Source organism: Paraburkholderia tropica, assembly GCF_014171495.1.
GTDB lineage: Bacteria > Pseudomonadota > Gammaproteobacteria > Burkholderiales > Burkholderiaceae > Paraburkholderia > Paraburkholderia tropica.
The window spans coordinates 1,833,485-1,946,916 of the sequence record NZ_CP049134.1; the positions used below are offsets into that span (position 1 = coordinate 1,833,485).

Below are 113,432 nucleotides of genomic sequence, written 5' to 3' on the forward strand. Positions count from 1 at the left end.
GCGACAGGTCGAGCCGGCGCTTCATCGCGGCCAGATCGGGAACGCGAAAAATCGGGTCGCCGCTCGCTGCCGGCGGCGTCGGCGCAGCGCTCGAATCTGCTGGCGCTGTCGGCGGCGTGACTGGCTGCTTCGGCGCCGGCGCGTTGCTGTATGCCGAGAGGTTCCACGCGGAGGCATTCGCACCCGCATCACTACCGGCGAGCCGGTGCGCAAAGCCCTTTTCAATGGCATCGGCCGAGGAAAACCACGTCTCAGCGGCCATCCACGCTGCAATGTCGGCCTCATCCTGCCCCGTCTCCTTCGCGTAGGTGCGAACCAGCGATGCATCGACGGCGTCGAGCAGGTTCGCGGTTTCTTTGAGCTCGTCCGCATTGCCCATCGCGAACGACCAGGCCTTGTGAATCATCACGAAGGCGCCGTCGGTAATCTCGACCTCGTCGGCCGCAAGCATCAGGAAGCTCGCGGCGCTGGCCGCCACGCCGTCGACGTGTGCAATGACCTTTGCCGAATGGCCGCGCACTGCCGTTTCCATCGCACGCGCAGCGAACACATCGCCGCCCGGCGAATTAATGCGCAGATGGATTACATCGGCAGTGATCGACGCAAGCGCCTGCACGAACGCGGCAGCGGACACGCCGCCCCACCAGTCGTCGGTAACGATCACGTCGTACACATAAACCGTGACTTCGGTGGCGTCGGCCGACGCCTGAACGCGCAAGCCCTGCACGCGCCCGCGGTTGTCATTGAGCAGCTGCAGGATCTGGTTTTTGCGCATCTTTGGTTCCCTGGAAAATAGTGTCGCCGTCCGGCACAGTCGGCAGGTGCAAGCGGCGGCGCACCTCGTTGAGCGTCATGATTCCCGGCTCGCCAGCGCGACCGCGCGCAAGGCGCAACGTTTCGTAGAGCGATTTCGTGTCACCCCGTTCAAGCGACGACACGTCATGGCGCACGCCGCGGTTTCCGCTGCGCACGACCTTGCGGTTGAGTTCCTGCGCGATCTTCACCATGTGTCGCTGCAGCGTGTACTTCACGAAGCTGATGCCGAACTGCTCGACGCTCGAGCCGAGCGTCGTGGTCTTCTCCGGCCGGCCGATCATGTAGGGCATCACACCGAAAATCCCGCAGACGTCGTCATCAGTCAGCTTGCGGCTTTCGATCAGCTGCGCATCAGCGACGGACATGCTGATCTCTTTCACATCCATGTCGCCGCCGAGGACGATCGGTGCATTGCTGTTGCTTAGCCCCGAATAGCGCTCCATCCATTGCTTGCGCAGCAGCAAGACCTTCGCTTCGTCCAGCTTGCCCTCTGCTTTGAGCACGAGATCGGGGCGCAGGCCGTCGCTCACCAGTGCTTCGATCAGTTCGCCAGCCGCCGCCGACATGCCGACCGGCTGCCGCAACACGTGCCGGATCTGCGACATGCCGCGCCGCCCGTCAAAACCCGGGCCCGGAACGTGGATCATGTCGTCCTGATCGACAACCTCGATCGTCCCCGTCGTCTCGTTCCACAGCGTGTAGACGAGACGGTCGTCGACGATGTCGGGAAACGCAGCCAGCGGGTGATACGGCTCGAAGGCTTCGATCTTTGACGACCACGGCGTCACGCGCCGGATGCGCATGAACATATCGCCATGCAGCAACAGCGCCTGAATGCCAAACTCCCAGCCGACCGCCGCCGACCAGCGCGGGTGCATCTGCTCGTTGAGCAGATACCAGAAGTCGGATTTCACCGGCAGCGTGTCGAGCCCGACCGACTCGAATTCCTCGATCGTCGTCGCGGCGATTGCCCCACCGATCAGCGACACGCACGAATACACGGTCGCAACGCTCATCGCGCCGCGCTCGCTGATCGGCCGACCACGGCCGGACACGCCCGTCAGCCAGCTATACGCTTCGCTGCCGCGCGTGATCTCGCTCACGGGCACCGGCCCGACCGAGCCCTGCGCATTAACGCGCTGCGCCTGGCGCTGGGCGTTCCACTCATTGAGGATGCGCGAGCCGCCCGGATCGGCGCGGCCCGCAGTGTTCGCGTTGTGCGTCATAGGATGTAGATTTCCGGTTCGGGATCGGGCTCGTGCGTGAGCGCCCGGGTGAGCGCCATGCACGTCGCGACGATCGGATCAATGCGCCCGTTCGACGTTTTCTTGTTCGGCCGGATGTTTTCGTTGGTGTCGATCAGCAACGTCACGTTGCTCGCGCACCAGCGCAAAACCGGATTACCGCCGTGCCGCAGCGCGCCGCTGTAGACAAGCCGCTCGAGCAGCTTCGCGCCCGGCGACAGACCCGCCATGTTCTGCGCCAGCTGCACCATCGGTACGCCCCGTTCGAGCAGCTCGCTCACGACGTGCGTCGCATTCCACGGATCGAACGCGATGTCCTGCACGTCGAATACATCGCAGGCCTCGACGATGGCGTCACGCACCGCGCCGTAATCCGCCACCGCGCCCTCGGTCACCGTCAACCACTCTTCTGCTGCCCACTTCGCGTACGGCGCCGCGTCGCTCTTCGATTGCTCATCGACCTTGCTCTGCGGTGCGAAGATACGAGCGACGACATACCACTCACCGCCTTCGTCCTGCGCTTCGACTGTGTCACCGTCGAAGTCCGGCGGCGGAAACACCAGCACGAAAGCGCACAAATCCTGTGTGCTCGCGAGATCCAGACCGCCATAGCACTTGCGGCCTGCGAGTCGGCGCACGACAAACGGCGCGCCGCCGCGATCCCACACGGCGATGTCGAACCAGCTCAACGCCGAGTTGACCCAGACATTCAGGTCTTTCGTCAGAAAGTTCGCCTTCGCGCTCGGCAGCTCGGCGGCCTTCGCTGCCTGCGCAACCATGTACTCGCTCGTTTTGGCACTGCCCAGGCTCGGGTTCGCCTTGATCCACACGTCCGGATTGAGCGGATCGTCTTTCGGGTCGAGCGTGTAGATGTAGCCGAAGAAGCTGTCGTCGACCTTCTTGCCCTTCAGGATCAGCGCGAGGTACGCGCGGATCTCGGTACAGATGCCGTCGAGAATGTAGCCAGCCGTGGTAATCGCCGAGATCAGCGGCTGCAGGCGCGCGCCAAGCGCCGACTCCATCACGTCCCACACTTCGCGCGTCGGATGCGCGTGCAGCTCGTCGACGATACACACGTGCGGATTCAGGCCGTCGAGCGAATCGGCGTTCGCAGGCAGCGGCTTGAAGATGCCGCTGCCGAGCGCGATACGCTCCTGATTCGTGCCGTCGTAGACCTTGACCGACTTCGCAAACTTGCGCGATCGGCGCACACGCCGCTTGTAATTGTCGAGCGCCGGCTTGAACACGCTCATCGCCTGCTCGCGCGTCGTCGCGATCGTGTACACCTCCGGGCCGATCTCGCCGTCCATCAAAAACAGATAGTCGGCAATGCCCGCCTTCCAGGTCGACTTGCCGTTCTTGCGCGCGACCTCTTCGTAGCCGGTGCGAAACCGGCGGCGCATGGTCGCGGCGCGACGCCAGCCAAACAGCACCGCGGTCCAGAAACGCTGCCACGGATCGAGCACGAGCGGCGTGCCAGCCTTCGCGCCCTTGATGTGCAGAAACTGCGATTCGATCCAGTTGATGCAGTGCCATGCGTGCGCCGGGCTGAACAGCAGGCCCCGCGCCGGGCCGTCGACGAGATCCTCGTAGTGCCGCAGCACAGCGAGGAACACGAACTCGCCAACAACGACCTCGCCGCGCAACACGGGCAGGCCGTACCCTACGTCCCACTCATGCAGCTCGGCCGGCGTCAGGCATGCGAGACGCTCGGGTGTGAGCGTGCATGCTCCAGCATCTGATCGAACAAATCGTCCTGCGGATTCGGATCTTCCATCTTCGATTTCGCGATCAGCATCGACGGCAGTGTCAGGCAGGCTTCCGGCAGACATTTGAGCAATCCGTCTTTCAGGCCCTTCGCCGCGTAGTAAAGTTGATGCGGCTGGACGTGCCCGTTCGGCGTCGTCGTCATGAACGATCCGTTGTTGATCTTCTCGAAGTCGCGCAGCTGCAGCTCAGCCTTCACCCAGCGCACGAAGTCGACGCACACGATCGCGAGGATCACGCCCGCCGTCTTGTGCGGCACGCCCTCCTCGCGCAGCGCGAGGCACAGGTAGTCCCACACCTTGCGGTGCGACGACTCGAAGTGCACGCCCGGCGGCGGCGGCGGGGACTCAATCACCTTTCCGGCACCGCCCGCGGCGGGTCGCGCAGCAACGCCACCAGGGACCGGCGTATTCGATTCATTCGAAGCCATAGAGCGTTTCCTGTGCGTGAGCCGACAAAAACTTCATCTCGCCTTGTCTGAGCGGCTCTATCGGGCGGTGTTTTTAACCCCCCCCTCTCTGAAAAATGCGCCACGAAAAAATTTGGCTGGGCGTTCGGTCCCGAAGCTGTTTTGCCCGGAAAAAACACGCCCCCTGCCCAAAAATGAGCAATCCTGAAAAATCGCCGAAAATTCGTGCTCGCGCGCCTGCTCAGCGCCGCGCGCGCCCGCGCACGCCTTCGTCGGCCGTCTTCGCCTTGTGGCAAGCGACGCAGATCGACTGGAGGTTCGACTCGTCGTCGGTTCCGCCTTCGGCCTTGCTCACGATGTGATCGACGTGGCGCGCCGCCGCGACGCGACCAAGCGCGAGACACGGCAGACACAGCCCGTTGTCCCGCTTGAGAATCTTTTCGCGCAGCTTGACCCACTTCGAACCGTAGCCACGTGCGTGGCGCGAGCCGCGATTCGGATTGCGATTCCAGCCGGCCGCCTCGCTCGCATGCGCGTCGCAGAAACCCGGCTCATCAATCAATCGACAGCAGCCGTGATGCCGGCATTTCGTTGGTGCTTTCTTCGGCATGACGCGGCCCAATGCAAAAAGCCCGAGGCTTTCGCTTCGAGGCTTTGAGGTTCGGTTTTCTCCGGGCGTGACGCGGTCCGGCTACGGCCGCATCACTCGGTAAGAAACACCGGAATCAAGTTGTGAAGCGGAGTGTATGCGACCTATTCCGTTTCCGCAAGAGGATTCGATTTGAGTTTGTCGATGATCGACTGCATCGAAACGAATTCACGCGTGGGATGCTTCAGCTCGCGCAGCATCTCTTCGAGGGCGCGCTTTGCGTGGGCAAACGCCAAGTCGAACACCGTTGTCAGGCTCACCCTCGGGCGGACCTTCGGGCGCACCTTCAGCCCGAGGCGGCGGCAGATCACAGGTTCCGGCATGCGCCAGACGAAATGCATCTGCAACAGCTTTCGATCCTGCGGCATCAACCGACGCACCGCCGTCTCGACCATCGTTGCATCAGCGAGATCTACCGTTGAATCGATCGTAGTGCCGCGCACGGTAGGAAAGTAGATGCTCGCGACGAGGCTGTCGCCGCCGCCGTCGCCGCCACCGCCGTTACGCTGCGAGCGCGCCCAGTTTTCGAGTCGTTCTTCAATTTTCATGCGGTCCTCGCTCATTCCTCGTGATAGCCGATGTGGTCCCGGCAGTAGCCGCGCCGGGACGACCCGGCGCCGATGATTGTGGTGGCGCGTCGCGCGCAGCGGCAGCCGTTTTCTTCGTGAGCGCACTGGCGGTCGTCTGCTGTTGGCGCGGCGGCAACGTGAGCTGCGCCTTCGGCGCGCTTCGCCTCGATCGCAGCGTTGCGGCGTCTACGGATTTCGTCCCAGTTCTTGCGCAGTCGTGCTGGCGCGATCACGATGGCGGACCAAAAACGGTCCTCATCGGCCCACGCAAAAAGTCGCGCGATTTCCGGCACCGTGCGCCCGTCGTCGCGAATCATCGCGGCGACTTGATCGGTCCATTCGTCGATATCGGGCTGCGCCAGATCCGGCATGCGTTTGTGAATGCGATCGAGCATCCACAGCGCCAGTGATCGATCCTCGCCATCATGTTTTTCTCTCTGAACGCCGGACGTGGTACTAACCACAGAGGTATTAGAGAGAGAAGGTGTATACATACTTCTGTTAACTGGTTTACTAGTAGGAACGTCGTTCCGGTAACTTTCGCTTTCGCTGCTCAATTTTTGAGCAGTTTCGGAACGTGCTTCCGGTTGATTGCCTTTTTTTTGAGCATTACCGGAAAATGGTTCCTCTTTCCGGTTTTCGATGGGTTTACCGGAATCTCCTTCCAATTCGAGGTTATCCGCAGCCTCGCTGGCCGCAAGATCGAATCCGGCCATGTCGATCTGCGTGCGCGCCGCGCTCTCCGGGATCGAGAGGCGATAGTGCCCATGCGCCCACTTCCGGCCGCGCTTGCGCGATTTCCACCGGGTCAGCCATCCCGATTGCTCTGCGACCGTGAGGTGTGTGCCGACACTGCGCTCGGTGAGGCTCGCGAGCTCGGCGATCGTCTCGACAGACGGCCATACGATCTCGTCGACGCCATTGGCGTACTCAGCGATCACGAACAGCACCAGCTTCGTCGTCGACGGGAGCTCACTGCGCGCCATCGCGCGACGCCACGTAAAAAATGGTGAAATGGTTCTCATGCGTCAGTAACCTGAATCCGGCTCGGCGAAATTTTCGAACCGGGTAATTGCGTTCTGGAACGCCAGGCGCACGGTGCCGATCGGACCGTTACGCTGCTTGGCGATGATGATTTCGGCAGTGCCGCGGTCGGCGCTGTCCGGGTTGTAGACTTCGTCGCGATAGATGAAGAGGATCACGTCGGCGTCCTGCTCGATCGCGCCCGACTCGCGCAGATCGGACATGACGGGTCGCTTGTTCGGACGCTGCTCCAGGCCGCGGTTAAGTTGCGAAAGCGCAATGACCGGCACGTCGAGCTCCTTCGCGATCTGCTTGAGCGCACGCGAGATTTCCGCGACCTCGCTCGCCCGCATTTCGGTGCCAGCGCTGTCGCCCGACATCAGCTGCAGGTAGTCGATCACGATCACGCCGAGCCGGCCGCGCTCGCGATGCAGGCGGCGCAGGCGCGCCTTGAACGCAGACGGCGTGATCGCGGAACTGTCGAGCACGTCGATCTGCGCATCGGCCATCGTCTGCACGCCGTGCGTGAGCCGCGGCCAGTCGTCGTCCTCAAGGCGGCCGGTACGGAGGCGCTGCTGATTGATTCGCGATACCGACGCCAGCATGCGCATCGTCAACTGCTCGGTCGGCATTTCGAGAGAAAGCACGGCGGCAGGCAAACCAAGCCGAATCGCGACGTGCTCTGCGATGTTCATGGCGAAAGATGTCTTGCCCATCGACGGGCGTCCGCCGACGACGATCAGCTCGCCGCCGTGCATGCCATCAAGGCGCGCATCTAGATCGACGAAACCCGTCGACGTGCCGGTGATTCCCCCGCGATCCTCGCGGTTGAACAGTTCGTCGATCCGTTCAACGACGCGCGTGAGTGCGGGCAACATGGGCTGAAACTCGTCTGCGCCGCGCGCAGCGGTTTCGGTCAGCCGCTGGATGCCCGCGAGCGCCTGATCCAAAATCTCGGATGACTGCCGCCCGGCCGTGTTGTGGCAGTTTTCGATCAGCTGCCGCCCGACCCGCACCGCGCCGCGCAGCTGCGCGCGCGAACTCACGATCTCGGCGTAGCGCGCGATGTTCGCCGCGCTCGGCGTCGAGCCGACGAGATCGTTGAGGTAGAGAAGCGGCTGCTCGACCTTCGCGCCCGTCGACGTCAACCGCTCGTAAACCGTGACAACGTCGGCCGGCCGTTGCGCGAGAATGAGGTGCGTGATCGCGTTGAAAATCGCGCGGTGCTCGCCTACGGTGAAATCTTCGGCCGTAACCGTGGCGCTGATCAGGTCATACGCGCTGTTGTCCAGCATCAACGCGCCGAGCACTGCCTGCTCGGATTCGACAGACGCAATGACCCCTTGCGCTTCAGCTTCGTAGCTGGCGCCCATTAAACCCCCGGTATTCGTGAAGGCGTCGTTACTGCTGCGCGTCGACGAGCGCGTGCGCGGTCTGCACCGCTCGCTCGATCTGTCGCTGCCCCTCGCGCGCGATGCGCTCGATCGATTCGACTTCGCGCGGTTCGATCTTCCCGTCCTCGGCCGCCTTACGAATCTCGTCTGCCAATTGCCCCGTGCGATTGCTCACGACGAGCGCTGCGTTGACGAGTGCGGCGATGCCATCGCGCGCCGGATCGGCCACCGTCTCGGAGGCGATCAGCCCAAAGCGCGCGTTGAACGCGTGGACCGCATCCAGCGCGTGCGGCTGGTTTTTCTCAACCATCCACTCGACGAGCAGCTCGAACATTTCGCCCGAAATCCTGGCACCCTCGACCTCTCGCAACTTCAAACGAAGCGACTCGGCGCCGATGCGCACGCCGCGGCGCTCGGTCAGAAAGCGCGCGGCCTCCTCCACCTTGCCCGGCGTCTTGAGCACGGACGTGTAGAGCACATCGGTCCATGCGGTCTCGCTATATCTCGACGTCACGTTTTATCCCCTTGTGGATAACTGTTTTTCATGCTGTTAACCGACTCCAAGGTCGCCTACGATTCACGCAAGCAACAACCCACCGAGCCAGCGATGACCAACAAAAATGAATCGACACACGCCCATGCGACAATGGCGCCCAACGGCACACACCGACTTTCTGCATGGCGCAAAAAACAACTAGAACGCGTAGGCGAGCGCACCCGTTCGTGCTCCGCTCAATCGACTCGATCGAGCGTCACCCGCCCTTCGTCAACGCGCCACGGCAAGCGATCAGATTGCGCGGCGTCGAGACAAGCCCGTTCACGGCCGTCGATGCGGGCGCGGGATGACAACTCGGTCAGCACGGGGCGAAGCAGGAATAGCAGCGCACGGACGTATAGGTTTTTCATTTATCGGGGCTGCGGCTGTGGAATGGTCGGCAGATCGCGGGAGGCTGAGGCATCGCGAGAGATGAGCGCGTTCACCGCCACAACTTCGGCGACCAGCGATTCGCGTAAGCGGGTGAGAGCCAAACCGCTCACCCCACTGGCTGCAGCGTCGCAAATCGCACTGATGATTTGCGCCGCCTGCCCGCGGTTAATTTCCGGTTTCATGCTGAACTCCTTTGGCGCGGAGGCGCGCCATGCGTAACAGGGTCGCGGGACAACGGCTCGCGGCACGCCGTGTGAAAGCGGCGATCGCCCTTTCGGCGCAGCAACGACGTAACGACGAACGTTTCAGGCGCTTTCTTCATGCGCTTGTCTCGCCATCCTCGCGAGGAGCAACACCGGCAGGCGGTTGAACGTCATCGCTTGATGCGATGCCATCGGCGTCGCCCTCTCGAAACGCCTCACGCAGCGCCGTCCAATCAAGATCCGGACGAAGGTCTTCGCAACGGACGCCGGTTAATCGCTGAATCAGCGCGCAGCGTTCCATCGGCGTTCCGCGGCTGACCCAGTTGGCGACCGTCTGCGACTTTGTCTTGCCGCCGATTAGCGCCGCCAATTGGTTCAGACCGCCCGCTTTCTTGATCGCCGCACGTAGGGCCGGCGCTCCGGGATGAGGGGTTTTGGTCTTCATGGCGGCAAATATACACGCCATGTGAGTTCACAGCAATTGAAATGTGAGTTCGCTTTGTGAGCCACAAAGCGTGAGCGAACAGGTAACCTTTCATCATGGAAACTGCAAAAATCTCGTGGGAACTCATCGCCGAGAAGCTGGATCGTCTTGGCAAGAAACCCGCGTGGCTCGCCGACCAGCTAGGCGTCGGGAGCAATGTCACAACGAATTGGAAAAATCGAGGCGGGGCGCCGCACAGTCGCGCTAAAGCGCTCGCAATGGTGCTTCGATGCTCAACGGATGAATTGCTTTCGGGCTCTAAAGATTTGCCCGTCAAAAGCGATACAAAATCTTCATCAGACGCTTACAATGAATTTCATACGGGTGACAACTTCGCGGCTGGTCCAGACCTCCGGCCGCGTTGGTACCCTGAGATTTCATGGGTGCAAGCGGGGATGTGGACAGAAATTGCAGATAACTTCGTAGCGGCAGAAGACACTAAAAAGTACCAATGCCACATAGACTTAGGCCCGTACGGCTTTGTCTTGAGAGTCGAGGGATTGTCGATGACGGCACCGCCCGGTGTCTCGCCGTCCTTTCCGCCCGGTATGTTGCTCTTCGTTCGCCCTTACGAAGATGCAGTCCCCGGAAATTTCGTGGTAGCGAAGCGGAACGGCAACACCGCGACCTTCAAAAAGCTAACGACCATTGATGGCGAGCTGTATCTCGAAGCCCTCAACCCGAACTGGCCTGAACAGTACATGAGGGTGCAACACGACGATGTGATCTGCGGTGTCGTAAAGCACGCCGGCTTCGATCTCTAAACACCCGACATAGACAGCCCCGCGATGCGGGGCTTTTTTTCGTCCATCGGAGACACAAAAAAACTCACGCACATTTTTTACTTGCGTGAAACTCACACGCTGTGTATTCTGCGCCTGTCGAATCACTCACAAGGAGTGTCACATGCGCAGCTACCGTTGTTTCTACCTGATGAAGGGCGATGAGCCGAGCCCGGTCACGCCCTTCGTCTAGATCCAGGCCGCTGACGCCGTCAGCGCCGCTCAACTCGCGATGCGTGTCACGGGCTGCGCCCACGTGACCGATGTCGTGCGCGTCGCGGAATAACGCGATGACGCTCGACCAACTCGAAAAGCTCGCGAACGGCTGGCCGTTCAAACGCGACTGGCACGCGTTCGCCGTGCTGGCTGCTCTCTATTTGCTGGCCGCCTCCATCGCGCCGCTCTGCGGAGCCTGAGCGATGGCGACCACGCACATCAACGACAAGCGGCTGACGCCGGCCACGATCGAGGCGCGCATTACTTCCGCCGCCGAATACGCTGCCGCGCACTCGCGCGCCAACGACGACAACGATCGCGCGCAACTCTTCATTGCCGCCGTGACGGGCTTCTTTGCTGCGAATGTCGCGCACTCGCGCGCGGCGAGCCCGGGGGCCGCATGACCAGCAACCCGCAGAAAACCATGCCCCTGTGGCTGATCTGGATCATCGCCCCGATTGCGCTCATCGCACTCTCGGCGATTCAGGTTGCCCTGGACCCCGAGTCCGCGCCCACGCAAACGCCGCGCGTCGAACGAACCGCCTGAGGCTCGACCATGGAACGAGGACATCTCCCCCGGCATTTGCTTCGCGCCGAATGGCAGCTACTCAGGATGACAGGCGACTTCGACGCCGCGATCCGGCGCCCGGAGATCGTCCAAACGCTCGAAACCTCGGCGCGCGCTCGCGAAGAACGCGACCGGCGGCGCGCCGCCGCACGCGCTGATTCAAAGCTGCGCGCCGCCGGCGACTACGACAGCTAACCCGCTTCGCTCCACCAACCAAACGAGGTGACCACATGTCCCTGTTCACATCGCTGCACCCGCTCGCGCGCCGAACGACGCTCACGCTGCTGATCACTGCCGAAGGCGACCAGCTGCGCGTGAATGTGATGCCGCGCCCCAACGACGACGCCAAGGGCGAAAAGACGCTCTACCCGCTTTCGCTGCTCGCGACGCCGGAAGAACTCGACGCCGAATTCGCGGACGCCGTCTCGATCTACGAGCCGAGCATCGCGTCCGTGCTCGACCAGGCGCGCGCCGCGAGCGCCGCCAACAGCAACGGCAGCGCGGCCGCCGCACTGCCCGCGCCCGCCGGAAACAAGCGCAAAGCAGGTCGCCCGCCGAGAGCGGATAAAGCCGAAGGCGACAAGGCCTCAGGCGAGAACAGCGGCAGCGCACCGCCCGGAGTCGATCCGCGCCAGATGAGCATCGACGACGCATCCACGCCGGCCGGGGGAGCGGGAAACGCCGCAGCTGCGAGCGACGCGGCGGATGTGACTGCGACACCCGCGTCGAATGCCGCGGCCTCCAACGATGCTGGTACCGCGGCGGCTAGCGGTAGCGGTGCCGGCCTGGACGCTTGGTGAGGAGCCACCCATGAAAGTTGAAACGCTTGCTCGCGAATTTCTCTACAACGGCGCGCGCCTGACCGACCCGGCGCCCGGCTTCTCGCTGCAACAGGTCCGCGACTTCTATGCGAACACGTACCCCGAGATCGTCAATGCCGAGATCGAAGGGCCTGAGGTGAGAGGAAACAGGAACGTGTACACGTTCCGCCGCGCCGTTGGCACGAAGGGCTGCACGGACCAGTTGATCGACGCACGAGCGCAGATTGAATCGGTGCTCGCGGCGGGGAGCATCGTTCCGCAGCCTATTCGTGCATATCTCGCGGAACTCGATAACGTCGCGAGCGCGCACGTCTGTCCGCTGCTCGACGAGGAACTCGCGTTCCTCAATGCGCTGAACGCGCGCTATGCAGGCTAACGCGATGACGCTCGAACAACTCCGCGCAGAACTCGAAGGACGCGCACGCGGCGACGCACACGCCGCGACGCTCGCGCCAGACGCAACACGCGACCCTAACGCCGAGAAGCTTTATCGACTGGCGATGCACCGCGCGCGCGGAACCCGCATGCAATTGCCTCACAACCAGATGCCGCTGCTGCCATGACCAATCAGGCTCTCGCGCTCCCCAATCTTGAAGGCATTCCGACACGCTATACCGTGCCGGTTGCCGATTCGTTCCTGCGCCCCCTCGCACTGTCGATGCTCGACGACGGCCTCATCAACGATGCCGATGTCGCGCGCCGCCCTGCGTCGACGATGACACTCTGCACCAAGGCACTCAACCGCCATTGGCGCGAAGTGGCGGATCGGCTCTCGCTGTTCCAATGGAACCTCCGGATCGAAGAGAACCGTAGCTCGAACAACTTCCACTGGCGGCCGCAAGACGACATCAAGCATGCGACCGCGTGGGCACTGATCACCACGAAGAACGGCCCGGTCAGCGGCCCGATCGTCTGCGTCGGGCCTGCTGTCGAATGGCTCGAAGGTTTGCGTGCAGGTCTCGGTCAAACGATTCTCGCCGCGCTGTATGACGTGCTCGCCATGCTGCCGCTCGTCTGCACCACCAGCATGATGATCGACATGGGCAAGTACGCCTACTGGCAACGCTGCGCAACTGAGGAGGACGCGATTGAGGAATTGCTGGCCTGCTACGACTGCACTCGCGAAGAGCTGCTGACCGATCACGAATTTGTCAGCCACAAGGATCTGTTCGGCTCGATGCCCGAGTGGGCCGGCAATCCGAAACGTGTCCTGACGCGGGCGCAGGTAAATCGCGTAGCACGCGGCGATCGCTTCGCGAGTGAGCTCGTCGACGCAATGGACGAATTGTGGACGGCGCTCACCTTCTGCGGCCCGTTCCCCGACCTTTCAGCCCGCCACCTCGGCGCCGACCTGGTCGATTTCACGCTGATAGTCCGCTGGAACGAGGACGATTCGACCGAGCGCGTGATCGATGACCATGCGCGCTTCGCCTACGAAGGCGACTACATTGAAGCCGCGAGCGTGACGCCGATTCGCCTTACCGACGACTCAGACCACTCATCACTGCGCGAATGGCTCCAGAAAATGCAGTCCACCGCATTGCTCGCCCGCGCTGCCGAACGTGTGCTTGAGCTTCTCGGCTCGCGCGACTTTATCCAGCCGCGCACTTTGGTACGGGTGTTCGCATGAATGATGTCCAGATTGCGTGCGAGTCCGACACGGACCTCGAAATTGACGCCGCTTTGCTGTTCTACCGCGCTCGCGCCAACGGCGCCGTATACGCAACGCAGCACGCCGTACGCGTGGTCGACGATCGACCCGCATTGCTCCCCGGCGTCCCGCTCACCCTCGAAGCGCTCGCGGAATTTGCCGATCTTGCTGCGCGCCGCACAAGTTATCGCGGCTTCGTACACGAGCGCGTCGTGTACTTGGCGCCGAACGTGCTTGTCTGGTGGGTGCCCGCCTGCACGCGCCGGGTCTGGTTTCAGCACACGGGCGAACTCGGTAACGCGTCGGGCGACTGCCAGCACCCGCCCCTGGTGTTCGTCGCGACGCGCGGCAAGTGGTCCGTATTTTCGCTTCGCGAGAACGCCCGCCCGGACGCGCGGACCGCACTCTACCGCGCTCCGTATTTCAACGTGTGGGAGGACGGACGCATCTGCATCGGAAACGTCGTCACCCCCGACACGATCGATAGCGACAGCATCAAGCCCTACGAAGATGCATTTTTCCGCAGCCGGTTTACGCATGCGAACGCGGACAAGCTGATCAAAGGCCGCGGCGGCGCCGTGCGGCTCTGGAAACAACTGCTCGCCGGCGCGCCGTTCCCTCTCCATCAACTGATCGACGCCAAGTGCACGCTCGCCGACGTCGTCAAAACCATCTCGACCGAGGACTGACCAACATGGAACAACTGCTCAACGCATTCCAAACCGCCGCACATGCAGGACTGCAAAACATCGCTGCGGCGCTCGATCAATTCTCGAAAGGCGTCGCCGACGAAATCGCACGCGCGAAACCGCGCGCGATCGCTGCCTCCGAGGATGACGAGCAGCTGCACCTCGACGTCGCACTGTTCGACAGCGCGCCGACCGTAGTCGTGCCTAAGCACGCGAAGTTTGCCGCCCTTAAGGAAATCGGTCACCGGTTCCTGATGACGGCCGAAGGCGTTTTCGTCGAAGTCCGCCGCCCGTGGCTTCACATCATCCAGCGCCTCGCGTGGACGCGCGACGCGGCCAACCCCTGCGCCGGTCCGGTGCCGCCGTACGGCACGGTCGAAGAGAAGGTCGAATTTGCATTCGGCCGGCTCGGCAGCGCATTGCAAGAGCTCCAGGCATTCGCCGCCGAAGCGCGCGCAGCTCTGCCGAACGAGTACGCCGCCTGGATCGTCTGGGACGCCGAAAAGCAGAAGCTGCAATATCGGCCGCTCGTCGCAACAAACGCAACGCCCGGCTCGATCACCTTCGAGCGCCCCGCGCTTGCCGAGCACGAGAGCCTCGCGATCGACCTCCACAGCCACGCGGACGGCGCCGCCTTTTTCAGCGCGACGGATGACGCCGACGATGCTGGCGAAGTGAAGATTTCCGGCGTGTTCGGCGGGCTCGGGCCGGACACGGCGCCGGACGTCGCGTTCCGGCTCTGCGTGCTGGGCATGTTCATCCCGCTGAAAGTGCCCGCGTCCGCGATCTTCAAGCAGCCGGAGGCTTGAGGGAATGGATCTCTTGACCCTGATCGAGCTCGCGGCCGCGGCCGCGAAATTTGAACACCGGCGCCATCGCGTGCGAGACGTCGAAGCGATCCACGTCCGCGCGGTCGGCGCCCGATCGTGGCGCTTCTTCGACCCGCTCAACCGTGACGCCGATATGGCCGAACTCTCGTCTATTCTGCGCATCGACGTCACGCACTTTTCGATGCACATCGCAGCCAGCGGCGGCGACAGTGACCCGGCGACCCGCCAGTTCGCTTTCGACGAGATTTACGTCGGCAATGGCGACGATGAAAGCGCGCAGCGCCGACGAGCCGTGCGCCGTGCTGTGACGGAGTGCGCCGCGAAAATTGGCCAAGTCGCGCGAGGTGAGGCATGAGCGGCGCGGTCCACATCACCCCGCCCGGATTCCTCGACTCACGCGGCCGGGTAAACGTCGCACTAGTAGGCTGCGGAGGTAACGGCTCGCAAATGTTGACGGGGCTCGCGCGGCTGAATCACGCGCTCGTCAACCTCGGCCATTCCGGGCTTCACGTTACGGCGTTCGACGGGGATACGGTCAGCGAGTCGAATATCGGCCGCCAGATGTTCAGCCCCGCAGACGTCGGTCAATACAAGAGCTGCGTGCTCGTCCACCGCCTCAATGCGTTCTTTGGGCTCGACTGGTGCGCACGGCCGATACACGCGGGCCCGGACGAGCTGATCCGCGGAGGCCTCGACCTTGTTGTGCTCTGCGTCGACAGCATTGCGGCGCGCGCATCAATGGCGAACTGGCTCCGCCGCGCCAGCACCTACGTTATGGATCTCGGCAATCGTGCGAGTGACGGCCAGGTAATTCTCGGTGCGAGTGAAAACCTCGCACTCGCGAAAGACAGCGCCCCACTTCGCTGGCCCTACGACGTGCTGCCCGAACTGATCGACACGTCGCTACCGGAGGATGACACGCCGAGTTGCGGCCTCGCCGAGGCGCTCGCGCGCCAGGAGCTTTTCATCAATCAGGCGATCGTCACGCCGGCGCTCGCAATCCTGTGGGAGCTATTCCGGCACGGCCGCATCAGTTGGTGCGGCGCGTTCGTCAATCTCAAGAGCGGACACGTTCGCCCTCTTCCTGTAGAGACGAAGAAAGGTCACCAGCATCCCATAGCAGGTAACCAGAATGGCGAGTCCTGACAAGCCGCGCTACATCGCAGCAATGCGAAACGGACACATACAGCATGTCCGCGACCTAGCTATCTTGCGCGTCGAGATCGTCGAGCTTCTCCGCAAAGCAGGCCCGCTTCCGAAGAAACGGATCACGATCGCCATGCGCACTGTTTCACGCGGCGTTCAGTTGGCACTCGATACGGCCGAGGCTGCTGGCGAGGTTGAGTCATTCCGGGCGCGGAGTTCTCGCGGCCGAATGGATGAACTTTGGTGTGTCGCGGGCGACGCCCCGACTCGCCAGACTCATAAATTCCGTGGGGCCGAAATCCTCGCCGCTCTACAGGCCGCAGCCGCAAGAACAGATCGCACTACGAGGGACAGAAAATGAACACGACCTTCTTGCTTCTCGCCCAATACGGCGCAAAAGCTGTGATTCCACTCGACGTGGTTTGCCGGGACTATTTTGCGCCGCTCACGTCGCCAACGCTCCAGCGCAAAATTTCCGCTGGCGAAATTAGACTGCCGCTTGTGCGAATGGAAGCATCCCAGAAGGGCGCAAAGGGCGTGCACGTTGAAGATCTCGCCAAGTACATAGACGACCGCCGAGCAGCAGCCGTCAAGGAGTGCACTCAGCTGTGCTCCTGAAGTGGCGCAATAATGTCGAGCCACTTCCATTTCGCCCACCTATCGCCCGTCTGGCGAAGGTGGGTATATCGCTTCAGCGAATTCCATGTGCGATGCCCGGTTACGGCAGCCACGTGCGGAATGTTCAGCCCCATTTCAAAGAGTCGGCTGGTTCCCTCATGACGCAGATCGTGGAAGTGCAAGTCCTCGATCGCCAGAAAGCTGCACGCGCGAGTAAAGCTCGCTGATATCGACCGATGGTTGAAGGGAAATATCGGCCCGCTTCCCTTTGGCATCGCTTCGATCACACGCGCAGCCTCAGTTGGCAGGTCGCACCACGTGTCGTTGCCCACCTTTTGCCCGGGATGTTTCATGTCTCGCACAAGTACCCGGTCGCGCTCGTAGTCGCGCCACTCGATCGTTGTAATTTCTTCCTGCCTGCGCGTCGAGAACATCGCAAATATGATGATTTTTTGCATCGGAATCTCCGCACGTTCACGCTGCTCCATATCGGCGTAGTGGCGCAAAATTCGATCCAATTCGTCCGCGGTGGGTCGGCGATCCCTCTGCTTGGATTTCCCCACCTGTCCGAGCCGCTTCAAAACGACGCGCGCGTCAGCGAACTCTTTCTCGTCGATCGGATAGCCCCACGCGGGCCGCGCTATCGTTACCACAGGGCTAAGGTGGGACATATAGTTCTCGACCGTCTGAGGCTGCACCTCCAAACTCTGCGCGAATGTCACGTAGGACTGGCTCTTGAGCTGACTGCAGCGCAACTCGCCTATTGGCGCGGCCTTTATCGCACCAAGCACCTGCTTTTTCGTCCGCCCCAAGTCTCGCTTCGATTCTCGGATATAGCGATCGATCACGTCACCCAAGGGCGGATCCTCCTGCTTCACCGATTCGCGCGCGCCCGGCTGTGCGAGCTCACGCTCGCGCTTGTCGAGCCAAGCTTGCGCCGCAGGGCGACGGTCGAATGTCTTCGCTTCCGTAAACACCACGACACCCCGCTCCTTCAAACGGATCTGGGCGGTGTAGCCTATACTTCCATCCGCGCGCGCGCGCGAAGAAACGCGCGCGCGAAGAAATTGTCCCCATTGCTTCCCCAGTGCTACAGCGAGTTTTACGGTGCAACATCGTAGCACTTCAGGGCTAAAACCAGCAAAAACCGCGGATTTGCAGCGCGAATCACGCAACCCAGAATCGCCTGTAAGTCTATGAATATCCTGCAAAACTCAATGAAATCAACACCTCGTCGCGTGTCCGTGGCACCGATGATGGACTGGACTGACCGTCACTGTCGCTCGCTGCATCGATTCATTTCCCGAGACACGTGGCTGTATACGGAGATGGTGACGACCGGCGCCCTGCTCCACGGCGACGTGCCGCGCCACCTCGCCTTCACGCCCGCCGAAGCGCCCGTCGCGCTCCAGCTCGGCGGCAGCGAGCCGGACGACCTCGCGCGTGCGGCGAAACTCGGCGAGCAATGGGGTTACGACGAAATCAACCTGAACTGCGGCTGCCCGTCGGAGCGCGTGCAGCGCGGCGCGTTCGGCGCGTGCCTGATGAACGAGCCGCAACTCGTGGCCGATTGCGTGAAAGCGATGCGCGACGTGGTGTCGGTGCCGGTGACGGTCAAGCACCGCATCGGCGTGGACGCAGTCGAGGACTACGCATTCGTGCGCGACTTCGTCGGCACGATCGCGGACGCAGGCTGCGACGTGTTCATCGTCCACGCGCGCAATGCGATCCTCAAAGGGCTCAGCCCGAAGGAAAATCGCGAAATTCCGCCGCTCAAGTACGACTACGCGTACCGCCTGAAGCGCGACTTCCCGAATCTCGAAATCATCATCAACGGCGGCATCAAGACGCTCGACGAAGTGGCGACGCATCTCGAACATGTCGACGGCGTGATGCTCGGCCGCGAGGCTTATCACAATCCCTACGTGCTCGCGGACGTCGATGCGCGCTTCTACGGCGCGAGCGCGCCGGCACTCACGCGCGACGAAGTCGAGGCGAAGCTCATCGAGTATTGCGCGGCGGAATTGAAGCGCGGCACGTATCTCGGCGCGATCGTGCGCCACGCGCTGGGCCTCTATCGCGGCGAAGCGGGGGCGCGCGGCTGGCGCCGCGTTTTGTCGGACAGCCGCAAGCTGCAAAAAGGCGATCTCGCGATCTTCGACGAGGCGCGTGCGCATCTGCGCGCCCCGCTCGACGCCGACGCCGAGCTTTCTCCTGAAAATATTTGAATAAAGGGGCTAGACAAGCCCATGAGGGCATGTCTATAATCTTGCTTCTTGATTGACGCCGCTCACGAAGCAGCGCTAACAAGCAAGCAGTAAAACGCAGTAACGAACGTAGTAACAGTGGTGGCTGTAGCTCAGTTGGTAGAGTCCAGGATTGTGATTCCTGTCGTCGTGGGTTCGAGTCCCATCAGCCACCCCAAAGAATTCAAGAAAACCGCATCGTACGATGCGGTTTTTTTTCGTCCATATCCAAGACCAATGCAAAGTTCGACGGGGATGACGTCATCCGGCATGGTGGCGTCCGACAGTATCCCGCTTGTGTCCATCGCACTCGCCACCTACAACGGCGCCCGCTACCTGCCCGAGTTGCTCGCTTCGATCGAATCGCAGACGTGGCCGCGTCTCGAACTCGTCGTTTCCGATGACGGCTCCACCGACGACACGCTCGACGTACTGCGCAACTGGCGCGGCGCGCTGACCATCCGCATCGTCTCGAGCGGCGAACGTTTGGGTATCGTCGGCAATTTCGGCCGCGCCGTCGCGGGCTGCGAAGGCGCCTACGTCGCGCTCGCCGATCAGGACGACGTCTGGTCCGCCGACAAGATCGAGGACATGGTGCGCGCCCTTCGCGCCCAGGAATCGCAACGCGGTCACGCGCTGCCGATGCTCGCGTATTGCGACATCGAAGTCGTCGATCACACCTTGTCGCGTATCTCGAAGTCGTACTTCGACCAGAACGGCAAATCGCGCGACGCCTCGCGCCTGCGCGATTTTCTGTTGAGCAACCATATTCCCGGCTGCTCAATGCTGCTCAATCGCGCCGCCATCGAACTGGCCACGCCGTTTCCGGCCGGCATCGTCATGCACGACTGGTGGCTCGCGATGGTGGTCGCCTCGTTCGGCGCGATCACGCACGTCGACAAACCGCACATCAAGTATCGGCAGCACGACAACAATGCCGTCGGCGCATCCGTGCCCAAGCGCGTGACGCGCGCCAACGCCTCGGCGAACGCGTCGCCCGCCGTCACGACAAACATCCCCAGCTCGACGCAACGCCGCGCCGAAGGCCGCAAGCGTCAGCTGCACGCCATCGGCCAGCAGTTCACGCTGTTCTCGATGCTGCATGGCGAGCGTTTGCCGTCGATCGCACACAAGGATCTCAAGGCGTTCCGGCGCGCGGTCTCCAGCACGGCTCACGCTGTTTTGTTCGTGATGCGAAGTAAAACCGGCGAGACATCATGGCGTGGATTGAAAATGCTGCGACGCCTTCGGCCCGCGATCCGCGCGAACGCCACGGCATCAGTTTGAGGCCGCGTCGCCGAAACCGGGTTCTAGAGAAGGAATGTCCGTATCGGCTTCATGCGGTTTCGCGGCGCGCGGTGGCGCGGGAAACGGCTCGGCCATCATCGACTCCGCCGGATAGAGCGTAAAAAACGAACGCGCCTCGTCGGTCGAGCGGCTAGCCAGCCAGTTCTCGTATTCCTGCGGCGGCACGATCACGACTGAGCGCTTCTCGTCGCCCGGCTTGTGAAAGCGGCTCATCAGCGGATGCGAATCGGCGTTCACCGTGAGCATCGTGAACGAAACCGCGCGACGCGCCGTCTCGCCCTCCTCCACCGCCTCCTCCCATTCGCGCCAGAGCCCCGCAATCGCGAACGGCTCGCCCGACGCCAGCGCGATGCGCCAGCGCACCGCCTTGCCGCTCTCGTAATTCGGCTCGAAAAAGGCCTCGCACGGCACAAGACACCGTTGCTGGCGCTTCCACGCGCCGCTGAACGAACGCTTTTCGCCGACCGATTCCGCACGCGCATTCATCGTGTCGAACACGCGCACGCCGGGCGGAATGTGCCTGCGCGGCACCATGCCGAAGGTCGCGAGACTCGCTTGCGTCGCGCCGTCGATCCTGCGGATGATCGGCGCGGCGTAGTCCTTGTAGATGTCGTCGCGCCACGGGCTATCGGGCGGCTCGACGCCGAAATGCCGGAACAGTCGATCGCGGCGCGCAGCGGCGTAGTTCGTACACATGGGCGGCTCTCCTTCGGATCGGCCCATCTTAGTCGCTGTGCGGCATGGGAGCACGTCGAGCAGGAATTTCGCTGTCAGACAGCGATCCGCCTATCGGTAGTAATTACCCGATAGTAACGATTCGAAATATCTGTCTATATACAGCGAGCGAGCGATTTGGTACTTTGTAACCTGATCGAAGGCAAGGGCCTCTCCCCAGTTTCGCTCGCGTTGCTGGTTGCCCTCTGCTTTTACTCGGCCGTGCCCGTTTGCGGGCGCGGCATTTTTTTGCGCGGTTGCGCATCCGGGCAATCGGAAGAATTCGTTGATGTGCGCGGTCTCGGCTACCCGCGCGAGCGGTTATGCCGCTGCCCCGCTGTCGATCCAGGCGCGCGCGGCGGCAAAACCCGCTTCGGCGGCGGCGTGCTCGGTCGGCCAGAGCCGCTCGATGTGGACCAGTTCCCAATCCTTGCGCACGGCGCCGTCCTTGAGCACGCGATAGTGCGCCTTCACGCCCGTGAGGATCTGCTCGACGGCCACTTCAATGTCGTAGCCGTTGTAGCGTTCCTCGTAGTCGCCCATGTCGATGCCCTTCGGCTCCATGATCGTTCTCCCTCGTGGCTGTCGTGGCTGGCCGATCCATGCTAGCACTTCCACTCCGGCCGGGCCCCGCGACGCTCGCGCCCACGCAGGCAAACGAATGCCCGCGCGAGCCGCCCGGAACGATCACACACGAACGACAACTGCGGTGATCACCGAAGTGATCACGCCGCGCTTACAGACGCGCGATCGACACCTCGGTCGACTTCACCAGCGCGACCACTTCCGAGCCCACCTTGAGGTCGAGCTCGTCGATCGAGCGCGTCGTGATCACCGAGGTCACCACGCCGAACGGCGTGTCGACGTCGACTTCGGACACCACGGGTCCGCGAATGATTTCCTTCACTTTGCCGCGAAACTGGTTGCGCACGTTGATGGCGGAAATGCTCATGAATTCGACTCCAAAAGTTCGTTCTGAAATGACGGGTGATTGAGGTTCAAACGATTCGACAGATTCAGCCGGTTCAACGGGCCCAAAGGCTTCACAGCGCCCAGCGCACGTCGGTCGGATGCAGTCCGTGCGGTCGCGCGTTCGCCTGCGGCAGCTGCGCCGCCGCGCCCGGCGTGCTGCCGAGCACACGCTGCAACACGCTTTCTTCGAGCGCCGCGAAGCGCGCATCGGCGCGGGCACGCGGACGTTCGAGCGGGACGTTCTGATCGAGCGCGATACGCCCCTGCTCGACCAGCAGAATGCGATCACCGAGCGCAACGGCTTCGTGCACGTCGTGCGTGACCAGCAACGCCGTGAAGCGATGCTCGCGCCACAGACGCTCGATCAGCGCATGCATTTCGATGCGCGTGAGCGCGTCGAGCGCGCCCAGCGGTTCGTCGAGCAGCAGCAGGCTCGGGCGATGCACCAGCGCACGCGCCAGTGCCACACGTTGACGCTGGCCGCCCGACAAACGCGCGGGCCATTCGTCGGCGCGCGCGAGCAGGCCCACTTCGTCGAGCACGGCGCGGGCGTCGTCGCGAGCACCACGGCCAAGGCCCAGCATCACGTTCTGCAGCACCGTTTTCCAGGGCAGCAGACGCGCGTCCTGAAACATGATGCGCGTATCGAGCGCTGCGCCCGCTTCGCCGCGACGCGTCAGCTCGCCCGCATCCGGCTGCTCCAGTCCGGCCACGAGACGCAGCAGCGTGGACTTGCCGCAGCCGCTGCGGCCCACGATCGCGACGAAACTGCCGCGCTCGATGGAGAGATTGAAATCGTCGAGCACCACGCGATCGCCGTAGCGCTTGCCCACGCCGCGCAATTCGACCGACGCATCCTGAGGCTGCGTCTGCGTGCGCGCCGTCACCGCCGCTTCACGCGCGAAGTCATGTGCCGTTTCGTTCGCCTCGCGCGCCTGTACGCGCGGCTGTTCGATCTCCGCTTCGAGATCGCGGCCGGCGATGCCGCTGAGACCGGACGTCAAGGTACTTGCGTTCATGCGTCGCTTCCTCGTTGATAGGCGGGGTGCCAGCGCAGCGCCACGCGCTCGAGCCACTTGGCGAGCCAGTCGGCGAGTTTGCCGAGCGCCGCGTACAGCAGAATGCCGACCACCACCACATCGGTTTGCAGGAACTCACGCGCGTTCATCGTCATGTAGCCGATGCCCGACTGCGCGGAAATCGTTTCGGCGACGATCAGCGTGACCCACATCAGCCCGAGCGCGAAGCGCACGCCGACGAGAATCGAAGGCAGCGCGCCCGGCAGGATCACTTCGCGATAGAGCGCGAAACCCTTGAGGCCATAACTGCGCGCCATCTCCACGAGGTTCTGGTCGACCGAGCGGATACCGTGAAACGTGTTCACGTACACCGGAAAGAACACACCCAGCGCGACGAGAAACACCTTCGCTTCCTCTTCGATGCCGAACCAGAGGATCACGAGCGGAATCATCGCGAGCGCGGGAATGTTGCGGATCATCTGGATGGTCGAATCGAGCGCGGTTTCGACCGGCTTGAACAGGCCCGTGGCGAGTCCGAGCGCGAGACCGATGCCGCCGCCGATCGCGAAACCCGAGACCGCGCGCCACGTACTCACGCGCACGTCCTGCAGCATTTCGCCCGACTGGATCAGCGACCACGCGGCCTTCACGACCGCGAGCGGCTCGGGCAGCACGCGCGTCGACAGCACGCCGACACGCGCGGCCAGTTCCCAGGCCGCGAGGATCGCGAGCGGCAGCAGCCACGGCGCGAGTCGCGCAAACGCTTTGCGCAGCAGCGCGGTATTGGCGCGCGCGCCGCGCGGCGCGACGCTTGCGGTCACCGTTGCGGTTGCAGCGGATTGAGTCATCGGAACGTTCTCCTTGTTGCATCGCGCCGCAACGCGATTGAAGCTGGTTAATGCGCGGAAAACGGCCTTAGCTCTGGCTGGCTTTCGGCAGATAGTGATTGCCGACCACCTCGCCGAACGGACCCGACAGCGGACCGTCCGACTGCTTCGCCTGACGTCCCGGCAGCAGCGGGAACACCAGTTCGGCAAAGCGGTAGGATTCCTCAAGATGCGGATAACCCGAAAGAATGAAGGTCTCGATCCCGAGATCCGCGTACTCCTTCATGCGCGCCGCCACCTGTTCCGGATTGCCGACCAGCGCCGTGCCGGCCCCGCCGCGCACGAGGCCCACGCCCGCCCACAGATTCGGATAGACCTCGAGATCCTTGCGCGAACCGCGCTTGCCGCCGTGCAGCGCGGCCATGCGGCGCTGCCCTTCCGAATCCATCCGGCCGAACGCGGCCTGCGCGCGCGCAACGGTCTCGTCGTCGAGATGGCTGATGAGTTTGTCGGCGGCCGCCCACGCTTCCTCTTCGGTCTCGCGCACGATCACGTGCAGACGAATCCCGAAGCGGATCTTGCGGCCCTTCTGCGCCGCGCGCTCGCGAATGTCGGCGATCTTCTTCGCGACCGCTTCGGGCGGCTCGCCCCACGTCAGATACGTGTCGATGTGCTCGCCGGCGATCTCGTGCGCAGCCGCCGACGAACCGCCGAACCACAGCGGCGGATGCGGATGCTGCACCGGCGGGTAGAGCGCCTTGCCGCCCTTCGATTGCAGATGCTTGCCCTCGAAATCGATCGCCTCGTTGGTATGCGAAGCGGCGAGCAGCTTGCGCCAGATGTGCAGATATTCGTCGGTGATTTCATAGCGCGTGTCGTGATCGACGAACACGCCATCGCCTTCGAGTTCGGCCGTATCGCCGCCCGTCACCACGTTGATCAGGAGACGCCCGTTCGACAGCCGGTCGAACGTGGCGGCCATGCGCGCGGCCAGACCCGGCGACGACAGACCGGGGCGTACGGCGACGAGAAACTTCAGGCGCCGCGTGGCCGCGATCAGGCTCGATGCCACCACCCACGCGTCTTCGCACGAACGTCCCGTCGGCAGCAGCACGCCTTCGTAGCCGAGCGAGTCGGCCGCGACCGCGACCTGCTGGAAGTAAGCGAGATCCGTTGCGCGCGCGCCTGCGGTGGTGCCCAGATAGCGGCTGTCACCGTGGGTCGGGATGAACCAGAACACATTCATGCGAAGCTCCTGCTAATCGTTCGAGACGTGAGTCGAAAGGGATTACGACGGCCGCGCCGTCTACATGGGGACTCAGTCTAGGGATCGGCCCTGGGGTTGCGAACGATTTTTTTGAGCTTAGTTTTTCCACTTTCGTGCTTTACGCGACGCTTTAGCGTACGCGGCATACGGTCGCGCAGCGCGCGCCGATATAATGGCGCGATCAAGAATCAAGCCGTGCGGTGCGCCTTGCGCGTGCCTGGCGCGGCTCAGCCACTCTCGCCCGTTCACATGCAAAAACTGATTTTGCCGTTCGTTTCCGGCTTTCTCGCGTCGCTGTTCTTTCGCGAAGCCACGCTGGCGCTGCTGCACGCGGCACAGGTCGTCGACATCACCGGTTTCTCGACCGAGCCGTTCGCCCCGCTCGGCCTGCCCGAGTTTCTCGTCAATGCGATTTTCAGCGCGTGCTGGGCGATCCTGATGGCGTGGCTGCTGCGTGTGTCGCCGTCGCGGCCCGCGCCCTGGGTGCAGGCGTTCGTGTTCGGCGGCATCGTGCTCACGGCCGCGATGGTGTTCGCGATCGATCCGCTGCGCGGCATCTGGCCGAGCGGCAACATGCTGCCGCGCCTCGCCACGGGCTTTGCGTCGAATGCCGTCTGGGGATGGGGCGCGCTCGTCTTCATGCGCGCCTTCATGAGCGAAACCGACGAGGACTGAGCCTCGCCGTCGTATGCGGCGCATCGCGCGCCGCTCGCTCGTCTCGCGGCTTTTGTTACGTTACCTGCCTTGGCCGCTCCGCCGGCTCGCCGGACTCAATCCGGCAACGCGCGCAACGGATGGTCAGTCAAACTCCACGGACTCTCGAACATCGCGTTCACGTCCGCGGCCCGCACGTCTTCCACGCGCGCGAAGCGCCAGTTCGGACGATTGTCCTTGTCGATGATGCGCGCGCGGATGCCTTCCATCACGTCACCGCGCGCAAAGCTCGAACGCGTGAGATCGAGATCGCGGCGCAGCACGTCGGCCATCGATCCTTCGGCGCGCGACACCGCCTCCAGCGAGACCGCCATCGATAACGGCGAGCGCTCGCGCAACACGCCGATCGTCTGCTCGGCCCACTCGCTTTCCGAGCCCTTCCCCGCCTGCCTCGCGGCGTCGAGCGAGGCGAGGATCGCGCCCACATCCGGCTGCGAGAAATGCCGGTCGATCCACGCACGCGCAATCGCCAGCGCCGATTCCGACGCCCGCCGCCGCGCCTCTTGCGCAGGCAACGCCGCGCGCCGGATGCGCTCGATTACGTCGGCGCCCGTCACGAACGTCTCGGTCTGCAAGGTGTCGAGCAGCGCGGGCCACGCGGACTCGTCGAGAAAGACGTCGGCGAGCCCGGCGTAAAGCGCGCTGGCCGCGTCGATCGTTTCGCCCGTCACAGCGAGATAGCGGCCGAGCGCGCCCGGCGTGCGCGCGAGCAGCCAGCCCATGCCCACGTCGGGAAAGAGGCCGATGCGCGTTTCGGGCATGGCCATGCGCGTCGTCGCGCCGACCAGACGCAGCCCGCCCGTGCGATGCGCGCCCTGCGAAATGCCCATGCCGCCGCCCATCACGACGCCATTGAGCAAGGCGATATACGGCTTCGGATAGCTGAAGATCGCGTGATCGAGCCGATATTCGTCGATGAAGAACGTGTCGAGCGCGGCCTGATCGCCCGCGCGAAATGACTCGTAGAGAAAACGGATGTCGCCGCCCGCGCAGAACGCACGCGGATGCGGCGTGCGCACGACGACTGCGAGCACATCGGGGTCATCGCGCCAGCGGTCGAGCGCGTCCTGCATGGCATCGACCATCGCGGTCGACAATGCGTTGAGCGCCTGCGGGCGATCGAGTTCGATATAGCCGATGCGGTTCGCGACGCGCGTGCGCACGTGCTGTTCGTGATCGGCGGAAACAGGGCTGGACGACGGGCTGGGCTGGGACATGGTGATCGGCAACACGGAAAGCACGAAGAAATGACGCGCGCGGCCATCCGGACACGCGGCAGCGCCTCGCGAGGCTATCACGTCGCGCCGGCTTTCGTCGGCTTGCGGGCAGGCGCGGCGGCGCTGTCGCGATCGCTCTGCCCGTTCTGTCCGTCGTGCTGTTCCGGCTCGCGCGGACCGAACCACGCATCGAGCGCGACGTCGACGGTTTGCCTGCGCTGCGCCTCGCTCGCCAACGCCGGATCGCGCGACGCCAGCGCGACCACGCCGTGCAGCATCGCCTGGAGCGCACACGCGAGCGATGTGGAATCGATACGACGTTGCTGCGCGTCCGCGAGCGTCTGCAGCGTCGGCGCGAACAACGACGGCGCGCGCTCGCTGGGGAGATCCGCCTCCGTCGCCGCCGCTTCCGCTTCGCTGAACATCAACCGGTACGCCTGCGGATGATCGCAGCCATACGCGACGTAGCCGTGCGCGAGCGCCTCAAGACGCGCGCGCGGATCGTCGATACGCGCAAACGGCGCGAGATGCGCGAGCAGGTGCGCGTGGCCTTCGCGGCCCAGCGCGCGCACGATATCGTCGCGATTCGCGAAGTGCAGATAGAGCGACGCGGGCGAATAGCCGATGGCGTCGGCGATCTTGCGCATCGACAGCGCGGCCAGGCCCTCGCGCATCACGATGCGGCGCGAGGCGTCGAGAATCCGTTCGCGCAGTTCGAGACGCTGCGCGGCGGCGCGGCGAACTTTCGGTTCGGTGAGGCCCATCGGCCCGATCCTCCTGCGCGCGAAACTATTCAGGACTGCCGGAGGACCCTGTCACGACAGCAAACTGCCCGGCGGAAAGTGCCCGCTCTTGAGCAGCACGGGCGTGCCGTTGCTCAGTTCGAGATGCGCGCGCGCCACGGCTTCGATGCGCGGACGGCCCGCGTCGAACGCCTCCATCCAGGCTTCGCGGACGGCGGCGTTCGCGCCGAAGTGATCCTCGAGCGCCTCGACGGAAATCGCGCACGGCACGCGCGCGCCGTCGACCAGCGCGGGAAACACCACGGTGAGATTGGCGTCGCGCCAGACTGGCGCGTCGCCGGGAAATCGGATATCCATAAGCGGCCCCGCTCGACGATTTTGCAGAAGAAAATCCGCTCCGGCAGAAAACGGAAGAGCGCTTTATGTTACTCGTGGCGCAGCGGGTTCGACACCTGCGTGCACGGTGCGCGTGCGAAAATTGCCAACACTCCGCGGTGGGGCGCGCTTTGCCGCTCGCACCCTTTCACTTTCGCAAGCAGGCAAACCGACAAGCAGACACGACATGGCACCGCATCTGAACGGCCGATACTTCGTGGACGACCACGAGATACCCGAACCGCAGGCGGCGAACCGCTGGTTCAGCTACGCACAGCAGCACGGCATCGACGTGGCGCGCGCGATCAGCGTCTGGGAAGACGCCGCCACGCTCGACGGCGAGACAAGCCGCGCGACGGTGGCGGGATGTGGAATCCGCATCGTGCCGCCCGAGGTCTGAGCGGCACGCGAGACAGCGCGATGCGGCGGGCGCGCGCATCGATACGCTGATCAGTGCGCCTGCATCTTCGAAAACAGATTCAGCACGAGCACGCCGGCCACGATCAGACCGAGACCGAGCAGCGCGGGCAGATCGGGCACCTGCTTGAAGAACAGCATCGCGACGAGCGTGATCAGCACGATGCCGACGCCCGACCACACCGCATAGACGATGCCCACGGGCAGGCTCTTGAGCGTCAGCGAGAGGCAGTAGAACGACACGCCATAGCCGACCACCACGACCGCCGACGGCACGAGCCGCGAAAAGCCGTTCGAGGCGCGCAGCGCGGACGTGGCGATGACTTCGGCGACGATGGCGATCGCGAGCAGGACCCAGGGAGAGGAGCGCATCGCGTCAGACCGTCGCGAGCGCGAGCTGGCTGTAGTCGGCGCCGAGCTGCGCGCACAGCGCCTCGACGACGAGTTCGTGGTCCTTGCGCTGCGGCAGCCCCGAGACGGTCACCGAGCCGATCACGCCGACGCCGTCGACAGTGATCGGAAACGCGCCGCCGTGCGTCGCGTATTCGGAAAGCGGCAGACCGTGTTTCTCGGCGAGCGTCGTGCCCGCTTGCTGCATGCGCAGGCCGATCGCGTACGAGCTGCGGCGGAAGTGATCGACGACGCGCGACTTGCGGCGCACCCAGTCGGCGTTGTCGGGCGAGGTGCCGGCGAGCGCGCAGAAGAACAGCGTGTGGCCGAAGGTGCGCACGTCAATGGCGACGGCATGCGAGCGCGCCACGGCCAGCTCGCGCAGATGAGCGCCGAGTTGCCAGGCGCGATCGGCGTCGAAGCGGGGAAACACCAGCGCGCGCTCTTGCGCGGTCACCGTTTGCAGATCGTGGGCGATATCCATAGGGGGCGAGTCAGACTGAGGGAATTGAGCGCTGATTCTAGCCTGGCGGTTTGGCGCGCCGGATGTGGCTGAAGGCACCCGAAGTTGTCCGAATGCGCCCTTTCGCCGGACCGCGTCGGTCCGCGCGCGGTCCACTGAAGCAGCCCGCGCAAACTGCCGGCAATCGCCCGGCAGGCTTTTCGTTATTTTCTGTTGACAGCTTCGATCCTAGCCCTCATAATAGCTTTCTCTGACGGACGCGGGGTGGAGCAGTCTGGCAGCTCGTCGGGCTCATAACCCGAAGGTCACAGGTTCAAATCCTGTCCCCGCAACCAGCAAGCTGTTCGTCGGAAACAAAGAAGGGTTACAACGCATTGGCGTGTAACCCTTTTTTGTTTTTGTCGCTCCCTTCCCCTCCGGTTCGCGCCCCCGTCATCGCACGCGGCGGTGATACACTCGCATCACCCATCCCCCTATCGTGCCCATGAAATTCTGCTCGACTTGCGGTCAGGCGGTCAGCCTGCTCGTTCCGCCCGGCGACAACCGCGAACGCTACGTCTGCTCGCACTGCGGCACTATCCACTATCAGAATCCGCGCAACGTAGTGGGCACCGTTCCCGTTTGGGAAGACAAGGTGCTGCTGTGCCGGCGCGCGATCGAGCCGCGCTACGGCTACTGGACGCTGCCCGCGGGTTTCATGGAGATGGGCGAGACGACCGCCGAGGCCGCCTCACGCGAAACGCTAGAGGAAGCCGGCGCGCGCGTGGAGGTGCAGAGCCTCTTTTCGCTGCTGAACGTGCCGCGCGTGCATCAGGTGCATCTGTTCTATCTCGCGCGTCTGCTCGATCTCGACATCGCGGCGGGCGAGGAAAGCCTCGAAGTCCGCCTCTTCGAAGAGCACGAAATTCCCTGGGACGACATCGCCTTTCCGACGGTCGGCCAGACCCTGCGCTTTTTCTTCGCCGATCGCCAGTCGGGCAGCTACGGCCTGCACACCGGCGACGTCCTGCGCTCGCTGCGCGACGGCTGAGCCCGCGGCCATGGTGCCCTGGCTTTCGCCCGACGAACCGTTTCCGCCCGTCGAACGCGCCCTTGGCGCGTCGAGCGGCGCGCCGGGCCTGCTCGCCGCGAGCGCCGACCTGCTGCCCTCGCGGCTCGTCGACGCCTATCGGCACGGCATTTTTCCGTGGTATTCCGACGGCCAGCCGGTGCTCTGGTGGAGCCCGGACCCGCGCATGATCCTGCGTCCGGACGACTTCAAGGTCTCGCCGTCGTTCAAGAAAACCCTCAAGCGCGTGCTGCGCGATCCGGCCTGGGAAGTCCGCGTCGACGACGATTTCGCCGCCGTGATGCGCGCCTGCGCCAGCGCGCCGCGTCATGGCCAGCGCGGCACCTGGATCACCAACGATGTGATCGATGCCTATTCCACGCTGCACCGGATCGGCGAGGCGCATAGCGTCGAAACCTGGTTCGAGGGCCGCCGCGTGGGCGGTCTTTACGGCGTGTCGCTCGGCACGATGTTCTTCGGCGAGTCGATGTTCGCCGCCATGACCGACGCCTCGAAAATCGCGCTCGCGGCGCTCGTCGCGCATCTGCGCCGCAGCGGCGTCGCGCTGATCGACTGCCAGCAGAACACCGCGCATCTCGCCTCGCTCGGCGGCCACGAAATCGCCCGCAAGAGCTTCCTCGCGCACGTGCGCGCGACCGTGAGCGCACCGGCCATCGGCTGGCGCTTCGACAAGCAGGTGCTCGCCGACTGGACCGGCCATCGCAGCGCGCCCGAGTCCGCCGTTCCGGCCGTCTGAGACCGCGCGCGCCCTCTTTTCGCGCATGCCGGAGAAGCACGCGAACAAGCGGACGAACACGCGGTCCGCCTCGCACAACGCCGCGCAATTCGATAGATTCCCGCCTGGCGTCGATGTTAGTATGCAAGCAGAACACGTCGCATCCGCGGCCCGCAGAACGAGACGCTGCGCGGCTCTGCGGCGCGCCCGGCACGGCAACCCGGCGTCCTGCGCCTCCCCTGCGCCCGCGCGCGGCAATCACGCCGATCCGCGACGATCCGAACCGCTACGAGAGCTGCCAACGTGACGCATCCCAACGAGCTGCCGCTTTCACCGCTTTCCGCGCTGCAATTCTATGCAACGGCGCCTTACCCCTGCAGTTATCTGGAGGGGCGCATCGCGCGCTCGCAAGTCGCCACGCCGAGCCACCTGATCAACTCCGACGTCTACACCGATCTCGTGAAAGCGGGCTTTCGCCGCTCGGGCGTCTTCACCTATCGGCCCTATTGCGACGGCTGCCGCGCCTGCGTGCCGGTGCGCGTGCCGGTCGAGCGCTTCACGCCGCGCCGCACGCAGCGGCGCACCTGGAAGCAGCACGGCGCGCTCGTCGCGACCGTCGCGCCGCTGCATTACGACGAAGCGCACTACGCGCTGTACATGCGCTACCAGTCGGCGCGCCACGCGGGCGGCGGCATGGACCGCGACAGCCGCGACCAGTACGAGCAGTTCCTGCTGCAAAGCCGGATCAACTCGCGCCTCGTCGAGTTTCGCGAGCCCGATCCGCAACAGCCCGACGAGCCCGGCACGCTGCGCATGGTCAGCATGATCGACATCCTCGGCGACGGCCTCTCGTCGGTCTATACGTTCTTCGAGCCCGACGATCCGCACGCGAGCTACGGCACCTACAACATCCTCTGGCAGATCGAGCAGGCACGCAGCCTTCAACTGCCTTACGTCTACCTCGGCTACTGGATTCGCGAAAGTCCCAAGATGGCGTACAAGGCGCGTTTTCAGCCGCTCGAAGGGCTTTTCGACGGCGTCTGGCGCGCGCTCGATCCGGTGCCCGAGCGTTAGGAGACGGCCGCCGCGCGGCCTCGCGCGCGCGTTTTCGCCGCCACGCGCGCCCTGCGCCCGTTCAGCCGCCTCCCTCGCCCGGCTTTCTCGCTAAAATAGCGGGTTCCCATTTTCCGGCGCGCGCGCCTTCCTCCCGTGTTCAGTACCCTTTATCCGTTCGTTCGCGACCAGCTCTTCCGCATGGACGCCGAAGACGCCCACCATCTCTCGCTGCGCATGATCGGCGCCGCGGGCCGCACCGGCATGGCCGGCCTGCTTGCGCCGCGCGTCCCGGATTCGCCGCGCACGGTGATGGGTCTCACGTTCCGCAACCCGGTGGGTCTCGCCGCGGGTCTCGACAAGGAAGGCGCCGCCATCGACGGATTCGCCGCGCTGGGCTTCGGCTTCATCGAGGTGGGCACGGTCACGCCGCGTCCGCAGCCGGGCAATCCGCGTCCGCGCATTTTCCGTCTGCCCGAGGCGGGCGGCATCATCAACCGGATGGGTTTCAACAACCACGGCGTCGAGCAGTTCGTGAAGAACGTGCAGGCCGCGCGTTATCGCGGCATTCTCGGCCTGAACATCGGCAAGAACGCCGATACGCCGATCGAGCGCGCCGCCGACGACTACCTGTTCTGCCTCGAACGCGTCTATCCGTTCGCGAGCTACGTGACGATCAATATTTCGTCGCCGAACACGAAGAATCTGCGTCAATTGCAAGGCGGCGGCGAACTCGACGCCCTGCTCGCGGCGCTCAAGGACAAGCAGCAGCGTCTGGCCGACATGCACGGCAAGCTCGTGCCGCTCGCGCTCAAGATCGCTCCCGATCTCGACGACGAACAGGTCAAGGAGATCGCCGACACGCTGCTGCGCCACAAGATCGAAGGCGTGATCGCCACCAACACCACACTCTCGCGCGCGGCCGTCGAAGGCCTGCCGAACGCCGCCGAAACCGGCGGTCTGTCGGGCCGTCCGGTGTTCGACGCGTCGAACGAGGTGATCCGCAAGCTGCGCGCCGAACTCGGCGAGCAGGTGCCGATTATCGGCGTGGGCGGCATTTTCTCGGGCGAGGACGCGCGCGCGAAGATCGCTGCGGGCGCCGCGCTCGTGCAGGTCTACACCGGCTTCATCTATCGCGGTCCGGCGCTCGTTGCCGAATGCGCGCGGGCGCTGGCCTCGGGCCGCGCCTGAGGCTATAGTTTCTGACTCAGTATTTCCGGCCATGCGCGGCGCTTCGGAGGCGTCGCCCGGCCTGAAAGCGGCAGCCCTCCCGATCGCCTCGCCAGGCGCGCGCCATCCAGCGCCGGGAAGGCCGCCACATCGCAGCAAAACAAGAGGAAAACAATGAAAGCATCCTTGCTGAAGAAGCTCCTTGCCGTCGCTCTCGTCGGTGTTTCGTTTGTCGCGGCGAGCGCCCACGCCGAGGACCTGCTCGACCAGGCGAAGGCGCGCGGCACGCTGCGCATCGGCCTCGAAGGCACCTTCCCGCCGTTCAACTCGAAGGCGCCCAACGGCGAGCTGGTCGGCTACGACGTCGACATCGCGCGCGCCGTGGCCGCGAAGATGGGCCTGAAGCCCGAGTTCGTCACGACCGAGTGGAGCGGCATCATCGCCGGTCTGCAGGCAGGCAAGTTCGACGTGATCGTCAACCAGGTCGGCATCACCGACCAGCGCAAGGCCGTGCTCGACTTCTCGCCGGCGTACACATACTCGGCGGCGCAGCTCATCCAGCGCAAGGACGACACGCGCCAGTTCAAGTCGCTCGACGACCTCAAGGGCAAGAAGCTCGGGGTCGGTCTGGGCACGAACTACATGGACATGGCCAAGTCGGTGCCGGGCATCGACGTGAAGACCTATCCGGGCGCGCCCGAGTATCTGCGCGACCTGGCCGCCGGCCGTCTGGACGCGGCGCTCAACGACCGCCTGATGCTCGCGTACCTGCTGAAGAACTCGCAGCTGCCGCTGCGCACGGGTTCGATCGTCGGTGACGGCAACCCGTCGGGCATTCCGTTCAAGAAGGGCAATCCGAAGTTCGCCAAGGCGATCGACGACGCGATGACGCAACTCGAAGCCGACGGCACTTTCGCGAAGATCTCCGACAAATGGTTCGGCATCGACGTGACCAAACCGGTCACGAAGTAACGGCGTCCGGCGCCTTGCGCAACGTGCCCGACGTGCGGCTCGCCGCGCGGGTATCGTGCGCAAGGTGATGCGCGCGGGGCGGCATCGCACGATGCCGCCCCTTGTTATTTCACGGCGCTCCTCGCGCCCCTAACCCGCGTCTCGCGCGCGTTTTCCCCATGCCCATCTACACGCTCATCATCCAGTCGCTGCCGGTGCTCGCGCAGGGCGCGGTGCTGACGATCAAATTCGCCATCCTGTCGATGATCTTCGGCCTCATCGGCGGCGCCGTGCTCGCGCTCATGGGCATCAGCACGAACCGCGCGTTTCCCGTGATCGCGCGCGTGTACGTGAGCATCATGCGCGGCACCCCGCTGCTCGTGCAGATCTTCGTGATTTACTACGGATTGCCAAGCATCGGCATCTCGCTCGATCCGACGCCGGCCGGCGTGATCGCACTCTCCGCGAATGTCGCGGCGTATCTCTCCGAAAGCATGCGCGGCGCGATTCTCGGCATTCATCACGGCCAATGGCTCGCGGCGTACAGTCTCGGTCTCTCGCGCCGCCAGACGCTGCGTTACGTGATCGCGCCTCAGGCGCTGCGCATTGCCGTGCCGAGCCTCTCGAACAGTCTCATCAGCCTGATCAAGGACACCTCGCTCGTCTCGGTGATCACGGTGACGGAGCTGCTGCGCAGCGCGCAGGAAATCATCGCCTCGACCTATCAGCCGCTGCCGCTCTATCTCGCCGCCGCCGCGGTGTACTGGGTGCTGTGCCAGATCCTCGAATGGGTCCAGCACTGGTACGAAAAGCGCCTCGCGCTGCCTTCGCGGCACTGAGGAATCGCTACATGCACGCGCCGCGCACCTCACGCGGCGCGGCGCAACTGCCTCCGTATTCTCGTCACTCGCAGGCGAACTTGAGGCCTAGCGCCGCGCGCGCCGAATCGGCCATCGCGATCATGCGCCGCGACGTCTCGTGCGGCAGGATCGGACTCTCCAGCGCGCCCTCGCGCAACAGCTCGCAGAAGTGCGCGGTCTCGTAGTTGAGGCCGCCGCCGTCGAAAGGCTCGTCCAGCTCCGCCACGCGGCCATCCACGTAACGAATGGTCGCGCGCACCGGATTCCACCAGTTCGCATGGATCGTCACGTTGCCGAGCGGGCCCGCCAGCAGCGCGTCGCCGTATCCGTGCAGATCGAGTCCGCAAAAAAGCTGCGCGATACCGTTTTCATGCTGGCAATTCAGGCTCGCGAAGGTGTCCACGCCGGTCGCGCCGAGCCGCCCGAAGGTCTGCACCTCGCGCGGCGCGCCGAGCCAGTCCACGGCGAGAAACATCTCGTACACGCCGATGTCGAGCAGCGCGCCGCCTGCATGCTCGAACGAGAACGACGGATGATCGGCGGGCACGTTGGCCACCGAGCAGCCCGCGCGCACGAGGCCGACGGGACCGATCGGATCCGCTTCCAGATGGGCGCGCAAGGCGCGATACAGCGGATAGAACGGCGGCTTCATCGCTTCCATGAAAAGACGCCTGGCCGCGCGCGCGGCGTCGAGCACGCGCTCGAGCTGCGTGACGTTCACGGTGGCGGGTTTCTCGCAGAGCACCGGCACACCGGCTTCGAGCGCGGCAATCGCGTAGTGCGCGTGGCTGTCCTGCATGGTGGCGATATAGACCGCGTCGATGCCGCTCGCGAGCAAGGCCTCGAAGCTCTCGCAAGCCGTTGCGCCGAACTCGCCGGCGAGCGCTTCGGCGGGCGCCGCGCGTCGCGACCATACCGCGCTCACACGCGCGTCGCGCACGTGCTGCACGCCCTGCGCGAAGCGCCGCGCAATGCGGCCCGCGCCCACGATGCCCCAACGGATCGTCTGAATCTCGCTCATGCCTCGCCCTCTCCCGTTCTGTCGCTCTAACGCTGCGTCGATATGTCGCGCGCTCGAAGCTCAGGACGATACCGGCTCGCGCGCGGGAGAGCAAATCGACGCGCCGTGCATGTCACGCGCGGGAAAGACGCAAAAGACGCAAAACCCGGCCGCGCGATGCGGGGCCGGGTTCGAGGCGAAGCGAAACTTCAAACGGCCGCGTTCAGCGCGGCTGCTCGATCGCTTCCTGAGTCAGCGCGTGATGCAGTTCGTCGGCGGTGAATTCGATCATCGCGGCGGCCGCGGCCTGCGCTTCCTGCGGCGCGCGCCGCTCGATCGCGTCGACCACGCGTCCATGTCCGGCGACGATGTTCGCCCAGCCGCCGTCACGTTCGCTGACGATCGGATTCACGAGCGACAGCGCACCGCGAATGATCGCCGCCATCTGCTGATAGAACTGATTGCCGCTCGCCGCCAGAATGCGCGTGTGCAGTAACGTGTCGGCGGCCTGGCAGCCCGCGTCGCCGGGACTCGTCTGGCTGAGCGCTTCGTAGGCGTCGCGAATGCCCGCGAGATCCGCGGCGCTCGCGCGTTCGGCGGCCAGCGCGCAGGCTGCGGGCTCGATCAGCGCGCGAAACTCGATCACGTCGCGCAAGAACGTCTTGTCGGGCTTCGCGCGAAAGCGCCAGCTCACCACGTCTTCGTCGATCATGCGCCAGTCGCGCATCGGCCGTATGCGTGTGCCGATCTTCGGACGCACGTCGAGCATGTGCCGCGCGAGCAGCATCGACAGCGCTTCGCGCATGACGGTGCGGCTTACGTCGAACTCTTTCGACAACACGTCCTGCGGCGGCAGAATCGCGCCGTAACGTTCCTCGACTATGCCCGAGATCAGGCCATCCATGACCTTGCTCACCAGCGATCGTTCTTTGTTTCCCAGTTCCATGACCCCTCCCCCCGATGCGGCGTTATCGCCCTGTTTGCCGGTTACTGCACGGGCCCTCAAGCTGCGTCGATCTCAAGCGTACGTTGCCATGCGTATTGCATATCTCGCCAGCCAGGATATTTCCTGACATGAAAGGCCTACGTTTCACGCCCTATTCGATCCAGATCTCGAAAGCACACTGCAATTGGCCCTTCGGTTGCCCGATTGTTTTGTTTTGAAGTTATTCGTCGTCGTTTTCGTCTGTCGTCTGTATGAAGCACTCGCTTACACCTGGGCGGCAACGCGGCGCGCGTCTGTGCATATGCAGCGATGCGCGCCGCCGTCCTCAGCGAGGCTTCATTCATGGGCCCTTCTTGATGCACGTTGCTCGACGCGAGTTGCGTGCGCCGCTCAATCTCAGCTACGCGTGACGAGAGCCGGCGCGCGGCCGTACTGATCGTCGAAGCGCACGATGTCGTCTTCGCCGAGATAGCCGCCCGACTGCACCTCGATGATTTCAAGCGGCGTCTTGCCCGGATTCTCGAGGCGATGCTTCACGCCGAGCGGGATATAGGTCGATTCGTTTTCCGAAAGCAGGAACACCTCGTCGCCGCGCGTGACGCGCGCCGTGCCGCGCACGACCACCCAGTGCTCCGCGCGGTGGTGATGCATCTGCAGCGACAGCACGCCGCCCGGCTTCACGACGATGCGCTTGACCTGGAAGCGTTCGCCGCGATCGATCGAGTCGTAGCAGCCCCACGGACGCTCCACGCGCCGATGGTGCTGCGCTTCCTCGCCGCGCTGCGCCTTGAGCTTGCCGACGATCGCCTTGACGTTCTGCACGCGATCCTTGGCCGCAACCAGCACCGCATCGGCGGTCTCCACCACCACCACGCCGTGCACACCCACGCAGGCGACCAGCCGGCCGTCCGAATGCGCGAAGGTTTCGGTCGAGTCTTCGAACAGCACGCGGCCGCGCGCGACGTTGCCCGCCGCGTCCTTCTGCGAGACCTGCCAGACGGCGTCCCACGCGCCCACATCCGACCAGCCCGCGACGAGCGGCACGACCACGCCCGCGAGACGCGCGTCGGCGCCGATGGACTCCATAACCGCGTAGTCGATCGAGTCGGACGGACAGGCGGCGAGCGTCGCCGCATCGAGATGCACGGCGCCGTCGGCGTCGACGGCCGCGCGCTCGAAGGCTTGCGCGCAATGCACGGAGATCTCGGGACGGCAATGCGCGATCGCCGAAAGCCAGACCGAAGCGCGCACGACGAAGATGCCGCTGTTCCACCAGTAATCGCCGGACGCGACGTAGCTTTCGGCGACGTCCTCGCTGGGCTTTTCGACGAAACGCTCGATCTTGCGCGCGCCGCCCGCGCCCAGCGCCGCGCCGGCGCCGATATAGCCGTAGCCGGTTTCCGCGCGCGTCGGCGGCACGCCGAGCGTGACGATCGCGCCGCGCGCCGCGTAGGTCACGGCCTCTTCGAGCGCGGCGGCGAACGCGTTACGGTCGGCAATCAGATGATCGGCCGGCATGGCGATGAGAATCGGATCGCTGTCGCTGACGGAACCGTCCGCGCCGGTCGCCGCCGCACTGGCGGCGTGAGCGGCATGCGTCGCGTGGGCGGCCAGCGCGGCCACGGTCAACGCCGGCGCGGTATTGCGCGCAACCGGTTCGAACACGACACGCGCGGCCATGCCGCTGCGGCCAAGACGGTCGGCGGTCATGTGGCGCAACTCTTCGCTGCTCACCACCAGCGGCGCGGCCTTGCGCACGCTGCTGCCGGCGCGCGCATAGAGGCCGTCGAGGCGGCGCACGGTGGCTTCGAGCAGGGACTCGCCGTCGAGCAGGTCGATCAACTGCTTGGGGCAGTGCTCACGAGAAAGCGGCCACAGCCGCGTGCCCGATCCGCCCGCCAGCACCACCGGCTGGACGACGAGCGCGACTTCGGGTTCATTGGCCGCGGCGATCACGCCGGCCGGCGTCACGATCTGGTTCATGCGAGAAGCTCCCCGTTCCGAATGCTTCGGTTGTTCCGATACTTCCGTTAACGCTGGTTATGGGTGCACCTCGCACCCCCGTTTTCGGATTCCATTGGAACAAAGCGCATCGGACGATTCTGTACGCATACCCACACTGATCGCGCGCTGATGACCCGACGATGCCATCGCCGCGGTTCGCGTGAGGCGGTCAGGCCGTTGCGCATGCAACCGCGCGTCCGTGTCATGAATGAACGAAGAAAGATGGCAGACGTTGCGAGCCTCACACAGCATGCGAGGCGCTTATGTGCGCTAGCCCACGTAACGTGACGCGGCGTTACGCGGGTCATGTTTCAGGACCGAACGTTTCCTCGCGCCGCCCTCGCGGTGCAACACGGATGAATCAAATCCGCACGCTTTTGCCTGCGCCCGGATGCCGCGCCCCCTTTTTCGATGCGCGCATGTTTCAGCATGGAGTCATTTTTCGCACCCCCTGCCTGAAGCACGAATACCCAAATAAATTCAAGGATTTACGTCGATATAAAATGCGCGAACCGCGCAAAGCGCAGGCGTAGTCGTCGTACAGAATTGAAACAAAAATCCCGCTTTATGCCCCCGTTCTTGCATTGCATCGCCCGCAAAGCCACGCGCCTGAACGATTCGGGGTCATCTGGCACACACCCTGCTTTGAGAGGTACGCCACACAGGCGTATCGCAGACAACGATCTCGCGAACGACTCGGGACTATGGGGCCGGCAAGCCGAACGCAGAGCCGCTACGGGAAGCGGCAAACACAACATGCTCGACAGCCGGAACGAAAAAACATGGGGCGACGAAAGTCGCTTCGCACGAGGACCAAATCATGTTGACCCTTCAATCAGACCTGCACGGCAATCACCTGCTCGGCGCCCTGCCGTCGCACGAATGGCAAGCTCTCGCACCGCATCTCGAACTCGTTCATCTGCGCACCGAACAATTGCTCTGTGACTCCGGCCAGCGCATTCATCACGTCTACTTTCCGACCACGGCCATCATCTCGATGCTCTCGACGATGGAAGACGGCAGTTCCGTGGAAATCGCCGCCGTCGGCCGCGAAGGCATGACCGGCGTGCCGGTGCTCACGGGCGGCGAAACCATGCCGAACCGCGTGCAGGTGCAGTGCGCGGGCTTCGCCTACCGCATGAGCGCGCAAAGCCTCAAGCAACAATTCGCGCGTTCGGACTTCCTGCGTCGCCTGATGCTGCTGTACATGCACGCACTGCTCACGCAGGTCGCGCAAACCGCCGCCTGCAATCGTCATCACTCGCTGAGCAAGCAACTGTGCCGCTGGCTGCTGATCGAAGTCGATCGCGTGGCCTCGAACGACCTCTCGGTCACGCAGCAACTGATCGCCGATATGCTCGGCGTGCGTCGCGAAGGCATCACGGAAGCGGCCGGCAAGCTGCACGACGAAGGCCTGATCCACCATAGCCGCGGCCGTATCCGCATCCTCGACCGCAAGGGCCTCGAAGGCCGCGCGTGCGAGTGCTACGGCCTCGTGCGCCGCGAGTTCGACCGCCTGCTGCCGCGTCTGCATCAGGCCGAAACGGTGGAGTGACGAAGGGCCGCGCGCGGTTCTCGTGAGCCGAAGGATTTCGCGAAACGTGCCCGGGACGGCGCGTTTCGCCTTTTTCCCCCGCATGTTGACGGCACAACGATCGCGCATCCGCTGCTCTCATATTCATCAGGATGCCGAATCAATCGAAGCGTATCGACGCCTGTCGACGTAGATGACGCACACTTCGCTCCGCCGGAACCGCTAAAACACAATCTTGCGGACGGCGGCGTGACTGACGCCTCGCCACCGCCCTGCCGGCCGATCCCGACGATCAGCCGGACATCGCGATCAAGCCTTGCGGTACTCGATGCGCTCGACGCCTTGCGCGCCGCCCAGCAAGCACAGATCGGCGCCGCGCGACGCGAACAGACCGACGGTGACCACGCCCGGCCACGCATTCACATGCGCTTCGAGCGTGCGCGGGTCGCTGATGCGCAGACCCTTCACGTCGAGAATCTCGTTGCCGTTGTCGGTGATGAAGGGCGAACCGTCTTGCTTCACGCGCAGCACCGGCACGCCGCCGAGCGCCGTCACGCGGCGGCCGATGGCCGTGCGCGCCATCGGCACGACTTCGATCGGCAGCGGAAACTGGCCGAGCACGTCCACGAGCTTGCTCGCATCGGCGATACAGACAAACACTTCCGACACCGACGCCACGATCTTCTCGCGCGTGAGCGCCCCGCCGCCGCCCTTGATCATCGCGCCCGACGCGTCGATCTCGTCGGCTCCGTCCACGTAGACGGGCAGCGATTCGATGTCGTTCAGGTCGAAGATCTTGAAGCCCTGCGCTTCGAGGCGCGCGGTGGTGGCCACCGAGCTGGACACCGCGCCGCGATAGCGGCCCTTGCTGGCGGCCAGTGCGTCGATGAAACAGTTCGCGGTCGAGCCGGTGCCGACGCCGATGATGGCGCCTTCCGGCACGTTCGCGTTGACATAGTCGGCCGCGGCCTGGCCGACCAGTTGTTTGAGTTCGTCTTGAGTCATGATGGGGAACTGCCCGAGGAAAGAAAAACGCGGAAAACGCCTAGTTTACCGGAGTTGCGGACCTGGACCTGCGGGGATCGGCGAAGATGCGCCGGATTCGGGCCGTCGTGCGGGCTGTCGTGCCGCGCGCCGGAAAGGCATGCGGCATGCATCGCCGCGGGCGTCAGGGCGCCGTTTCGGTCGTGCCGGGCAGCGCCGGCGCGGTTTTGTCGACGTATTTGTCGAGCAGCGCCTGGGCGATCGCGTCGGTTTGGGCGTCGGGCGTGCCGGAATAGTCGCTCGGCCGGAAGTGCATCTGGAAGGCGGCGAACACGCGGCGCGTGCGCTCGTCGAGCACGCCGTCGGTGGCCACCTCGTAGCCGTAGCGCGCGAGCTTCACCTGCAGGCCGCGCACGTCGGCGGGCGCATTGGGCGCGCGGCCCGCCAGATCCGCCTGCACGGTCGCGTCGTCGGGCCAGGCGCCCACGCCCGCGTCGTATAGCTGCTTCCACGGGAACGCCGGACCCGGATCGATCTTGCGCTGGGGCGCGATGTCGCTGTGCCCCACCACGCGCGTCGGCGGAATGCCGTAACGCGTGACGATGTCCTTCGAGAGCGCGATGATCGCCGTCACCTGATCGGGCGGCCAGGGCGCCCACGTACGCCCGGCGGGCGTATCGTGCGGCCCGGAATTGACGTTTTCGATCCCGATCGACGCCGCATTCAGCTCCGTCGTGCCCTGCCACTCGCTCACGCCCGCATGCCAGGCGCGCTGCGTTTCGGGCACGAGCTGCAGCACGACGGGCTTGCCGTCGCGCAGCGGCGGATGCTCGGGCACGAGGTAATGCGCGCTCACGTTCTCGCGCGTGAGTTCCTCGAGCGAGGTCGGCTCGTCGCCTTCCGTGTAGTGCAGCACGAGGAAGCGGATGCGCGAATCGGCGCTACGCGCGTGATATTGCGTATCCGCGACGTAGCCGCCGCGGTCGATCATCGTGGCGGGCGTGCAGGCGGCAAGCGCCAGCACCGCGCCGAGCGCGGCGAACGGCGCGCCATGCCGCGCAAATCGCCGGGTCAAACCCAAGAGTGTCATGCTGCGTCGATCAGAATCCAGGCGCGGGTGAAACGCGATGCGCGATCAGCGCGCCACCGCGCGCTGGCGCACGGCTTCGAACAGGCAGACGCCCGACGCCACCGAGACGTTCAGGCTCTCGACCGTGCCGGCCATCGGAATCTGCATGACTTCGTCGCAGGTTTCGCGCGTGAGACGGCGCATGCCCTCGCCTTCGGCGCCCATCACCAGCGCGACGGGACCGTCGAGCTTGGTCTGATAAAGGCCCGTGGGCGCGTCGCCAGCCGTGCCGATGATCCACACCCCCGCGTCCTTGAGCTCGCGCAGCGCGCGCGCCAGGTTCGTGACGGTGATGTACGGCACCGTGTCGGCGGCGCCGCTCGCGACCTTCGCGGCCGTGGCGTTCAGGCCCACGGCGCGGTCGCGCGGCGCGATCACCGCATGGGCGCCCGCGGCGTCGGCCACGCGCAGACACGCGCCGAGGTTATGCGGATCGGTCACGCCGTCGAGCACCAGCAGCAGCGGCGAACCCTGAATGCCGTCGAGCAGTTCCGCGAGGTTCTGCGCGAGCGGCATGTCGTGCACGCGCGCCACCACGCCCTGATGGCGCTCGGTGTGCGCGAGGCCCCAGAGGCGCGTCTCGTCGGCAGCAATGATGCGCACGCCCGCTTCTTTCGCGGCGTGCAGGAATTCCTGCATGCGGCGATCGCGCCGCGACGTGTCGTAGTAAATATCTTCGACCGTGGACGCGTCGTGCCGCATACGCGCGGTCACCGCATGAAAACCGTAAAGAACCTTGAGACGTGACATGACTGGCTACAACCCCTGATGAACGGCTCGCGACGCGCCTGCCTGCGCGCACCGCGAACAAAAATAAGTGCGCCGGTCGTCGTGACCGGCGCGGTCCTGCTGGAACAGCTTCAGCGCGACGCCGGTGCGCAATGCCCACGACGTCGACGCGATTTCAACGCTTCTTGCGCGGCGGCGCCTTCTTGGCCACCGACTTCGACGCCGGGCGCTTCTTCGCGGTTTTCGCGGCGCCACGCGCCGCGCGGGCTTCCTTCACGGCCGCCGTGGGCGCGGGTGCGGCTTTCTTGCGGCGCGACTCTTCGCCTTGCGGCATCGAACGCACACGCGGGCCGCCGTCCTGCGCGCCGCGCTCGTGCTGCTGCGCCTGGCCGCCGCGATTGAGCGCGGGCTTGATCGGCGTATCGCGCACGAGGCGGAAGTCGATCTTGCGCGCGTCGAGATCGACGCGGCTCACCTGCACGCGCACGCGGTCCGACAGGCGGTAGCGGATGCCCGTGCGTTCGCCGCGCAGCTCGTTCTTGATGTCGTCGTACTGGAAGTAATCCGAGCCCAGCTCCGTGACGTGCACGAGCCCTTCGATGAACAGCGAATCGAGCTGCACGAAGATGCCGAACGACGTCACGCCGCTCACCATCCCGCCGTACTCTTCGCCGAGCTTGTCGCGCATGAAATAGCACTTGAGCCAGGCTTCGACGTCGCGCGAGGCCTCGTCGGCGCGGCGCTCGTTGGCCGAGCAGTGCAGACCGAGTTCTTCCCAGATCGCCGTGTTGCCGCCACGCGCGCGCTTGCCGCGCTTCTCTTCGTCCTCGGCTTGCAGCGCGCGGGCGCGAGGCGACAGCGCCGTGTTGAGTTCGACGCCGTCCGGCGCGGCCGGCTGGTACTTCTTGCCCTGCAGGATCGCGTAGATCGCGCGGTGCGTGAGCAGGTCGGGATAGCGGCGGATCGGGCTCGTGAAGTGCGCATACGCCTCATAAGCAAGACCGAAGTGGCCGATGTTGTCCGGGCTGTAGACGGCCTGCTGCATCGAGCGCAGCAGCATGGTCTGCAGCATCTGCGCATCGGGCCGGTCGCGGATGTGCGCCATCAGCGCCGCGTAGTCGCTCGCGTGCGGCGAATCGCCGCCGCCGAGCGTGAGGCCCATGCCGCGCAGGAAAGTGCGCAGGTTTTCGAGCTTTTCGGCGCTCGGCCCCGCGTGCACGCGATACAGACCCGGGTGCTTGTTGCGCTTCATGAAGTCCGCCGCGCACACGTTGGCCGCGAGCATGCACTCCTCGATCAGCTTGTGCGCGTCGTTGCGCTGACGCGGCACGATCTGCTCGATCTTGCCCTGCGCGTTGCAGACGATATAGGTCTCGGTGGTGTCGAAGTCGATCGCCCCGCGCTTCTGGCGCGCCGCGAACAGCGACTTGTAGACGCCATAGAGATTTTGCAGATGCGGCAGCAGCGTGGCGCGCCGCACGGCTTCCGGACCCTTGGTGTTCTTGAGCACGGCGGCGACTTCGGTGTACGTGAGCCGCGCGGCCGAGTGAATCACGCCCGGATAGAACTGGTACGCCTTGATCTCGCCGCGCGCGGTAATCACCATGTCGCAGACGAGCACGCAGCGGTCGACGTGCGGATTCAGCGAACACAGGCCGTTCGAGAGCTTCTCGGGCAGCATCGGAATCACGCGGCGCGGGAAGTACACCGAAGTGCTGCGCTCGATGGCGTCCACGTCGAGACCGCCGGCCGGCGTCACGTAATGCGAGACGTCGGCGATCGCCACCAGCAGGCGGAAGCCTTCGCCCTTGCCGACCTGCATCGGCTCGCAATAGACCGCGTCGTCGAAGTCGCGCGCGTCCTCGCCGTCGATGGTGACGAGCGGTACGTCCCGCAGATCCACGCGATAGCGGATATCGGTCGGACGCACGGCATCGGGCAGCTTCGCGGCTTCGTCGAGCGCACGCTTGCTGAATTCGTGCGGCACGCCGTACTTGCGCACGGCGATCTCGATCTCCATGCCGGGATCGTCGATGTCGCCGAGCACTTCGACCACGCGGCCGAGCGGCTGCGAATGACGGCTGGGGAAGTCGGTCAGTTCGACCACGACCACCTGGCCGACCTTGGCCTTCTTGGGATTCTGCGTGACGAGAATGTCGTGGCCGATGCGCTTGTCTTCGGGCGCGACGATCAGCGCGCCGTTCTCGTTGAGCAGACGGCCGATCACGCTGCGGTTCGCGCGGTCCGTGACCTCGACGATGTGCCCTTCCGGACGCCCGCGACGGTCGTAACCGACGATGCGCGCGAGCACGCGGTCGTTGTGCATGACCTTCTGCATCTCGCCTTGCGGCAGAAACAGATCGTCCTGACCGTCGTCACGTACGAGGAAGCCGAAGCCGTCGCGATGGCCTTGCACGCGCCCGGCGACGAAATTGGAAGGATGCGCAAGCTGATAGTGACCGCGCGAATCGAGCCGGATCTGCCCGTCGCGCTCCATCGCGGCGATCCGCCTGAAGAACCCTTCGCGCTCCTGGCGCTTGATGGCGAGCGCCTCGGCGATATCGTTCGCGGTGCAGGGCGATTCGCTGGTCCGCAGCACGCCGAGGATCTCTTCGCGGCTGGGAATCGGGTACGGATATTTGCTCAAGGGCTTGTCGATGGTTGTTCTCGTTGCGTGGACGTCGGAGTTTGCGTGGCCCGAGCCTGTCGTGCCGCGCCCCGGTCTTCGAGTGCTGCTATCTACGTGTTCGAGTGTTGCGCGATGCGGCGGCCCCCTCGGATCGAACGTCGAACGCGCGCCGCTCCGCAGGGACTGCTGCGAGGCATTCTAACACCCGCGCACTACGCGACAATTCACCGTGCAGCCTTGTGCAGACTCGTTGCGAACGCCTGCGCGCGGCGCATCTCGAAAGCGCTGTTCGACCGGACCGGCGAAGCTCCACTCACGCCGCTGGAAAGCCCAGCAAAAACGCGCGCGCCCCGCGCCTTGAAACATTTTTTCAAAAGACGCTTGACAGTTCCTGCAGACACGCTACAATCTCGCTTCTCTGCTGCACGACACAGCGCAGCAGCAAGTAGTAAGCGACACCTTGCCCAGGTGGCGGAATTGGTAGACGCACCAGGTTCAGGTCCTGGCGGTGGCAACACTGTGGAGGTTCGAGTCCTCTCTTGGGCACCAAGATTCATGAAAAAAGCCGGCTTGATGCCGGCTTTTTTCTTTTAGTGTCAGCAGCTCGTCGAGCTCATGCGGCTTACGTGGATTTGAGGTTATCTCACTCCGCTCTGCCCTCGGCAAGACCCGGATGTTTCTCGAAGCACCGCTTTCGCGAAATTTTCTTGAAAAGATCTGTTGACAGACACCGGGAACGCGTTATAATCTCGGTCTAGCTTGAAGACGTGCCCAGGTGGCGGAATTGGTAGACGCACTAGGTTCAGGTCCTAGCGGTGGCAACACTGTGGAGGTTCGAGTCCTCTCCTGGGCACCACGCCTCTTCAAGCAGTAATAAAGCAGCACTCCGGATTCATCGAAAAAGCCCGCACATGCGGGCTTTTTTGTTTTCCGCGCCTCTTCTCTTCCTTTTTCCCGTCTGCATCGAACCATTCTCGTGCGCGCCGTATCGATACGCTACCGATACGCTACGGATACGCACCCGATATGTTCCGTGGTATACATTGCGAAAACAGGACTGGAAGCAGCGCCCGGCGCTGCACCACCACGCGCAGGGAGACCTGATGGAATTCGTCGTTATTGTCGCGCTGATCGCCGTGAGCTTCGGCGCCGCGGCGACGTGGCTGATCGCCACCCGCCTGCCCGCCGAATGGATCGAGCGCGGCCAGCATGAAGGAAGGTACGCGTCGCTTTCGATGCCGACCACCGCGTCTTCGTCGACGTCATCGGAAATCGACGCGCACCGCGTTCAGGCGCGCACCGATACGCGCCGTGTGCGCCGCTCGCGCTTTCGCGCCACCGCCCAGCGGTCCGGCAAAGCGGCCGCCTGAGCATCACGTCCCAGACAAACCGCTCGTCGATAACGCCTACTCCCGCGAACCGAGCGGCGTCGCCACGAACGCATTCTCGGCGCGCTCCGGCGCCGCCGACTCGAAGATCCAGCGCCGCCGCATCGGCTGCAACACGACCTTCGCGCAGACGCCCGCCATCATCGCCACGCAGGCGGCAAAGTCAAACACCATGTTCCATCCGCCATGCACGGCGAGCAGCGTGGCGACGGGCACCAGCAAAGCCGCCGTGCCTTTCGCCGTGTACAACGTGCCCGCATTGCCCGCTGCATAGCGCGCGCCGAAAGTGTCCGCGCAGGTCGCCGGGAAATTCGAAAAGATGTCGCCGTAAAACAGGAACACGAGTCCCGAGAACAGCATGAACAGATACGGATCGTGGCCGAACTCGCGCAGTCCGAGCAACGCCAGCCCTTCGCCGAGAAACGTGATGAACATCGTGTTCTCGCGGCCGATCCGATCCGAAATCAAACCGCACAAGGGCCGCGTGAAGCCGTTGCAGAGATTGTTGATCGACAGCGTCATCGTCAGCAGCGGCAGCGACACGCTCAGCAAGGTCACCGGCATCGACGCGAAACCATACGACTTCGCGATCGGCCCGATCTGCGCCGTCGCGATGATGCCGCCCGCCGCCACGCACACGAACATCGCATACATGACCCAGAACAGCGGCGCGCGGACCATCTGCCGCGTCGTGTAATCGGTTTTCGTGGCGACCACGCGCCGGATACCCGCCGCGTGCGCGGGCGGCTGCGGACGCACCATCAGCAAAGCCAGCGCCATGATGCACGCACCTTGCAGGAGTCCAAAGAACACGAAGGCGGTCTCGTAACCCGAATGCTGAATCATCCGCGAAATAGGGATCACGGTGAGCGCCGCGCCCGCGCCGAAGCCCGCGGCCGTCATGCCCGCCGCGAGTCCGCGCCGGTCGGGAAACCATTTGAGCGCGGTGCCCACGCAGGTGCCGTACACGCAGCCCGCGCCGATGCCCGAAATCACCGCCGCGACGTAGAGCACCGGCAGCACCGGCGCCCAGGCGTCGAGCACCCAGCCCAGCGCCACGCAGCACGCGCCGCCCATCACGACGGGACGCGGCCCGAAGCGGTCGACGAGCCAGCCTTCGACCGGCACGAGCCACGTCTCCGTGACGATGAAAATCGAAAACGCGAGCTGGATCGCCGCTTGCCCCCAATGATGCCGCGCGTCCATCGGCACGACGAACAGCGTCCACGCATATTGCAGATTGGCGACGAGCCCCATGCAGGCGATGCCGGCCACGAGCTGCACCCAGCGGTTGTGCCGCCGCGCCGTGTAGCCGGCGTCGATGCGATTGGTATGTACCACGTTGTCTCTCTCCATTCGTTGATGAACCGCCGCGAACGGCGGCTTGCTGCATCACTGCGGACATCGCTTCGGCATCAGCTTGTCATCACGCGGTTTCCAGCTGGCGCAGCAACGCGTCCACGCTGCCCTTCGCGTCGCCGAACAGCATGCGCGTGTTCTCCTTGTAGAACAGCGGATTGTCGACGCCCGCGTAACCGGTCGCCATGCTGCGCTTCGAGACCACCACCGTGCGCGCCTTCCACACCTCGAGCACCGGCATGCCCGCGATCGGACTGCCCGCATCTTCCTGCGCGCCCGGATTGACGATGTCGTTCGCGCCGATCACGAGCACGACGTCGGTGCTCGTGAAGTCCTCGTTGATCTCGTCCATTTCGAGCACGATGTCGTACGGCACCTTCGCTTCGGCAAGCAGCACGTTCATGTGGCCAGGCAAGCGCCCCGCCACGGGATGAATGCCGAAACGCACGCGCACGCCCGCCGCACGCAGCCGCCGCGTGATCTCGCTGATGGTGCCTTGCGCCTGCGCGACGGCCATGCCGTAGCCCGGCACGATCACCACTTCGGCGGCATCGCGCAGCAGCGCGCTCACTTCATCCACCGACGTCGCGACTACCTCGCCTTGCGGCGCCGCGCTCGACGTCGACGTTGCCGTGCCAAAGCCGCCCAGGATCACCGAGACGAAACTGCGATTCATCGCGCGACACATGATGTAGCTGAGAATCGCGCCGCTCGACCCGACGAGTGCGCCCGTCGTCACGAGCAGATCGTTGTCGAGCATGAAGCCGGTGGCCGCCGCCGCCCAACCCGAATAGCTGTTGAGCATCGAGACCACCACGGGCATGTCCGCGCCGCCAATCGCCATCACCAGATGCACGCCGAGCGCCGCCGCGATCACGCACATGGCGATCAGTGCGTAGAGCGCCTGTGGTGCATCGGGCACGGCGACGAAGCGATAGCCGAGCACGACGCAAACGGCCAGCGCGATCGCGTTCATCGCATGGCGCGCGGGCAGCACGAGCGGCTTGCCGCCGAGCGTGCCCTGCAACTTCAGAAACGCCACGATCGAACCGCTGAACGTGATCGTGCCGATGAACGCGCCCACGTAGATCTCGGTGTCGTGAATCGCGCGCTCGACGCCGATCGCGGGCCCCGACGGCGCGAGAAAATTCGCGAAACCGATCAGCGTGGCCGCGAGCCCGACGAAGCTGTGCAGCACCGCCACCAGTTGCGGCATCTGCGTCATCTCCACGCGCCGCGCGAGCACGGCGCCCACGCCGCCGCCCACCACGGCCGCGACGATGGCGATCTGCAGCCCCGCGCCCGCCGTGACGAGCAAGGTGGCAAGCACCGCGATCGTCATGCCCGCGACGCCATAGAGATTGCCGCGCCGCGCGCTCGCCGGATGACTCAGGCCGCGCAGACTCAGGATGAAGAGCGTCGCCGCGCCGAGCCACGCCATATTGCCGATTCCAGTCAACATGACGCCTCCTCAGGTCCGTTGGAACATGTTCAACATGCGCTGGGTCACGAGGAACCCGCCCGCGATGTTGATGGTGGCCACCACGAGCGCGATGCCCGCGAGCACGCTCGCGATCGTGCTCGACCCGCCCGGATGCAGCAGCGCGCCGATCACGATGATCCCGCTGATCGCGTTGGTCACGCTCATGAGCGGCGTGTGCAGCGCGGGCGTGACGTTCCAGACCACCTGATAACCGACGAACACCGCGAGCACGAACACGGTAAAGTGCGCAACGAATGCGGGCGGCGCGACCGCGCCGAGTGCGAGCAGCAACAGCGCGCCAATTATCAGCATGCCTAACGACCATGCGCCGTGTTTGCGCGCGTCTTGCGTTGACGGTTGCGCATGTCCTGCCGCCGCAACGTGCACCGGCGCATTCGGCGCTGCTTGCGGCTGCGCAGCCGGTGTTTGCACGGGCGGCGGCGGCCAGCACAGATTGCCTTGGTGCATGACCGTCGTACCGCGCTGCACGACGTCGTTCATATCGATCGTCAATGCGCCGTTTTTGAGCGGCGTGAGATCCGTGAGCAGATGACGCAGATTGGTCGCGTACAACTGGCTCGACTGATTCGCCATGCGACTCGGCAAGTCGGTATAGCCGATCACGGTCACGCCATGCGCCTGCACGACCTCGCCCGCGCGCGTGAGTTCGCAGTTGCCGCCCTGCTCCGCCGCCATGTCGACGATCACGCTGCCCGCGCGCATGCACGCAGCCGTCTTCGCATCGATCAGACGCGGTGCGGGCTTGCCCGGAATCAGCGCGGTCGTGATGATGATGTCCACTTCGCGCGCCTGGGCCTCGAACAGCGCCATCTCCGCTTCGATAAACTTCGCGCTCATCTGTTTCGCGTAGCCGCCCGTGCCGCCGCCGTCTTCATCGACATCGACGCTCAGGAATTCCGCGCCCATGCTCTCGACCTGCTGACCGACTTCCGGCCGCGTATCGAACGCACGCACGATCGCGCCCAGACCACGCGCCGCGCCGATCGCCGCGAGCCCCGCCACGCCCGCGCCGATCACGAGGACCTTCGCGGGCGGCATCTTGCCCGCCGCCGTGATCTGCCCGGTGAAAAGCCGCCCGAAATGCTGCGCCGCCTCGATCACCGCGCGATAACCGGCCATGTTGGCCATCGAACTCAGCGCGTCGAGCTTCTGCGCGCGCGAGAGACGCGGCACGCAATCCATCGCGAGCACCGTCACGCCGCGCACGGCACACGCTTCGAGCAGCGCGCCGTTCTGCGCGGGCCAGATGAAACCGATCAGCGTCGCGCCGGTTTTGAGGCGCTGCACTTCGTCGATCGAAGGCGGCCGCACCTTGAGCACGATATCGGCGTTGCTCCAGAGTTCGAGCGCGTCGTCGACGAGGCACGCGCCTGCCTGGCGATACGCGTCGTCGGGGTAGGACGCGCGTTCGCCCGCGCCGGTCTCGACCTCGATTTCATAGCCGAGCTTGATGAGTTGCGCGACGCTTTCGGGCGTCGCCGCGACCCGGCGTTCGTCTTGCTGAGATTCGCGCGGAACCGCAATCGTCATCGCCATGATGCACCTCCGCGGGCGAGCGTTGCGGATAAAAGGGCGAACGGAATCGACGGCGCGCCAAGGGACCTGGCGCGCCGAAAGCGTGGCCACGACTTCATGAAACGTCTCCTGCTCGATGTTGGAATTCTGTGTGCCGCGGCTCGTCCGGCGCGCGCGGGCGCGCCATGCTGAAGGACCGTTTGAAGGCGCGCTAAAGCGGCGCCCGGCCCGACTGAAGAATCGCGAGCGCCGCCGCGCGGGCGCCTTCAATGGCGGCGGCTTCGCTTGCGAACACGGTCTCGTCGACGACCTGCTGTTCCGGCAGCAGCGCGTCCGCCTGTTGTGCTTCGGCGGAGTGAATCGCAGCGAACGCGACCCAGCCGCCGTTGTGAATCATTTGACGGGCCGAGAGTTCGACCTCGTAGTGCCCGAGTCTTTCGGTATGCATCGAAGCGCTCCGTGCGGACCTGCGGCTTGAAGGGATGAGAACGACTAACCGGATCGATCAGGATTGCTGATCTTGTGTTTGAAGACGGGTTTCGAGTTCCGTCACGCGCTTGCGCAGATTGCGCTCTTCCTGGAAGCGCGCCGTCTCGTCGCGCACGACCGCGACGATGCCCGTGAGTTCGCCCTGCGCGCCATGCAGCAGCGCCACCGTGAAGGCGATGGACAGCGCGCGACCGTCCTTGTCCACGGCCGGCACGCGCAAGACGTCGTTGCCGTAGCGCGTCTGCCCGGTGGCCATCGTCTTGTGATAGCCCTCCCAGTGGCGACCGCGCAGCCGTTCGGGAATGATCAGATCCAGCGTCTTGCCGAGCGCCTCGTCCTGCGTATAGCCGAACATGCGCGTGGCCGCGGGATTCCAGTACGTGATGTCGCCGGCGGCGTCCGAGATGATGATGGCGTCGCCGATCGCGTCGGCGAGCTGTTCGAAATCGATGGCGGCTGGCATATCGTTCGTCGTGGGGAAAGCGAGTTGATGTTCGGGTGCGCGACGCGGTTGGCAAATGCAAGCACGCCGCGCACCACACTACTGATACCGCACTGCTGGATCGCTACATCGAAACTGATATCACACCGCACGCACTTCGTGCAGCGCCGCGATCTGCTGCGGCGTGTAGCCGAGGTCGGCGAGCACTTCGTCGGTATGTTCGCCGAGCAGCGGCGAACCCGTGATCTCCGGCTTCAGTTCCGAGAACTTGATCGGGCTGCCCACCGTGAGGTACGAACCGCGCGCCTTGTGCGGCACTTCCACGATGGTGCCGCTCGCGCGCAGCGACGGATCGTTGGCGATCTCCTTCATGCTGAGCACGGGTGCGCACGGAATGTCGAACTTGCGCAGAATGTCGACCGCCTCGTACTTGGTCTTGTCGGCGAGCCACGCTTCGATCGTCGCGAAGATATCGAAGATATGCGGCTGGCGCGCCTGCGCGGTGTTGTAGTTCGGATCGTCGATCCATTCCGGCTTGCCCAGCGCGCGGCAGATCGGCTCCCATGCGTGACCCTGCACCGTGAAGTAGATATACGCGTTCGGGTCCGTCTCCCAGCCCTTGCACTTGAGCACCCAGCCCGGTTGACCGCCGCCGCCCGCATTGCCGCCGCGCGGCACGACGTCGCTGAAGCTGCCGTGCGGATACTGCGGATACTCTTCCAGATAGCCCACGCGGTCGAGACGTTGCTGGTCGCGCAGTTTCACGCGGCACAGGTTGATCACGCTGTCCTGCATCGACACCGCGACCTTCTGCCCCTTGCCGGTTTTATCGCGGCCGATCAGCGCCGTGAGAATGCCGATGGCGAGATGCATGCCGGTGTTGCTGTCGCCGAGCGCGGCGGCGCTGACCGTGGGCGGACCGTCCCAGAAGCCCGTGGTCGATGCCGCGCCGCCCGCGCACTGCGCGACGTTTTCGTAGACCTTGAGGTCGTCGTAATGATGGCCTTCGCTGAAACCCTTCACCGAAGCCACAATCATCTTCGGATTGAGTTCCTTGATGCGCTCCCACGTGAAGCCCATGCGATCGAGCGCGCCGGGGCCGAAGTTTTCGACCATCACGTCCGACTCGCGAATCAGCTTTTCGAGCACTTCCTTGCCTTCCGGCTTCTTGGTGTCGAGCGTGAGCGAACGCTTGTTGCTGTTGAGCATCGTGAAGTACAACGCATCGGCTTCGGGAATGTCACGCAGTTGATTGCGCGTGACGTCGCCCGCGCCCGGACGCTCCACCTTGATCACATCGGCGCCGAACCATGCGAGCATTTGCGTGCACGCGGGCCCCGCTTGAACGTGCGTGAAGTCGATGATCTTGATGCCGTCGAGGGGTTTGCTCATTGCTATCTCCTGGTCTCGGTAGTCTGAAACGACTGTCCTGTACGGTTGGATTTATTTCTTCATCGCCGCGCTTTGCGGATTGAGATTCGTGAGGCGACCGCTTTCCGTGCCGGCCGATTCGTCGATCACGGCATTGATGAGCGTGGGTTTGCCGGACGCAATCGCGTCGAGCAGCGCCTTCGTGAGTTCCTCGGGCGTGGTCGCCTGGTGGCCGACGCCGCCGAACGCCTCGATCATCTTGTCGTAGCGCGCGCCCTTCACGAACACGGTGGGCGCGACGTCGGCGCCGCCGTTCGGATTCACATCGGTGCCGCGATACACGCCGTTGTTGTTGAACACGATCGTGCAGACCGGCAGGTTGTAGCGGCAGATCGTTTCGAGTTCCATGCCGCTGAATCCGAACGCGCTGTCGCCCTCGATCGCCACGACCTGCGTCCCGCTCGTGACGGCCGCGCCGATCGCGAAGCCCATGCCGATCCCCATGATCCCCCATGTGCCCGAGTCGAAACGCTTGCGCGGCTGGTACATGTCGATGATGCTGCGCGCGTAATCCAGCGTGTTCGCGCCTTCGTTCACGACATTGATATCGGGGCGCGTTTTCAGCACGTCGCGAATCGCCCGCAGCGCGCTGTGGAAATTCATCGGCGTCGGATTCTTGTCGAGCGTCGCGGCCATCTTCGCGAGGTTCGTGTTCTTGCGCTCCGCGACGGCGTTGAGCCACTCGGACGAGGGCTTCGGAAAATCCGCGCCCATGCCTGCGACCAGCGCTTCCACGCACGAACCGATATCGCCGATCACCGGCGCCTCGATCGCCACGTTGCTGTCGATCTCGGTCGGCGCGATGTCGATCTGCACGAACTGCTTCGGACCGGCCGCCGCGCCCCACGTCTTGCCCTTGCCGTGCGCGAGCAGCCAGTTGAGACGCGCGCCGATCAGCACGACGGCGTCAGCTTCCGCCAGCACGAACGAGCGCGCCGCCGAAGCCGACTGCTCGTGCGTGTCGGGCAGCAGGCCCTTGGCCATCGACATCGGCAGATACGGCACGCCGCTCTTTTCAACCAGTTCGCGAATCTGCGCGTCGGCCTGCGCGTACGCCGCGCCCTTGCCCAGCAAGATCAGCGGACGCTTCGCATTCCTGATGACATCGAGCGCGCGTTTCACGGCGTCGGGCGCCGGAATCTGGCGCGGCGCGGCGTCCACGACCTTGATGAGCGACTGCTTCGCCTTCACCGCGTCGATGGTCTGCGCGAGCAGCTTGGCGGGCAGATCGAGATAGACGCCGCCCGGGCGACCCGAGACCGCCGCGCGAATCGCGCGCGCCACGCCGACGCCAATGTCTTCCGCATGCAGCACGCGATACGCCGCCTTGGCATAAGGCTTGGCCGCGTTGAGCTGGTCCATCTCTTCGTAGTCGCCCTGTTGCAGGTCGACGATTTCGCGCTCGCTCGAACCGCTGATGAGGATCATCGGAAAGCAGTTCGTCGTGGCGTTGGCCAGCGCCGTGAGCCCGTTGAGAAAGCCCGGCGCGGACACCGTCAGGCAGATGCCGGGCTTCTTGGTCATATAGCCCGCGACGGCGGCCGCGTTGCCCGCGTTCTGCTCGTGGCGAAAGCCGATAAAGCGCATGCCTTCCGCCTGCGCGAGCCGCGCGAGGTCCGTGATGGGAATTCCCACGAGACCGAAGATCGTGTCGATATCGTTGAGCTTGAGCGCATCGATGACGAGATGAAAACCATCCGTCGTTGCTTGCGCCTCTTGCGCAGGGCTGTTCTGCGCGTCGTTGATGCCTGCTTCTGCCATGACGTCTCCTCTTTGGCGGGGCGTTGTGTGATCCGTGATATACAATATTCCACACACAATATTAGTCAAGACGTTTTTTTACGCGGTGGCGGCGTGTTGCAGTGCGAGGTGACGCGCGGACCTTGTGTCATCGGGCTTGCGCCCTTGCGCTCTGATGCACCACACAAACTTCGCCGGCTTCAAGTGCTGCAAACCGCGCAAATTACTTCGTATTCCGTACTATTCAGATAGCGTCCGGACACGCATCAAGACGAATTACGTATCAATGCGCGCCGCTCATGCGGCGTTCACATCAAACGCGACGGGATGCGCGAACTTCAGCCGACGAAGCTCAGTCGAGAAAATCGCAATTCGCTTCGACGAACAGCGCGAGGTCGATCGAATGCTGCCGCACGAGGCGCTCGACGCGCTCGGTATCGCGCGCCTCCAGCGCTTCGATAATGCGCATGTGATCCACGATCGATCTCGACGCGCGATCGCTCTGCGCGATCGTCATCCGTCGTATCGCGCGCACGTGCATGAAAATGTTCTTGATGGTCTCGATGATGATCGGCGACTTCGACAGCTCCACCAGCGACTGGTGAAACATGATGTTCGCCTCGGAGTATTCCTCGATGTGCTCGGCTGGCCGCGCGTCGTCGAAGTCGGCGAACATGCTGCGCAGGCGCGCGATTTCCTCGTCGCTCGCGCGTTGCGTCGCGAGACGCGCCGCGATGCTTTCGAGCGCGGCCCACATATAGATCATCTCGACGATTTCCTTGCGCGTCTTGCGCAGGATGTAGACGCCGCGTCGCGGCACCGTGCGCAGGAAGCCTTCCTGTTCGAGCAGCGTCATGGCTTCGCGCACCGGCGTGCGGCTCACGCCGAGTTTCTCGGTCAGTTCTTTCTCATCCAGACGAATTTCGTCTCGCGAACGGTAGATGTCGGTTTCGGCGATGGCCTGCTTCAATTTTGCGTAGGCCTGGTCGCGCAAAGAGAGCGCGGCGTGAATCGGTTCGAGCGTCAAGGTCAGCGAGGCTGCCCCGGCTTCGTCTTGCATATTGGTGGACATCGGTCGTTTGTCTCCAGCGTTCTATTGAGCAGGCCGGCACAACTCATCGATTTCATATTTCCAATACAATATATCAGCGATATCGACAGCACTACGGGGGGTTTACGCGGAGCCTGCACGCGTCGTCGCTGATATAGACGATGACTTATATAAATCGAAAAAAACTTTAACTATCGTTTATTGATTGGGGCTTCTACATTGGATTCACGCCTTTCGCGAACCAGGAGACAGCCATGAGCCCCTCACCCGCCCGCCCGTACGGCACCGAGCAAGAGTCAGGTTTGCACACGCAGTTGTGCGCTTTCAATTCGGCATTCGCCGAACTGGGTTTGCGGTTTCGCTGGGATGCCGCCACGCTCTATGCACTCGCGGCGATCGAAGGCGAAGCGGCGCGTATTGCGAGCTATATCCAGACGCATCATCCGCATCTGTTGAACGCGTACAGCATCGAGTTTTTATGCGAGGCGATTCTCGGCCGCAAGAATGCGCAGGCGCCGGGCGAATGGCGTGCCGAGACCACGCTGCAGCGCGCGGCTACGAGCCAGCAGTCCGCTGCGGCAACGCGCGATGGATGGGATTGGAGCGAGCCGGGCTTGCCGGCTTTGGCAGGTGCCTGAGCGCGCCTGAAGCGCTCGCCAGGGCTGAGAAAACAGCAAGACGCGAACCATCTGGAAGCATCCAGACGATTCGCGTCTTGACCGAGGCACAATCCGGCTGGCGTCAAGCCCGCGCGGCGGCCTCGTCTTCCTGCAGCTTGCGCCAGAGGATCTTGCCGCTGCCCGACTTCGGCAGCGTGTCGACGAACTGCACGATGCGCGGCGCCTTGTACGCCGCCATGTTTTCGTGCGCCCACGCGATGATGTCGTCTTCGTTCACGCTGCCGAGCTGCTTCGGATCGAGCACGACCACGGCCTTCACCGTTTCGCCGCGCTTCGCATCCTGCGTGCCGATGATGCACACCTCCTTGATCGCCGGATGCCGGTACATCAGCGCTTCGACTTCGGCCGGCCAGACCTTGTAGCCCGACGCGTTGATCATGCGCTTGAGGCGATCAGTCATGAAGTAATAACCTTGCGCGTCGCGCCGCACGAGGTCGCCGGTACGCAGGAAACGCTTGCCGTCACGCTCGATGAACGCTTCGGCGGTCGCTTTCGCGTTGCCCCAATAGCCGAGCATCACTTGCGGCGCGCTCATGATCAGTTCGCCCGCTTCGCCTTCGGGCACGTCCTCGAGCGTGATCGGATCGACAATGCGCGCGTCGACGTCGAACACCGGAATACCCAGGCACTGCGGCTTCGGATTTTGCGGCGGATTGATGTGCGTGGCCGCCATCGTCTCCGACATGCCATAGCCTTCGACGAACTCAAGGCCCGTGAGATCGCGCAGCTTCTTCACGACGGCGTCCGGCATGGTCGCGCCGCCACCGCGCATCCACGCAAGACTCGACAGATCGTATTCGCCGATACGCGGATTCGAAATGAAATCGACCACCATCGTCGAAATCGCCTGCCAGCCGTTGATGCGGTAATGCTCGATCGCGCGCGCGGCCGCGTCGCGATCCCAGCGCGGCAGAATCACGATGGTCGAGCCGTTATAGAGCGGACTGTTCATGCCGCCCTGCATGCCGGTCACGTGAAAGAACGGCAGCACGGAAAGCTGCACGGCGTCCTGATTGCTGCCGAACCAGTTGCAGCCGCCCACCGCCGTGCACATCACCGAACGATGCGTGTGCATGCATCCCTTCGGCTTGCCGGTCGTGCCCGAGGTGTACGGCATCACGCACAGATCGTCCGGACCGGCGGTGAGCGGACCCGGCGTGCAACGCGCGGCGAGCACGTCGGCCCAATGCACGACGCCAGGCCCTTCCACCTGACGCGGCGCGCTCACGAATTCCGGCGGCGGCGACGAAGGCGTGTTCTTCAGATAATCGCTATACGTCGCGACAATCAGGTGTTGCAGCTTGCCTTCCCCCTCACCCGCCAGCGGCGCAATACGCGGATACAACTCCTGCGCGACGAAAGCCGTCGTCGCCCCGCTGTCCTCGACGTAATGCTCGAGTTCCTCGGTGAGATTCATCGGATTGACCGGCACCACGACGGCATTCGCGCGCAGAATGCCGTAGTACGCGAGCACCCATTGCGGGCTGTTCTGCACGTAGAGCAGCACGCGGTCGCCCGCCTTCACGCCGCAGTGCTGTTGCAGATAACCGGCCACGCGCTCGGCTTCGTCCTTGAACTGCGCGAACGTGACGGGCGTGTCGTAGAAGTAGATGAAGGGCTTGTCGGGAAAGCGCGCGGCCGAAACCTCGGCGTTATAGAAGAGGTTCGTGCCGGGAATGCTCAGATGCGGCGAGAGATGTGCGGGCCAGTGCGGCGAACTGGGTGTTGTGCTGTGTGCTGCAGTGTGAGTCGCGCGGGATGCGCTTGAGTCCTGCGAAGCTGCGATGGCGGATGTGGACATGGCGGGTTCCGTCTCCTCGAACGCGCGCCGTCGAGCGCGGCGCGCGCGTCTTGCAATCGGTCAATCGGTTAATCGGTTAGTCGGCCGCGGCGTAGCGCGGACCGTCCGCAATTTTACTTCGGACTACGACGCGAATCAGACGATGCTCGCGCCGCCGTCGATCGCCAGATACTGGCCGGTCACGTGGCGCGACGCCGCGCTGGCGAGAAACACCACAGCGCCCTTGAGATCGCTCTCGTCGCCCAGACGCTGCAGCGGCGTATGGTCGATCACGCTCTGGCCGAGCTTGTCGAGCAGGCCCGCCGCCATTTTGGTCGGGAAAAAGCCCGGGCAGATCGCATTCACGTTGATGCCGTACTTGCCCCATTCCGCCGCGAGCGCGCGCGTAAAGTTGATCGCTGCGGCCTTCGAGGTGTTATAGGCGATGGTCTGCATCGGGCCGAGCGAGCCCTTGAGACCGGCGATCGAAGCGATGTTGATGATCTTGCCGCGCTTGCGGGCGATCATGCTGCGCTTGCCTACTTCGCGCGCGAGAAAGAACGGCGCGTTCACGTTCAGGTTCATGACCTTGTGCCAGGCCTCGTCCGGATAATCCTCCGCCGGTGCGCCCCACGTCGCGCCCGCATTGTTCACGAGAATGTCGATCTGGCCGCACGCCGCGAGCGTTTCGTCGACGAGCTTCGTGGCCGCCTCCGGACGCTGCAGGTCGCTGACAATCGTCATCGCCTCGATTCCGCGCGCCTGAAGATGGCGCTGCGCCTCGGCGAGTTCGTCGGCCTTGCGCGCCGTGATCACGACCCGGCAGCCCATTTCACCCAGCGCCTCGGCCATCTGCAGGCCGAGCCCGCGCGAGCCGCCCGTAATAAGCGCCACCTGACCGCCCAGTTCGAACAATTCCCTGACCTGCATGCTTGTGTCTCCTTGATGTCTGTCTGGACCGCTAAGGCCCGGATTGCCCTGAAGCCTGATTCGCGTTCCGCTTGACGGAACACGTAACGTCGAGTCGATTCTAGTCACCGCATCTGACGGCGGCAATCAGGAAAAGCACGGTCGTTCATTATCGGTGAAATTGTGCGCGGCGTGCCGCGAAGCTTGCAACGCGCGCGGATTGGCGACGGCGCGACATCCGGAAGCATGCGGTTTGAATCGCTCGCTCTCTATAAATTAGGACGTATCCGATGTGCGGCGGCGAGGCCCGTCTCTAAGCTCTTTCTCATAAACAGTGAGAATGACGCCCCCATGCACTCCGACCCCGAACATCGACTCGTCGCGGCCTTCGCCGCCCATGCGCGCGCGCCGCTCGATCCCGCCGCGCTGCTCGACATCTGCCATGCGCTGATCGGCGTGCAGCGCGACGAGCACATGCTCGCGTGGGCGGAAAAAGGACTTGCGCTCGCGCCTGGCCATGCGGGCTTCGTTCACGCGCGGGCGCGCGCGCTGCGCCTGCTCGGCGAGCACGCGCGGGCCGCGCAGACGTGGATCGATGCAGCGCAGACGCGCTGGGCGCCCCTCTTTTACGAAGCGCGACTGGGCCGCGACCTCTATTTGAGCGGCGAGACGCACCAGGCCATCGCCGTGCTGGAGCGCGCGGTCCACAGCCCGCTACCCGACGACCAACCCGACAAGCTTCGCGCGCGCAAATGGCTGGCCGAAGCCATGCTGAGTCTCGGCGACGCGCGCGGTTTCACGCACTGGCTGTACCGCAACCAGGGCGACAGCGGCAACTTTCGCCACGCCGACGTGCCGATGTGGAACGGCCAGCGCGATCTGCGCGGCGAGCGCTTGCTCGTCACGCATCAGATGGGCTACGGCGATCAGTTCATGCTCTACGGCGCGCTGCGTCACTGGCGCGACGCCGGCGCGGAGATCATGGTGACCTGCGACGCGGCCATTCACAGCGTGCTCGAAGCCTCGCTGCCCGATTGCCGCGTCGTGGCCGCGCGCCGCCCGCTGACCGTCGCAGTGCCTATCGAGGCCGCGCTGCTGCCCGACGTTCACGACTTCGCGCCGACCCAACAGGCCACGCTGCTGCATCTGCCGCTGCTGACCGCACACGACACCGCGCACCCCGATCCGTACTTTCCTGCCTATATCCGCGCGCCCGAGTCCGCCCGCGCGAACGGCGCAATCTGGGGCGAGGCGATGCGCGCGCAGCACCGCGGCAAGCGGCTCGTGGGCCTGTTTTGGGACTGCGCGCAACGGCACGCCCAGACGCTGCGCAGCAAGGAGCGCAACTGGGCACGCCTGCGCAGCATGCCGCTCGACGCGCTCGAACGCCTCACGATGAACCCGACGCTCGGCGAGCGCGTCCAGTTCGTGAGCCTGTTGCATCCGGACGTGGAAATGCATGGTGGAACGCCGCGCGGCCACGTCAGTCATTACGCGCCCGCCATCCGCACGTTCGCCGACACCACTGCGTGCATCGAGCAACTCGACGCCGTAGTGAGCGTGGACGCCGGCGTGGCCAATCTCGCGGCGATGGCCGGCAAGCCCACCGCCGTGCTCGTCAACCCGACCGGCGAATGGCGCTGGGGCAAGGACGGCGCGCACTCGCCCTGGATACGCGACGCGCACGTGTTGCGTCAGCAGACGATGGGCGACTGGTCGAACGTCATCGCCGCGACGCTCGACTGGCTCGCGCAACGCTGATCGCCGCGCCGCAAAGCGCTACGCACTCCAGAGCGTATCTGGGCACTCGATCCGGGTTAACCGCAATTAAAAATTAATCTAAATACCGCTGCATCGCTTGCTCAATCCATTCAACATTCAATTATGGCTTCATTTTAATTACATTTAAATTACCAATAAAACAGAACGCTTTCATATTTCCCCATCTTTACCAGGGATTAGTACGGGTTGCGCCCGACATTCATGCAAATGTTTAATGCCGGGCGTACACTCGTACGAAGCTCGCAGCGCGGGGCGAAGAGCCACACAGGCCATGCCCGGGAGACGAGGCATGGCGCGGGTAAGACAGGAGAAAAATGAAATGAGCTGGACGCGAGAACAGAAAAACGTAACGATCGCAGCGTATTTGGGGTGGACGCTCGACGCATTTGATTTCTTTCTGATGGTTTTCGTTCTGAAAGATATCGCCACTGAATTCAATACCAAAATCCCGGCTGTCGCATTTGCCATTACGCTGACGCTGGCCATGCGCCCGCTCGGCGCACTCATCTTCGGCCGGCTCGCCGACAAATACGGCCGCCGCCCCACGCTGATGATCAACATCGCGTGCTATTCGCTGCTCGAACTGCTCACCGGCTTTTCGCCGAACCTCACCACCTTCATCGTCCTGCGCGCGCTGTTCGGCGTGGCGATGGGCGGCGAATGGGGCGTGGGCTCCGCGCTGACGATGGAAACCATTCCGCCGAAAGCGCGCGGCATCGTTTCCGGTCTGCTGCAGGCCGGCTATCCGAGCGGCTATCTGCTCGCCTCGGTCGTGTTCGGCGTGCTGTATCAGCATATCGGCTGGCGCGGCATGTTCTTCGTCGGCGTGCTGCCCGCGCTGCTGGTGCTTTACGTGCGCTCGCACGTTCCCGAGTCGCCGGCCTGGAAGGAAATGGAAAAGCGCGCGCGACCCACGCTGCTCTCCACGCTGCGTCACAATCTCGGCCTCTCGATCTACGCGATCGTGCTGATGACGGCGTTCAACTTCTTCTCGCACGGCACGCAGGATCTGTATCCGACCTTCCTGCGCGAACAGCATCACTTCGATCCGCATACGGTCTCGCTCATCACCATCGTGCTGAACATCGGCGCGATCGTAGGCGGTCTGTTCTTCGGTTCGATCTCTGAGAAGATCGGCCGCCGCAAGGCCATCTGCATCGCGGCGCTGATCGCGCTGCCGGTGCTGCCGCTGTGGGCGTTCTCGGTCACGCCGGTGATGCTCGCGCTCGGCGCCTTCCTCATGCAGATCTCGGTGCAAGGCGCGTGGGGCGTGATTCCGGTGCATCTGAACGAAATCTCGCCGGACGAAGTGCGCGCGACTTTCCCGGGTCTCGTCTACCAGCTCGGCAATCTGTTCGCGTCGGTCAACGCGACGCTGCAGGCTTCGCTGGCCGAAACGCACGATCAAAACTACGGCATGGCAATGGCGATCGTCGCCGGCACCGTGGCCATCGTCATTTCCGTGCTGATCCTGTTCAGCCGCGAACGCCGCGGCATCGACATGACGCAGACCGCGAAGCAGGTGAGCACCACCTGAGGTTAGCGAACCTTCGCGCAGGGAACGCGGCGGCGCTGCGCCGCGCGACCCGCGAACGAGCCGTGCCGGGCGACCGCCCGCACGGCTTTTTCTTTGCCCGCACGGTTCTTGCGGCAGGCATTGCGCCCCCAGGACACACGACGACCTCCCGCGAACACGCCGCCCATAAATGGGGAAAATACGCGTAACGCTCGCGCGCCGCGCGGCGCATCATGGGAGCGCCCCGTCCCGCCCGGAGTCCACGCATGACGCATCGCATGACGAACAATCTGGACAGCACGCCGCCCTTCGACAAGCCCAACACCGACGGCATCTGGTTCGCGTCGTATCCCGCAGGCGTGCCGCACGAGGTCGACGTCACGCGCTACACCTCGCTCGTTCAGTTCTTCGACGACTGCACCACGCGCTTTCGCGAGCGCGAGGCCTATGTGAGCGCAGGCGCGCCGATGACCTACGGCGCGCTCGCGCGCAAGGCCACCGCGTTCGCTTCGTGGCTGCAAGGCGCGGGCGTGATGCCCGGCGAGCGCGTGGCGATCATGCTGCCGAACACGCTGCAATATCCGGTCGCGCTGTTTGGCGCGCTCAAGGCCGGCGCGACGGTCGTCAACGTGAATCCGCTCTACACGGCGCGCGAACTCGAACATCAGCTCAACGACAGCGGCGCGCAAACCATCGTCGTGTTCGAGAGCTTCGCGAAGACGCTCGCGGACGCGCTGCCCGGCACGCGCGTCGAGCGCATAGTCCTCACGCAACTGGGCGACCTGCTCGGCGAGGGGCTCAATCTCAAGGGCCGTTTCATCAACTTCATGCTGCGTCACGTGAAGAAAGTCGTGCCGCCCTACTCGCTGCCGCGCGCCGTCTGGTTGCTCGACGCGCTCGAACAAGGCGCGCGTGCACCGCGTGCGCCGGTCGCCGCCGCGCGCGACGATCTCGCCTTCCTGCAATACACGGGCGGCACGACCGGCGTGGCGAAAGGTGCGATGCTCACGCACGGCTCGATTCTCGCGAACGTGCTGCAAGCAAAGGCCTGGATCGCCGACCAGTTGAACGCCGACGCCGAAACCGTGCTCACCCCGCTGCCGCTCTATCACATCTATTCGCTCACGGTGAATGCGCTCATTTTCATGCTGCTAGGCGGACGCAACATCCTGATCGCGAATCCGCGCGACATGAAACGCGTGATGAAAACCATCCGTCACGAACGCTTCAGTTGCATCAGCGCGGTCAATACGCTCTACAACGCCTTTCTCGACAACGAGGAATTTCGCGCGCGCGACTTCTCCGGCCTCAAGCTCGCGATGGCGGGCGGCATGGCCACGCAGAAGGCCATCGCCGACCGCTTTCGCGCCGTCACCGGCAAGCCGATCGTCGAGGGTTACGGCCTGACCGAATGTTCGCCGATCGTCACGCTCAATCCCGTCGATCTCGATCACCTTCAGGATTTCGCCGGATCGATCGGCCTGCCCGCGCCGTCCACGCAGGTGCGTTTTCGTCGCGACGACGGCACGTGGGCGGGTATCGGCGAAGCGGGCGAACTGTGCGTGAAAGGCCCGCAGGTGATGCGCGGCTACTGGAACCGTCCCGATGAAACCGCCAAGGTGTTCGTGAGCGACGGCTGGCTCACGACCGGCGATATCGGCGTGATGGACGCGCGCGGTTATATCCGCCTGATCGACCGGAAGAAAGACATGATTCTCGTCTCGGGATTCAATGTTTATCCGAACGAAATCGAAGATGTGATCGCAACGCATCCCGGCGTGCGCGAAGTGGCCGCGATCGGCGTGCCCGATCCGGTGCAGGGCGAGCGCGTGAAGGTGTTCGTGGTGAGGCGCGACGCCACGCTGACCGCCGATGCCCTGATCCAGTATTGCCGCCAGCAACTGACCGGCTACAAGGTGCCGAGAATGGTGGAGTTTCGCGACGCGCTGCCGCAAAGCAATATCGGCAAAATTCTGCGGCGCGAATTGCGTGATGCCGAAATCGCCAAGCTCGAAAAAGACGATGCGTCACGAACTGGTTAGTTTTCCGTATTAATTATCTGCGACGGCACATTCATCACAACGCAACGGCGTGACAGCGCGAGCCGTTCGAGCACGAAGCGCTCCGAGTCGCGCAGCGCGCACAGCACCAGCGCGCCTTCGCCGACGCACGCAAGCCGCGTGTACCACAACGCACCAATATCGTCGTCGACGGCGAACGTCATCATGCGCGCACGCGCAGCATGACGCGCCAGCGCCACGCCGCGCGCGAGCCGCAGATCGACTACGGCAATGCGCGCGCCACGTTGCAACGCTGCCTGCGATCGACGCAAACCGATCGTGCAACAGACCGCAGACACGCCGCATGCCACACCGATGAACCTGCGCCGCTTCATCGTCATCGCCTCGTCAGGTGTAGCCGCGCTGCGTACGCCACGCTTGCGGCCAGACGCCCTGCTTGCCCGGCGACAGCACGCCTTGCGGATCGAGCGCGTCCTTCACGGTTTCGGCGAGGCGCAGCAGCGCGCCATCGTTGAAGCTGTACTGCGCCGCCGCGTAATCCATATAGAGCAGATGCGAGCGGTACACGCCGTAGCCGGCTGCACGCGCATCGCTCATCAACGCGCGCAGCAGGTCGCCCGCGCGCGCCGCCTGCGGATGCGGCGCGCGCGGAAAAATCGCCGCGAACACGTGATGGAGATAACGCCCCGCCGCTGTAAAACCGCCGTAGTAATCGAAACCGTATTCGGCCGCGCGCGCCTTGACGAGCGCGTACTGGCGCAGCGCGTCGCGACCGTCGGCGGGACATAGCGGCGAGAAGTCCACGTGCGCGCCATCGTCGCCCAGCCAGTCGAGCATGCGAAACGCGCTCATCGACGGTATGCCCGCCATGTTGCGGTCGCCGCCGCCCTGCGGTTCGTCCTTGCCCGCGTAGCGCCGCGCGGTGAAACGTACACCGGGCACCTTCGCAAACGCACGCTCGACAATGCGTCGTTGCAGCTCGATCACCTCGGCGTCGCCGTAAAGCGCGTAGTGCAGATTCCAGCGTCCGATATCGAGTTCTCTTTGCATGCGAGCAACCGACGCCTCCGGCATCGCGCCTTCGCCGTCGTACCAGCGCGCGCGTGGCGCGAGACCGGCGGCGCGGCGGATCGCGCCTTCGATCACCGCATGCTGGCGTATCGTGCCGCTCAGTTGCAGCCCGCGCAGCGTATCGACGAGCACGCCCAGATCGTCCTCGTGCGCGAACTGGATTTCGCCGATCACATACGCGTCCGGCGCGGGCATCAGCCAGAGTCCCATCTTCGTGACGATGCCGTAATTCGATTGCGTGAACAGCGCGTCGAACGACGGCCCGTAACCGGGTCGATAGAGCGTCCAGGCGGTGCCGATGTCAAGCGCGCCCATGCCGGTGCGCACGACGTCGCCGTTCGCGAGCACCACTTCCATGCCGCACTGCGCCGCCGCGTGATCGCCGTATTCGGTGTAGCCGAAGCCGCGTTCGAGCGTGTTGCCGATCACGCTGCCCCATCCCGACGCGGGCGGATCGACCCACAACGCGAGTCCGCGCTCGCGCAGATGCGCGTACAGATCGAAGTAGCTCACGCCCGGTTCGACGAGCGCCCACGCGAGGCGCTCGTCCACGTCGAGAACGCGGTTCAGCCGCTGCAAGTCGAGCACGACCGAGCCGGACAGGCGCGGCGCCGCGCCGCCGTAGGCGAAATTGCGGCCCGTGGAAACGGTCCAGAGCGGCACGCGCGCCGCATTGGCCACGCGCAGAAGCGCGCGGATTTCGTCGACATTTGCGGGTAGCACGGCGGCGCTGGGCGCGAACGTGTCGTCGCCCGGCAAGGGCGCGAACGGATCGCGATACGCCGCCAGCGCCGCGCCGCTACGGCAAACGTTAGGTCTGCCGACAATCGACTCGAACGCGGCGAGCACACGCGAAAGTTCGCCTGAACTGATGCCGGGCGGCCGTGGCGTGTCGGCGGGCATGACGCGTCACCATTGCGCCGACGTGCCGCCGAGCGCGCCGCACACGTCGTAGGCTATCGTGCGCAAGCGCCCTTCCGTCGCCGGGCCGGACAGCGCGTAGCCCATGCTGTCGGTGCTCCAGTAGAAGGTGCGATGAGCGCCGTCGCGCAGCAGATGCACGGCGTCGCGGTCGCGGCCCGAGACGCTCACGTAGAGCGTCAGGCGTTCGCCGGCATCGTTCTGATACATGAACTGCGCCGCCGGTCCCGCCGCGCCCGGCAGCAACCGCCCGCCGACCAGCGCATAGCCGTACTCGCCGAGCGACGGAATCTGCAACGGCTTGCCCAGACGTCTGGAGAGCCAGGCGACGAGATGCGCCTCGTCGGCCGCGCCGACTTCCACGGGATGACGCACTTCGGGCGAATACACGGCATAGGCCACATCGGCGCGCCGCGCGAAGCGCTCCCCTTCGCTCGCGAACAGCGCGCCCGCGTGGCCGTCGCCGCGCGCCATCCACGCGGGCACGAAGGTCGTCGCCGCCGTGGCCAGTCCCGCGCCGACGATGGCCCACGCCGCCGCGAGTCCCGCGCGCCGCCACCACGGATCGCGGCGCCGCAGCACGACGTACGGTGTCGCGCCGAGGGCGTCGGCGTCGTGTTCGCCGTCGTTCTCACGTGCGTTTCCAGCGTGATTGCAGAGCGATTGCAGCGCGGCCTTCTGCGCGCGATAGGCGGCGATACGCTGCGCCGCCGCCGGGTCCTCCCCGAGCCGCGCGAGCAGCGCCGATTGCTCGTCGGGCGCGAGTTCGCCGTCGACGAACGCACCCAGCGCCGCCAGGTCGTGACCCGCGAGGCCAGAGTGGGCGTCGGCTGGCGCGCCGGCGCGCTCGCGTTCGAGATCGTCGTCGTTCATCGCATCGTCCCCACGACCCGCAGCGGCGTGGCGCGCCGCCCGGGGTCCTGCGCCGGATCGGCGTCGAGCAGCGCGCGCAGATGCTCGCGCGCGCGCGACAACCGCGACATCACCGTGCCCGCCGGTACGCCGAGCACGGCGGCCGCCTCGTGATAGCTCAGTTCCTCGACGCAGACGAGCAGCAACACCTCGCGCTGCGCCGCGGGCAGCACATAGAGCGCGCGTTGCAGATCGCGCAGCACGAGACCGTCCACTTCGCCGCGCGGCGCTTCGAGCGTGCGCCACGGCGCGCTTTCATCGTCGACGGCGATCTCGCGACGGCCGCGCAACTGGTCGATATAAATATTGCGCAGGATCGTCAGCAGCCACGCACGCAAATTGCTCTCGGGCCGGTAGGACGCGGCTTTCGAGAGCGCGCGCTCGGCGGCGTCCTGGACGAGATCGTCGGCCCAGGCGGCGTCGCCGGTGAGCGCGCGCGCAAACCGGCGCATGGCCCCGAGCTGGGCCACGACCTGCGCTTCGAATTCCGCCGACGGGCGGCGCAGCACGGCGCGCCGCTCAGTAGCCGCCCGACGATCCGCTGGTGCCCGAGCTGCCCGACGCGCCGCTCGAGTTCATGTCGCCACACGCGGCGAGGCCCACGCCCGAGACAGCGGCGAGGGTCACGCACGCAAAACAGGCGAGGAACCGGCGAATGGGGCCGGTGGTGCGCCTGGTGGTGCTCTTGGTGGTCCGCCGTGTAGTCCGCTTCATCATCGTCTCCTGCTGAACGAGCCGCTCAGGGCTCAGATCGCTGCATGACTGCAATACACGGTAAACGTTGTGAGCCGCGGGCTTATTCCTCGCGCGTGCGTCGCCGCACGGTTTTCCTTGGGGTCGCGCGCAAAAATGAACAGGCACTAGAATTGGCGATCGTCGCGGCGCGGCGGGATCATTGCGGATTTCGACGCCATTCGGACATATTCGGACGCATTCCGACGCGCAGACCGCCGCCCGATGCACTACGCTGTTGAACGGATGAACCATGCGCGCGTTGTACTGTCACAGTCCGGACGAGCACACTGGTGTATCGTGCCCGGTTCGCTCGCGCAGACGGCCTGTCCCCGCTCATGGCGGGACCGGCAAACGGCGGCACCGGCCGCGACCCGGTATAGTTCTGCAGTAAAGTAGGTAACCGCACGCGCGCTTCGCCGACACAGGGTAGAATCCCCGGCAAGCAAACGTTTCCAATGAATTGCGGCATCGAGCCGCCCGGCTAAAATTCGTCCATGCCTTCCGCAGAATCGCACCCGCAAAACGACTTCATGAACGCCGCGCGCAAAGAGCGCAAGCGCGTTGAAATCTATCTGGTCAACGGCATCCGCCTGACCGGATGCATCGAGTCGTTCGATCAGTACCTGGTGATGCTGCGCACGCCCGTTGGCTTGCAAGGCATCTATAAACGCGCCATCTCCACCATCCAGCTCGACACCGGCACGCGTCCGGGGCCGCGCACGCCGCGCCCCGCGCACGGCGAGCACACGAGCCGCGGTCCGCATGGCAGTCACGGCGGCCATGGCGGCCACGGCCCGCGCGAATCCCGCGAGCCGCGGGAGCCCCGTGAACCTCGCGAGCCGCGCGAATCATGGTCGCCACCCGCCGCGCCGTCGGATCGTCCGGCCAGCGGCGGTCAGGACGGCCCGGTCGTCGTCACGCGTCGCCGCCGCCTTTACGGCGCGGTGAACAATGGCGGCAACGGCGGCGAAGGCAACGGCAACAGCTAAGCCATCGCAGCATCATCCGTACACAACGCGCGCACACTCTGCGCGCGTTTTGCTTTGCGGGCGAAGAATCCGGAAAAGTCGGCAGAAACCGGCGCGAACAGGCGGACATCGTCCGGACACGGTCTGAACGCCGCCCGACGGGAACCTCGCCTGCGCTCAGGGTTTTGCCCTTTGCGTTATGCTGACAGCGACCCTCCTCGCCCCCGGAGCACGCCATGTCCGCCACCAAGCCGTCTTCCCCGCCGCCCGCCCCGCAGGACCCGCTCGACGAAGCGCTAGAAGAGACCTTCCCGGCCAGCGACCCGATTTCCATCGATCCGCCGCCCGCGGAGCGCGAGCCCGCCGACAAAGGCAAAGCGCACAAGAAGCACGATAAGCACGACAGCACGCGCCACCACGGCAAGCACTGACGCGCGCCAACGACAAAAAGGCGGTGCGCCCGAGGCGCCCGCCTTTAAACCCTGCGCAGTTTTACGTTTGCCGGAGCGCCCGCTTAAGAGACGCTCCAGACGTGTGCATCAGTGCACCGGCAAACCGCCTTCCACCTGACGCTGCAACTCGCGAACCTGACGCTGCACCTGACGCAGTTGATCCTGCGCCTGCGACTTCTCGGCCTGCAGCGCATTCGCCTGGTCGCGCGTCTGCTTCTGCTGGTCCGCGACGATCGCCTGCTGCTGGCGTGCAACCGTGAGGTCGGCCTGCAGACGGTTCGCGTGGTCCTGCGTCAGCGCGATCATGCGTGCCGTGAACGCCTTCTGCGCTTCGAGACGCGTGCGGCGCAGTTCGACGTCCGACAACTGGACCGTCTTCTGCGCGAAGTCGCGATAAATCGCTTCCGCGCGCTGTTCGTCGCTCGTCTTGATCACGCGCCAGAACGTCTTGTTCTGGAACAAGGCCACGTAGTACGTCATTTCCTTGCCGTTAAACAGCAAGCTGGCGCCGTACGTGCCGTTGTAAGTCGTGCGCAATTCGTTGAGCTCCGAGCCACGAATCAATTGCTGCAGTTCCGCGACGTTACCGGCTGCGTTCTGCTGAGCCTCATCCGGCGTCAGCGCAGCGGACTGGCTGCCCGGCAACGGCTGGGCAGCCGCAGCGGGCTGCGCCTGCACGGCAGCAACCGAGTCGTCCTGCGACGCAGCGACCGGCGCTGCCGCAGTCTGCGGCAAGGGCTGGGCGCAACCGGTTTCGAAACCCCCGATCAACATCAGAGCGGCAAATGCAACCTGCCGAACTCTCCACTTGTAGTCCATGAAGTACCTGTTTGGAACAGTTCTATTTTTAGGTTTTACAAATCGGCACAATTATTACTCACTTTCACCGGTTGCGGGTTCCTCGTCGAAAATTTGGTACTTACGAATCTTTTCCCACAACACCTTGCGGCTGATGCCGAGATACTGCGCCGTGTCCTTGCGGCGCCAACCATTGGCGTCGAGCGCCGCGAGCAGCCGGCTGCGCTCGGCCATGTCCCACTTGCTGCGATCGACGACCGGCGCGACCGGTTCGGCGGCGGCCTGCGGCTGCGCGCCGCCTGAACCCGCCAACAGACGGCGCAGGCGCTGCGCGTCCCACGCGCCCATCTGCCGCACCGTCACGCCGACCCGTTCGGCCAGGTTGCGCAGCTCGCGGACGTTGCCCGCGAAGCGCATCGCCGCCACCGAATCGGCGAGCCAATACGGCAGTTCGGGCAGCGATTCGAGCCGCTCCTCGCCCACCACCGTCGAGACGAAGGCCTTGAAGAGCGCGATCTTGTCGACGGCGCCGCGATCTTCGAGCGACGGCACGATCAGCTCGATCACCGCAAGCCGGTAGTAAAGATCGGCGCGAAACGTTCCGTCCTTCACGAGTTGCGGCAATTGCCGGTTGGTCGCCGCGACGAGCCGGAAATCCACCTTCAGCGGCGTGGCCGATCCGATGCGCGTGACCGAACCGTCTTCGAGCACGCGCAGCAGCTTGACCTGCTGATACAGCGGCAGGTCGCCGATTTCGTCGAGAAACAGCGTGCCGCCGTCGGCCTGCTCGAAGTAGCCCTTGTGCGCGACGGCCGCGCCCGTGAACGAGCCCTTCGCGTGACCGAAGAACAGCGATTCGAACAGGCCGTCGGGAATCGCGCCGCAGTTCACGGCGACGAACGGCCCGGTGCCGTAGCGGCTGTGCTTGCGGTGCAGCAGTTCGGCGATGCGCTCCTTGCCCACGCCGGTCTCGCCGTGCACGAGCACGCTGGTGTCGCAATCGGCGAAGGTCTCGACTTCCTTGAGCAGCGCACGCATGGTCTCCGATTCGGCGACGAGCACGTCCGCGCCCGCCGTCTGCGCCGAATGCGCGCGCATCTGGATCATCAGCTTCGAGATCAGGCCGCGCAGCTCGGCGCAGGTGAAGTCGAGCGGCAGCACGTGCGAATACTCGTTCGGATACATCGTCGGGTCGTTGTCGCGCGGCGCGGCGCCGACCCAGATCACCGGCAGACCGTGCGTGGCCTGCCAGTCGCGCAGCATCAGCGCGCCGGTGTCGATCACGCTCACGCTGACCACGGCGATCGACGGGCGCGCGGCGATGCGCTGCGCGGAGATCGCCGTATCGTCGGCGCGGATCACTTCGACATCGAGACTCGCCATGCAGCGCGCGACGCGCTCGACGATATCGGCTTTGCCTTCCCAGACATACAGATCGAGTTCCTCGATCGGGGTGGTGGTTCTCATCGTAGGTTCTTATTGGACGAGTGATGCGACGCCGCACATGAGCGGATAGCCGGTGACGTTCGCCACGCCGACCTGCACGCCGAGAAGCTGGAGCAAGGGCCCGATGAGCGCCGTGTCGAGCGCGTTCAGCAGCGGGTTGAGCAGCGTGGCGAGAAGACCGGTGATCGCGCTCGCGATCGCGCCGAGGCCGAGGTTGATACCAAGGAGATTCACGGCCAGGTTGTTCGGGTTGCTCAACTGGGTCGACAGGCTGCTCAACGCATTGCCGATCGACCCGCCGAGCTGGTTGGTGTTGGGCGTGGTGCTCGTGAGCTGCTTGCCGGTGCCGTCGAACGTGAGGTCCCAGACCTGCGGCGAATTGAGCCCGATCGAGAGCCCTGCCGTCACGCTGATCAGACCGGCGACATTGAGCAGCGTGCCCGCCTGCCCGCTGCACAAGCCCGACTGAAGCTGGGCGGCAGTCGTGGGCGGATTGCCGACGCACAGATTCGCGATGCCGGTTTTCACTTCGACGACGAAGCGGCTCGCCGCCGCCGTGGTCGAGCACTGCGCGGACGCAAGCCCCGCGGTGGCCGGCGCGACTTCCACGTACAACGGCACGTTCAAGGTCAGCAGACTGCCGAGGCCGGCGATCGACTGGCCGCCGAAGCCGAGATTGAGCGCCACGGCCACCTGCGCGTTGTGCGCCTGGGTGCGCCACGGCGGCGGCGGATTCCCCGGATTCGGGCCCGCCTGACCGACCGCGATCGACGGCGGCGACAACACGTTGACGCTCAGCGAAGCCGCCGTAGGCAGGATCGAGCTGACCACCGGCAGGCTGTTCAGATTCAACTGCACGGCAACCGGCGACTTGCCCGCCTGCGCGATCTCCGCCGCCACGATCAGCATCTGCAATGCGTTGACCGAGACGTTGGCGGCCGACTGCGCGTCCGCGAGGCCGAGCGAAAGCAGCGCGGTGCCGCCGGTCTCGCTGGCAATCGCGATCTTCGTCGCCGACGTGGCAGCCACACTCGCGAACGCCGTGAGTCCGCTCACGGCCGCGCTCACATCGGCGGTCAGCGCGCCGTCCTGCTGCACGGCGCTCGCGAGCACGCTCGCGATATTCGCGACCGTCGCGTTCGCGCTGAGCAGGCCGTTGACCGTGCCGACGTTCGCGGCGGCCGCGATATCGGCGAGCTTGACGTTCGCGTTGGCGATGCCGTTCCACGACGCCACGCTCAGATTGACGGCCGTGCCGCCCAGCAGCGAACTGAGCATGCCGTTGAGCAGATTGACCTGCGCGAGCGTCGTGGCCACCGCGAACGAGCCGATGATGGTCGACTGCGCCGTGGCGGTCGCGGTGATCTGGCGTTGCACCATGTTGAGGAAGAAGAACGGCACGGTCTGCGTGACCGTCACCGCCACGCCGTTGTAGGGCGTGCTGCCGTTCGGCGTGAAGCCCATGTACGCCGAGCCGTTGGCCTGCTGGCCCGTCTGATCCCACCGTCCGCAGACGACCGACAGCGTGCTCGACGTGCCCTGCGCGGTGAAGCCGTTGGTGCTGGCGTTCGCGATCGCGACGGCTTTCGGCTGCGTGCAGGTATCGTCCATCTGCTGCGCGGCGGCGAGCGCCGCGAAATCGGCGACGTTCTGCAGCGCGCGCTTCTGGAAATAGATGTTGGCGACGTCGATCACGCCGAGCGCCGCGACCGCGAAGAACACCGCGAAAGCGGCGATCACCGCGATCGAGCCGCGCTGCCGCCGCGCGCAGGCACGCTCGCGCCGACCGCGCCGCACATCGATGCGCCGCTGCATGTCAGTAAGCGCCGCCCGACGTGCCGTTGCTCTGGCCGCCGCCCGTCGTCCCGCCCGATTTCACCGACGAACCGAAGGTCGCCGGAATCTCCGTATCGAACGATTTGAGGTAGCGCTTGTAGGCGTAGCCCGCTTCCGCGCCGAGCATCGGCTGTGCGGGCGCCGCCGCGCTGTTGCTGCGCTGGATCGCGAGCCAGGCATGCGCGGCGTGGCCGATCTCGCTGTTGCGCGGCGCGGCGCCACTCGTGTCGCCGCCCGTGCCATCGTCCTGCGCGTGCGCCGGATGCGAGACGGCGAGCAGCGTCAGCGCGAGCGCGACGGCGAAGCGCCAGCCGAATCGTCCGCCGACTCGCTTGAGCATGTCGGCCTGCGTGAGCGCGGATCGCTGCGCCAAGGTCCTGATCGTTGCGTGCGTTTTCATTGTTCTCTCCCCGGATGATGTCGCGCCGCCCTACTGCGCAACGCGCTGGACGAGGCGCGACTGCGCATCGCTGCCCGGCCATCCGCCCGCGCTGCCCGCGCTGGTCTGGTTGCTGGCGAACGCGCGCGGCTGCGGCACGGCCGCGGTCTGCGCAAGCTTGTGCGCCGTCGCGGCCAGCGACTCGCGCTGATCGGCAAGCTCGCGTGCGCGGCTCGCCTCCTTCACTTTCTGCGCGTCGCGCGCGACGGCCGCGCGCGTATCCGCGGGCAGGCCCTGCTGGTTCATCAGCGTCTGCGCGTCGCCGTCCGCGCCGCTCGCGCTCAGCAGCAGCGCAACGTTGGCGGCGATCTTCGGATTGTGCGGATCGAGTTCGATCGCCTTGAGCAGCGGCACGCGCGCGCCGTTCACGTCGCCTTCGCGCAGGAGCGCGTAGCCGAGATCGGAGAGCGTCGCGGGATCGGTCGGCGCAAGCATCGACGCCTCGTCGAGTTCCTGTGCCGCGTGCCGGAAGTCGCCCGACGCGCCTGCGAGCAAGCCCAGCCCGCGATGGCCGCGCGCCGCGAACGGCGTATTGAGCAACTGCGTATAGGCCGACGCGCTCGCACTCGCCTGGCCGGTCGCGCGCAACGCGTCGGCGCGCAGCACGATCGAATTCGGGCTCGCGCCGTACTGGCGCTCGTAGGCGTCGATGTGCGCGAGCGAGGCGTAATAGAGCCCCTCCGTCTGCATGCGCGAGATCAGCCCGAGATACATGCCGGGCGTGTCGGGCACCGCATCCTTCGCGTTATCGGCGCGCATTTTCATTTCGGCTTCCGCCTGCGGACCCACGCCATAGCCTTGCGGCGACGAGCACGCCGCCAGCAGTGCGAGCGCGCCGCACGCGGCCACGCTCATCGCACGCCTCGCGCGCGTCACGATCGAAGTTTTCATAGTCGTTCTGCCTGATTTCATGGCGCACCCGCTAATGGTGAATCGACGAGAGCGAGCGCATCACGGCGATGAGGCCCGGCCCCGCCGCCACGATCAGCAGCGCGGGCAGCAGCGTCACGACCATCACGCCGGTCATCCGCACCGTGAGCTTGCCGATGCGCTCGCGCAGCGTCGCGCGGCGCACTTCGCGCAGCCGGTCGCCGAACTGCCTGAGCGGTTCCTGTACCGCGCCGCCGTGCTTGTCCACCTGCACGAGCAGGCGGATCACGGAGCGCAGATCCTCGTTGTCGTAGGTCGTCGCCATGCGTTGCAACGACTGTTCGCGCGTGCGTCCGGTGACGAACTGGCGCTGGGCGATTTCCATTTCGCTTGCGAGCACCGGCAGCACCGGACGGAATTCGTTGACGAGCACCTGCAGACTCTGGTCGAGCGACAAGCCGACGCCCTGCAACAGGCGCAACAGATCGACGAACATCGGCAGCTCGTCGGCGACGGCCGCGAGACGTGCGGACGCACGGCGGCGCAGATGGAATTTCGGCGCGAGAAAGCCTGCGAGCAAGCCGGCCGCGCCGAACATCGCCACGCTGCGGCCGCTCATCGCGGCGTAGCTTGCCGCCCCGATCGCGAGGCCGGCCGCGCAGGCAAAGCGCGCGACGATGAACAGCCCGCGCGAGCGGGCGTCGACGTAACCGCTCTGGTCGAGCAGACGGCGATCCTCGTCGGCGACCATGAGCTTGCCGAGCGGCGTATCGAGCCAGCGCGCGCCCGCGTTCGCCAGCGCATCGACGATGCCGGGCAGACCCGTGCGCCGCGGCGCGCTTTCGACCCGCGGCTTGTCGCCCGTCGCACCGGCACTCCCCGCGCCGCCGGCTCCACTTGCGCCGCCGGCTCCAGTTGCGCCACCCGCGCCCGCACCGCTCGCCGATGCCGCGCCCGGCGCACGCAGCGCCGAGACGTGGCCCGGCGCGCCGGGGGCGGCCATCGTCCCCATCGTGCCAGTCGAACCCATCGAACCCGGCGCGCTCATCGCGTTCGAGGCCTGCAGCGAGGCCGCATTGCGCGCCTCGGACGCCGCCGTGGCCGCCTGCGCGCTCATGTTCGCGATGGCCTGCGCGAGCGTGCGCGCGCTGCGCCGCGACGCCAGCAAACGCTGACACACCAGCGCCGCGAGCAGCGCCAGGCCGAACGCGCCGAGCAGCAGCGCAAGCGAGCCGAGTCCCTGCGCGCTCATAGCCCTCCCTTCAGGCGCGTGAGCCGGTACAGCAGCCAGCCGCCGAACACCTGCAGGCCGATCGCGGCGTAGACCAGTTTGCGTCCCGAACCGTCGTCCCAGAGCGAGCCGAAATAACTCGGGTTGGTCACGATGAGAAAACCCGCGATGCCGATCGGCAGCAAACCGAGCACCCACGCCGAGAGGCGCGTTTCCGCCGACATCGCGATCAGCTCACGCTGCGCCTGTTCGAGATCGCGCATGAAGTTGGACATGCGTTCGAGCATCACGTCGGCGCGGCCGCCGTAACGCACCGAAAGCCGCAGCACCGAGCCCACGAATTCGAGTTCGCGCGCGCGATAGACCTGCGCCACCTGATAGAGCGCGCGGTCGATTTCCACGCCCGAACGCAGCATGCGCGAGACGTGATCGAGACATTCGCGCAGCGGCGCTTCGGTTGTCACGAGCGCGGCCTGAAACGCCGCGGGCACGCTGTTGCCGAGCACGATCAGGCGCACGATGCCGTCGAGAAACGACGGCAATTGCCCGACCAGCTTGCGGCGGCGGCGCTCGATGCGCACGGAGAGCACGAAGGCGCTGCCCGCCGCGACGACCATCAGCGCGCCGAGCAGCGCGGGCAGACCGGCCGCCACGTAGGCCCACAGCGCCAGCGCGAGCGCGGCGAAGCCGACGAACAAGGCGGGCTTGCGCGCGTCGGCGATGCCGGCGCGGCTCATGACGTGGTCGAACGCCACGCCGACGCGCGCCAGCCAGCGGCGCGGCAGCGAGGCCTCGTTCTTCGCGTTCGCCGTATGCTTCGCGTTGGCGGCATGGCTTGCGCCGGTGGCGCCGGTGGCACCCGCACCGCCCGCGCCGGCCGCCGATCCGTTCGGATTCACGCCCGACGTCACGCGTATCGGCGCAACGCCTGCGCGCGCCGCACCTGCAGCACCGGCTGCACCGCCGACGCCCGCCGCTCCCGACCCACCCGGTCCGGCCGCGCCAGCCGCATAGCCCGCCGCCGCGACGCGGCTATCGACGAAACGCGTCACACGCTCGCGCGCCGTGTGCTGCTGCGCCCGCTGCCAGAGCATCAGCCCGGCAGCGGCGAACAGCAGCGCAAGCGCCGCGGCGAGCGCGATGATGCTAGACATTGAAGCCCCCGCCGTGCCCGCCGCCGAAACCGAAGTTCGACGACGCCGACACCGCCTGGCGGAAGCGCGCGAGCTTCGGCGAATGCGGATGAATGCCGAGCGAATCCCAGCGGTCGATCTCCTCTCCGTCGGGCGTGGTCACGGGCTCGTAGCGATAGAGTTCCTGCGTCGCGATGATGTTGTCCGCGAGACCCGTTACTTCGGTAACCGAAAGAATCCGGCGGCGTCCGTTGGACAGACGGCCGATCTGCACGATGAAGTCCACCGCGTTGGCGATCTGGCGGCGCAGGCTGCTTTCCGTGCCCTGAAAACCCGCGAAACCGGCCAGCATTTCGAGGCGATACAGACATTCGCGCGGGCTCGACGCGTGCACCGTCGCCATCGAACCGTCGTGGCCGGTGTTCATCGCCTGGAGCATTTCGAGCACTTCGCCGCCGCGCACTTCGCCCACGATGATGCGGTCCGGACGCATCCGCAGCGTGTTGCGCAACAGGTCGCGAATCGTCACCACGCCCGCGCCGTCGAAACCGCCCGGACGGCTTTCGAGGCGCACCACATGCGGGTGATTGAGCGAAAGTTCGGCGGTGTCCTCGATCGTCACCACGCGCTCGACGTCGGGAATGTAGAACGCCAGCGCGTTGAGCAGCGAGGTCTTGCCCGAGCTCGTGCCGCCCGAGACGAGAATATTGCAGCGCGCCTGCACCGCCGCTTCGAACAGCGCGCCGATCTCGGTGCCGAACGTGCCGTTGTTGACCAGATCGTCGGGGCGCAGCGGGTCCTTGCGGAACTTGCGGATCGAGACGATCGGGCCCGCGAGCGACAGCGGCTCGATCACCACATTGATCCGCCCGCCGTCGGGCAGGCGCGCGTCGACCATCGGATTCGATTCGTCGAGACGCCGGCCGATCGGCGCGAGAATGCGGCGCACGATGCGCAGCAGATGCGCGTTGTCGGAGAAGCGCACGGGGATCTTCGCGAGAATGCCGTGCCGCGACACGTACACGTCGCTATAACCGTTGATGAGGATGTCTTCCACCGCCGGGTCGCCCAGCAGATCCTCGATCGGCCCGAAGCCCGCCAGCTCCTTCGTGAGCGCCTCGGCAATCGCGCGCACTTCGCTTTCGTTGATCGGGATATGGCGCAGCCGCACGAAGCTGTCCATCTCCAGATCGACGAACTGATTGATCGCGTGGCGCGACCAGCGCCCGAACTCGGCGCCCAGTTCCTCGATGCGCGTGAGCAGGTGTTCGTGCGCCGCGTTCTTGATGTCCTGGAACTGCTGGCTGTGCGCGAACAGCGGCGCGTCGTCGGCAAATTCGATGTTATCCGCCATGATCTACGAACGCTTCGGTGATTGAGGGAAGAAATTGCGCAGCGGACGGCGCAGCGCATCGAGTTTTTTCGGCGCGCGCGCCTCGATGCCGTCGATCTGCGCGGCGAGCAGTTCGAGCGCGCGCACATACGGATCGCGCGGCGCGCTGTCGACCAGCAACTGGCCGCGATTGGCGGCCTGGCAGAGCGCCACGCGGCGCGCCGGCAGCACGGCCGCGAGATCGACGCCGAGACGCTCGGCGATCTGCGCGCCGCTCAGGTCGATCTCGGCGTCGTACTGATTGATGATGAGATGCAGCGTGTTGCCGTCCATGCCGCCTTCGCGCAGCGCGTCGATCTGGCGCGCGGCCGCGACGATCGACGCCACGCTCTGGTCGCACACGAGCCAGACCGCGTCCGCCGACTGGGCGACCTGGGCGACGAACTCCGCGTTCGTGAAGCCGCCGAGATCGACGAGCTGCTGATCGAAAAACGCACGCAGGCGCGCCAGCAGCGCCACCGCCGACTGATACGAAACCTCGCGCAGCGCGCCGAGATCGGCAGGCAAGGTCGTCAGCGCGAGGCCGCTTTCGTGATTCGCGAGCGCGGTATGCACGAAGGTCTGATCGAAGCGGCGCAGATTGCGCACGGCATCGACGAAACTGAAGCCGTTGCCCGCGTTGAGCATCATCGCGCCGTCGCCCGCGGGCAGACCGAGGTCGAGCAGCGCGGCGTGGCGGTTGAAGGCCGCGCCCTTGCGGGCGAGCAGCGCGCCGAGATTCGCGGCAAGCGTCGTCACGCCCATGCCCGCGCGTGCGCCGAGCATCACCGTGAGACGGCCATGGCGGCTCGGCGCTTCGACGCGGTTTTCGAGCACCTGGCGCACGATCGCCAGCGCGTCCTCGGGACTGCCCGCCACGTCGACGAAATCGCGCACGCCCGCGCGCAAGGCCGCGAGCGCGCTCTCGGGTTCGGCGAGCGTGCCGACCGCGATCACCTGGAGGCCCGGATACGACACATGCGCGGCGGCCACCACGGCGCTCGCCCAGGCCGCGCGCCCCTGCGAAAAATCGACGAGCAGCAGCGACGGCATCTGCTGGCCGACCCGCTCGCCGACGGCGGCCGGCTCGAGCGCCACCGCATCCACCTTGCCCGCCATGCCGAGCGCGCGCGCGATCCAGCGGGCGTGCGCGTCGTCCGACGATGCGAACACGAACGAGTCCACGACCGTGCGATCAGTCGTCAAGTACGTTCTCGCGTTCATGATCCCTCTCCTTGTGCTGCTCGCGCAGCGCAGGCCGCGCACGGCGCGGCGAAGCCATGCCGACAGCGGTTGTCATGGCGAAAATCCCGGGGCGGGATCGCGCGAGGCCGCGCCGCCGAGTAACGCGCGCCAGACATGGCCGTCGCGTTGTTCGGACAGCTCGCCGGGCGAGCTGGGCAGCTTCGCGTCCTTCGCGAGCGGCGACACCAGATGCGGCGTCACCACGATCACCAGTTCTCTTTCGTTTTGCTGATAGTTCAACGTCTTGAAGAACGCGCCAATCACAGGCAGATCGCCGAGCAGCGGCACCTTGCTCACGTTCGACGCGGTCTCGCGATCGATCAGGCCGCCGATCACGAAGCTCTCGCCATCGCCGAGTTCGACGGTGGTTTCCGCGCGCCGCGTCGTGATCGCGGGCACCGAGACGCCGCTGATCGTCACCGCGTTGGCGAAGTCGAGCTGGCTCGCCTCGGGCGCGACCTTCAGCGCGATGCGCTGCGGCGAGAGCACCGTGGGCGTGAGCGACAGCCCGATACCGTAGGGCTTGTATTCGATCGAACTCGTGCCGAGCGCCTGCGGCACCGGCACCGGAATCTCGCCGCCCGCGAGGAAGCTCGCGCTCTGGCCGGACAACGCGACGAGCGTCGGTTCCGCGAGCACGCGCGCGAGATTGTTCGACTCCATCAGGCTCAGGTCGGCGAACAGTCCGTGCGTGGCCGACGCGAACACGAGATTGAACGCCGACGAGATCGGCGCCACGCTCTGGATGTCCGAGACGCCGTTGGTGTTCGAAGCGGACGTCAGCGCGGACGGCGCGAACGAGCCGAACGTGAAACCGTTGTTCTGGCGCGCGAAGTTGAAACCGATCTGCTTGAGCACCGAGCGGCTGAATTCGACCACGCGCACGTCGACCTGCACGACCGAGCGCGTCGCGATGCTGGAGGCATCGAGCACGTCGGTGTCCTTCGCGCCCTTGCCGAGCGAGCCCTGCGCGGCCACCACCGCGCGCTGATGCTGCTCCATCGTCGCCGCGCTGCCGCTGATGATGGCCGTGCCGTCCAGCACCTTCACGTCGGGCGTGCCCGCGCCGAGCAACGCACGCGCCGCGCGCGTCGCCACGTTCACGGTGAAGCTGCGCTGCACGCCGCCTTCCCACAGCATCACCGTGGTCGTGCCCGCGCCCTTGCCGACGAGCAGCAGACCGCCGCGCCGGTCGCCGCGCACGACCAGCACGTCGGCCACCGCCGGGTCGCCCACGGCGACGCGCGTGAGCGCGCCCGTGACGGGCAGCGTGCGCTGCTCGCCCACGGTGATATCGACGGTACCCGCTGGCGCGCCCGCGTCGGGCGAGCCGGCGCTCGACGGCGGCGCCGCGCGCGCGGGCAACATCGCGAGCGCGAAACCGCCGGCGCAAACGGATGCGGCGAGCGCCACGGCAAGAGTCCTCTTCATCGTCATGTTGTGGTTTCTATTGAATACGCACGCTCGCGCGGCGCTTTACCAGGCGACCGTTTCGGCCCGCCCGCCCCGAATCACTTCCAGCCCGCCCTGTGCGCCCCCGTTGCCGCTGCTCGCGCGATGAACCACCGGCACAGCCGGACGCGGCGCTTGCGCACCCGCAAGCTGATCGAGCGCGACCCCCGCGGCCGCGCGCGTCGAGTTGTCCGGCGTGCCGTGCGCGACGACGCGCAAGACACCCTGCTGCGGCCCGAACGCGGACGGGTCCATCTGATCGTCGTCCGTGGGGTTGCGCAGCGCGAGAATCAACTGGCCCTGGCTCTGCGCGAGCGCGAGGTCGTTCACTTCGGTCAGCGGCACGGCGAGCACCGCCGTGCGCGGCGTTGTGCTCTGCGTGCCGAAGCCGCTGGTACGTTGCCCGTTGCTGTTCGCCGCTTCGGCAGGATTTCCGAATACCAGCACGCGCGCCTTCGAGATCAGCAGGCGCGCCTGCGTGCGGGAGATTTCCGCGTTGCCGGTGCCGACGGTGCCACCGGCCGCGCCGTCGCGGCGCAGCGTGAAGAACACGTCGACGTAATTGCCCGCGTGGAGCTGGTTGCCCACGGCGTTGTTTTCGTCGATGCGCACCGCCACCGCGCGCTCGCCCGGCGCAAGAGACGAAGCCAGGCTCGACGATAGTTGCGTGTCGAGCACGGGCGTGTCGGCGGCGATATCCGCGAGCGGCACACGGCCCGCGATCAGTTGAACGTCGCTCACGGAGCCGGCAGGCTGCGTACGCAGCGGCTGCACGCGCAGCGCGTCGGCGGGGATCGGCTGGCCCGCGGGCAGCGTGCGCGCGGCGACGACCACGGGCGTCAGCGGCTGCGTCACCGCCACGGCCGGTTGCGCGACGGGTGCAGGCGGCGCGTGGCGCGCGAGCATGAACGCGAAAATGCCGAGCAGGAGCGCGGCGGCGATCAGCACGCCCGCGGCGATTTTGGTCAGATTGGCCATGTGCGGCTGCCTTGATTGCGATTGAACGGCGCGGCGGCGCATGCGCGCGCGACGTGATGGCGGATCGAATGGAATGGGCTCATAGCAGATTCACCGGATCGATCTGCACCGTGGCGCGGCCCGCGAGCACGGTGGGCTGCCACGCGCCGAGCATGGGCAGCGTGGGCACGAGCGGCTTCGTGCTCCACGGATAGCTGAGCGTGACCTGGATGCAGTCCATCGCCGTGTTGTTCGTGCAGCCGCTCGGCTGGGCGCTCACGACCGTCGTGCAGGTGGGCGCGGTGGCGAGCCACGTCACGCCTTGCAGCGCACGTGCACAAGCGGCCTGCGCGCGGCCGCTCAAAGCCGTCCCGGTGTCCTGTGCGTTCACGTAGACGAGCGCGGCGCGCGCACCGTCCGCCGACGCCGCGGTCAGGCTGTGCTGCACGAGAAAGATCATGCAGAACGTGACGATGGCGTAGAGCACCAGAAAGAACAGCGGAAACGCGATCGCGAATTCGACGGCGGCGGCGCCGCGCTGTTTCGATCGCGCTGGTCGTTTCGCATCGCATGACGAATTCGTTGCTCGCGCAATCATTGCAACGCTCCCGGCATCCACTGCAATGCGAGCCACGCGAGCGCGGGCACGGCCAGGCAGGTGGCGTACGGCGTGCCGCGCCGCGCGCCGACACTGACGATCTGCACACGCCGCGACGCCGCCGCTTGCGAGCGTGCACGCATCGCGAGAATCGCGAGCGCATGCACGAATGCAATAAGACTTGCGGCCACCCAGAGCCAGAGCAAGGGCTGCAATCCGCACCATGCACCGAGCGTGGCGAATACCTTGACGTCGGCGCCGCCCATCACGCCGAGCACGAAGAACGGCATGAGCGCGGCGAGCCCGATCGCGGCGGCGATCAATGCGCGGCCAACGCCGAGTTGCGCCGGTCCCGCGTGCCAGCACGCAGCAACGAGCGCGGCGACGAGGCCGGCAATCACGAGCGCATTCGGCACGCGGCGCGAACGCAGATCGCAAATGGCGACCGCGAGCGCCCAGGCGGCGAATACGCAGCTGGGAATGATGGATGCATTCATCGCGAGTCGACGTGCAGACGCCTCACGCGAACCGGCTAGCCAGCGCGTGAAAAGTCACTGCTACGTTTAGCTGAATGATCGGGCGTGGCAGCACGAAGCCGCCACGCAGCGATGCGCCGCCTCAGGTTCCTGCCGGAACCGCAGCCGTCAGTTGAGTCGTGACGTAGGTGAATACGGCCTTCAACTCGGTGCCCAACCCCTGAGCGCTCGCCGCAATCACCACGGCGATGAGCCCTGCGATGAGCCCATATTCCAGCGCCGTCACCCCGTCTTCTGCTTTAGCAAAAAGCTTTACCAGCTTGTTCATTTCGGCCCTCTCTCTCTTCTTCGCGCTCTCACGCGATGCTGCACCGGCTCTCTCAGCGAATAGGTTTGAATGATGCGCCGTTGCAACTGGTCCACGGACTGCCATGTCAGTCCGCCAACATTGCGGCCGAATCGTAAGCATTCCCCTCTAAATGCAATGCCCCGTTCAGCTCTGCTAGTAACGTGTTTTATTTATGGATGCGCTTTTTATAGCTTAACCGCGAACGTTACGCAATCGCCCGTTACATCGTTGTCGCCACGTAACATCATTATCGGCATGCCGCATTTTTTTATTCACTCAGGGCAAACCATAACGTGCCAGGGCGTGCCATCGCGTGACGTTACGCGCGAACTGATCAGGACTCGAAACACTTTTTCATGCGCGGCTTTTGATTGATGCGCGGCGGATTAACTGCGGTTTCGAGTGCTTCGTCGAATCGAAAATATGCAAAGCGATTAGCACTTCGTCACGTTACCCCGGGCGTTCGTAACATCGCCCGCGTTCCGTTACGTGACGTAACGCGCGGCGCACGGTAACGCGCATGTTCGCGCGCGCCGATTCCTGCGAAGAAAGCTTCGCGCAAAGCCCCATGCCGTCTTGATCAGACGATACCCACGCCCGCCTCGCGACGGCTTTTCTCGCGGGCTCTTTCGCATTGGCATAGCTGTTGCAGTGTATGTCCCGCAGCACGACAAAACACACACACAGCAAGACACACCATACGAGAGACGAGGGCACACCATGAAGAACCACCACATCGCGAACGCGGCACGCCTGACTGCCATTGCCGCCACCATCGCCACCCTGCTTTCCCTGACCGCCTGCGGCGGTTCGGGCACGCTCAGCAGCGGCACCGGCAGCGGCGGCTCGCTGCAAACCAGCGGCGGCACGAGCGGCACCAGCGGCAGCTCGGGCAGCGGCGACACCGGCACGGGCAGCGGCAGCGGTAGCGGCACGACCACCACGTCGAGCGACAGCAATTCGGGGAGCGGCACGGGAACGGGCACCGGCGGCACGTCGACCGCCGGTGGCGGCAGCGGCAGCGGCGACGGCAATACCAGCAGCGGCGGCACCACCGGGACGGGCAGCGGCAGCACGGCCGTCGCGGCGAACGCGGTCGGCCAGGTCGCGAACGTTTCGGGCACGGTCGTCAGCGACCTGGGCTCGACGGTGTCGGGCGTCGGCAGCACGATCGCCTCGCAGTCGCTGCCGGGTGTGAGCACCGCCACCACGACGGCGGCAGGCGGCGTGGTCGAGAATCTCGGCGCGGCAGTCTCGGCGCTCGGCAGCGGCGTGTCGAACGGTCTCGGCGCGCTTGGTTCGAGCACCAACACCAATCCGGTCGGCACGACGGTCGCCAGCACGGGCGGCGTCGTCAGCGATGCAGGCAAGGCCGTCACGAGCGCCGGCCAACTCGTCACGAGCCTCGGCAGCGGTCCGCTCGCCCCGCTCGCCGCCGTCACCACGCCGCTCGGCGGCGCGGTCAGCACGCTCGGCACGGCCGTCACCGGCGCAGGCAACACGCTCACGACCGCCCTGTCGACCGGCCCGGTCCAGCAAGTCACGCAGCAACTCAGCACGGCCATCACGCCGATTACCTCGGTGCTCGCCTCCACCACGCAGACGGTCGGCACGGCGACCGGCCTCGGCGCCCCGGTCGCGGGCCTGCTGCAAACGCTCGGCGGCGGCCTCGAAAAAGGCGGCGCGCTGGTCGCCTCGACGGGAGCCGGCAATCCGGTCACCACGGGCGTGGGCAATCTCGTCTCCGATACGGGCAAGACCGTCGCCACCGCCGGCAATCTGCTGACGGGCAGCACCTCGGGCAACAGCAGCAATCCGCTCGCGCCGGTCACGAGCCTGCTTGGCGGTCTGACGGGCGGCACGACCGGTTCGGGCGGCGCCAACGCGGGCCTCGGCATCGGCGCGGGTCTCGGCATCACCGGCAGCTCGAGCGGCAACCCGCTCGCCCCGGTGACGACGGCGCTCACCACGGTCACCTCGACGCTGACCTCGGCCACCGGCGGCACCAGCAGCCCGCTCGCACCGGTCACGGGTCTCGTCGCGGGCGTCGTCAACACCGTCGCCGGCACGCTGAACACCGCCGCCACCACCACGACCAGCGTCGTGGCGAGCGCGGGCGTGGGTGCGGGCGTCAAGACGTCGAGCAGCTCCAGCAGCACGGCCAGCAGCACGCCGGGCCTCTCGCTGGCCTCGCTCACGGGTGGCAGCACCAGCAGCAGCGGCACGACCGGCCCGCTTTCCGGCCTCACGTCGCTCGTCGGCGGTCTGCTCGGCGCGAAGAAGTGAGCGCCTGAGAACCCGTCCGCCAATCGGCTAACCCCGGCTAACCCTGTGGCTAATCCTATTTCGCAGCATCCGAATGATCGCTCCGATAGCCCGTTTCAGCGCCTGATGAAACAAGGAGACAGCGCTATGTCCAGCTTTTCCCTCGCGATTTCGCACGACCGCTCCGCGACGTTGATGCGCGGCCTGCGTCTCACCGCCCTCGCCGCCGCGAGCGTGATCGCCCTGAGCCTCGCCGCGTGTGGCGGCAGCAGCTACACGCCGCCTTCGGCATCGAGCGGCACGGGCGGTTCGACCGGCACCACCGGCTCGACGGGCGGCACCGGCTCGACCGGCACCGGCGGTTCCGGCACCGACACCAACACGGGCGGCGGCACGACCACGACGACGGGCACGAGCGGCGTGGTCAGCACGGTCGCCAAGACCGCCAGCGATCTCGGCACCGCGATCGGCTCGACCACCCTGCCCGGCGGCACCAGTTCGGACGTCACGAAGGGACTCGGCAACGCGGTGTCGAGCACCGGCACCGTGGCGAGCGCACTCGCCGACGCCGTCTCCAACGGCCTCGGCCAGACCGGCTCGACGGCCAATCCGGTCGGCACCACGGTCGCCGGTCTCGGCAACGTCGTGAGCGCGACGAGCGGCGTGGTCCAGGGCGTCGCCACCACGGTCAACGGTCTCGGCAGCGGCCCGCTCGCTCCGCTGGCGCCGGTCACCACGCCGGTGGCCACGGTGCTCGATACGACCGCGAACGCGGTCAACGCGGGCGGCAAGATGCTCGGCAACGCGCTCTCGTCCGCGCCGGTTCAGCAGATCACGCAGCCGCTCAGCACGGCCATCACGCCGATCGTCACCGAAGCCGGCGTAATCACGCAGCAGGTCGGCACCACGACGGGTCTGGGCGTGCCGGTCTCCGGGCTGCTCGCCAAGGTCGGCGGCGCGCTCGATACGGCTGGCAGCAAGATTTCGTCGACGGCGGGCGGCACCTCCACCACCGCCGCGCTCAGCGCGCTCGGGCCGCTCGCGCCGGTGGGCGCGGACGTCGGCACGCTGGTGTCGGCGCTCGGCAACACGGTCACCAACGCAGGCGGCCTCGTGAATCCCAACGGTCCGAACGGCGCCGCGCCGATTCCCGGCCTGATCACGAGCCTCGTCGGCGGCAGCACGGCGCTCGTCGCCAGCGGGCCGCCGACCGGCGCCGCCGCGCAAGGTCTGCTCGGCCCGCTCAACGCGGCGATCGCGAGCCTCGGCCTCGGCAGCTCGCCGCTCTCCAGCGTCACGAGCCTGACCGGCACCGCCGGCGGCACGAGCGCCGTCACCGGCGCGCTCGGCAACGTGCCGATCGTCGGCAGCCTGCTCACGGGCGTGGTGTCGACGGCGACGGGCGCGGCCGGCTCGACGACTTCGGGCAGCGGCACCAGCAGCAGCGGCGCGACCACGCTGCTCCAGCCGGTGACGGTGATCGTCGGCACGGTCACGGGCGCGCTGGGCGCCACGACCGGCAGCACGAGTTCGACAAGCAGTTCTGGCAGCACGAGTACATCGGGGGACTACTGAGCGGCTTGCTGCATAAGCTGCCGTAGCGCGCGCAACGATCATCGGGCAACATGAGCGACGCGTGACGCGGCCTCTGGAGAGGGAAAGCCGCGCGCGCGTTGCCGGACAAGAACGGCAAGGTAGTACGTAGTCCGCAGGAATAAACACAGGCAATCAGGGAGCCACAGACCGCCGAAAAGGCGGCACAAAGAGGCGGCGCGCACCGGAAGCTTCAGGGAAACCGGGCGCGCCGTCCGACAAGTCCGAGGGTAGTCCGATGAAAGGCGCAGTCGCAGAATTGGCCGTGCTCGCAACGTTGGGGGTGATGGCGAGCGCCGGCTTGACGGGGGTGGCAGTAGCACAGAACCGGCCGGCGTCGGGCGGCAATCCTCCTGCGGGCAACCCCGCCGGGGGCAATCCGCTCGACGCACTGCCGCAGATCAACGCGCCGCAGAAGGCGCCGAACGTGACCGTGCAGGTGCAGCAGCAGACGCCTCAGCTGCAGCAGTTGCTGGCCACGCATCTCACGCCGACCACCTTCAAGGTCGAAGGCGTGAAATCGATTCCATTCGACGAGGTCGCGCAACGTTTCGCGCCGCTCGCGAATCACGACATCACGATCGGTCAGCTGATCGAGACGGCCAACGGCGTGACGAAGCTCTATCAGGATCGCGGCTACGCGCTCTCGTTCGCGTTCGTGCCTGCCCAGGATTTCGCGGGCGGCGTGGTGCGCATCACGGTCGTCGAAGGCTATGTGGGCACCGTGACGATCACCGGCAAGCCGGGCAAGCTCGAAGACAAGATGCGCGCGATCGCCGCGCATATCGTCGAGGACCGGCCGCTGCGCACGGCCACGTTCCAGCGCTATATCAACGTGCTCGGCCTGCTGCCCGGGCTCAAGGTGAAGGCCAACGTGCCGCCGCCCACGAGCACCGACGGCGCCACCACGCTCGAACTCGACGCCACGCAGAAGCCGTACGATATCAGCACCGGCATCGACTTCAATCATCCGGGCGTGCAGGGTCTGCTCACGCTGACCGAAAACGGTTTGACGCCGTTCGGCGAGCAGTTGAGCGTGTCCGCGCTGCTGCCGAAGGGACGCGACAACGTCACCTATCTGTCCGCGCACGCGGCCGTGCCGATCGCGAGCGACGGTCTGATGGCGAAGGTGGACGCCTCGCACTACCGCGGCAATCCCACCAACAATCCCGGCCTGCCCGGTTACGTGGAGCGCACGGTCATCAGCGACAAGATCACGGGCTCGCTCTCCTACCCGCTGCTGCTCAGCAACACGCGCAGCGTCGTGGGCACCGCGAGCGTGTATGCGGCGCACGACGAGGATCGCTACCACAACACCCTCAACGGCTTCCAGTACGACACGCATTCGCAGGTGCGCGTGCTGCAATTGCAGGCCGATTACGCCGACGTCAAGACGGGCCAGGTGCGCAAGGCGAGCATCGCGGTCGCGAAGGGCTTCAACATTCTGGGCGCGTCCAAGGGCGCCGACACGAACATTCCCGGCGTGGTGCTGCAAAACCCCGTGTCGCTGAATTTCGTGCGCACCACGGGCTCGTTCTCGCAGACCAACGACTGGCCGATGGGCTTCGGCACGTCGGTGGCAATCACGGGCCAGTACAGCCCGGTCACGCTGCCGACTTCGGAACAGATCTCGTTCGGCGCGCAGCGTTTCGCGGCAGGCTACGAGCCGGGCGAAGCGTCGGGCGATTCGGGCTGGGCCTTCCTGCTCGAACTGAATCATCCGTTCAAGATCGGCCAGGCGTGGCTGCAGACGATCACGCCGTATGTCTCGTTCGACATGGCGCGCGTGTATCTGCATGCGGGTACGCCCGCGCCTTCCCGGCTGTCGTCGGCATCGTTCGGTTTTCGTATTTCCGACGGCAAGTACTACAGCCTCGATCTGTCCGTCGCGAAAGCGCTCGCCGATGCGCCGGTCGAGAGTCCGTCGCGCAGCCCGCGCATCAACGCGACGTTCTCTTACCAGCTCAACTGAGTTGGCCGGCGCGGCGCACGCGGCACGGCACGTGCGGCAATCCGCGTGCCGCGCGCGCCGCGCCGACTAGAGTTCCTACTCGCAAACGCGCGCGGCGCTTTCGCGTATCCTGCCCTGACTGCATGAGCGCGCCATCGCGGCGCGCGCGTGCATGCGGTCGCACACACATAAACATCAGTGGAGGAAGACACATGAACCGGATCGACGGTCGCACCATTTCGTTCGCCGCACGCGCGGCGCGTCAGCTCGCGCTGGCCGGCGCGCTGCTGGGCGGCATCGCCGCCGCGCACGCGCAGGACAGCTCGCCCATCGGGGTCTGGCAGACCATCGACGACCACACCGGCCAGCCGAAAGCACTCGTGCAGATCAGCGACGACGGCAGCGGCGGCCTGAGCGGCAAGGTCATCAAGGGACTGGGCCCGAACGATCAGCCCGATCGCCGCTGCACCGCGTGCACGGACTCGCGCAAGGATCAGTTGATCCTCGGCATGACGATCATCGACAGCATGAAGAAGGCCGGCAACGAATACGACGGCGGCCATATTCTTGATCCGGAAAACGGCAAGATCTATAGCTGCAAGATGCACACGGAAGACGGCGGCCAGAAGCTCGTGGTGCGCGGCTATCTGGGCATCGCGCTGCTCGGCCGGTCGCAGACGTGGGTGCGTCAGCAGTAAGCTCCAGGCGGAACAAGCAACCTCGGCGGCGTGACTCGCGAACACGCGCCACGCCGACCCTCAGCATGAAAAAAGCCGCCTGAATTCAGGCGGCTTTTTTTCTTTCTCGACACACGTCGACCGGCCAGGGTCAAACCGTGTGGCGATACACCGATCGATAGCTGAACGGCTGGGGCACGCCGGGCGCGGCCGGCGAGAACGGCGAATTGCGCATCGGCAGTTCTTCCTGGGTGCGCGCGGCCTTTTCGGCGCGGCTTGCGTGCCTGCGCATGCGCGTTTCGATCGCGTCGCACAGTGCCGCACCCTCTTCGCCGAACAATTCGGCCATCACGGCTTTGAGGACGCCTTCGTCGTGCCACGCCTTGAAGCGGCGATGGCAGGTCTGATAGGACGGATAGCGGCGCGGCATGGCCGACCACGTGGCGCCGCTGTACATGACCCACAGGACGCCGTTGAGCACCGAGCGGGTATTGGCGAGCGGTCGGCCGCGCAGTTCGGAGCGCGGGCGCAGTTCGGGCAGCAGCGGCAACACGCGTTGCCACTCTTCCTCGGTGATATCGCGATGCGGCGTCATGGAGTTCTCCTTGGTCAGAACGGTTCTGAACCAACGATATCCACTCGCCCCCGCGGGCCATATCAGACGAGTCCGAATCTTGAAAAAACACTTCGGACTCTATTTTTGCGACGCCGCAGGGTGCGCACCTGGGCGCGCACCCTGCGACGTGTCGCAGGTCAAATCACCAGGCAAACGCTCAGGTCAGCGTCGTGTCGACGATGCGGCGCGGCGTTTCGAGATACTCCTTCGACTGCATTTCGACGATCCGCGAGACCGTGCGCGTGAATTCGTTCGCCATCGGGCCCTCGGGATAGAGATCCTCGGGCGGCACGGCCGCCGACATCAGCAGCTTGACCTTGTGGTCGTAGAAGACGTCGATGAGCCAGGTAAAGCGGCGCGCCTCGGAGGCCATGCGCGGCGTCATCTGCGGCACGTCGGAGAGAATCACAGCGTGAAAACGGCTCGCCAGTTCGAGATAGTCGTTCTGCGAGCGCGGGCCGCCGCACAGCGTGGCGAAGTCGAACCACACCACGCCATCGGCCTTGCGCAGCGCCTTGAGTTCGCGCTTCTCGATGTGCAGGATCGGGCTTTCGTCGGGCACCGCGGCCAGTTGCGCGAACGAATGGCGCAGCGCCTTGTCGGCGGCGGCGCCCAGCGGCGTGTGATAGACCTCGACCTGCGCGAGCGTGCGCTGGCGATAATCGACGCCGGCGTCGACGTTCAGGACATCGAGCTTTTCCTTGATCAGCTCGATGGCGGGCAGCATGCGGTCGCGATGCAGGCCGTCGGGATAGAGCAGATCGGGATCGTAGTTGGACGTCATCACGAACTGCACGCCGTTCGCGAACAGGCGGTCGAGCAGGCGATACAGGATCATCGCGTCGGCGATGTCCGAGACGTGGAATTCGTCGAAACAGATCAGGCGATAACGCTTCGCGATGCGGCGCGCGAGTTCGTCGAGCGGATCGGCCTGGCCTTTGAGTTCTTCGAGTTCGCGATGCACTTCGCGCATGAACTCGTGGAAATGCAGACGCGTTTTGCGCTGCACCGGCACGACCGCGTAGAAACTGTCCATCAGGAAGCTCTTGCCGCGCCCCACCCCGCCCCACATGTAGACGCCGCGCGGCAGATCGGGACGGTTGATGAGTTTCCAGAACGCGTTCGAACGACGCGACTTGTATTCGACCCACTCGTCGTAGCACCGCTGCAGCCGCTCGATCGCGACGCGCTGCGCCGCATCCGGTTTGTATCCGCGTTTCTGCAGTTCGTTTTCGTAGTATTCGGTGACGTTCATTTCGTGAGCCGCAAATGAGTAAAGGCGGGCGGGTATTCGAACCCGTCCGCCTCTGTACGTGATGCAGGTGCTGCAAGGCCGGAACGCTGGCGCGCCCGGCCTCAGGCGCTTACATGTTGAGCGCGCGCTTGTCGACGGCGAGTGCCGCTTCGCGCATGACTTCGGACAGCGACGGGTGCGGATGGCAGATGCGGCCGATGTCTTCGGCGGCAGCCTTGAATTCCATCGCCACCACGGCTTCCGCGATCAGGTCCGATGCGTTCGCCGAGATGATGTGCACGCCGAGCAGTTCGTCGGTCTTCGCGTCGGCGATCATCTTCACAAAGCCGTCGGCCTTGTTGATGCCGAGCGCGCGGCCGTTCGCCATGAACGGGAACTGGCCCGTCTTGATGTCGCGGCCTTCTGCCTTGAGCTGCTGTTCCGTCTTGCCGACCCACGCGATTTCCGGTTCGGTGTAGATCACCCACGGAATGCAGTTGTAGTCGATGTGCGGCTTCTGGCCGTCGATCACTTCCGCGACCAGCACGCCTTCGTCTTCGGCCTTGTGCGCGAGCATCGGGCCGCGCACCACGTCGCCGATCGCGTAGACGTTCGGCACCGACGTTGCGCAGTGGCCATCGACGTCGATGAAGCCGCGCTCGTTGGCCTTCAGGCCGATCGCTTCGAGACCGAGGTTGTCGGTGTTCGGCACGCGGCCAACCGACACGATCAGGCGGTCGGCTTCGAGCACTTGCGCGTTGCCGTCCTTGTCCGTGTAGTTGATCGTGACGTTCTTGTCCGTCGCCTTCACTTCGCCGACCTTCACGCCAACGTGAATGTCGAGACCCTGCTTCTTGAAGAGCTTCGCAGCTTCCTTCGAGAGCGCCTGGTCAGCGGCGCCGAGGAATTCCGGCAGCGCTTCGAGGATCGTGACGTCGGCGCCCAGACGGCGCCACACCGAACCCAGTTCCAGACCGATCACGCCTGCGCCGATCACGGCCAGCTTCTTCGGCACCGAGTCGAACGTCAGCGCGCCTTCGTTGTCGGCGATGATCTTGTTGTCGACCGGCATGCCCGGCAGGTGACGCGCCTTCGAACCCGTCGCGATGATGACGTTCTTCGCCGTCACGACTTCGGTTTCGCCTTCGCCCGACACTTCGATCTGCACGCCGGCGTCGTTCTTGCCGGTGAACTTGCCGTGACCCTTGAGCCACGTGATCTTGTTCTTGCGGAACAGGAATTCGATACCCTTCGTCATCTTTTCGACGATGCCGTCCTTGCGGGCGAGCATCTTCGCGACGTCGATCTTCACGTCACCCACGCTGATGCCGTGGTCGACGAGATGATGCGCGGCGTTTTCGAACTCTTCCGACGAGGCGAGCAGCGCCTTCGACGGAATGCAGCCGACGTTCAGGCAGGTGCCGCCGAGCTTCAGCGCGCCGGCCGGGTTCTTCCACTTTTCGATACACGCAACCGACTTGCCGAGCTGCGCGGCGCGGATCGCCGCGATATAGCCGCCGGGGCCGGCGCCGATCACGACGACGTCAAATTCTTTGGACATGGTCATCCTTTCGATACGTGAGCGCGGCGCGCGAATGCCGGTTTCCGGAATTCGCGCGCACGCCGCTCAGTGTGAGACTCAATACGCGATGCTTGAGCGACGCTGTGATTACAGGTCGAGCAGCAGGCGCGCCGGATCTTCCAGCGCGTCCTTCATCGCGACCAGCGACAGGACGGCTTCGCGGCCGTCGATGATGCGGTGGTCGTACGACATCGCGAGGTAGTTCATCGGGCGGATCACGATCTGGCCGTTTTCCACAACCGCGCGTTCCTTGGTCGCGTGAACGCCGAGGATCGCCGACTGCGGCGGGTTGATGATCGGGGTCGAGAGCATCGAGCCGAACACGCCGCCGTTCGAGATCGAGAACGTACCGCCCGTCATTTCTTCGATCGACAGCTTGCCGTCCTTGGCCTTCTGACCGAATTCGGCGATCTTCTTCTCGATGTCGGCGAGGCTCATCTGGTCTGCGTTGCGCAGGATGGGCACCACCAGACCGCGCGGCGAACCGACGGCGATACCGATGTCGAAGTAGCCGTGATAGACGATGTCGTTACCGTCGATCGACGCGTTCACGAGCGGGAACTTCTTGAGGGCGTGAACCGCAGCCTTCACGAAGAACGACATGAAGCCGAGCTTCACGCCATGTTCCTTCTCGAACTTGTCCTTGTACTTGTTGCGCAGATCCATGACCGGCGCCATGTTCACTTCGTTGAACGTCGTGAGGATGGCGTTGGTCTGCTGCGACTCGAGCAGACGCTCGGCGATACGCGCACGCAGGCGCGACATCGGCACGCGCTGTTCCGGACGGTCGTTCAGCCAGTTGGCGGCCGATGCCGGTGCGTTGACTTGCGGCAGCGCGGGCTTGGCGGCAGCCGGCTTGCCGGCCGGTGCGGCTGCGGGTGCAGCCTTCGGCGCGCCTGCGCCGAGCACGTCCTGCTTCGTGATGCGGCCGTCGCGGCCCGTGCCGGCGACGTCGCCGCCTGCCAGACCCTTCTCCGCCATCAGCTTGGTCGCTGCGGGCGAGGCGATGTTGCTGCTCGACGTCGAAGCGGCTGCGGCAGCCGGTGCTGCGGCGGGCGCGGCGGCCGGTGCGGCTGCCGGCGCTGCGGCGGCTGCGGGTGCAGCAGCGGCGCCAGCCTTGCCTTCCGTGTCGATGCGTGCGATGACCTGTTCGCTCGTGACGGTCGCGCCGTCGCCGATCAGAACTTCAGCCAGCACGCCGGCTGCCGGCGCGGGCACTTCGAGCACGACCTTGTCGGTTTCGATTTCGATGACGACTTCGTCCTGAGCGATCGCTTCGCCCGGCTTCTTCTTCCACTGCAGCATCGTGCCTTCCGACACCGACTCCGAGAACTGCGGGACCTTGACTTCAACAATAGCCATTTGATGTTCCTGAATACGTATCTGGGTACGAACCGGGTCGCGCATCTGAGCGCGGGAAAGCGCGCAATCCGATCGCACGCTTTCCCGGTTCGTTAGCTCATATGCTTATTTCGCGACCTGCGCGCCCTTCAGGCGGCCGAACGCACCTTCGATCAGCGTCTTCTGCTGTTCGTAATGCTTCGCGTAGTAGCCGACAGCCGGCGAGGCCGAAGCCGGACGGCCGCTGTACGCGAGCTTCTGTCCTTCCTTCATGCCTTCCTTCAGGTGGTGCTCGATGTAGAACCACGGGCCCTGATTCTGCGGCTCGTCCTGCACCCAGACCACTTCGGTCGCGTTGTCGTACTTCTTGATTTCCGCTTCGAACTGCTTGTGCGCGAACGGATAGAGCTGTTCGATACGGATGATCGCGACGTCGTTTGCCTTCGCTTCGCGGCGATGCGCGACGAGGTCGAAGTACACGCGGCCCGAGCAGGCCACCACGCGCTTGACCTTCTTCGCGTCGATCGACTCGTCCACTTCGCCGATAACCGGCTGGAACGTGCCCTTCGCGAGTTCGGACAGGTCCGACACGGCTTCCTTGTGACGCAGCAGCGACTTCGGCGTGAAGATGATCAGCGGCTTGCGGAACAGACGGATCATCTGGCGGCGCAGCACGTGGAAGATCTGGGCCGGCGTGGTCGGCTGAACGACCTGCATGTTGTGCTCGGCGCACAGCTGCAGGAAACGTTCGATACGCGCCGACGAGTGCTCCGGACCCTGGCCTTCGTAGCCGTGCGGCAGCAGCATCGTGAGACCCGAAACGCGGCCCCACTTCACTTCGCCCGACGAGATGAACTGGTCGATCACGACCTGCGCACCGTTGACGAAGTCGCCGAACTGGCCTTCCCACGCGACGAGCGTGTTCGGTTCAGCCGTCGAGTAGCCGTATTCGAAGCCCAGCACCGCTTCTTCCGACAGCACCGAGTCGATCACCGTGAACTTCGCCTGGTTGTCGGCGATGTTCTGCAGCGGGATGTACGTGCCGTCGTTCCAGCGTTCGCGGTTCTGATCGTGCAGAACGGCGTGACGGTGCGTGAACGTGCCACGGCCCGAATCCTGACCCGTCAGGCGCACAGCGTAGCCCGACGCGACCAGCGATGCGTACGCGAGGTGTTCGCCCATGCCCCAGTCGAGCTTCGATTCGCCCTTGCCCATCGCGCGGCGGTCGTTGATGACGCGCTCGACCAGCGGGTGAACCTTGAAGTTCTCGGGGATCGTGGTGATGCGTTCGGCCAGACGCTTGAGTTCCGCGAGCGGCACTGCCGTGTCGGCAGCGTCGGTCCACTTGCGGTTCAGGAACGGCACCCAGTCCACCGCGTACTTGCTCTTGTAGTTCGAGAGCACCGGGTCGACGGTGTGGTGGCCTTCGTCCATCGCGGCGCGGTACGCCTTGACGTAGTTGTCGCCGTCTTCCGCCGAAATGACGCCCTGCTGCACGAGCTTTTCTGCGTAAAGCGCACGGGTGCCCGGGTGCTTCGCGATCGTCTTGTACATCAGCGGCTGCGTGACCGCCGGGGTGTCCTGCTCGTTGTGGCCGAGCTTGCGGAAACAGATGATGTCGACGACGACATCCTTGTGGTACTGCATGCGGAATTCGACCGCGAGCTGGATCGCCAGCACGACCGCTTCCGGATCGTCGCCGTTCACGTGCAGCACCGGCGCTTCGATCATCTTGACCACGTCGGTACAGTACAGCGTCGAGCGCGCATCGCGCGGGTCCGACGTCGTGAAGCCGATCTGGTTGTTGATGACGATGTGCAGCGTGCCGTGCGTGCCGTAACCACGCGTTTGCGCGAGGTTCAGCGTTTCCATCACGACGCCCTGACCCGCGAAGGCCGCGTCGCCGTGGATCTGCACCGGCAGCACTTGAAGGCCGTTGTCGTCGCCGCGGCGATCCATACGGGCCTTCGCCGAACCTTCGACCACCGGGTTGACGATCTCAAGGTGCGACGGGTTGAACGCGAGCGACAGGTGGACCGGGCCGCCTTCGGTTGCGACGTCCGACGAGAAGCCCTTGTGGTACTTCACGTCGCCTGCCGGCAGGTCGTCGACGTGCTTGCCTTCGAATTCGGCGAACAGGTCAGCCGGCATCTTGCCGAGCGTATTGACGAGCACGTTCAGACGGCCGCGGTGGGCCATGCCGATGACGATTTCCTGCACGCCCTTCGCGCCTGCGTGACGGACGACTTCGTCCATCGCGGCGATGAAGGATTCGCCGCCTTCGAGCGAGAAGCGCTTCTGGCCGACGTACTTGGTGTGCAGGAAGCGCTCGAGGCCTTCAGCGGCCGTGAGGCGCTGGAGGATGTGCTTCTTCTTGTCGTTCGTGAAGTTCGGCGTCGAGCGGATCGACTCGAGGCGTTCCTTCCACCAGCGCTTCTGTTCCGGGTCGCTGATGTACATGTACTCGGCGCCGATCGTGCCGCAGTACGTGTCGCGCAGCGCCTTGACGATCTCGCGCAGCGTCGCGCGCTCGAAACCGAAATACAGGTTCGTGGCGCTGAACGTCTGGTCCATGTCGGCTTCAGTGAAGTCGTAGAACGCAGGTTCGAGTTCGGGGATAGGCGGACGCTCGCGACGCTTCAGCGGATCCAGGTTGGCCCATTGCGAGCCCAGGAAGCGATATGCGCCGATGAGGGACTGAACGTAGACCTGCTTGCGAGCCGTGGCGAGGTCTTCGCCGCCGCCCTTCGGGACGAAAGCATTGGCTTTCGCGCGCTGGGCAAACGACTCGACGATCGGGCCGTGGGCGACATCGCTGTCGGCCGAACCACTCGACGACGGCACGTTTTGCAGTGCGTCGAAGTATTCACGCCATTGGTCCGGAACGGACGCAGGGTTGTCAAGATATGCTTCGTATAGCTCTTCGACATACGGAGCATTGCCGCCGAACAGATAGGAGTTCAGCTGGAATTGCTTCATCGTTTCCGACATTTACGCTCACCTTTCTTCGAGTTTCTCGAGAAATAGCGGGTTACTCAACCTTCCGCGCCACGGCCTGACCGTTTAGCGGATTGCGAATCAAGTCTGCTTGGAAGGACCTAAATCATGCATCCGCGGAGGATAGCACATAAGTGATACTCCTCATAAGATGCAATGCGACACAGGACCGCACGCAAACCCTTGCTACACGGGCTTTGGCGGTACTTTGCAACTTTTACAACAGACTCTTCCGGCACTGCGAGGCAATCCCCGCCGGACGCAAAAAAGCCGCCCAGACAGCGGCGGCTTTCTTGTTTTCTTACATGCATTGCAGTGCGCGAAAAAGTTTCGACAGCAAACTTTACTCGGCTTCGCGGCTTGCGCGGCGACGCTCGTGCTCTTTCAGGTGACGCTTGCGCAGGCGGATCGACTGCGGCGTCACTTCCACGAGTTCGTCGTCGTCGATGAATTCGACCGCGTACTCGAGCGACATCTGGATCGGCGGAACCAGGCGCACGGCTTCGTCGGTGCCCGAGGCGCGCACGTTGGTGAGCTGCTTGCCCTTGATCGGATTCACGACGAGGTCGTTGTCGCGGCTATGGATACCGATGATCATGCCTTCGTACAGCGCGTCGCCCGGCTTCACGAACATGCGGCCGCGATCCTGCAGCTTCCACAGTGCGTAGGCGACAGCGGCGCCGTCGTCCTGCGAGATCAGCACGCCATTGCGGCGCTCGCCGAGCGTACCTTCCTTGACCGGACCGTATGCGTCGAACACGTGGCTCATCAGGCCCGTGCCGCGCGTCAGCGTCATGAATTCGCCCTGGAAGCCGATCAGGCCACGCGCCGGAATGCGGTACTCGAGACGCGTACGGCCCTGACCATCCGACGCCATGTCGAGCATTTCGCCCTTACGGCGGCCCAGTTCTTCCATCACGCCGCCCTGGTTGGCGTCTTCGACGTCAACGGTCAGCATTTCGTACGGCTCCTGCTTCACGCCGTCGACTTCGTGCAGCACCACGCGCGGACGCGACACGGCCAGCTCGTAGCCTTCACGGCGCATGTTTTCGATCAGGATGGTCAGGTGCAGTTCGCCGCGGCCCGACACTTCGAACGTGGTTTCGTCGCCCGTGTCCTTCACGCGCAGCGCCACGTTGTGGTTCAGTTCCTTGGTCAGACGGTCGCGGATCTGGCGGCTCGTCACGAACTTGCCTTCCTTGCCGGCGAGCGGCGACGAATTCACGAGGAAGTTCATCGTCAGCGTCGGCTCGTCGACCGTGATCATCGGCAGCGCTTCGGGGTTGTCGACCGCGCAGATGGTCGCGCCGATACCGATGTCTTCGATACCGTTGATCAGCACGATGTCGCCGGCCTCAGCCGCTTCGACCTGCACGCGCTCCAGGCCGCTGAATGCCAGCACCTGGTTGATCTTGCGGTTCAGGACCTGGCCTTCCGGACCAAAGCGCAGCGCAACCGGCTGACCCGGCTTGATACGACCGCGCTTGATACGGCCCACGCCGATACGACCAACGTAAGCCGAGTAGTCGAGCGAGGTGATCTGGAGTTGCAGGCCGCCTTCCGGATCGGCGTCACGGACCGGCACGTGTTCGAGCACGGCGTCGAACAGCGGGCGCATATCGCCGCTACGCGCTTCCGGCGACAGCGATGCGTAGCCGTTCAGGCCCGATGCGTACACGATCGGGAAGTCGAGCTGCTCTTCGGTCGCGCCGAGCTTGTCGAACAGGTCGAACGTCTGGTTGATCACCCAGTCGATACGCGCGCCCGGACGGTCGATCTTGTTGACGACAACGATCGGCTTGAGGCCGAGCGCGAGCGCCTTCTTGGTCACGAAGCGCGTTTGCGGCATCGGGCCTTCAACGGCGTCGACGAGCAGCAGCACCGAGTCGACCATCGACAGCACGCGTTCCACTTCGCCGCCGAAGTCGGCGTGGCCCGGGGTGTCGACGATGTTGATGTGGGTGCCTTCGTACTCGACCGCGCAGTTCTTCGAAAGAATCGTGATGCCACGCTCTTTTTCGATGTCGTTCGAGTCCATCACGCGCTCGGCGACCTGCTGGTTGTCACGGAACGTGGCGGTCTGACGGAGGAGCTGGTCGACGAGCGTGGTCTTGCCGTGGTCGACGTGGGCAATGATGGCAATGTTGCGTAGGGCGCGGGACATAGGAACCTGGGTACAGTTAAGAGTGCGCGGCAGCGCGCCCGGGCGGGCGAGCGCTACACAGCCGGCTACATAGCCGGATGGGGCATCGCGACCACCGCCCGCCTCTTCCGGACGGATCCGGAGGCTCGATTCGGCAGCGCTGCAATGGCGCACTTTTGGGAACCTGAAATTATAGCACGCGCAGATGAATTGATCAGGCGCATATCCGATCTTTCCATCATGGCCGCCGTGATCTGCCCGAACCGCGGTCAGACGATTGCATACAAGAGACGGGGCGACGGCTCACGGGTTTTACAGCGGCGCTGCGCTGAATCTCAATTTTCTCATGTGCAGGCCACAACATTAAGCCCTTATCCGGCAAAGGTTATTCGTCCCCGGCAGAATAAAACCCTTGCCGCGTCAACTAACGTTTCTTATAATCCCTGCCTGGTCAATCATTGCAGTCGCAGCAGAAACATGACGGATCCGATCCCTGTACCGCCGCCCGAAATCCGCGATTACGATCTCGGCGAGAGCGTCGGCTACCTGCTCGCGCGGGCCAAGACGAGCATGTCGAACATGGTCACGCAGCGCACGCTCGCCGAACTGGGCATCACCAGCCAGCAGGCCAGCGTGCTGTTCATGGTGGCCAGCGGCAAGTGCCTGCTCGCCGCCGAACTCGCGCGCGAATACGGCATCGACGCCAGCGCGGTCACGCGTCTCGTCGACCGGCTGGAGAAGCGCGGCCTCCTCAAGCGCGTGCGCAGCTCCGAAGACCGCCGCGCCGTACGCCTTGCGCTGACGCCCGAAGGCGAAGCCATCGCGCGCCGCATGCCGGCCATTTTCACGAGCGTGACGGAAACGCTCGCCGCCGGTTTCACGCCCGAAGAGGTGGGCTTTCTGAAGAACATGTTGCGACGGGTTCTCGCCAATAGCTGCGATGCCAGCCAGAACGCGAATGCGGCAGCCGGGCAAAATCCGCCGGCCAATTCATGACAGGGCAAGCAAATTTGAAACCGGCAAACAAGAAAATAGCTGCATCGTCCAGTATCACCTCACCTTCTCACGCAACGAGACGAGCAATGAAATCCCAAACCCAGTTTGCGCCAGCGCTGTCGTGCCGGGCCGCGGTGACCGCCGCGATCGCCGCGCTCGCGCTTTCGGGCTGCGCGAACTACATCGGCATCAAGAGCGACAAGACGCTCGCGCAGCCGCAGCAGTTCGAGTCGTCGCAAAGCATTCCGGCGCAGGGCGGCCAGTGGCCCGCGTTCGACTGGGCGAAGCAGTTCGGCGATCCGCAGCTCCAGAAGCTGATCGACGAAGCGCTCGACGGCAATCCGACGATCGCGCAGGCGCAGGCGCGACTGGCGAAGGCGTCGTCGTATATCGAAACGTCGAAATCGGCGCTCTATCCGAAGGCCAACGCGAGCTACTCGTGGACCCGCGAGCTCTATTCGGCGAACGGGCTGTTCCCACCGCCCTACGGCGGCAGCTGGTACAGCGAAAACAACGTGCTGGCCAGCGCCTCGTGGGATCTGGACCTGTGGGGCAAGAACCGTCAGCGACTCGCGCAGGCGGTCTCCGCACAGCGCGCCGCCGAAGCCGAGATGCAGCAGGCCCGCATCACGCTCGCCGCGTCGGTCGCGCGTACCTATAACCAGCTCGCCCAGCTCTACGCGCTGCGCGATATCGCCGCGCGCGAAATCGACAACCGCAAGACCATCGGCAACATCACGAACGGCCGCGTGGTCGCGGGCCTCGACACCAACGTCGAGCGTCAGACCGCCAACGGCAACATCGCGACGAGCCAGGCGAATCTTTCGCAGATCGACGGCCAGATCGAAACCGTGCGCTATCAGCTCGGCGCGCTGCTCGGCAAGGGTCCGGATCGCGGTCTGCAGATCGCCAATCCGGTGCTCAATCCGGTCGCCAGCGTCGCGCTGCCCGACAACCTGCCCGCCGATCTCGTCGCGCGCCGCCCGGACATCGTCGCCGCGCGCTGGCAGGTCGAAGGCGCGATGCACGACGTCAAGGAAGCGAAGGCCGAGTTCTATCCCGACGTGAATCTCGCGGCGGGCTTCGGCTTCGATGCCTTCGGCTGGGGCAAATTCCTCAACTTCACGAGCCGCCAGATGAACATCGGCCCGGCCGTGCATCTGCCGATCTTCGACGCGGGCGCCCTGCGCGCGCAACTGAAGGGCCGTTACGCCGACTTCGAACTCGACGTCGCGAACTACGACCAGACGCTGATCGGCGCGTTCCAGGACGTGGCAACCACCGTCTCGTCGATCCGTTCGGCCGACAAGCAGCTCGTCGATGCGCAACACGCGCTCGATGCGTCGACGAAGGCGTATCAGCTCGCCGTGATCCGCTACAAGGCGGGCCTCTCGGAGCAGCTGCAGGTGCTCAACGCCGACCAGAACCGCCTCGCCGCCGAGCAGACCGTGACGAACCTGAAGTCGCAGCGCGCCGACGAGCAGATGGCGCTGATCAAGGCGCTGGGCGGCGGCTTCGACGCGCAGAACGCGGGGCTCGTGCCGCCGGCGCAGGTCGGCAGCGAAGCGCGCGGCCAGAGCGACGTGAACGGCGGGCCCTGGCGCGATGCGCCGTGGACCGCACCGGCCTCGTCGGCCTCGGCCACGCCTGACGCGTCGGCACACGCCGCCACGAACTGAATTCCAATAACTGAACGCACAGCACGCAAGAACCCGGAGATCCTTCCATGAGCACCCCCCAGCAACCGGCCGCCAATCCGCAGCCGAACGCGAACAACGGCAAGCGCAAGCGCATGATGACGCTGCTTGTTCTCGTGATCGTGATTGCAGCCATTGCCTACGGCCTCTACTACTTCCTCGTCGCGCGCTTCAGCGAAAGCACCGACGACGCCTACGTGAACGGCAACGTCGTGCAGATCACGCCGCAGGTCACCGGCACGGTGGTCTCAGTCAACGCCGACGACACGCAGACCGTCAAGATCGGCGATCCGCTCGTGGTGCTCGATCCGGCCGACTCGCGCATCGCGCTGCAGCAGGCCGAGGCGAATCTCGGCCAGACCGTGCGCCAGGTGCGCGGCCTCTTCGCCGACGACAGCCAGTACGAAGCGCAGGTCGCCGTGCGTCAGGCGGACCTCTCTCGCGCGCAGGACGATCTGCGCCGCCGCATGCAGGTGGCGCAGACGGGCGCGGTTTCGCAGGAAGAAATCTCGCACGCGCGCGACGCCGCGCGCAGCGCCCAGGCCGCGCTCGAAGCCGCGCAGCAGCAGCTCGTCGCGAACCAGGCGCTGACCGCGAACACGACGATCGCCAATCATCCGAACGTGATGGCGGCCGCCGCGAAGGTGCGCGACGCCTACCTCGCGAACGCGCGCAACACGCTGCCCGCGCCGGTCACGGGTTACGTGGCGAAGCGCTCGGTGCAGGTCGGCCAGCGCGTTTCGCCGGGCACGCCGCTGATGTCGGTGGTGCCGCTGAACTCGCTGTGGATCGACGCGAACTTCAAGGAAGTGCAGCTCAAGCACATGCGCATCGGCCAGCCGGTGGAAATGACCGCGGACGTGTACGGCTCGTCGGTGGTGTATCACGGCAAGGTGGTGGGCTTCTCGGCGGGCACGGGCTCGGCGTTCTCGCTGCTGCCGGCGCAGAACGCGACGGGCAACTGGATCAAGGTGGTGCAGCGTCTGCCGGTGCGTATCTCGCTGGATCCGGAAGATCTGCAGAAGCATCCGCTGCGTATCGGTCTGTCGATGCAGGTTGACGTCGACATCAAGAACGATGCGGGCAGCCAGTTGGGCAACGCGCAGAACACGGTGTACGAGACGAACGTGTTCGAGAAGTATGGCGATGAAGCCGATGCGGAGATTGCGCGGATTATTTCGCAGAACGCGGGTCCGAACGCCAACAAGGCAGCGCAGGTTTCGTCGGCGAAAACGCCCGCGAAAATGATGTAAGCGCAGCGCCGATACGAAGCGAACAACAAAGCATTCAATGGCAGCACAACAACCCGTCGTCCATCCGCCGCTACAGGGCGCGCAACTCGTGATCGGCACCATTGCGGTGTCGCTCGCGGTGTTCATGAACGTGCTGGACACGTCGATCGCGAACGTCTCGATTCCGTCGATCTCGGGCGACCTCGGGGTCGCCTCCGATCAGGGCACGTGGGTCATCACGTCGTTCGCGGTTGCGAATGCGATCTCGGTGCCGCTCACGGGCTGGCTCACCGAGCGCATCGGCCAGGTGCGCCTGTTCATGGCGTCGATCATTCTGTTCGTGATCTCGTCGTGGCTGTGCGGCCTCGCGCCCACGCTGCCCTTCCTGCTCGCCGCGCGCGTGCTGCAGGGTGCCGTGGCCGGTCCGATGATCCCGCTTTCTCAAACGCTGCTGCTCGCGAGCTACCCGCGCGCGAAAGCGCCCATCGCGCTTTCGATGTGGTCGATGACCACGCTGATCGCGCCGGTGGCCGGGCCGATTCTCGGCGGCTGGATCTCCGACAACATCTCGTGGCCGTGGATCTTCTATGTGAACATCCCGGTCGGCATCGCGGCGGCGCTCGCCACGTGGGCGATCTTCCGCAACCGCGACTCGGCCATCCGCAAGGCGCCGATCGACGGCGTCGGCCTCGGCCTGCTGATCGTCTGGGTCGGGTCGCTGCAGATCATGCTCGACAAAGGCAAGGATCTCGACTGGTTCTCGTCGACCACGATCGTCGTGCTCGCGCTCACGGCCGTGATCGCGTTCGCGTTCTTCGTGATCTGGGAACTGACCGCCGAGCATCCGGTGGTCGACCTGTCGCTGTTCGCGCGGCGCAACTTCACGGGCGGGACGATCGCGCTGTCGGTGGGCTACGGGCTCTACTTCGGCAATCTCGTGCTGCTGCCGCTGTGGCTGCAAACCGATCTCGGCTACACCGCGACCGACGCCGGTCTCGTGATGGCGCCCGTGGGCTTCTTTGCGATCCTGCTGTCGCCGATCACGGGCCGCATCCTGCCGCGCACCGATCCGCGCTACATCGCGACCGCCGCGTTCGTGGTGTTCGCGCTGTGCTTCTGGATGCGTTCGCAGTACACCACCGGCGTGGACACCTGGGCGCTGACGGTTCCGACGTTGATTCAGGGTATCGGCATGGCGGGGCTTTTCATTCCGCTCGTCTCGATCACGCTGTCCGGTTTGCCGGGCAACCGCATTCCGGCAGCGTCGGGTCTGTCGAATTTCGTGCGGATCATGTGCGGCGGCATCGGCACCTCGATCTTCGAAACCGCGTGGGACCATCGCACGATCTTCCATCATGCGCGTCTCACCGAGCAGGCCACGCCCACGAGCCCGGTCTTCAATCAGTCGATGCAGCAGATGCAGAACGTGGCCGGCCTCGATCCGTCGCAGGCGCACGGACTCTTCGACCGCATGGCGACGCAGCAGGCCGCGCAGCTCGGCGTGAACGATCTGTTCTGGATTTCGTCGGTGATCTTTATCGTGCTGATCGCGCTGATCTGGATTACGCGCCCCGAACGCTCGGGCGGTGGCGATGCAGGCGCGGCGGCTTCGGCGGCGCACTGAGGTTCGCATTCGATCTCGCTCACGGCTCGATCGGTTGATCGGGTCGTGAATGCAAAAACGGCACGCACGGTGTGAACCGGCGTGCCGTTTTTTATTGCGCGATGTGCGCTATGACCTGTGCTGTGACTTGCGCCGCGCGAATCAAGCCGCGCCGCTCACCACCAGACGCTCCGGCGCGAGCACGCCACTACCCGCCTTCGCCACGCCGAGCAGACGCCCCGCTTCGTCGTAGACGCGCACGCGATCGGCCGCCTCGCACGCCGCGCGATCGAGCACCAGCTCGTTGAGCGGCAGACGCTGGCCGTGCGTGAAACGGCGCGCCGCGTCGGCGTTCAGCGTGAGCGCCGGAAACGTCGAGAGCAGCGCATCGACGGGTTGCAGCCAGGTGTCGCGCTGCGGCTCGTCGGCGGCCGTGAGCGCGTCGAGCGTCACCGCATGGTCCAGCGTCAGCGCGCCGACGCCGGTACGGCGCAGCATCACCAGATGCGCGCCGCAGCCAAGCGCCTCGCCGATATCCTCGGCGAGCGTGCGCACATACGTGCCCTTACTGCACGTCACGCGGAACGTGACGTCCGGCAGGCTGCACACGAGCATGTCCAGCGCGAGTATCGTCACCTCGCGCCCTTCGCGCTCGACCGTCTGGCCCGCGCGCGCGTATTCGTAGAGCGGCTTGCCGTCGCGCTTGAGCGCCGAATACATCGGCGGCACCTGAACGATATCGCCGACGAACTTCGTCATCGCCGCGCGCACGGCGACTTCGTCGCAGTTCACCTCACGCGTTTCCGCCGCTTCGCCTTCGGCGTCGCCCGTGGTCGTGCGGATGCCCAGACGCAGCGTCGCCTCGTAGGTCTTGTCGGCTTCGAGCAGATCCTGCGAGAACTTGGTCGCCTCGCCGAAACACAGCGGCAAGAGGCCCGTCGCGAGCGGATCCAGCGTGCCGGTGTGGCCCGCCTTCTTCACGCGATACAGACGCTTCGCGCGAATCAGCGCGTCGTTGCTCGACAGGCCGAGCGGCTTGTCGAGCAGCAGCACGCCGTCGAGCAGACGGCGCGGCACTTTAGGGCGAGCCTCGCCCGGACTCTTCTTCGATGATGCTGTCATGCTGGAGACGTCAGTCGTCCTTGGCGCGCGTGGCGTTCGCCTCGTCGATCAGGCGCGACATCTCCACGCCCTTCTCGACCGACTGGTCGTAGTGGAAATGCAGCGTCGGCACCGTGTGGATGTGCAGGCGCTTGAACAGTTGATTGTGCAGATGGCCCGCGGCGTGATTGAGCGCTTCCTGGGTGGTCTTGGGATCGCCCGTGAGCGTCGTGAAATAGACCTTGGCGTGCGCGTAATCGGGCGTCAGTTCCACGCTCTGGATCGTCACGAGACCCACGCGCGGATCCTTCACTTCGCGCATCAGCTCGGAGAGATCGCGCTGGATCTGATCGGCGATCTGTACGTTGCGATTCGGAGAAGAACGTTTTTTCGGCATGATGGTTCCACCTCATTGGTGCGAGGCATTCAGGCGGCGCGCTTTATCGCTAATTTCGCGGAGGTCAAGCGGCCGCACAAAAAACACGTGCAAAAAGACAAACGGGCGGGGCTGGCCAGCGCCCGCCCCGCCCGTCTTGCGTATGCGCTGGAGACTTACAGCGTACGCGCGACTTCGGTGATCTCGAACACTTCGAGCTGATCGCCTTCGACGATGTCGTTGAAGTTCTTGATCGACATACCGCACTCGAAGCCTTGCTTGACTTCCTTGACGTCGTCCTTGAAGCGCTTGAGCGAGTCGAGTTCGCCGGTATAGATGACCACGTTGTTGCGGATCACGCGCACCGACGACGAACGCTTGACGAAACCGTCCGTGACCATACAGCCGGCGACGAGGCCAACCTTCGGTACGCGGATCACCTGGCGCACTTCGGCCATACCCGTCACGACTTCGCGCTTCTCCGGCGCGAGCATGCCCGACATCGCCGCCTTCACCTCATCCACTGCGTCATAGATGATGTTGTAGTAGCGGATGTCGATGCCGTTCGCTTCGGCAACCTTGCGCGCCTGTGCATCCGCACGCGTGTTGAAGCCGATGATGACCGCCTTCGAAGCCGTTGCCAGATTGACGTCCGACTCGCTGATCGCACCGACCGCGCTGTGCACGATCTGCACGCGCACTTCGCCGGTCGACAGCTTGAGCAGCGATTGCACCAGTGCTTCCTGCGAACCCTGCACGTCGGCCTTGACGATGAGCGGCAGGTTTTGCACTTCGCCTTCCGCCATCTGCTCGAGCATGTTTTCGAGCTTCGCGGCTTGCTGCTTGGCCAGCTTCACGTCGCGGAACTTGCCTTGACGGAACAGGGCGATTTCACGCGCCTTGCGCTCGTCCGGCAGCACGATGACTTCTTCGCCCGCGCCCGGCACTTCCGACAGACCCTGGATTTCGACCGGGATCGACGGGCCGGCTTCCTTCGCCGGCTTGCCGGTTTCGTCGAGCATGGCGCGCACGCGGCCGTAGGCGCTGCCTGCCAGCACGACGTCGCCGCGATTGAGCGTACCCGACTGAACCAGGATGGTCGCGACCGGACCCTTACCCTTGTCGAGCTTCGCTTCGATCACGATGCCCTTGGCCGGCGCTTCGACCGGTGCCTTCAGTTCCAGCACTTCGGCTTGCAGCAGCACGTTTTCGAGCAGATCGTCGATACCCGCGCCGGTCTTCGCCGACACCGGCACGAACGGCGAATCGCCACCGTACTCTTCCGGCACGACGCCTTCCGCGACGAGTTCCTGCTTCACGCGTTCCAGATTCGCATCCGGCTTGTCGATCTTGTTGATCGCCACGACGAGCGGCACGCCGCCCGCCTTCGCGTGCGAGATGGCTTCCTTCGTCTGCGGCATCACGCCGTCGTCGGCTGCGACCACCAGAATGACGATGTCGGTTGCCTTCGCACCGCGGGCACGCATGGCCGTGAAGGCCTCGTGACCCGGCGTGTCGAGGAACGTGATGACGCCACGCGGCGTTTCGACGTGATACGCGCCGATGTGCTGCGTGATGCCGCCCGCTTCGCCCGCTGCAACCTTGGCGCGGCGGATGTAGTCGAGCAGCGAGGTCTTGCCGTGGTCAACGTGACCCATGACGGTGACGACCGGCGGACGCGGCAGTTGCTCGGCGTCCGTCGTGGTGGTCGTGCCTTCGACCAGCAGCGCTTCCGGATCGTCGAGCTTCGCGGCAACCGCATGGTGGCCGAGTTCCTCGACGATGATCATCGCCGTTTCCTGGTCGAGCATCTGGTTGATGGTAACCATCTGGCCCATCTTCATCATCACCTTGATGACTTCCGATGCCTTCACCGACATCTTGTGCGCGAGGTCGGCGACCGTGATGGTCTCCGGCACGTGCACTTCACGGACGATCGGTTCGGTCGGCGCCTGGAACGACGATGCGCTGTCCTGATGACGGCCACGGCCCTTCGGGCCGCCGCGCCAGCCGCGGTCCACGCCGCCCGAAGAGTCGCCGCGCGTCTTGATACCGCGACGCTTCGATGCGTCGTCCTGCCAGCCGCCCTTGCCTGCGCCCGGCTTCTTGTTGCGGTCGCCCGCGCCGGCACCCGGCGCGCTCGTCGAGGGCGCAGCCGCGGTGGCGGGCTTTTTCGCACCCGCGCCTGCTGCCGGACGTGCAGCCGCACCTTCCGGACGCGCCGGCTTGTGCAGCGTGCCCTTGGCTTCGGCAGGCTTCGGCGGCTCGACCGGCTTCGGCGGTTCGACCGCCTTGACCTGCGCCTTGCGCGGCGTGTTCATCATTTCGCGGATCGCGCGCGCTTCGGCTTCGGCGGCCGCGCGACGACGCGCGATCTCGTCCTGTTCCTTCTGCGCCTTGTCGGCGGCTTCGCGTGCGGCGGCCTCGGCCTTCTGAGCCGCTTCGCGTTGCGCGGCGCGCTCGGCGGCGGCGCGCTGTTCGTCTTGCTGGTCCTGCTGCTGTTTCACTTCCTTCGATTCCGCTTCGGCATTGCGCTGTGCAGCCACGGCTTGAGCGGCGAGCTCACGCGCGGCGGCTTCGGCCACTGCCTTTTTCTTTTCTGCTTCTTCCTCGGCGCGGCGGCGTTCGGCCTCGGCGGCCTCTTCGCGCGCACGGCGCTCCGACTCTTCACGCGCGAGCAACTCCTGGCGCTCCTTGAGCTCCTGAGCCTGACGCTCGAGCAGCTCGGCCTCGCGGCGTGCTTCTTCTTCGCGGCGCTGCAGCTCCGCCTCTTCGGCGGCGACTGCTGCGTCGGCGGCATGATTCGATGCCTCCGCCTGTTCGGCGGACTCGTCGCGGCGGACGAACGTGCGCTTCTTGCGCACCTCGACCTGAATGGTGCGTGCCTTACCCGTCGAATCGGACTGCTTGATCTCCGACGTATGCCGTTTCGTCAGCGTGATCTTGCGCTTGTCCGCGTCGGTCGAACCGTGCGACTTGCGCAAGTGGTCGAGCAGACGCGCCTTGTCAGTTTCCGACAAGGCATCGCTCTCGCTCGCTTTCTGGACGCCCGCTGCCTGCAGCTGCTCCAGCAGCACGCCTGCAGGCATTTTCAGTTCCGCGGCAAATTGGGCTACGTTGTTACTCGCCATTCATTCCTCTTAATGCAAGGACCGATTCCTTGCGGTTGACATCGGTTCATGCGGCCGTGGGTGCCTCGCCTGGCGAGGCCCCGCCGCGATCAGTTCAATGGGTCATGGTCGCTTCCTGCTCGTCGCGCCCCGGTTCCAAACCTGTTGCCAGGCTTACTGGAACCAGTGCTCACGTGCCTTCATGATCAACGCCTTGGCGGCGTCCTCTTCCATTCCCGTCATTTCGACCAGCTCGTCCACGGCCAGCTCGGCGAGCTCGTCGCGGGTGTGAACCTCGTGCTGCGCCAGCTTGGCAAGCAGTTCGGGGTCGATGCCGTCCAGACTCTTGAGGTCCAGCGCGGCGCTTTCGACTTTCTCCTCGTTCGCGATAGCCTGCGTGAGCAGCGCGTCGCGAGCGCGGTTGCGCAACTCGTGCACGGTGTCCTCGTCGAACGCCTCGATTTCCAGCATTTCGTTGAGCGGCACGTAGGCGATCTCTTCGAGGCTCGTGAAGCCTTCGTCGATCAGGATGTCGGCGACTTCTTCGTCCACGTCGAGACGCGCCATGAACAGGTCGCGCAGCACCGTGCGCTCCTGATTCTGCTTCTGCGCGGATTCGTCCGGCGTCATGATGTTGATCTGCCAGCCGGTCAGTTCGCTGGCAAGACGCACGTTCTGGCCGCTGCGGCCAATGGCGACCGCAAGCTCGCTTTCGTCGACCACGACGTCCATCGAGTGCTTTTCTTCGTCGACGACGATCGACTGCACGGCCGCCGGCGCGAGCGCGCCGATAACGAACTGGGCGGGATCCTCCGACCATAGCACGATGTCGACGTTTTCGCCACCGAGCTCATTGCGCACGGCCTGCACGCGCGAGCCGCGAATGCCGACGCAGGTGCCGATGGGGTCGATACGCTTGTCGTAGGCCACCACGCCGATCTTGGCGCGCACGCCCGGATCACGCGCCGCCGCCTTGATCTCCAGAAGGCCTTGCTCGATTTCCGGCACTTCCATTTCGAACAGCTTCATCAGGAACTCGGGCGCCGTGCGCGAGAGTTCGATCTGCGGGCCGCGCGCGGTGCGGTCGACCTTGCCGATCCAGGCGCGCACGCGGTCGCCCACGCGCAGGTTTTCCTTCGGAATCAGCTGGTCGCGGCGCAGCAGCGCTTCGACACGGCCCGATTCGACGATGAAATTGCCCTTGTCCATGCGCTTGACCGTGCCGGTCATGATGCTTTCGCCGCGCTCGAGGAAGTCGTTGAGGATCTGCTCACGCTCGGCGTCGCGCACCTTCTGCAGGATGACCTGCTTGGCGGCCTGCGCGCCGATACGGCCGAATTCCACCGACGGAACCGGCTGTTCGACGAAACCGTCGATCTGCGCTTCGGGATCTTGCTCGCGTGCTTCGAACAGCAGGATTTCCTGATCCGGCTCCTGCAGACCCGCCTCGTCCGGCACGATGCGCCAGCGGCGGAACGTCTCGTGTTCGCCGCTTTCGCGGTCGATGTGCACGCGGATGTCCGCATCCTCGTCGAAGAGTTTCTTGGAGGCCGACGCAAGCGCCGCTTCAAGGGCGGCGAACACCACGTCCTTGTCGACATTCTTCTCGCGTGCCAGCGCATCCACCAGCATCAACACTTCGCGACTCATTGTTTGCGGCTCCTAAAGTCAACTTTGGGGATCAGGCGGGCTTTGTCGATGTCCGCGAGCGTGAAATCGAGCATCGCAGGACCCGCCTTCCCTTCGAATTCCAGACCGATGGTTTCGCCTTCCGGGGCATGCACGATGCCGCGGTACG

The 113,432-nt window shown here is 65.1% G+C and carries 109 protein-coding genes and 4 tRNA genes (2 of these 113 running past the window's edge); 43 read left to right on the forward strand and 70 right to left on the reverse strand.

What is annotated here, in order from left to right; genetic code table 11:
- The 12 genes from G5S35_RS08260 to G5S35_RS08310 all read right to left on the reverse strand — a co-directional run.
- Window positions 1-775, reverse strand: the 5' portion of a protein-coding gene (locus G5S35_RS08260; RefSeq protein WP_183038177.1) for a head maturation protease, ClpP-related. The gene continues 11 nt to the left of window position 1, outside the view; 775 of the gene's 786 nt are visible here — the first part of the coding sequence; its start codon is at window positions 773-775; the stop codon falls past the left edge of the window.
- Window positions 741-2,042: a phage portal protein gene (locus tag G5S35_RS08265; protein WP_183038178.1), complete on the reverse strand. Its 1,302-nt coding sequence runs from the start codon at window positions 2,040-2,042 to the stop codon at window positions 741-743. The genes G5S35_RS08260 and G5S35_RS08265 overlap by 35 nt, the downstream gene beginning before the upstream one ends.
- Entirely contained in the window at window positions 2,039-3,676 is a 1,638-nt protein-coding gene (locus tag G5S35_RS08270; RefSeq protein WP_237181268.1) for a terminase large subunit, read from the reverse strand. Before G5S35_RS08270 ends, G5S35_RS08265 begins: the two co-directional genes overlap by 4 nt.
- A gap of 77 nt (window positions 3,677-3,753) precedes the next feature.
- On the reverse strand, window positions 3,754-4,182 hold the full coding sequence (locus tag G5S35_RS39400) for a P27 family phage terminase small subunit (protein WP_237181269.1): 429 nt from the start codon (window positions 4,180-4,182) through the stop codon (window positions 3,754-3,756).
- Between the two features lie 295 nt (window positions 4,183-4,477).
- The gene (locus tag G5S35_RS08275; RefSeq protein ID WP_420874511.1) at window positions 4,478-4,798 is read right to left on the reverse strand and encodes an HNH endonuclease; all 321 of its coding nucleotides are present in this window, start codon (window positions 4,796-4,798) and stop codon (window positions 4,478-4,480) included.
- Window positions 4,799-4,989: 191 nt separating this feature from the next.
- On the reverse strand, window positions 4,990-5,433 hold the full coding sequence (locus G5S35_RS08280) for a hypothetical protein (RefSeq protein ID WP_183038181.1): 444 nt from the start codon (window positions 5,431-5,433) through the stop codon (window positions 4,990-4,992).
- Between the two features lie 11 nt (window positions 5,434-5,444).
- A complete protein-coding gene (locus G5S35_RS08285) occupies window positions 5,445-6,479 on the reverse strand; it encodes a helix-turn-helix domain-containing protein (protein WP_202034979.1) in 1,035 nt (344 codons plus the stop codon).
- Window positions 6,480-6,482: 3 nt separating this feature from the next.
- On the reverse strand, window positions 6,483-7,850 hold the full coding sequence (dnaB, locus tag G5S35_RS08290; protein WP_183038182.1) for a replicative DNA helicase: 1,368 nt from the start codon (window positions 7,848-7,850) through the stop codon (window positions 6,483-6,485).
- A 28-nt stretch (window positions 7,851-7,878) separates the two neighbouring features.
- A complete protein-coding gene (locus G5S35_RS08295) occupies window positions 7,879-8,349 on the reverse strand; it encodes a phage regulatory CII family protein (protein WP_338048701.1) in 471 nt (156 codons plus the stop codon).
- Window positions 8,350-8,603: 254 nt separating this feature from the next.
- The gene (locus G5S35_RS08300) at window positions 8,604-8,777 is read right to left on the reverse strand and encodes a hypothetical protein (RefSeq protein WP_183038184.1); all 174 of its coding nucleotides are present in this window, start codon (window positions 8,775-8,777) and stop codon (window positions 8,604-8,606) included.
- Window positions 8,778-8,981, reverse strand: coding sequence for a hypothetical protein (locus tag G5S35_RS08305; RefSeq protein WP_183038185.1), 204 nt, complete (start codon window positions 8,979-8,981; stop codon window positions 8,778-8,780).
- Between the two features lie 136 nt (window positions 8,982-9,117).
- On the reverse strand, window positions 9,118-9,447 hold the full coding sequence (locus G5S35_RS08310) for a YdaS family helix-turn-helix protein (protein WP_183038186.1): 330 nt from the start codon (window positions 9,445-9,447) through the stop codon (window positions 9,118-9,120).
- Between the two features lie 95 nt (window positions 9,448-9,542).
- Between G5S35_RS08310 and G5S35_RS08315 the strand changes: the two genes are divergently transcribed.
- The 13 genes from G5S35_RS08315 to G5S35_RS08370 all read left to right on the forward strand — a co-directional run bounded on the left by G5S35_RS08315 (window position 9,543) and on the right by G5S35_RS08370 (window position 16,807).
- Window positions 9,543-10,250 carry a S24 family peptidase gene (locus tag G5S35_RS08315; protein ID WP_237181270.1) on the forward strand — a complete coding sequence of 236 codons (708 nt, stop codon included), beginning with the start codon at window positions 9,543-9,545 and terminating at the stop codon, window positions 10,248-10,250.
- Between the two features lie 308 nt (window positions 10,251-10,558).
- Window positions 10,559-10,684, forward strand: a complete 126-nt coding sequence (locus tag G5S35_RS39990) for a hypothetical protein (protein WP_272904390.1) — start codon at window positions 10,559-10,561, stop codon at window positions 10,682-10,684.
- A 3-nt stretch (window positions 10,685-10,687) separates the two neighbouring features.
- Window positions 10,688-10,888: a hypothetical protein gene (locus G5S35_RS08320; RefSeq protein ID WP_183038187.1), complete on the forward strand. Its 201-nt coding sequence runs from the start codon at window positions 10,688-10,690 to the stop codon at window positions 10,886-10,888.
- Window positions 10,885-11,031: a hypothetical protein gene (locus G5S35_RS08325; RefSeq protein WP_183038188.1), complete on the forward strand. Its 147-nt coding sequence runs from the start codon at window positions 10,885-10,887 to the stop codon at window positions 11,029-11,031. Before G5S35_RS08320 ends, G5S35_RS08325 begins: the two co-directional genes overlap by 4 nt.
- Before the next feature lie 9 nt (window positions 11,032-11,040).
- Window positions 11,041-11,247: a hypothetical protein gene (locus tag G5S35_RS08330; protein ID WP_183038189.1), complete on the forward strand. Its 207-nt coding sequence runs from the start codon at window positions 11,041-11,043 to the stop codon at window positions 11,245-11,247.
- 35 nt (window positions 11,248-11,282) lie between these two features.
- Window positions 11,283-11,852 (forward strand): PRTRC system protein E, encoded by a 570-nt coding sequence (locus G5S35_RS08335; protein ID WP_183038190.1) that lies wholly within the window; start codon window positions 11,283-11,285, stop codon window positions 11,850-11,852.
- A gap of 10 nt (window positions 11,853-11,862) precedes the next feature.
- Window positions 11,863-12,249 (forward strand): PRTRC system protein C, encoded by a 387-nt coding sequence (locus tag G5S35_RS08340; protein WP_183038191.1) that lies wholly within the window; start codon window positions 11,863-11,865, stop codon window positions 12,247-12,249.
- Between the two features lie 183 nt (window positions 12,250-12,432).
- Window positions 12,433-13,503, forward strand: coding sequence for a PRTRC system protein F (locus G5S35_RS08345; protein ID WP_183038192.1), 1,071 nt, complete (start codon window positions 12,433-12,435; stop codon window positions 13,501-13,503).
- On the forward strand, window positions 13,500-14,213 hold the full coding sequence (locus G5S35_RS08350) for a PRTRC system protein B (protein ID WP_183038193.1): 714 nt from the start codon (window positions 13,500-13,502) through the stop codon (window positions 14,211-14,213). Before G5S35_RS08345 ends, G5S35_RS08350 begins: the two co-directional genes overlap by 4 nt.
- 5 nt (window positions 14,214-14,218) lie before the next feature.
- Window positions 14,219-15,022, forward strand: a complete 804-nt coding sequence (locus tag G5S35_RS08355) for a PRTRC system protein A (RefSeq protein ID WP_183038194.1) — start codon at window positions 14,219-14,221, stop codon at window positions 15,020-15,022.
- Window positions 15,023-15,026: 4 nt separating this feature from the next.
- A complete protein-coding gene (locus tag G5S35_RS08360; RefSeq protein WP_183038195.1) occupies window positions 15,027-15,398 on the forward strand; it encodes a hypothetical protein in 372 nt (123 codons plus the stop codon).
- Entirely contained in the window at window positions 15,395-16,189 is a 795-nt protein-coding gene (locus tag G5S35_RS08365) for a PRTRC system ThiF family protein (protein ID WP_183038196.1), read from the forward strand. Before G5S35_RS08360 ends, G5S35_RS08365 begins: the two co-directional genes overlap by 4 nt.
- Window positions 16,190-16,546: 357 nt before the next feature.
- Entirely contained in the window at window positions 16,547-16,807 is a 261-nt protein-coding gene (locus G5S35_RS08370) for a pyocin activator PrtN family protein (protein ID WP_183038197.1), read from the forward strand.
- Here G5S35_RS08370 and G5S35_RS08375 read toward each other — a convergent pair.
- The gene (locus G5S35_RS08375; protein WP_237181271.1) at window positions 16,792-17,787 is read right to left on the reverse strand and encodes a site-specific integrase; all 996 of its coding nucleotides are present in this window, start codon (window positions 17,785-17,787) and stop codon (window positions 16,792-16,794) included. The genes G5S35_RS08370 and G5S35_RS08375 overlap by 16 nt on opposite strands.
- A gap of 216 nt (window positions 17,788-18,003) precedes the next feature.
- Here G5S35_RS08375 and dusA point away from each other — a divergent pair, with 216 nt between their 5' ends.
- The 3 genes from dusA (at window position 18,004) to G5S35_RS08390 (ending at window position 20,340) form a co-directional block, all read left to right on the forward strand.
- Complete coding sequence (dusA, locus tag G5S35_RS08380) at window positions 18,004-19,035, forward strand: tRNA dihydrouridine(20/20a) synthase DusA (protein ID WP_420874512.1); 1,032 nt, start codon at window positions 18,004-18,006, stop codon at window positions 19,033-19,035.
- A 120-nt stretch (window positions 19,036-19,155) separates the two neighbouring features.
- A tRNA-His gene (locus G5S35_RS08385) sits at window positions 19,156-19,231 on the forward strand.
- Window positions 19,232-19,350: 119 nt separating this feature from the next.
- Window positions 19,351-20,340, forward strand: coding sequence for a glycosyltransferase family 2 protein (locus G5S35_RS08390; protein ID WP_183038199.1), 990 nt, complete (start codon window positions 19,351-19,353; stop codon window positions 20,338-20,340).
- On the opposite strand, the gene G5S35_RS08395 is transcribed toward G5S35_RS08390, so the two are convergent.
- From G5S35_RS08395 to ssuD, 6 genes are all read right to left on the reverse strand, one after another.
- Window positions 20,332-21,057: an SOS response-associated peptidase gene (locus tag G5S35_RS08395; RefSeq protein ID WP_065063267.1), complete on the reverse strand. Its 726-nt coding sequence runs from the start codon at window positions 21,055-21,057 to the stop codon at window positions 20,332-20,334. The two genes, G5S35_RS08390 and G5S35_RS08395, sit on opposite strands and share 9 nt — an antisense overlap.
- Before the next feature lie 339 nt (window positions 21,058-21,396).
- Window positions 21,397-21,639: a hypothetical protein gene (locus G5S35_RS08400; RefSeq protein WP_065063265.1), complete on the reverse strand. Its 243-nt coding sequence runs from the start codon at window positions 21,637-21,639 to the stop codon at window positions 21,397-21,399.
- Window positions 21,640-21,811: 172 nt separating this feature from the next.
- Window positions 21,812-22,027: a TOBE domain-containing protein gene (locus tag G5S35_RS08405; protein WP_028229590.1), complete on the reverse strand. Its 216-nt coding sequence runs from the start codon at window positions 22,025-22,027 to the stop codon at window positions 21,812-21,814.
- Window positions 22,028-22,118: 91 nt separating this feature from the next.
- A complete protein-coding gene (locus tag G5S35_RS08410) occupies window positions 22,119-23,066 on the reverse strand; it encodes an ATP-binding cassette domain-containing protein (RefSeq protein WP_124262460.1) in 948 nt (315 codons plus the stop codon).
- Window positions 23,063-23,914 (reverse strand): aliphatic sulfonate ABC transporter permease SsuC, encoded by an 852-nt coding sequence (gene ssuC / locus G5S35_RS08415; RefSeq protein ID WP_065063261.1) that lies wholly within the window; start codon window positions 23,912-23,914, stop codon window positions 23,063-23,065. The genes G5S35_RS08410 and ssuC overlap by 4 nt, the downstream gene beginning before the upstream one ends.
- 67 nt (window positions 23,915-23,981) lie before the next feature.
- Window positions 23,982-25,139: an FMNH2-dependent alkanesulfonate monooxygenase gene (ssuD, locus tag G5S35_RS08420; protein ID WP_065063259.1), complete on the reverse strand. Its 1,158-nt coding sequence runs from the start codon at window positions 25,137-25,139 to the stop codon at window positions 23,982-23,984.
- Window positions 25,140-25,409: 270 nt separating this feature from the next.
- On the opposite strand from ssuD, the gene G5S35_RS08425 reads away from it, so the two are divergent.
- Window positions 25,410-25,835 carry a hypothetical protein gene (locus G5S35_RS08425; protein ID WP_065063257.1) on the forward strand — a complete coding sequence of 142 codons (426 nt, stop codon included), beginning with the start codon at window positions 25,410-25,412 and terminating at the stop codon, window positions 25,833-25,835.
- Between the two features lie 95 nt (window positions 25,836-25,930).
- Here the strand turns inward: G5S35_RS08425 and G5S35_RS08430 are convergent, their stop codons facing one another.
- From G5S35_RS08430 to G5S35_RS08440, 3 genes are all read right to left on the reverse strand, one after another.
- Window positions 25,931-27,091 carry an enoyl-CoA hydratase/isomerase family protein gene (locus G5S35_RS08430; protein WP_183038200.1) on the reverse strand — a complete coding sequence of 387 codons (1,161 nt, stop codon included), beginning with the start codon at window positions 27,089-27,091 and terminating at the stop codon, window positions 25,931-25,933.
- 77 nt (window positions 27,092-27,168) lie between these two features.
- Complete coding sequence (locus tag G5S35_RS08435; protein WP_074984274.1) at window positions 27,169-27,855, reverse strand: TetR/AcrR family transcriptional regulator; 687 nt, start codon at window positions 27,853-27,855, stop codon at window positions 27,169-27,171.
- 51 nt (window positions 27,856-27,906) lie between these two features.
- Window positions 27,907-28,191 carry a DUF1488 family protein gene (locus tag G5S35_RS08440; RefSeq protein ID WP_065063253.1) on the reverse strand — a complete coding sequence of 95 codons (285 nt, stop codon included), beginning with the start codon at window positions 28,189-28,191 and terminating at the stop codon, window positions 27,907-27,909.
- A 205-nt stretch (window positions 28,192-28,396) separates the two neighbouring features.
- Between G5S35_RS08440 and G5S35_RS08445 the strand changes: the two genes are divergently transcribed.
- Entirely contained in the window at window positions 28,397-28,609 is a 213-nt protein-coding gene (locus tag G5S35_RS08445; protein ID WP_065063251.1) for a hypothetical protein, read from the forward strand.
- Window positions 28,610-28,659: 50 nt separating this feature from the next.
- Here the strand turns inward: G5S35_RS08445 and G5S35_RS08450 are convergent, their stop codons facing one another.
- On the reverse strand, window positions 28,660-28,998 hold the full coding sequence (locus G5S35_RS08450; protein WP_065063249.1) for a DMT family transporter: 339 nt from the start codon (window positions 28,996-28,998) through the stop codon (window positions 28,660-28,662).
- Window positions 28,999-29,002: 4 nt separating this feature from the next.
- On the reverse strand, window positions 29,003-29,500 hold the full coding sequence (locus G5S35_RS08455) for a heme-degrading domain-containing protein (protein ID WP_065063248.1): 498 nt from the start codon (window positions 29,498-29,500) through the stop codon (window positions 29,003-29,005).
- Between the two features lie 237 nt (window positions 29,501-29,737).
- Between G5S35_RS08455 and G5S35_RS08460 the strand changes: the two genes are divergently transcribed.
- The 7 genes from G5S35_RS08460 (at window position 29,738) to G5S35_RS08490 (ending at window position 35,276) form a co-directional block, all read left to right on the forward strand.
- A tRNA-Met gene (locus G5S35_RS08460) sits at window positions 29,738-29,814 on the forward strand.
- A 149-nt stretch (window positions 29,815-29,963) separates the two neighbouring features.
- Window positions 29,964-30,509 (forward strand): NUDIX hydrolase, encoded by a 546-nt coding sequence (locus tag G5S35_RS08465; RefSeq protein ID WP_065063246.1) that lies wholly within the window; start codon window positions 29,964-29,966, stop codon window positions 30,507-30,509.
- A 10-nt stretch (window positions 30,510-30,519) separates the two neighbouring features.
- On the forward strand, window positions 30,520-31,284 hold the full coding sequence (gene aat / locus G5S35_RS08470; RefSeq protein WP_065063244.1) for a leucyl/phenylalanyl-tRNA--protein transferase: 765 nt from the start codon (window positions 30,520-30,522) through the stop codon (window positions 31,282-31,284).
- A gap of 282 nt (window positions 31,285-31,566) precedes the next feature.
- Window positions 31,567-32,337: an arginyltransferase gene (locus tag G5S35_RS08475; RefSeq protein WP_065063242.1), complete on the forward strand. Its 771-nt coding sequence runs from the start codon at window positions 31,567-31,569 to the stop codon at window positions 32,335-32,337.
- Window positions 32,338-32,472: 135 nt separating this feature from the next.
- Window positions 32,473-33,507: a quinone-dependent dihydroorotate dehydrogenase gene (locus G5S35_RS08480; protein WP_065063240.1), complete on the forward strand. Its 1,035-nt coding sequence runs from the start codon at window positions 32,473-32,475 to the stop codon at window positions 33,505-33,507.
- A gap of 153 nt (window positions 33,508-33,660) precedes the next feature.
- A complete protein-coding gene (locus G5S35_RS08485) occupies window positions 33,661-34,458 on the forward strand; it encodes a cystine ABC transporter substrate-binding protein (protein ID WP_065063238.1) in 798 nt (265 codons plus the stop codon).
- 158 nt (window positions 34,459-34,616) lie between these two features.
- Complete coding sequence (locus tag G5S35_RS08490) at window positions 34,617-35,276, forward strand: amino acid ABC transporter permease (RefSeq protein ID WP_065063236.1); 660 nt, start codon at window positions 34,617-34,619, stop codon at window positions 35,274-35,276.
- Between the two features lie 64 nt (window positions 35,277-35,340).
- Here the strand turns inward: G5S35_RS08490 and G5S35_RS08495 are convergent, their stop codons facing one another.
- From G5S35_RS08495 to G5S35_RS08505, 3 genes are all read right to left on the reverse strand, one after another.
- Window positions 35,341-36,318: a Gfo/Idh/MocA family protein gene (locus G5S35_RS08495; protein WP_065063234.1), complete on the reverse strand. Its 978-nt coding sequence runs from the start codon at window positions 36,316-36,318 to the stop codon at window positions 35,341-35,343.
- A gap of 202 nt (window positions 36,319-36,520) precedes the next feature.
- Entirely contained in the window at window positions 36,521-37,243 is a 723-nt protein-coding gene (locus G5S35_RS08500; RefSeq protein ID WP_065063232.1) for a FadR/GntR family transcriptional regulator, read from the reverse strand.
- Window positions 37,244-37,639: 396 nt separating this feature from the next.
- On the reverse strand, window positions 37,640-39,226 hold the full coding sequence (locus tag G5S35_RS08505) for a mannose-1-phosphate guanylyltransferase/mannose-6-phosphate isomerase (protein ID WP_183038201.1): 1,587 nt from the start codon (window positions 39,224-39,226) through the stop codon (window positions 37,640-37,642).
- 841 nt (window positions 39,227-40,067) lie between these two features.
- Here G5S35_RS08505 and G5S35_RS08510 point away from each other — a divergent pair.
- Entirely contained in the window at window positions 40,068-40,802 is a 735-nt protein-coding gene (locus G5S35_RS08510; protein WP_065063228.1) for a Crp/Fnr family transcriptional regulator, read from the forward strand.
- Between the two features lie 288 nt (window positions 40,803-41,090).
- Here the strand turns inward: G5S35_RS08510 and rpiA are convergent, their stop codons facing one another.
- The 4 genes from rpiA to rnr all read right to left on the reverse strand — a co-directional run bounded on the left by rpiA (window position 41,091) and on the right by rnr (window position 46,270).
- Window positions 41,091-41,786, reverse strand: coding sequence for a ribose-5-phosphate isomerase RpiA (rpiA, locus tag G5S35_RS08515; RefSeq protein ID WP_065063226.1), 696 nt, complete (start codon window positions 41,784-41,786; stop codon window positions 41,091-41,093).
- 163 nt (window positions 41,787-41,949) lie between these two features.
- Window positions 41,950-42,855 carry an N-acetylmuramoyl-L-alanine amidase gene (locus tag G5S35_RS08520; protein ID WP_074984279.1) on the reverse strand — a complete coding sequence of 302 codons (906 nt, stop codon included), beginning with the start codon at window positions 42,853-42,855 and terminating at the stop codon, window positions 41,950-41,952.
- Window positions 42,856-42,900: 45 nt separating this feature from the next.
- Window positions 42,901-43,644 carry a 23S rRNA (guanosine(2251)-2'-O)-methyltransferase RlmB gene (gene rlmB, locus G5S35_RS08525; protein ID WP_065063223.1) on the reverse strand — a complete coding sequence of 248 codons (744 nt, stop codon included), beginning with the start codon at window positions 43,642-43,644 and terminating at the stop codon, window positions 42,901-42,903.
- A gap of 154 nt (window positions 43,645-43,798) precedes the next feature.
- On the reverse strand, window positions 43,799-46,270 hold the full coding sequence (gene rnr, locus G5S35_RS08530; RefSeq protein WP_065063221.1) for a ribonuclease R: 2,472 nt from the start codon (window positions 46,268-46,270) through the stop codon (window positions 43,799-43,801).
- A 444-nt stretch (window positions 46,271-46,714) separates the two neighbouring features.
- On the opposite strand from rnr, the gene G5S35_RS08535 reads away from it, so the two are divergent.
- From G5S35_RS08535 to G5S35_RS08545, 3 genes are all read left to right on the forward strand, one after another.
- Window positions 46,715-46,801: transfer RNA gene (locus G5S35_RS08535), tRNA-Leu, on the forward strand.
- Window positions 46,802-47,021: 220 nt separating this feature from the next.
- Window positions 47,022-47,108, forward strand: a tRNA-Leu gene (locus G5S35_RS08540).
- A gap of 247 nt (window positions 47,109-47,355) precedes the next feature.
- Window positions 47,356-47,622, forward strand: a complete 267-nt coding sequence (locus G5S35_RS08545) for a hypothetical protein (protein ID WP_065063219.1) — start codon at window positions 47,356-47,358, stop codon at window positions 47,620-47,622.
- 36 nt (window positions 47,623-47,658) lie between these two features.
- On the opposite strand, the gene oxlT is transcribed toward G5S35_RS08545, so the two are convergent.
- The 8 genes from oxlT to G5S35_RS08585 form a co-directional block, all read right to left on the reverse strand.
- Complete coding sequence (oxlT, locus tag G5S35_RS08550; protein ID WP_258365496.1) at window positions 47,659-48,981, reverse strand: oxalate/formate MFS antiporter; 1,323 nt, start codon at window positions 48,979-48,981, stop codon at window positions 47,659-47,661.
- An 85-nt stretch (window positions 48,982-49,066) separates the two neighbouring features.
- Entirely contained in the window at window positions 49,067-50,461 is a 1,395-nt protein-coding gene (locus G5S35_RS08555) for an NAD(P)(+) transhydrogenase (Re/Si-specific) subunit beta (RefSeq protein ID WP_183038202.1), read from the reverse strand.
- Window positions 50,462-50,470: 9 nt separating this feature from the next.
- Window positions 50,471-52,039: a Re/Si-specific NAD(P)(+) transhydrogenase subunit alpha gene (locus G5S35_RS08560; RefSeq protein WP_183038203.1), complete on the reverse strand. Its 1,569-nt coding sequence runs from the start codon at window positions 52,037-52,039 to the stop codon at window positions 50,471-50,473.
- Window positions 52,040-52,229: 190 nt separating this feature from the next.
- Window positions 52,230-52,466 carry a hypothetical protein gene (locus G5S35_RS08565; RefSeq protein ID WP_183038204.1) on the reverse strand — a complete coding sequence of 79 codons (237 nt, stop codon included), beginning with the start codon at window positions 52,464-52,466 and terminating at the stop codon, window positions 52,230-52,232.
- A gap of 57 nt (window positions 52,467-52,523) precedes the next feature.
- On the reverse strand, window positions 52,524-52,970 hold the full coding sequence (locus G5S35_RS08570; protein WP_065063200.1) for a PAS domain-containing protein: 447 nt from the start codon (window positions 52,968-52,970) through the stop codon (window positions 52,524-52,526).
- A 120-nt stretch (window positions 52,971-53,090) separates the two neighbouring features.
- Window positions 53,091-54,341 (reverse strand): formyl-CoA transferase, encoded by a 1,251-nt coding sequence (frc, locus tag G5S35_RS08575; RefSeq protein WP_065063198.1) that lies wholly within the window; start codon window positions 54,339-54,341, stop codon window positions 53,091-53,093.
- 51 nt (window positions 54,342-54,392) lie between these two features.
- Window positions 54,393-56,141 (reverse strand): oxalyl-CoA decarboxylase, encoded by a 1,749-nt coding sequence (gene oxc / locus G5S35_RS08580; RefSeq protein ID WP_074984285.1) that lies wholly within the window; start codon window positions 56,139-56,141, stop codon window positions 54,393-54,395.
- A 331-nt stretch (window positions 56,142-56,472) separates the two neighbouring features.
- Window positions 56,473-57,192 carry a GntR family transcriptional regulator gene (locus G5S35_RS08585; protein ID WP_074984287.1) on the reverse strand — a complete coding sequence of 240 codons (720 nt, stop codon included), beginning with the start codon at window positions 57,190-57,192 and terminating at the stop codon, window positions 56,473-56,475.
- 233 nt (window positions 57,193-57,425) lie between these two features.
- Here G5S35_RS08585 and G5S35_RS08590 point away from each other — a divergent pair, with 233 nt between their 5' ends.
- Window positions 57,426-57,809 carry a hypothetical protein gene (locus tag G5S35_RS08590; protein ID WP_183038205.1) on the forward strand — a complete coding sequence of 128 codons (384 nt, stop codon included), beginning with the start codon at window positions 57,426-57,428 and terminating at the stop codon, window positions 57,807-57,809.
- 103 nt (window positions 57,810-57,912) lie between these two features.
- Here G5S35_RS08590 and G5S35_RS08595 read toward each other — a convergent pair whose 3' ends face one another.
- Together G5S35_RS08595 and G5S35_RS08600 are read right to left on the reverse strand one after the other, a co-directional pair.
- Window positions 57,913-59,652: a long-chain fatty acid--CoA ligase gene (locus G5S35_RS08595; protein ID WP_176079381.1), complete on the reverse strand. Its 1,740-nt coding sequence runs from the start codon at window positions 59,650-59,652 to the stop codon at window positions 57,913-57,915.
- Between the two features lie 135 nt (window positions 59,653-59,787).
- Window positions 59,788-60,561: an SDR family oxidoreductase gene (locus G5S35_RS08600; RefSeq protein ID WP_074984291.1), complete on the reverse strand. Its 774-nt coding sequence runs from the start codon at window positions 60,559-60,561 to the stop codon at window positions 59,788-59,790.
- A 330-nt stretch (window positions 60,562-60,891) separates the two neighbouring features.
- Here G5S35_RS08600 and G5S35_RS08605 point away from each other — a divergent pair, with 330 nt between their 5' ends.
- The 3 genes from G5S35_RS08605 (at window position 60,892) to G5S35_RS08615 (ending at window position 65,880) form a co-directional block, all read left to right on the forward strand.
- Window positions 60,892-62,301, forward strand: a complete 1,410-nt coding sequence (locus G5S35_RS08605; RefSeq protein WP_183038206.1) for a glycosyltransferase family protein — start codon at window positions 60,892-60,894, stop codon at window positions 62,299-62,301.
- A gap of 340 nt (window positions 62,302-62,641) precedes the next feature.
- A complete protein-coding gene (locus G5S35_RS08610; protein ID WP_065063186.1) occupies window positions 62,642-63,859 on the forward strand; it encodes an MFS transporter in 1,218 nt (405 codons plus the stop codon).
- A 245-nt stretch (window positions 63,860-64,104) separates the two neighbouring features.
- Complete coding sequence (locus G5S35_RS08615; protein ID WP_183038207.1) at window positions 64,105-65,880, forward strand: AMP-binding protein; 1,776 nt, start codon at window positions 64,105-64,107, stop codon at window positions 65,878-65,880.
- On the opposite strand, the gene G5S35_RS08620 is transcribed toward G5S35_RS08615, so the two are convergent.
- From G5S35_RS08620 to G5S35_RS08635, 4 genes are all read right to left on the reverse strand, one after another.
- Window positions 65,877-66,149, reverse strand: a complete 273-nt coding sequence (locus tag G5S35_RS08620; RefSeq protein ID WP_074984296.1) for a hypothetical protein — start codon at window positions 66,147-66,149, stop codon at window positions 65,877-65,879. The genes G5S35_RS08615 and G5S35_RS08620 overlap by 4 nt on opposite strands.
- Before the next feature lie 97 nt (window positions 66,150-66,246).
- Window positions 66,247-67,833 (reverse strand): FAD-binding oxidoreductase, encoded by a 1,587-nt coding sequence (locus G5S35_RS08625; protein ID WP_074984298.1) that lies wholly within the window; start codon window positions 67,831-67,833, stop codon window positions 66,247-66,249.
- A 6-nt stretch (window positions 67,834-67,839) separates the two neighbouring features.
- Window positions 67,840-68,724: an anti-sigma factor family protein gene (locus G5S35_RS08630; protein WP_074984299.1), complete on the reverse strand. Its 885-nt coding sequence runs from the start codon at window positions 68,722-68,724 to the stop codon at window positions 67,840-67,842.
- A complete protein-coding gene (locus G5S35_RS08635; RefSeq protein WP_065063287.1) occupies window positions 68,721-69,215 on the reverse strand; it encodes a sigma-70 family RNA polymerase sigma factor in 495 nt (164 codons plus the stop codon). The genes G5S35_RS08630 and G5S35_RS08635 overlap by 4 nt, the downstream gene beginning before the upstream one ends.
- A 777-nt stretch (window positions 69,216-69,992) precedes the next feature.
- Here G5S35_RS08635 and hfq point away from each other — a divergent pair.
- Both hfq and G5S35_RS08645 read left to right on the forward strand, forming a co-directional pair.
- Entirely contained in the window at window positions 69,993-70,487 is a 495-nt protein-coding gene (gene hfq / locus G5S35_RS08640) for an RNA chaperone Hfq (RefSeq protein WP_074984304.1), read from the forward strand.
- A gap of 215 nt (window positions 70,488-70,702) precedes the next feature.
- Entirely contained in the window at window positions 70,703-70,897 is a 195-nt protein-coding gene (locus G5S35_RS08645; protein WP_183038208.1) for a hypothetical protein, read from the forward strand.
- A 108-nt stretch (window positions 70,898-71,005) separates the two neighbouring features.
- Here G5S35_RS08645 and G5S35_RS08650 read toward each other — a convergent pair whose 3' ends face one another.
- The 14 genes from G5S35_RS08650 to G5S35_RS08715 all read right to left on the reverse strand — a co-directional run bounded on the left by G5S35_RS08650 (window position 71,006) and on the right by G5S35_RS08715 (window position 85,099).
- Window positions 71,006-71,737: a DUF2968 domain-containing protein gene (locus G5S35_RS08650; RefSeq protein ID WP_065063173.1), complete on the reverse strand. Its 732-nt coding sequence runs from the start codon at window positions 71,735-71,737 to the stop codon at window positions 71,006-71,008.
- Between the two features lie 54 nt (window positions 71,738-71,791).
- Window positions 71,792-73,183 carry a sigma 54-interacting transcriptional regulator gene (locus G5S35_RS08655; protein ID WP_065063171.1) on the reverse strand — a complete coding sequence of 464 codons (1,392 nt, stop codon included), beginning with the start codon at window positions 73,181-73,183 and terminating at the stop codon, window positions 71,792-71,794.
- A gap of 9 nt (window positions 73,184-73,192) precedes the next feature.
- Entirely contained in the window at window positions 73,193-74,977 is a 1,785-nt protein-coding gene (locus tag G5S35_RS08660; protein WP_074984307.1) for a TadG family pilus assembly protein, read from the reverse strand.
- A gap of 1 nt (window position 74,978) precedes the next feature.
- Entirely contained in the window at window positions 74,979-75,371 is a 393-nt protein-coding gene (locus G5S35_RS08665; RefSeq protein ID WP_161495571.1) for a DUF3613 domain-containing protein, read from the reverse strand.
- Window positions 75,372-75,428: 57 nt separating this feature from the next.
- Window positions 75,429-76,328 carry a tetratricopeptide repeat protein gene (locus G5S35_RS08670; RefSeq protein ID WP_183038209.1) on the reverse strand — a complete coding sequence of 300 codons (900 nt, stop codon included), beginning with the start codon at window positions 76,326-76,328 and terminating at the stop codon, window positions 75,429-75,431.
- A gap of 31 nt (window positions 76,329-76,359) precedes the next feature.
- On the reverse strand, window positions 76,360-77,559 hold the full coding sequence (locus G5S35_RS08675; RefSeq protein ID WP_065063165.1) for a type II secretion system F family protein: 1,200 nt from the start codon (window positions 77,557-77,559) through the stop codon (window positions 76,360-76,362).
- Window positions 77,556-78,692: a type II secretion system F family protein gene (locus tag G5S35_RS08680; protein WP_074984312.1), complete on the reverse strand. Its 1,137-nt coding sequence runs from the start codon at window positions 78,690-78,692 to the stop codon at window positions 77,556-77,558. Before G5S35_RS08680 ends, G5S35_RS08675 begins: the two co-directional genes overlap by 4 nt.
- Window positions 78,685-80,025 (reverse strand): TadA family conjugal transfer-associated ATPase, encoded by a 1,341-nt coding sequence (locus tag G5S35_RS08685; protein WP_074984314.1) that lies wholly within the window; start codon window positions 80,023-80,025, stop codon window positions 78,685-78,687. Before G5S35_RS08685 ends, G5S35_RS08680 begins: the two co-directional genes overlap by 8 nt.
- A 3-nt stretch (window positions 80,026-80,028) precedes the next feature.
- Window positions 80,029-81,267: a P-loop NTPase family protein gene (locus tag G5S35_RS08690; protein WP_074984315.1), complete on the reverse strand. Its 1,239-nt coding sequence runs from the start codon at window positions 81,265-81,267 to the stop codon at window positions 80,029-80,031.
- Between the two features lie 72 nt (window positions 81,268-81,339).
- The gene (locus tag G5S35_RS08695; protein ID WP_110328122.1) at window positions 81,340-82,656 is read right to left on the reverse strand and encodes a type II and III secretion system protein family protein; all 1,317 of its coding nucleotides are present in this window, start codon (window positions 82,654-82,656) and stop codon (window positions 81,340-81,342) included.
- 108 nt (window positions 82,657-82,764) lie between these two features.
- Window positions 82,765-83,718 (reverse strand): Flp pilus assembly protein CpaB, encoded by a 954-nt coding sequence (cpaB, locus tag G5S35_RS08700; protein ID WP_183038210.1) that lies wholly within the window; start codon window positions 83,716-83,718, stop codon window positions 82,765-82,767.
- Between the two features lie 79 nt (window positions 83,719-83,797).
- On the reverse strand, window positions 83,798-84,295 hold the full coding sequence (locus G5S35_RS08705) for a TadE family protein (protein ID WP_183038211.1): 498 nt from the start codon (window positions 84,293-84,295) through the stop codon (window positions 83,798-83,800).
- Window positions 84,292-84,792: an A24 family peptidase gene (locus G5S35_RS08710; RefSeq protein WP_065063155.1), complete on the reverse strand. Its 501-nt coding sequence runs from the start codon at window positions 84,790-84,792 to the stop codon at window positions 84,292-84,294. Before G5S35_RS08710 ends, G5S35_RS08705 begins: the two co-directional genes overlap by 4 nt.
- Before the next feature lie 121 nt (window positions 84,793-84,913).
- Complete coding sequence (locus G5S35_RS08715; RefSeq protein WP_065063153.1) at window positions 84,914-85,099, reverse strand: Flp family type IVb pilin; 186 nt, start codon at window positions 85,097-85,099, stop codon at window positions 84,914-84,916.
- A gap of 741 nt (window positions 85,100-85,840) precedes the next feature.
- Between G5S35_RS08715 and G5S35_RS08720 the strand changes: the two genes are divergently transcribed.
- From G5S35_RS08720 to G5S35_RS08735, 4 genes are all read left to right on the forward strand, one after another.
- The gene (locus G5S35_RS08720; protein WP_074984319.1) at window positions 85,841-87,406 is read left to right on the forward strand and encodes a collagen-like triple helix repeat-containing protein; all 1,566 of its coding nucleotides are present in this window, start codon (window positions 85,841-85,843) and stop codon (window positions 87,404-87,406) included.
- A 174-nt stretch (window positions 87,407-87,580) separates the two neighbouring features.
- Window positions 87,581-88,960: a collagen-like triple helix repeat-containing protein gene (locus G5S35_RS08725; RefSeq protein WP_420874523.1), complete on the forward strand. Its 1,380-nt coding sequence runs from the start codon at window positions 87,581-87,583 to the stop codon at window positions 88,958-88,960.
- 304 nt (window positions 88,961-89,264) lie between these two features.
- Window positions 89,265-90,950 (forward strand): ShlB/FhaC/HecB family hemolysin secretion/activation protein, encoded by a 1,686-nt coding sequence (locus G5S35_RS08730; protein WP_080180534.1) that lies wholly within the window; start codon window positions 89,265-89,267, stop codon window positions 90,948-90,950.
- A 191-nt stretch (window positions 90,951-91,141) separates the two neighbouring features.
- Window positions 91,142-91,627, forward strand: coding sequence for a DUF2147 domain-containing protein (locus G5S35_RS08735; RefSeq protein ID WP_074984323.1), 486 nt, complete (start codon window positions 91,142-91,144; stop codon window positions 91,625-91,627).
- A gap of 130 nt (window positions 91,628-91,757) precedes the next feature.
- On the opposite strand, the gene G5S35_RS08740 is transcribed toward G5S35_RS08735, so the two are convergent.
- The 6 genes from G5S35_RS08740 to typA all read right to left on the reverse strand — a co-directional run bounded on the left by G5S35_RS08740 (window position 91,758) and on the right by typA (window position 101,540).
- The gene (locus G5S35_RS08740; RefSeq protein ID WP_065063143.1) at window positions 91,758-92,201 is read right to left on the reverse strand and encodes a transposase; all 444 of its coding nucleotides are present in this window, start codon (window positions 92,199-92,201) and stop codon (window positions 91,758-91,760) included.
- Window positions 92,202-92,379: 178 nt separating this feature from the next.
- Window positions 92,380-93,477 carry a cell division protein ZapE gene (gene zapE / locus G5S35_RS08745; RefSeq protein WP_065063141.1) on the reverse strand — a complete coding sequence of 366 codons (1,098 nt, stop codon included), beginning with the start codon at window positions 93,475-93,477 and terminating at the stop codon, window positions 92,380-92,382.
- A 109-nt stretch (window positions 93,478-93,586) separates the two neighbouring features.
- Entirely contained in the window at window positions 93,587-95,017 is a 1,431-nt protein-coding gene (gene lpdA / locus G5S35_RS08750; protein ID WP_065063280.1) for a dihydrolipoyl dehydrogenase, read from the reverse strand.
- A gap of 108 nt (window positions 95,018-95,125) precedes the next feature.
- Entirely contained in the window at window positions 95,126-96,400 is a 1,275-nt protein-coding gene (gene odhB / locus G5S35_RS08755; protein WP_065063139.1) for a 2-oxoglutarate dehydrogenase complex dihydrolipoyllysine-residue succinyltransferase, read from the reverse strand.
- Window positions 96,401-96,505: 105 nt separating this feature from the next.
- On the reverse strand, window positions 96,506-99,370 hold the full coding sequence (locus G5S35_RS08760; protein ID WP_065063137.1) for a 2-oxoglutarate dehydrogenase E1 component: 2,865 nt from the start codon (window positions 99,368-99,370) through the stop codon (window positions 96,506-96,508).
- A 349-nt stretch (window positions 99,371-99,719) separates the two neighbouring features.
- On the reverse strand, window positions 99,720-101,540 hold the full coding sequence (gene typA, locus G5S35_RS08765; RefSeq protein ID WP_065063135.1) for a translational GTPase TypA: 1,821 nt from the start codon (window positions 101,538-101,540) through the stop codon (window positions 99,720-99,722).
- Between the two features lie 456 nt (window positions 101,541-101,996).
- Between typA and G5S35_RS08770 the strand changes: the two genes are divergently transcribed.
- The 4 genes from G5S35_RS08770 (at window position 101,997) to G5S35_RS08785 (ending at window position 107,068) form a co-directional block, all read left to right on the forward strand.
- The gene (locus G5S35_RS08770) at window positions 101,997-102,515 is read left to right on the forward strand and encodes a MarR family winged helix-turn-helix transcriptional regulator (protein WP_065063133.1); all 519 of its coding nucleotides are present in this window, start codon (window positions 101,997-101,999) and stop codon (window positions 102,513-102,515) included.
- Window positions 102,516-102,601: 86 nt separating this feature from the next.
- Window positions 102,602-104,194, forward strand: a complete 1,593-nt coding sequence (locus tag G5S35_RS08775; RefSeq protein ID WP_183038213.1) for an efflux transporter outer membrane subunit — start codon at window positions 102,602-102,604, stop codon at window positions 104,192-104,194.
- 47 nt (window positions 104,195-104,241) lie between these two features.
- On the forward strand, window positions 104,242-105,465 hold the full coding sequence (locus G5S35_RS08780) for an EmrA/EmrK family multidrug efflux transporter periplasmic adaptor subunit (protein ID WP_080180546.1): 1,224 nt from the start codon (window positions 104,242-104,244) through the stop codon (window positions 105,463-105,465).
- A gap of 37 nt (window positions 105,466-105,502) precedes the next feature.
- The gene (locus G5S35_RS08785; protein ID WP_065061231.1) at window positions 105,503-107,068 is read left to right on the forward strand and encodes a DHA2 family efflux MFS transporter permease subunit; all 1,566 of its coding nucleotides are present in this window, start codon (window positions 105,503-105,505) and stop codon (window positions 107,066-107,068) included.
- Between the two features lie 141 nt (window positions 107,069-107,209).
- On the opposite strand, the gene truB is transcribed toward G5S35_RS08785, so the two are convergent.
- From truB to rimP, 5 genes are all read right to left on the reverse strand, one after another.
- Complete coding sequence (gene truB / locus G5S35_RS08790; RefSeq protein WP_183038214.1) at window positions 107,210-108,169, reverse strand: tRNA pseudouridine(55) synthase TruB; 960 nt, start codon at window positions 108,167-108,169, stop codon at window positions 107,210-107,212.
- A gap of 10 nt (window positions 108,170-108,179) precedes the next feature.
- On the reverse strand, window positions 108,180-108,545 hold the full coding sequence (rbfA, locus tag G5S35_RS08795; protein WP_065061229.1) for a 30S ribosome-binding factor RbfA: 366 nt from the start codon (window positions 108,543-108,545) through the stop codon (window positions 108,180-108,182).
- A gap of 155 nt (window positions 108,546-108,700) precedes the next feature.
- Window positions 108,701-111,655: a translation initiation factor IF-2 gene (gene infB / locus G5S35_RS08800; RefSeq protein ID WP_065061228.1), complete on the reverse strand. Its 2,955-nt coding sequence runs from the start codon at window positions 111,653-111,655 to the stop codon at window positions 108,701-108,703.
- Between the two features lie 153 nt (window positions 111,656-111,808).
- Window positions 111,809-113,284 carry a transcription termination factor NusA gene (gene nusA, locus G5S35_RS08805; RefSeq protein ID WP_065061227.1) on the reverse strand — a complete coding sequence of 492 codons (1,476 nt, stop codon included), beginning with the start codon at window positions 113,282-113,284 and terminating at the stop codon, window positions 111,809-111,811.
- Window positions 113,281-113,432 carry the end of a ribosome maturation factor RimP gene (rimP, locus tag G5S35_RS08810; protein ID WP_065061251.1) on the reverse strand. 307 nt of this gene lie beyond the right edge of the window, so the window shows 152 of its 459 coding nt (coding positions 308-459); the start codon falls outside the window, past its right edge; it ends in the stop codon at window positions 113,281-113,283. Before rimP ends, nusA begins: the two co-directional genes overlap by 4 nt.

Coding starts and splice junctions, on each gene's coding strand:
- G5S35_RS08265 (WP_183038178.1), bottom strand. CDS start 2,042: ATGACGCACAACGCGAACACTGCGGGCCGCGCCGATCCGGGCGGCTCG.
- G5S35_RS08280 (WP_183038181.1), bottom strand. CDS start 5,433: ATGAAAATTGAAGAACGACTCGAAAACTGGGCGCGCTCGCAGCGTAAC.
- G5S35_RS08285 (WP_202034979.1), bottom strand. CDS start 6,479: ATGAGAACCATTTCACCATTTTTTACGTGGCGTCGCGCGATGGCGCGC.
- dnaB (WP_183038182.1), bottom strand. CDS start 7,850: ATGGGCGCCAGCTACGAAGCTGAAGCGCAAGGGGTCATTGCGTCTGTC.
- G5S35_RS08300 (WP_183038184.1), bottom strand. CDS start 8,777: ATGAAAAACCTATACGTCCGTGCGCTGCTATTCCTGCTTCGCCCCGTG.
- G5S35_RS08305 (WP_183038185.1), bottom strand. CDS start 8,981: ATGAAACCGGAAATTAACCGCGGGCAGGCGGCGCAAATCATCAGTGCG.
- G5S35_RS08310 (WP_183038186.1), bottom strand. CDS start 9,447: ATGAAGACCAAAACCCCTCATCCCGGAGCGCCGGCCCTACGTGCGGCG.
- G5S35_RS08315 (WP_237181270.1), top strand. CDS start 9,543: ATGGAAACTGCAAAAATCTCGTGGGAACTCATCGCCGAGAAGCTGGAT.
- G5S35_RS39990 (WP_272904390.1), top strand. CDS start 10,559: ATGACGCTCGACCAACTCGAAAAGCTCGCGAACGGCTGGCCGTTCAAA.
- G5S35_RS08320 (WP_183038187.1), top strand. CDS start 10,688: ATGGCGACCACGCACATCAACGACAAGCGGCTGACGCCGGCCACGATC.
- G5S35_RS08325 (WP_183038188.1), top strand. CDS start 10,885: ATGACCAGCAACCCGCAGAAAACCATGCCCCTGTGGCTGATCTGGATC.
- G5S35_RS08330 (WP_183038189.1), top strand. CDS start 11,041: ATGGAACGAGGACATCTCCCCCGGCATTTGCTTCGCGCCGAATGGCAG.
- G5S35_RS08335 (WP_183038190.1), top strand. CDS start 11,283: ATGTCCCTGTTCACATCGCTGCACCCGCTCGCGCGCCGAACGACGCTC.
- G5S35_RS08340 (WP_183038191.1), top strand. CDS start 11,863: ATGAAAGTTGAAACGCTTGCTCGCGAATTTCTCTACAACGGCGCGCGC.
- G5S35_RS08345 (WP_183038192.1), top strand. CDS start 12,433: ATGACCAATCAGGCTCTCGCGCTCCCCAATCTTGAAGGCATTCCGACA.
- G5S35_RS08350 (WP_183038193.1), top strand. CDS start 13,500: ATGAATGATGTCCAGATTGCGTGCGAGTCCGACACGGACCTCGAAATT.
- G5S35_RS08355 (WP_183038194.1), top strand. CDS start 14,219: ATGGAACAACTGCTCAACGCATTCCAAACCGCCGCACATGCAGGACTG.
- G5S35_RS08360 (WP_183038195.1), top strand. CDS start 15,027: ATGGATCTCTTGACCCTGATCGAGCTCGCGGCCGCGGCCGCGAAATTT.
- G5S35_RS08365 (WP_183038196.1), top strand. CDS start 15,395: ATGAGCGGCGCGGTCCACATCACCCCGCCCGGATTCCTCGACTCACGC.
- G5S35_RS08370 (WP_183038197.1), top strand. CDS start 16,547: ATGAACACGACCTTCTTGCTTCTCGCCCAATACGGCGCAAAAGCTGTG.
- dusA (WP_420874512.1), top strand. CDS start 18,004: ATGAATATCCTGCAAAACTCAATGAAATCAACACCTCGTCGCGTGTCC.
- G5S35_RS08395 (WP_065063267.1), bottom strand. CDS start 21,057: ATGTGTACGAACTACGCCGCTGCGCGCCGCGATCGACTGTTCCGGCAT.
- G5S35_RS08400 (WP_065063265.1), bottom strand. CDS start 21,639: ATGGAGCCGAAGGGCATCGACATGGGCGACTACGAGGAACGCTACAAC.
- G5S35_RS08405 (WP_028229590.1), bottom strand. CDS start 22,027: ATGAGCATTTCCGCCATCAACGTGCGCAACCAGTTTCGCGGCAAAGTG.
- G5S35_RS08410 (WP_124262460.1), bottom strand. CDS start 23,066: ATGAACGCAAGTACCTTGACGTCCGGTCTCAGCGGCATCGCCGGCCGC.
- ssuC (WP_065063261.1), bottom strand. CDS start 23,914: ATGACTCAATCCGCTGCAACCGCAACGGTGACCGCAAGCGTCGCGCCG.
- ssuD (WP_065063259.1), bottom strand. CDS start 25,139: ATGAATGTGTTCTGGTTCATCCCGACCCACGGTGACAGCCGCTATCTG.
- G5S35_RS08425 (WP_065063257.1), top strand. CDS start 25,410: ATGCAAAAACTGATTTTGCCGTTCGTTTCCGGCTTTCTCGCGTCGCTG.
- G5S35_RS08430 (WP_183038200.1), bottom strand. CDS start 27,091: ATGTCCCAGCCCAGCCCGTCGTCCAGCCCTGTTTCCGCCGATCACGAA.
- G5S35_RS08435 (WP_074984274.1), bottom strand. CDS start 27,855: ATGGGCCTCACCGAACCGAAAGTTCGCCGCGCCGCCGCGCAGCGTCTC.
- G5S35_RS08440 (WP_065063253.1), bottom strand. CDS start 28,191: ATGGATATCCGATTTCCCGGCGACGCGCCAGTCTGGCGCGACGCCAAT.
- G5S35_RS08445 (WP_065063251.1), top strand. CDS start 28,397: ATGGCACCGCATCTGAACGGCCGATACTTCGTGGACGACCACGAGATA.
- G5S35_RS08450 (WP_065063249.1), bottom strand. CDS start 28,998: ATGCGCTCCTCTCCCTGGGTCCTGCTCGCGATCGCCATCGTCGCCGAA.
- G5S35_RS08455 (WP_065063248.1), bottom strand. CDS start 29,500: ATGGATATCGCCCACGATCTGCAAACGGTGACCGCGCAAGAGCGCGCG.
- G5S35_RS08465 (WP_065063246.1), top strand. CDS start 29,964: ATGAAATTCTGCTCGACTTGCGGTCAGGCGGTCAGCCTGCTCGTTCCG.
- aat (WP_065063244.1), top strand. CDS start 30,520: ATGGTGCCCTGGCTTTCGCCCGACGAACCGTTTCCGCCCGTCGAACGC.
- G5S35_RS08485 (WP_065063238.1), top strand. CDS start 33,661: ATGAAAGCATCCTTGCTGAAGAAGCTCCTTGCCGTCGCTCTCGTCGGT.
- G5S35_RS08490 (WP_065063236.1), top strand. CDS start 34,617: ATGCCCATCTACACGCTCATCATCCAGTCGCTGCCGGTGCTCGCGCAG.
- G5S35_RS08495 (WP_065063234.1), bottom strand. CDS start 36,318: ATGAGCGAGATTCAGACGATCCGTTGGGGCATCGTGGGCGCGGGCCGC.
- G5S35_RS08500 (WP_065063232.1), bottom strand. CDS start 37,243: ATGGAACTGGGAAACAAAGAACGATCGCTGGTGAGCAAGGTCATGGAT.
- G5S35_RS08505 (WP_183038201.1), bottom strand. CDS start 39,226: ATGAACCAGATCGTGACGCCGGCCGGCGTGATCGCCGCGGCCAATGAA.
- G5S35_RS08510 (WP_065063228.1), top strand. CDS start 40,068: ATGTTGACCCTTCAATCAGACCTGCACGGCAATCACCTGCTCGGCGCC.
- rpiA (WP_065063226.1), bottom strand. CDS start 41,786: ATGACTCAAGACGAACTCAAACAACTGGTCGGCCAGGCCGCGGCCGAC.
- G5S35_RS08520 (WP_074984279.1), bottom strand. CDS start 42,855: ATGACACTCTTGGGTTTGACCCGGCGATTTGCGCGGCATGGCGCGCCG.
- rlmB (WP_065063223.1), bottom strand. CDS start 43,644: ATGTCACGTCTCAAGGTTCTTTACGGTTTTCATGCGGTGACCGCGCGT.
- G5S35_RS08545 (WP_065063219.1), top strand. CDS start 47,356: ATGGAATTCGTCGTTATTGTCGCGCTGATCGCCGTGAGCTTCGGCGCC.
- G5S35_RS08555 (WP_183038202.1), bottom strand. CDS start 50,461: ATGTTGACTGGAATCGGCAATATGGCGTGGCTCGGCGCGGCGACGCTC.
- G5S35_RS08560 (WP_183038203.1), bottom strand. CDS start 52,039: ATGGCGATGACGATTGCGGTTCCGCGCGAATCTCAGCAAGACGAACGC.
- G5S35_RS08565 (WP_183038204.1), bottom strand. CDS start 52,466: ATGCATACCGAAAGACTCGGGCACTACGAGGTCGAACTCTCGGCCCGT.
- G5S35_RS08570 (WP_065063200.1), bottom strand. CDS start 52,970: ATGCCAGCCGCCATCGATTTCGAACAGCTCGCCGACGCGATCGGCGAC.
- frc (WP_065063198.1), bottom strand. CDS start 54,341: ATGAGCAAACCCCTCGACGGCATCAAGATCATCGACTTCACGCACGTT.
- oxc (WP_074984285.1), bottom strand. CDS start 56,141: ATGGCAGAAGCAGGCATCAACGACGCGCAGAACAGCCCTGCGCAAGAG.
- G5S35_RS08585 (WP_074984287.1), bottom strand. CDS start 57,192: ATGTCCACCAATATGCAAGACGAAGCCGGGGCAGCCTCGCTGACCTTG.
- G5S35_RS08590 (WP_183038205.1), top strand. CDS start 57,426: ATGAGCCCCTCACCCGCCCGCCCGTACGGCACCGAGCAAGAGTCAGGT.
- G5S35_RS08595 (WP_176079381.1), bottom strand. CDS start 59,652: ATGTCCACATCCGCCATCGCAGCTTCGCAGGACTCAAGCGCATCCCGC.
- G5S35_RS08600 (WP_074984291.1), bottom strand. CDS start 60,561: ATGCAGGTCAGGGAATTGTTCGAACTGGGCGGTCAGGTGGCGCTTATT.
- G5S35_RS08605 (WP_183038206.1), top strand. CDS start 60,892: ATGCACTCCGACCCCGAACATCGACTCGTCGCGGCCTTCGCCGCCCAT.
- G5S35_RS08610 (WP_065063186.1), top strand. CDS start 62,642: ATGAGCTGGACGCGAGAACAGAAAAACGTAACGATCGCAGCGTATTTG.
- G5S35_RS08615 (WP_183038207.1), top strand. CDS start 64,105: ATGACGCATCGCATGACGAACAATCTGGACAGCACGCCGCCCTTCGAC.
- G5S35_RS08625 (WP_074984298.1), bottom strand. CDS start 67,833: ATGCCCGCCGACACGCCACGGCCGCCCGGCATCAGTTCAGGCGAACTT.
- G5S35_RS08630 (WP_074984299.1), bottom strand. CDS start 68,724: ATGAACGACGACGATCTCGAACGCGAGCGCGCCGGCGCGCCAGCCGAC.
- G5S35_RS08635 (WP_065063287.1), bottom strand. CDS start 69,215: ATGCGCCGGTTTGCGCGCGCGCTCACCGGCGACGCCGCCTGGGCCGAC.
- hfq (WP_074984304.1), top strand. CDS start 69,993: ATGCCTTCCGCAGAATCGCACCCGCAAAACGACTTCATGAACGCCGCG.
- G5S35_RS08645 (WP_183038208.1), top strand. CDS start 70,703: ATGTCCGCCACCAAGCCGTCTTCCCCGCCGCCCGCCCCGCAGGACCCG.
- G5S35_RS08650 (WP_065063173.1), bottom strand. CDS start 71,737: ATGGACTACAAGTGGAGAGTTCGGCAGGTTGCATTTGCCGCTCTGATG.
- G5S35_RS08655 (WP_065063171.1), bottom strand. CDS start 73,183: ATGAGAACCACCACCCCGATCGAGGAACTCGATCTGTATGTCTGGGAA.
- G5S35_RS08660 (WP_074984307.1), bottom strand. CDS start 74,977: ATGCAGCGGCGCATCGATGTGCGGCGCGGTCGGCGCGAGCGTGCCTGC.
- G5S35_RS08670 (WP_183038209.1), bottom strand. CDS start 76,328: ATGAAAACTTCGATCGTGACGCGCGCGAGGCGTGCGATGAGCGTGGCC.
- G5S35_RS08675 (WP_065063165.1), bottom strand. CDS start 77,559: ATGAGCGCGCAGGGACTCGGCTCGCTTGCGCTGCTGCTCGGCGCGTTC.
- G5S35_RS08680 (WP_074984312.1), bottom strand. CDS start 78,692: ATGTCTAGCATCATCGCGCTCGCCGCGGCGCTTGCGCTGCTGTTCGCC.
- G5S35_RS08685 (WP_074984314.1), bottom strand. CDS start 80,025: ATGGCGGATAACATCGAATTTGCCGACGACGCGCCGCTGTTCGCGCAC.
- G5S35_RS08690 (WP_074984315.1), bottom strand. CDS start 81,267: ATGAACGCGAGAACGTACTTGACGACTGATCGCACGGTCGTGGACTCG.
- G5S35_RS08695 (WP_110328122.1), bottom strand. CDS start 82,656: ATGTTGCCCGCGCGCGCGGCGCCGCCGTCGAGCGCCGGCTCGCCCGAC.
- cpaB (WP_183038210.1), bottom strand. CDS start 83,718: ATGGCCAATCTGACCAAAATCGCCGCGGGCGTGCTGATCGCCGCCGCG.
- G5S35_RS08705 (WP_183038211.1), bottom strand. CDS start 84,295: ATGATTGCGCGAGCAACGAATTCGTCATGCGATGCGAAACGACCAGCG.
- G5S35_RS08710 (WP_065063155.1), bottom strand. CDS start 84,792: ATGAATGCATCCATCATTCCCAGCTGCGTATTCGCCGCCTGGGCGCTC.
- G5S35_RS08715 (WP_065063153.1), bottom strand. CDS start 85,099: ATGAACAAGCTGGTAAAGCTTTTTGCTAAAGCAGAAGACGGGGTGACG.
- G5S35_RS08720 (WP_074984319.1), top strand. CDS start 85,841: ATGAAGAACCACCACATCGCGAACGCGGCACGCCTGACTGCCATTGCC.
- G5S35_RS08725 (WP_420874523.1), top strand. CDS start 87,581: ATGCGCGGCCTGCGTCTCACCGCCCTCGCCGCCGCGAGCGTGATCGCC.
- G5S35_RS08730 (WP_080180534.1), top strand. CDS start 89,265: ATGGCGAGCGCCGGCTTGACGGGGGTGGCAGTAGCACAGAACCGGCCG.
- G5S35_RS08735 (WP_074984323.1), top strand. CDS start 91,142: ATGAACCGGATCGACGGTCGCACCATTTCGTTCGCCGCACGCGCGGCG.
- G5S35_RS08740 (WP_065063143.1), bottom strand. CDS start 92,201: ATGACGCCGCATCGCGATATCACCGAGGAAGAGTGGCAACGCGTGTTG.
- zapE (WP_065063141.1), bottom strand. CDS start 93,477: ATGAACGTCACCGAATACTACGAAAACGAACTGCAGAAACGCGGATAC.
- lpdA (WP_065063280.1), bottom strand. CDS start 95,017: ATGTCCAAAGAATTTGACGTCGTCGTGATCGGCGCCGGCCCCGGCGGC.
- odhB (WP_065063139.1), bottom strand. CDS start 96,400: ATGGCTATTGTTGAAGTCAAGGTCCCGCAGTTCTCGGAGTCGGTGTCG.
- G5S35_RS08760 (WP_065063137.1), bottom strand. CDS start 99,370: ATGTCGGAAACGATGAAGCAATTCCAGCTGAACTCCTATCTGTTCGGC.
- typA (WP_065063135.1), bottom strand. CDS start 101,540: ATGTCCCGCGCCCTACGCAACATTGCCATCATTGCCCACGTCGACCAC.
- G5S35_RS08770 (WP_065063133.1), top strand. CDS start 101,997: ATGACGGATCCGATCCCTGTACCGCCGCCCGAAATCCGCGATTACGAT.
- G5S35_RS08775 (WP_183038213.1), top strand. CDS start 102,602: ATGAAATCCCAAACCCAGTTTGCGCCAGCGCTGTCGTGCCGGGCCGCG.
- G5S35_RS08780 (WP_080180546.1), top strand. CDS start 104,242: ATGAGCACCCCCCAGCAACCGGCCGCCAATCCGCAGCCGAACGCGAAC.
- G5S35_RS08785 (WP_065061231.1), top strand. CDS start 105,503: ATGGCAGCACAACAACCCGTCGTCCATCCGCCGCTACAGGGCGCGCAA.
- truB (WP_183038214.1), bottom strand. CDS start 108,169: ATGACAGCATCATCGAAGAAGAGTCCGGGCGAGGCTCGCCCTAAAGTG.
- rbfA (WP_065061229.1), bottom strand. CDS start 108,545: ATGCCGAAAAAACGTTCTTCTCCGAATCGCAACGTACAGATCGCCGAT.
- infB (WP_065061228.1), bottom strand. CDS start 111,655: ATGGCGAGTAACAACGTAGCCCAATTTGCCGCGGAACTGAAAATGCCT.
- nusA (WP_065061227.1), bottom strand. CDS start 113,284: ATGAGTCGCGAAGTGTTGATGCTGGTGGATGCGCTGGCACGCGAGAAG.